At 55.8% G+C, this 115,343-nt stretch carries 108 protein-coding genes, 1 tRNA gene, 1 pseudogene and 2 riboswitches (1 of these 112 running past the window's edge); of the genes and pseudogenes, 61 read left to right on the top strand and 49 right to left on the bottom strand.

Annotated elements, in window-relative coordinates:
* The 7 genes from Q4D85_RS00550 to glmU form a co-directional block, all read right to left on the bottom strand.
* Positions 1-92: the 5' portion of a cation acetate symporter gene (locus tag Q4D85_RS00550; RefSeq protein ID WP_303197689.1), read on the bottom strand. Its footprint begins 1,531 nt before the window's first position; the window shows 92 of its 1,623 coding nt (coding positions 1-92); it begins with the start codon at positions 90-92; the stop codon falls past the left edge of the window.
* A gap of 37 nt (positions 93-129) precedes the next feature.
* The gene (locus Q4D85_RS00545; RefSeq protein ID WP_303197480.1) at positions 130-516 is read right to left on the bottom strand and encodes a DUF485 domain-containing protein; all 387 of its coding nucleotides are present in this window, start codon (positions 514-516) and stop codon (positions 130-132) included.
* A gap of 490 nt (positions 517-1,006) precedes the next feature.
* Positions 1,007-1,669 (bottom strand): DNA alkylation repair protein, encoded by a 663-nt coding sequence (locus tag Q4D85_RS00540; RefSeq protein WP_303197478.1) that lies wholly within the window; start codon positions 1,667-1,669, stop codon positions 1,007-1,009.
* Positions 1,670-1,706: 37 nt separating this feature from the next.
* Complete coding sequence (locus Q4D85_RS00535; protein WP_303197476.1) at positions 1,707-2,147, bottom strand: hypothetical protein; 441 nt, start codon at positions 2,145-2,147, stop codon at positions 1,707-1,709.
* A gap of 8 nt (positions 2,148-2,155) precedes the next feature.
* Positions 2,156-2,620, bottom strand: coding sequence for a hypothetical protein (locus Q4D85_RS00530; protein ID WP_303197474.1), 465 nt, complete (start codon positions 2,618-2,620; stop codon positions 2,156-2,158).
* A gap of 351 nt (positions 2,621-2,971) precedes the next feature.
* A complete protein-coding gene (locus Q4D85_RS00525; protein ID WP_303197473.1) occupies positions 2,972-3,952 on the bottom strand; it encodes a ribose-phosphate diphosphokinase in 981 nt (326 codons plus the stop codon).
* 162 nt (positions 3,953-4,114) lie between these two features.
* Positions 4,115-5,560: a bifunctional UDP-N-acetylglucosamine diphosphorylase/glucosamine-1-phosphate N-acetyltransferase GlmU gene (gene glmU / locus Q4D85_RS00520; RefSeq protein WP_303197471.1), complete on the bottom strand. Its 1,446-nt coding sequence runs from the start codon at positions 5,558-5,560 to the stop codon at positions 4,115-4,117.
* 257 nt (positions 5,561-5,817) lie between these two features.
* On the opposite strand from glmU, the gene Q4D85_RS00515 reads away from it, so the two are divergent.
* The 3 genes from Q4D85_RS00515 (at position 5,818) to mfd (ending at position 12,331) form a co-directional block, all read left to right on the top strand.
* The gene (locus Q4D85_RS00515) at positions 5,818-7,431 is read left to right on the top strand and encodes a multicopper oxidase family protein (protein ID WP_303197469.1); all 1,614 of its coding nucleotides are present in this window, start codon (positions 5,818-5,820) and stop codon (positions 7,429-7,431) included.
* A gap of 390 nt (positions 7,432-7,821) precedes the next feature.
* The gene (locus Q4D85_RS00510; protein ID WP_303197467.1) at positions 7,822-8,571 is read left to right on the top strand and encodes a TetR/AcrR family transcriptional regulator; all 750 of its coding nucleotides are present in this window, start codon (positions 7,822-7,824) and stop codon (positions 8,569-8,571) included.
* Between the two features lie 121 nt (positions 8,572-8,692).
* Positions 8,693-12,331, top strand: coding sequence for a transcription-repair coupling factor (gene mfd / locus Q4D85_RS00505; protein WP_303197688.1), 3,639 nt, complete (start codon positions 8,693-8,695; stop codon positions 12,329-12,331).
* On the opposite strand, the gene Q4D85_RS00500 is transcribed toward mfd, so the two are convergent.
* Together Q4D85_RS00500 and Q4D85_RS00495 are read right to left on the bottom strand one after the other, a co-directional pair.
* On the bottom strand, positions 12,321-13,757 hold the full coding sequence (locus Q4D85_RS00500) for a glycosyl hydrolase family 18 protein (RefSeq protein ID WP_303197466.1): 1,437 nt from the start codon (positions 13,755-13,757) through the stop codon (positions 12,321-12,323). The two genes, mfd and Q4D85_RS00500, sit on opposite strands and share 11 nt — an antisense overlap.
* A 144-nt stretch (positions 13,758-13,901) precedes the next feature.
* Positions 13,902-15,377 carry an amino acid permease gene (locus Q4D85_RS00495; RefSeq protein WP_303197686.1) on the bottom strand — a complete coding sequence of 492 codons (1,476 nt, stop codon included), beginning with the start codon at positions 15,375-15,377 and terminating at the stop codon, positions 13,902-13,904.
* Between the two features lie 202 nt (positions 15,378-15,579).
* Between Q4D85_RS00495 and Q4D85_RS00490 the strand changes: the two genes are divergently transcribed.
* The 12 genes from Q4D85_RS00490 to Q4D85_RS00435 all read left to right on the top strand — a co-directional run bounded on the left by Q4D85_RS00490 (position 15,580) and on the right by Q4D85_RS00435 (position 26,741).
* Positions 15,580-16,287, top strand: a complete 708-nt coding sequence (locus Q4D85_RS00490; protein ID WP_303197465.1) for a MazG nucleotide pyrophosphohydrolase domain-containing protein — start codon at positions 15,580-15,582, stop codon at positions 16,285-16,287.
* Positions 16,288-16,519: 232 nt separating this feature from the next.
* Positions 16,520-17,308, top strand: a complete 789-nt coding sequence (locus Q4D85_RS00485; protein ID WP_303197464.1) for a lytic transglycosylase domain-containing protein — start codon at positions 16,520-16,522, stop codon at positions 17,306-17,308.
* A gap of 361 nt (positions 17,309-17,669) precedes the next feature.
* A complete protein-coding gene (eno, locus tag Q4D85_RS00480) occupies positions 17,670-18,947 on the top strand; it encodes a phosphopyruvate hydratase (RefSeq protein ID WP_303197462.1) in 1,278 nt (425 codons plus the stop codon).
* Positions 18,948-19,061: 114 nt separating this feature from the next.
* Complete coding sequence (locus tag Q4D85_RS00475; protein ID WP_303197461.1) at positions 19,062-19,691, top strand: septum formation initiator family protein; 630 nt, start codon at positions 19,062-19,064, stop codon at positions 19,689-19,691.
* A 73-nt stretch (positions 19,692-19,764) separates the two neighbouring features.
* The gene (locus Q4D85_RS00470; protein ID WP_303197460.1) at positions 19,765-20,337 is read left to right on the top strand and encodes a DUF501 domain-containing protein; all 573 of its coding nucleotides are present in this window, start codon (positions 19,765-19,767) and stop codon (positions 20,335-20,337) included.
* Entirely contained in the window at positions 20,338-21,339 is a 1,002-nt protein-coding gene (locus Q4D85_RS00465; RefSeq protein ID WP_303197457.1) for a Ppx/GppA phosphatase family protein, read from the top strand.
* A gap of 66 nt (positions 21,340-21,405) precedes the next feature.
* A tRNA-Leu gene (locus Q4D85_RS00460) sits at positions 21,406-21,482 on the top strand.
* Positions 21,483-21,877: 395 nt separating this feature from the next.
* Entirely contained in the window at positions 21,878-23,011 is a 1,134-nt protein-coding gene (locus Q4D85_RS00455) for a hypothetical protein (protein ID WP_303197456.1), read from the top strand.
* Between the two features lie 31 nt (positions 23,012-23,042).
* A complete protein-coding gene (locus Q4D85_RS00450) occupies positions 23,043-23,996 on the top strand; it encodes a CbrC family protein (RefSeq protein ID WP_303197454.1) in 954 nt (317 codons plus the stop codon).
* A 288-nt stretch (positions 23,997-24,284) separates the two neighbouring features.
* Positions 24,285-24,494, top strand: coding sequence for a hypothetical protein (locus Q4D85_RS00445; protein WP_303197453.1), 210 nt, complete (start codon positions 24,285-24,287; stop codon positions 24,492-24,494).
* A 250-nt stretch (positions 24,495-24,744) separates the two neighbouring features.
* The gene (locus Q4D85_RS00440; protein ID WP_303197452.1) at positions 24,745-25,773 is read left to right on the top strand and encodes an AraC family transcriptional regulator; all 1,029 of its coding nucleotides are present in this window, start codon (positions 24,745-24,747) and stop codon (positions 25,771-25,773) included.
* A gap of 155 nt (positions 25,774-25,928) precedes the next feature.
* A complete protein-coding gene (locus tag Q4D85_RS00435; RefSeq protein ID WP_303197451.1) occupies positions 25,929-26,741 on the top strand; it encodes a Bax inhibitor-1/YccA family protein in 813 nt (270 codons plus the stop codon).
* 118 nt (positions 26,742-26,859) lie between these two features.
* Here the strand turns inward: Q4D85_RS00435 and Q4D85_RS00430 are convergent, their stop codons facing one another.
* The 3 genes from Q4D85_RS00430 to Q4D85_RS00420 form a co-directional block, all read right to left on the bottom strand.
* Entirely contained in the window at positions 26,860-27,384 is a 525-nt protein-coding gene (locus Q4D85_RS00430; RefSeq protein WP_303197449.1) for a hypothetical protein, read from the bottom strand.
* A gap of 34 nt (positions 27,385-27,418) precedes the next feature.
* Positions 27,419-27,940 (bottom strand): transcription elongation factor GreA, encoded by a 522-nt coding sequence (greA, locus tag Q4D85_RS00425; RefSeq protein ID WP_303197443.1) that lies wholly within the window; start codon positions 27,938-27,940, stop codon positions 27,419-27,421.
* A gap of 142 nt (positions 27,941-28,082) precedes the next feature.
* Positions 28,083-28,508, bottom strand: a complete 426-nt coding sequence (locus Q4D85_RS00420) for a DUF4307 domain-containing protein (protein ID WP_303197441.1) — start codon at positions 28,506-28,508, stop codon at positions 28,083-28,085.
* A 240-nt stretch (positions 28,509-28,748) separates the two neighbouring features.
* Here Q4D85_RS00420 and mca point away from each other — a divergent pair, with 240 nt between their 5' ends.
* The 4 genes from mca (at position 28,749) to Q4D85_RS00400 (ending at position 31,501) form a co-directional block, all read left to right on the top strand.
* Positions 28,749-29,612, top strand: coding sequence for a mycothiol conjugate amidase Mca (mca, locus tag Q4D85_RS00415; RefSeq protein WP_303197440.1), 864 nt, complete (start codon positions 28,749-28,751; stop codon positions 29,610-29,612).
* A 222-nt stretch (positions 29,613-29,834) separates the two neighbouring features.
* Positions 29,835-30,125, top strand: a complete 291-nt coding sequence (locus Q4D85_RS00410; protein ID WP_303197685.1) for a hypothetical protein — start codon at positions 29,835-29,837, stop codon at positions 30,123-30,125.
* 50 nt (positions 30,126-30,175) lie between these two features.
* Entirely contained in the window at positions 30,176-30,958 is a 783-nt protein-coding gene (locus Q4D85_RS00405; protein WP_303197439.1) for an isoprenyl transferase, read from the top strand.
* A gap of 33 nt (positions 30,959-30,991) precedes the next feature.
* On the top strand, positions 30,992-31,501 hold the full coding sequence (locus Q4D85_RS00400; RefSeq protein WP_303197438.1) for a flavodoxin domain-containing protein: 510 nt from the start codon (positions 30,992-30,994) through the stop codon (positions 31,499-31,501).
* A gap of 18 nt (positions 31,502-31,519) precedes the next feature.
* On the opposite strand, the gene coaA is transcribed toward Q4D85_RS00400, so the two are convergent.
* On the bottom strand, positions 31,520-32,446 hold the full coding sequence (coaA, locus tag Q4D85_RS00395) for a type I pantothenate kinase (protein WP_303197436.1): 927 nt from the start codon (positions 32,444-32,446) through the stop codon (positions 31,520-31,522).
* 286 nt (positions 32,447-32,732) lie between these two features.
* Here coaA and glyA point away from each other — a divergent pair, with 286 nt between their 5' ends.
* The gene (gene glyA / locus Q4D85_RS00390) at positions 32,733-34,019 is read left to right on the top strand and encodes a serine hydroxymethyltransferase (RefSeq protein WP_303197435.1); all 1,287 of its coding nucleotides are present in this window, start codon (positions 32,733-32,735) and stop codon (positions 34,017-34,019) included.
* A gap of 67 nt (positions 34,020-34,086) precedes the next feature.
* Here the strand turns inward: glyA and Q4D85_RS00385 are convergent, their stop codons facing one another.
* Both Q4D85_RS00385 and Q4D85_RS00380 read right to left on the bottom strand, forming a co-directional pair.
* On the bottom strand, positions 34,087-35,703 hold the full coding sequence (locus Q4D85_RS00385) for an MDR family MFS transporter (protein WP_303197434.1): 1,617 nt from the start codon (positions 35,701-35,703) through the stop codon (positions 34,087-34,089).
* Positions 35,704-35,708: 5 nt separating this feature from the next.
* A complete protein-coding gene (locus tag Q4D85_RS00380) occupies positions 35,709-36,350 on the bottom strand; it encodes a TetR/AcrR family transcriptional regulator (protein ID WP_303197433.1) in 642 nt (213 codons plus the stop codon).
* A 128-nt stretch (positions 36,351-36,478) separates the two neighbouring features.
* Here Q4D85_RS00380 and pabB point away from each other — a divergent pair, with 128 nt between their 5' ends.
* Both pabB and Q4D85_RS00370 read left to right on the top strand, forming a co-directional pair.
* Complete coding sequence (gene pabB / locus Q4D85_RS00375; RefSeq protein ID WP_303197432.1) at positions 36,479-38,560, top strand: aminodeoxychorismate synthase component I; 2,082 nt, start codon at positions 36,479-36,481, stop codon at positions 38,558-38,560.
* Positions 38,557-39,354, top strand: coding sequence for an aminotransferase class IV (locus Q4D85_RS00370; RefSeq protein ID WP_303197431.1), 798 nt, complete (start codon positions 38,557-38,559; stop codon positions 39,352-39,354). Before pabB ends, Q4D85_RS00370 begins: the two co-directional genes overlap by 4 nt.
* Positions 39,355-39,464: 110 nt before the next feature.
* On the opposite strand, the gene Q4D85_RS00365 is transcribed toward Q4D85_RS00370, so the two are convergent.
* Positions 39,465-39,821 (bottom strand): DUF5997 family protein, encoded by a 357-nt coding sequence (locus Q4D85_RS00365; protein ID WP_303197683.1) that lies wholly within the window; start codon positions 39,819-39,821, stop codon positions 39,465-39,467.
* A gap of 64 nt (positions 39,822-39,885) precedes the next feature.
* Here Q4D85_RS00365 and Q4D85_RS00360 point away from each other — a divergent pair, with 64 nt between their 5' ends.
* Complete coding sequence (locus Q4D85_RS00360) at positions 39,886-40,623, top strand: substrate-binding domain-containing protein (RefSeq protein WP_303197429.1); 738 nt, start codon at positions 39,886-39,888, stop codon at positions 40,621-40,623.
* On the opposite strand, the gene Q4D85_RS00355 is transcribed toward Q4D85_RS00360, so the two are convergent.
* From Q4D85_RS00355 to Q4D85_RS00340, 4 genes are all read right to left on the bottom strand, one after another.
* The gene (locus Q4D85_RS00355; protein WP_303197682.1) at positions 40,618-41,529 is read right to left on the bottom strand and encodes a biotin-dependent carboxyltransferase family protein; all 912 of its coding nucleotides are present in this window, start codon (positions 41,527-41,529) and stop codon (positions 40,618-40,620) included. The genes Q4D85_RS00360 and Q4D85_RS00355 overlap by 6 nt on opposite strands.
* Positions 41,530-41,558: 29 nt before the next feature.
* On the bottom strand, positions 41,559-42,227 hold the full coding sequence (locus Q4D85_RS00350; protein ID WP_303197428.1) for an allophanate hydrolase subunit 1: 669 nt from the start codon (positions 42,225-42,227) through the stop codon (positions 41,559-41,561).
* Positions 42,202-42,960: a LamB/YcsF family protein gene (locus tag Q4D85_RS00345; RefSeq protein ID WP_303197427.1), complete on the bottom strand. Its 759-nt coding sequence runs from the start codon at positions 42,958-42,960 to the stop codon at positions 42,202-42,204. The genes Q4D85_RS00350 and Q4D85_RS00345 overlap by 26 nt, the downstream gene beginning before the upstream one ends.
* 124 nt (positions 42,961-43,084) lie before the next feature.
* On the bottom strand, positions 43,085-44,338 hold the full coding sequence (locus Q4D85_RS00340) for an NRAMP family divalent metal transporter (RefSeq protein ID WP_303197426.1): 1,254 nt from the start codon (positions 44,336-44,338) through the stop codon (positions 43,085-43,087).
* A gap of 221 nt (positions 44,339-44,559) precedes the next feature.
* Here Q4D85_RS00340 and Q4D85_RS00335 point away from each other — a divergent pair, with 221 nt between their 5' ends.
* Positions 44,560-45,228, top strand: a complete 669-nt coding sequence (locus Q4D85_RS00335) for a GntR family transcriptional regulator (protein ID WP_303197425.1) — start codon at positions 44,560-44,562, stop codon at positions 45,226-45,228.
* An 81-nt stretch (positions 45,229-45,309) separates the two neighbouring features.
* Here the strand turns inward: Q4D85_RS00335 and Q4D85_RS00330 are convergent, their stop codons facing one another.
* Both Q4D85_RS00330 and glpX read right to left on the bottom strand, forming a co-directional pair.
* Entirely contained in the window at positions 45,310-46,704 is a 1,395-nt protein-coding gene (locus Q4D85_RS00330) for a class II fumarate hydratase (protein WP_303197423.1), read from the bottom strand.
* Positions 46,705-46,920: 216 nt separating this feature from the next.
* The gene (gene glpX / locus Q4D85_RS00325) at positions 46,921-47,928 is read right to left on the bottom strand and encodes a class II fructose-bisphosphatase (RefSeq protein ID WP_303197421.1); all 1,008 of its coding nucleotides are present in this window, start codon (positions 47,926-47,928) and stop codon (positions 46,921-46,923) included.
* Positions 47,929-48,292: 364 nt separating this feature from the next.
* Between glpX and Q4D85_RS00320 the strand changes: the two genes are divergently transcribed.
* From Q4D85_RS00320 to Q4D85_RS00310, 3 genes are all read left to right on the top strand, one after another.
* A complete protein-coding gene (locus Q4D85_RS00320; RefSeq protein ID WP_303197420.1) occupies positions 48,293-48,865 on the top strand; it encodes a DUF4245 domain-containing protein in 573 nt (190 codons plus the stop codon).
* Between the two features lie 645 nt (positions 48,866-49,510).
* Positions 49,511-50,224: a DUF3558 family protein gene (locus Q4D85_RS00315; RefSeq protein ID WP_303197418.1), complete on the top strand. Its 714-nt coding sequence runs from the start codon at positions 49,511-49,513 to the stop codon at positions 50,222-50,224.
* A gap of 3 nt (positions 50,225-50,227) precedes the next feature.
* Positions 50,228-51,910 (top strand): hypothetical protein, encoded by a 1,683-nt coding sequence (locus tag Q4D85_RS00310; protein ID WP_303197417.1) that lies wholly within the window; start codon positions 50,228-50,230, stop codon positions 51,908-51,910.
* On the opposite strand, the gene Q4D85_RS00305 is transcribed toward Q4D85_RS00310, so the two are convergent.
* Together Q4D85_RS00305 and xseA are read right to left on the bottom strand one after the other, a co-directional pair.
* Positions 51,911-52,153, bottom strand: coding sequence for an exodeoxyribonuclease VII small subunit (locus Q4D85_RS00305; RefSeq protein WP_303197415.1), 243 nt, complete (start codon positions 52,151-52,153; stop codon positions 51,911-51,913).
* A 38-nt stretch (positions 52,154-52,191) separates the two neighbouring features.
* A complete protein-coding gene (gene xseA, locus Q4D85_RS00300) occupies positions 52,192-53,424 on the bottom strand; it encodes an exodeoxyribonuclease VII large subunit (RefSeq protein ID WP_303197414.1) in 1,233 nt (410 codons plus the stop codon).
* 67 nt (positions 53,425-53,491) lie between these two features.
* On the opposite strand from xseA, the gene Q4D85_RS00295 reads away from it, so the two are divergent.
* On the top strand, positions 53,492-54,457 hold the full coding sequence (locus Q4D85_RS00295) for a 4-hydroxy-3-methylbut-2-enyl diphosphate reductase (protein WP_303197412.1): 966 nt from the start codon (positions 53,492-53,494) through the stop codon (positions 54,455-54,457).
* 132 nt (positions 54,458-54,589) lie between these two features.
* Here Q4D85_RS00295 and Q4D85_RS00290 read toward each other — a convergent pair whose 3' ends face one another.
* From Q4D85_RS00290 to Q4D85_RS00270, 5 genes are all read right to left on the bottom strand, one after another.
* A complete protein-coding gene (locus tag Q4D85_RS00290) occupies positions 54,590-56,062 on the bottom strand; it encodes a DUF6542 domain-containing protein (RefSeq protein ID WP_303197410.1) in 1,473 nt (490 codons plus the stop codon).
* 53 nt (positions 56,063-56,115) lie between these two features.
* A complete protein-coding gene (locus Q4D85_RS00285) occupies positions 56,116-57,144 on the bottom strand; it encodes a DNA recombination protein RmuC (protein WP_303197408.1) in 1,029 nt (342 codons plus the stop codon).
* A gap of 29 nt (positions 57,145-57,173) precedes the next feature.
* Complete coding sequence (locus Q4D85_RS00280) at positions 57,174-58,571, bottom strand: AI-2E family transporter (RefSeq protein ID WP_303197681.1); 1,398 nt, start codon at positions 58,569-58,571, stop codon at positions 57,174-57,176.
* A gap of 302 nt (positions 58,572-58,873) precedes the next feature.
* Positions 58,874-59,071, bottom strand: coding sequence for a methionine/alanine import NSS transporter subunit MetS (gene metS, locus Q4D85_RS00275; RefSeq protein WP_047261676.1), 198 nt, complete (start codon positions 59,069-59,071; stop codon positions 58,874-58,876).
* Positions 59,068-60,711, bottom strand: coding sequence for a sodium-dependent transporter (locus Q4D85_RS00270; RefSeq protein WP_303197407.1), 1,644 nt, complete (start codon positions 60,709-60,711; stop codon positions 59,068-59,070). The genes metS and Q4D85_RS00270 overlap by 4 nt, the downstream gene beginning before the upstream one ends.
* A gap of 244 nt (positions 60,712-60,955) precedes the next feature.
* Between Q4D85_RS00270 and ychF the strand changes: the two genes are divergently transcribed.
* The 4 genes and pseudogenes from ychF to Q4D85_RS00250 all read left to right on the top strand — a co-directional run bounded on the left by ychF (position 60,956) and on the right by Q4D85_RS00250 (position 64,052).
* Entirely contained in the window at positions 60,956-62,041 is a 1,086-nt protein-coding gene (gene ychF / locus Q4D85_RS00265) for a redox-regulated ATPase YchF (RefSeq protein ID WP_303197406.1), read from the top strand.
* 40 nt (positions 62,042-62,081) lie between these two features.
* Positions 62,082-62,362: pseudogene (locus tag Q4D85_RS00260) on the top strand (type II toxin-antitoxin system RelE/ParE family toxin).
* Positions 62,363-62,370: 8 nt separating this feature from the next.
* Positions 62,371-62,670, top strand: a complete 300-nt coding sequence (locus Q4D85_RS00255; RefSeq protein WP_303197404.1) for a HigA family addiction module antitoxin — start codon at positions 62,371-62,373, stop codon at positions 62,668-62,670.
* An 893-nt stretch (positions 62,671-63,563) separates the two neighbouring features.
* Positions 63,564-64,052, top strand: coding sequence for a hypothetical protein (locus tag Q4D85_RS00250; protein WP_303197403.1), 489 nt, complete (start codon positions 63,564-63,566; stop codon positions 64,050-64,052).
* A gap of 208 nt (positions 64,053-64,260) precedes the next feature.
* Here the strand turns inward: Q4D85_RS00250 and Q4D85_RS00245 are convergent, their stop codons facing one another.
* The gene (locus tag Q4D85_RS00245; protein WP_303197401.1) at positions 64,261-64,455 is read right to left on the bottom strand and encodes an integrase core domain-containing protein; all 195 of its coding nucleotides are present in this window, start codon (positions 64,453-64,455) and stop codon (positions 64,261-64,263) included.
* Between the two features lie 124 nt (positions 64,456-64,579).
* Positions 64,580-65,473, bottom strand: a complete 894-nt coding sequence (locus tag Q4D85_RS00240) for an EamA family transporter (RefSeq protein WP_303197399.1) — start codon at positions 65,471-65,473, stop codon at positions 64,580-64,582.
* Positions 65,474-65,552: 79 nt separating this feature from the next.
* Here Q4D85_RS00240 and Q4D85_RS00235 point away from each other — a divergent pair, with 79 nt between their 5' ends.
* Together Q4D85_RS00235 and Q4D85_RS00230 are read left to right on the top strand one after the other, a co-directional pair.
* Complete coding sequence (locus Q4D85_RS00235) at positions 65,553-66,464, top strand: LysR substrate-binding domain-containing protein (protein WP_303197398.1); 912 nt, start codon at positions 65,553-65,555, stop codon at positions 66,462-66,464.
* Between the two features lie 345 nt (positions 66,465-66,809).
* Positions 66,810-66,962 carry a hypothetical protein gene (locus Q4D85_RS00230; RefSeq protein ID WP_303197397.1) on the top strand — a complete coding sequence of 51 codons (153 nt, stop codon included), beginning with the start codon at positions 66,810-66,812 and terminating at the stop codon, positions 66,960-66,962.
* 123 nt (positions 66,963-67,085) lie between these two features.
* On the opposite strand, the gene Q4D85_RS00225 is transcribed toward Q4D85_RS00230, so the two are convergent.
* Entirely contained in the window at positions 67,086-68,981 is a 1,896-nt protein-coding gene (locus tag Q4D85_RS00225) for a hypothetical protein (RefSeq protein ID WP_303197395.1), read from the bottom strand.
* Between the two features lie 100 nt (positions 68,982-69,081).
* Between Q4D85_RS00225 and Q4D85_RS00220 the strand changes: the two genes are divergently transcribed.
* Entirely contained in the window at positions 69,082-69,411 is a 330-nt protein-coding gene (locus tag Q4D85_RS00220) for a putative quinol monooxygenase (RefSeq protein WP_303197393.1), read from the top strand.
* Between the two features lie 53 nt (positions 69,412-69,464).
* On the opposite strand, the gene Q4D85_RS00215 is transcribed toward Q4D85_RS00220, so the two are convergent.
* Positions 69,465-71,354, bottom strand: coding sequence for a hypothetical protein (locus Q4D85_RS00215; RefSeq protein WP_303197390.1), 1,890 nt, complete (start codon positions 71,352-71,354; stop codon positions 69,465-69,467).
* 428 nt (positions 71,355-71,782) lie between these two features.
* On the opposite strand from Q4D85_RS00215, the gene Q4D85_RS00210 reads away from it, so the two are divergent.
* Positions 71,783-72,250, top strand: a complete 468-nt coding sequence (locus Q4D85_RS00210; protein ID WP_303197387.1) for an HIT family protein — start codon at positions 71,783-71,785, stop codon at positions 72,248-72,250.
* Positions 72,251-72,254: 4 nt separating this feature from the next.
* Here the strand turns inward: Q4D85_RS00210 and Q4D85_RS00205 are convergent, their stop codons facing one another.
* From Q4D85_RS00205 to Q4D85_RS00185, 5 genes are all read right to left on the bottom strand, one after another.
* The gene (locus Q4D85_RS00205) at positions 72,255-73,058 is read right to left on the bottom strand and encodes an energy-coupling factor ABC transporter ATP-binding protein (RefSeq protein ID WP_303197386.1); all 804 of its coding nucleotides are present in this window, start codon (positions 73,056-73,058) and stop codon (positions 72,255-72,257) included.
* A gap of 22 nt (positions 73,059-73,080) precedes the next feature.
* A complete protein-coding gene (locus tag Q4D85_RS00200; protein WP_303197384.1) occupies positions 73,081-73,809 on the bottom strand; it encodes an energy-coupling factor transporter transmembrane protein EcfT in 729 nt (242 codons plus the stop codon).
* The gene (locus Q4D85_RS00195) at positions 73,810-74,145 is read right to left on the bottom strand and encodes an energy-coupling factor ABC transporter substrate-binding protein (RefSeq protein WP_303197382.1); all 336 of its coding nucleotides are present in this window, start codon (positions 74,143-74,145) and stop codon (positions 73,810-73,812) included. It lies immediately after the preceding gene.
* 26 nt (positions 74,146-74,171) lie between these two features.
* Complete coding sequence (locus tag Q4D85_RS00190) at positions 74,172-74,867, bottom strand: energy-coupling factor ABC transporter permease (protein WP_303197379.1); 696 nt, start codon at positions 74,865-74,867, stop codon at positions 74,172-74,174.
* A gap of 46 nt (positions 74,868-74,913) precedes the next feature.
* Positions 74,914-75,121, bottom strand: a riboswitch (cobalamin riboswitch).
* A gap of 295 nt (positions 75,122-75,416) precedes the next feature.
* Positions 75,417-76,340: a DUF808 domain-containing protein gene (locus tag Q4D85_RS00185; protein ID WP_303197377.1), complete on the bottom strand. Its 924-nt coding sequence runs from the start codon at positions 76,338-76,340 to the stop codon at positions 75,417-75,419.
* A gap of 91 nt (positions 76,341-76,431) precedes the next feature.
* Between Q4D85_RS00185 and Q4D85_RS00180 the strand changes: the two genes are divergently transcribed.
* The 5 genes from Q4D85_RS00180 (at position 76,432) to Q4D85_RS00160 (ending at position 82,768) form a co-directional block, all read left to right on the top strand.
* Positions 76,432-77,319: a 2-dehydropantoate 2-reductase gene (locus tag Q4D85_RS00180; protein ID WP_303197374.1), complete on the top strand. Its 888-nt coding sequence runs from the start codon at positions 76,432-76,434 to the stop codon at positions 77,317-77,319.
* Between the two features lie 81 nt (positions 77,320-77,400).
* Positions 77,401-77,553, top strand: a riboswitch (TPP riboswitch).
* On the top strand, positions 77,544-78,161 hold the full coding sequence (locus Q4D85_RS00175; protein ID WP_303197371.1) for an ECF transporter S component: 618 nt from the start codon (positions 77,544-77,546) through the stop codon (positions 78,159-78,161). Its footprint overlaps the riboswitch before it by 10 nt.
* 27 nt (positions 78,162-78,188) lie before the next feature.
* Complete coding sequence (locus Q4D85_RS00170; RefSeq protein WP_303197370.1) at positions 78,189-79,631, top strand: ABC transporter ATP-binding protein; 1,443 nt, start codon at positions 78,189-78,191, stop codon at positions 79,629-79,631.
* Complete coding sequence (locus Q4D85_RS00165) at positions 79,631-80,386, top strand: energy-coupling factor transporter transmembrane protein EcfT (protein ID WP_303197679.1); 756 nt, start codon at positions 79,631-79,633, stop codon at positions 80,384-80,386. Before Q4D85_RS00170 ends, Q4D85_RS00165 begins: the two co-directional genes overlap by 1 nt.
* Positions 80,387-80,527: 141 nt before the next feature.
* Positions 80,528-82,768, top strand: a complete 2,241-nt coding sequence (locus Q4D85_RS00160) for a hypothetical protein (protein ID WP_303197368.1) — start codon at positions 80,528-80,530, stop codon at positions 82,766-82,768.
* Between the two features lie 1,544 nt (positions 82,769-84,312).
* On the opposite strand, the gene Q4D85_RS00155 is transcribed toward Q4D85_RS00160, so the two are convergent.
* Positions 84,313-84,447: a hypothetical protein gene (locus Q4D85_RS00155; protein ID WP_303197367.1), complete on the bottom strand. Its 135-nt coding sequence runs from the start codon at positions 84,445-84,447 to the stop codon at positions 84,313-84,315.
* Positions 84,448-84,455: 8 nt separating this feature from the next.
* Between Q4D85_RS00155 and Q4D85_RS00150 the strand changes: the two genes are divergently transcribed.
* From Q4D85_RS00150 to Q4D85_RS00110, 9 genes are all read left to right on the top strand, one after another.
* Positions 84,456-85,172 (top strand): hypothetical protein, encoded by a 717-nt coding sequence (locus Q4D85_RS00150; protein WP_303197365.1) that lies wholly within the window; start codon positions 84,456-84,458, stop codon positions 85,170-85,172.
* Positions 85,173-85,570: 398 nt separating this feature from the next.
* Complete coding sequence (locus Q4D85_RS00145) at positions 85,571-87,169, top strand: ABC transporter substrate-binding protein (protein ID WP_303197364.1); 1,599 nt, start codon at positions 85,571-85,573, stop codon at positions 87,167-87,169.
* Positions 87,170-87,280: 111 nt separating this feature from the next.
* Positions 87,281-88,207, top strand: a complete 927-nt coding sequence (locus tag Q4D85_RS00140; RefSeq protein ID WP_303197363.1) for an ABC transporter permease — start codon at positions 87,281-87,283, stop codon at positions 88,205-88,207.
* A complete protein-coding gene (locus Q4D85_RS00135) occupies positions 88,200-89,162 on the top strand; it encodes an ABC transporter permease (protein ID WP_303197362.1) in 963 nt (320 codons plus the stop codon). Before Q4D85_RS00140 ends, Q4D85_RS00135 begins: the two co-directional genes overlap by 8 nt.
* 17 nt (positions 89,163-89,179) lie before the next feature.
* Complete coding sequence (locus tag Q4D85_RS00130) at positions 89,180-90,877, top strand: ABC transporter ATP-binding protein (protein WP_303197361.1); 1,698 nt, start codon at positions 89,180-89,182, stop codon at positions 90,875-90,877.
* Positions 90,878-90,995: 118 nt separating this feature from the next.
* Positions 90,996-91,919 (top strand): ABC transporter ATP-binding protein, encoded by a 924-nt coding sequence (locus Q4D85_RS00125; protein WP_303197359.1) that lies wholly within the window; start codon positions 90,996-90,998, stop codon positions 91,917-91,919.
* On the top strand, positions 91,912-92,673 hold the full coding sequence (locus Q4D85_RS00120; RefSeq protein ID WP_303197357.1) for an ABC transporter permease: 762 nt from the start codon (positions 91,912-91,914) through the stop codon (positions 92,671-92,673). Before Q4D85_RS00125 ends, Q4D85_RS00120 begins: the two co-directional genes overlap by 8 nt.
* Positions 92,670-93,788 carry a sensor histidine kinase gene (locus tag Q4D85_RS00115; protein ID WP_303197355.1) on the top strand — a complete coding sequence of 373 codons (1,119 nt, stop codon included), beginning with the start codon at positions 92,670-92,672 and terminating at the stop codon, positions 93,786-93,788. The genes Q4D85_RS00120 and Q4D85_RS00115 overlap by 4 nt, the downstream gene beginning before the upstream one ends.
* Positions 93,766-94,371, top strand: coding sequence for a response regulator transcription factor (locus tag Q4D85_RS00110; protein WP_303197353.1), 606 nt, complete (start codon positions 93,766-93,768; stop codon positions 94,369-94,371). Before Q4D85_RS00115 ends, Q4D85_RS00110 begins: the two co-directional genes overlap by 23 nt.
* Positions 94,372-94,455: 84 nt before the next feature.
* On the opposite strand, the gene Q4D85_RS00105 is transcribed toward Q4D85_RS00110, so the two are convergent.
* The 4 genes from Q4D85_RS00105 to Q4D85_RS00090 all read right to left on the bottom strand — a co-directional run bounded on the left by Q4D85_RS00105 (position 94,456) and on the right by Q4D85_RS00090 (position 97,108).
* Complete coding sequence (locus tag Q4D85_RS00105; RefSeq protein ID WP_303197351.1) at positions 94,456-95,253, bottom strand: S1 family peptidase; 798 nt, start codon at positions 95,251-95,253, stop codon at positions 94,456-94,458.
* Positions 95,254-95,268: 15 nt separating this feature from the next.
* Positions 95,269-95,622: an arsenate reductase (glutaredoxin) gene (arsC, locus tag Q4D85_RS00100; protein WP_303197349.1), complete on the bottom strand. Its 354-nt coding sequence runs from the start codon at positions 95,620-95,622 to the stop codon at positions 95,269-95,271.
* A 169-nt stretch (positions 95,623-95,791) separates the two neighbouring features.
* Positions 95,792-96,325 carry a DUF402 domain-containing protein gene (locus Q4D85_RS00095; protein ID WP_303197347.1) on the bottom strand — a complete coding sequence of 178 codons (534 nt, stop codon included), beginning with the start codon at positions 96,323-96,325 and terminating at the stop codon, positions 95,792-95,794.
* Positions 96,326-97,108, bottom strand: coding sequence for a hypothetical protein (locus Q4D85_RS00090; protein ID WP_303197346.1), 783 nt, complete (start codon positions 97,106-97,108; stop codon positions 96,326-96,328).
* A 439-nt stretch (positions 97,109-97,547) separates the two neighbouring features.
* On the opposite strand from Q4D85_RS00090, the gene typA reads away from it, so the two are divergent.
* Together typA and Q4D85_RS00080 are read left to right on the top strand one after the other, a co-directional pair.
* A complete protein-coding gene (gene typA, locus Q4D85_RS00085; protein WP_303197344.1) occupies positions 97,548-99,461 on the top strand; it encodes a translational GTPase TypA in 1,914 nt (637 codons plus the stop codon).
* Positions 99,462-99,735: 274 nt separating this feature from the next.
* Positions 99,736-100,062: a DUF5713 family protein gene (locus tag Q4D85_RS00080; protein ID WP_303197342.1), complete on the top strand. Its 327-nt coding sequence runs from the start codon at positions 99,736-99,738 to the stop codon at positions 100,060-100,062.
* 157 nt (positions 100,063-100,219) lie between these two features.
* Here Q4D85_RS00080 and Q4D85_RS00075 read toward each other — a convergent pair whose 3' ends face one another.
* The gene (locus Q4D85_RS00075; RefSeq protein WP_303197341.1) at positions 100,220-100,801 is read right to left on the bottom strand and encodes a hypothetical protein; all 582 of its coding nucleotides are present in this window, start codon (positions 100,799-100,801) and stop codon (positions 100,220-100,222) included.
* Positions 100,802-100,941: 140 nt separating this feature from the next.
* Positions 100,942-101,460 (bottom strand): hypothetical protein, encoded by a 519-nt coding sequence (locus Q4D85_RS00070; protein WP_303197340.1) that lies wholly within the window; start codon positions 101,458-101,460, stop codon positions 100,942-100,944.
* Positions 101,461-101,555: 95 nt separating this feature from the next.
* Here Q4D85_RS00070 and Q4D85_RS00065 point away from each other — a divergent pair, with 95 nt between their 5' ends.
* From Q4D85_RS00065 to dapC, 5 genes are all read left to right on the top strand, one after another.
* On the top strand, positions 101,556-103,160 hold the full coding sequence (locus tag Q4D85_RS00065; RefSeq protein WP_303197339.1) for an ABC transporter family substrate-binding protein: 1,605 nt from the start codon (positions 101,556-101,558) through the stop codon (positions 103,158-103,160).
* The gene (gene mshB / locus Q4D85_RS00060) at positions 103,157-104,077 is read left to right on the top strand and encodes an N-acetyl-1-D-myo-inositol-2-amino-2-deoxy-alpha-D-glucopyranoside deacetylase (RefSeq protein ID WP_303197338.1); all 921 of its coding nucleotides are present in this window, start codon (positions 103,157-103,159) and stop codon (positions 104,075-104,077) included. The genes Q4D85_RS00065 and mshB overlap by 4 nt, the downstream gene beginning before the upstream one ends.
* 1 nt (position 104,078) lies before the next feature.
* Positions 104,079-104,489, top strand: a complete 411-nt coding sequence (locus Q4D85_RS00055) for a hypothetical protein (RefSeq protein ID WP_303197677.1) — start codon at positions 104,079-104,081, stop codon at positions 104,487-104,489.
* 54 nt (positions 104,490-104,543) lie between these two features.
* Entirely contained in the window at positions 104,544-104,861 is a 318-nt protein-coding gene (gene fdxA, locus Q4D85_RS00050; protein WP_047261715.1) for a ferredoxin, read from the top strand.
* A gap of 143 nt (positions 104,862-105,004) precedes the next feature.
* Positions 105,005-106,111 (top strand): succinyldiaminopimelate transaminase, encoded by a 1,107-nt coding sequence (gene dapC / locus Q4D85_RS00045; RefSeq protein WP_303197335.1) that lies wholly within the window; start codon positions 105,005-105,007, stop codon positions 106,109-106,111.
* Positions 106,112-106,186: 75 nt separating this feature from the next.
* On the opposite strand, the gene Q4D85_RS00040 is transcribed toward dapC, so the two are convergent.
* Positions 106,187-106,513 (bottom strand): hypothetical protein, encoded by a 327-nt coding sequence (locus Q4D85_RS00040; RefSeq protein WP_303197334.1) that lies wholly within the window; start codon positions 106,511-106,513, stop codon positions 106,187-106,189.
* Between the two features lie 312 nt (positions 106,514-106,825).
* Between Q4D85_RS00040 and Q4D85_RS00035 the strand changes: the two genes are divergently transcribed.
* Positions 106,826-107,386, top strand: a complete 561-nt coding sequence (locus tag Q4D85_RS00035; protein WP_303197332.1) for a DUF4303 domain-containing protein — start codon at positions 106,826-106,828, stop codon at positions 107,384-107,386.
* A gap of 36 nt (positions 107,387-107,422) precedes the next feature.
* On the opposite strand, the gene Q4D85_RS00030 is transcribed toward Q4D85_RS00035, so the two are convergent.
* The 3 genes from Q4D85_RS00030 to Q4D85_RS00020 form a co-directional block, all read right to left on the bottom strand.
* A complete protein-coding gene (locus Q4D85_RS00030) occupies positions 107,423-107,848 on the bottom strand; it encodes a hypothetical protein (protein WP_303197330.1) in 426 nt (141 codons plus the stop codon).
* Positions 107,849-108,009: 161 nt separating this feature from the next.
* Positions 108,010-108,732 (bottom strand): hypothetical protein, encoded by a 723-nt coding sequence (locus Q4D85_RS00025; RefSeq protein WP_303197327.1) that lies wholly within the window; start codon positions 108,730-108,732, stop codon positions 108,010-108,012.
* A 269-nt stretch (positions 108,733-109,001) separates the two neighbouring features.
* Complete coding sequence (locus Q4D85_RS00020) at positions 109,002-111,146, bottom strand: hypothetical protein (protein WP_303197326.1); 2,145 nt, start codon at positions 111,144-111,146, stop codon at positions 109,002-109,004.
* A gap of 501 nt (positions 111,147-111,647) precedes the next feature.
* Between Q4D85_RS00020 and Q4D85_RS00015 the strand changes: the two genes are divergently transcribed.
* From Q4D85_RS00015 to Q4D85_RS00005, 3 genes are all read left to right on the top strand, one after another.
* Positions 111,648-111,908 (top strand): hypothetical protein, encoded by a 261-nt coding sequence (locus Q4D85_RS00015; protein ID WP_303197325.1) that lies wholly within the window; start codon positions 111,648-111,650, stop codon positions 111,906-111,908.
* A 366-nt stretch (positions 111,909-112,274) separates the two neighbouring features.
* Entirely contained in the window at positions 112,275-112,775 is a 501-nt protein-coding gene (locus Q4D85_RS00010) for a GtrA family protein (RefSeq protein WP_303197676.1), read from the top strand.
* 236 nt (positions 112,776-113,011) lie between these two features.
* The gene (locus Q4D85_RS00005; protein ID WP_303197324.1) at positions 113,012-115,147 is read left to right on the top strand and encodes a hypothetical protein; all 2,136 of its coding nucleotides are present in this window, start codon (positions 113,012-113,014) and stop codon (positions 115,145-115,147) included.
* Positions 115,148-115,343: the final 196 nt, after the last annotated feature.

The raw sequence follows: 115,343 nt of genomic DNA, 5'->3' as shown, positions 1-115,343 counted from the left end.
AGTGTGACCGCGATGAAGATCGCGAAAATGGAGATGTTGAGGATCGGATTGCCGGTGTCTACTGTGCCTTGGGCAAGAATGATTTGATTCATCATGATGGTGTTTTACGCTTCCTTAACGCTTGTGGGCTTAGCCGGAGGCTGGGGATTCGGGGGTCGTGGGGTCGGAAGCTGCCCGCGAAATAGCGGGTTGTTCCATGTGTTGGCGGATTTCCTCGGTGGCCGGGTCGATTTTGTTGTCGGCGAAGCGGACGTATGCCCAGGTGACCAGGCCAGCGGTTGCGAATTGTGCGAGTCCTAGAACCATGCCGATATTGATCGCGCCGAATACGGGAGTTTTGACGAAGTCGGTGGCGAAGGTCGCGGTGACGATATAGAAGACGTACCAGGCCAAGAAAGCCACGGTGACGGGGAAAGCGAAACCTCGGAAGGTTTTGCGCAAGGCTGAGAATTCGGGGCTTTGGGAAACCGCAACGAATTCCTCCGGGGTGGGAACATGTTTGGTTGGTTGGGACATCGTGACAGACAACTTCCTCGTGTGGGGCAAGAAATCCCAACCAATGGTGATGTGACCTAGGATTCCCTGCCGATATAAATGTGTCTTGGGTCACCATCTAGGGTGATATGTTCATTAGACATGAAAAAGGTGAGTGGGGCACGCAAATTGTGGGAATTGTGGATTTTCTAAGGCTTTGCGTCGGGTTATGCGTGGACGCCGATTATGGAATCGGTTAATGAATGGCGACAAATATCGGTACGATTTTGACTGGAAACGTACTGCTCAAAATGTGTTATCCGACACATTATTCGGTGGGGTGAACTATGGGAAGATTGCGAATTTATAGGCTTCACCCGAAAAATATGGCTCAAAAAGCCTACCCACTTTCAGGGGTGTTAGTGATAGCCGCCGACGAGTGACGGCGACGAGCAATGGCGGTGTGTGACGGGTAGCGGTCGACCAGTGGAAGGGAACTGGGGCGGTGGGAGCTTGGGGGCGTCGAAAAGCATTAAAGGTGTTTAAGTGCCTCCCGGCGCGATAACGGCGACAGCTCATGGTTGGCGACAAATGCCCGCACCCAATCAGGGTCGGTTTTCGCGTAATCCCGCAGCGCCCACCCGATCGCCTTATTGATGAAAAACTCCGTGCTGCCCAGATTTGCGCAGATCACGTCGGTGAGCAGCTCCGTGTCGGTTGCCTCTTTGCGTAGTAATTGATGGTCAATGGCGATCCGGCGCAACCACATGTTGTCGTGGCGTGCCCAAGAACGCATGTGGGCCGGAGTGCAGATCGCGCCGACGCTTAGATCAAGCGAATCGACGGTATCCCACCAGGATTTTGTCGTGGCAAGGGTCCCTAGCCACTCCACGTCAGCGCTGGTTAAGGTATTCGTCGGTGCCGATACGTGGGCGCGGATGCTATCGGCGGCGACGTACTGAAATTCCCGCTCCGGTTGCGCCCACAGTAGTTCGACTACCGCGATGAGTTCGGTTCTGCTGGCGGTGGTTAGGTGTTTTACGATGCTTTTCGATGCCCGCCTGCGCGCTGGGGTTTTAACCCCTAGGTATTCAAACTGGTCCCGCATGTATTTCTTTTGCCCCGCCGCAACTTCCGCATCGGACACCGCGACAAGAGCGGCCCTTAAATTGTCGACCAGGTGATGAGGGTCCATGTGATTCATCTGCTTTCGTGCGGGTATTTATTGAGCATTATTGAACGCTAACCGCTCTGAGCTGGTTCGTCTCGGTATCGAAGATTAATGTCACTGCGTTGTCTAATGTTACCCGGCGACAATCGGCAATGATCTCCTCGCGAAAATGCATGGCGCGCTTTGCTAGCTGGTTAGATACATTGTCCCACCCTAGGTCGGACGGGGTGGAGAATATCCACGGGTTGATTTCTAGGCCCCATCCGGCCTCCATGGGCGGGAAGTGGTCGGAGAAGATTTGATAGACCACATGATTATGGATGTGCAGTTCGATGGATCCGCATTTCCAGATGTTAAAACCGGGCTTGTCATAAAGCTTGGTTTCAACCTCCGGAAACTGCTGCTTGATGGATGCAGTGGTCTGCCCGATGAAAAACGGACCGCAGTCGCCGGTGAAGACTAGGACTTCAAGGTCAATGATTTGTCGGTGGTTGTCGGTCATGGGTGTTCTTAGGGGCGGTAGTCTTTGCTGAAAGCGCTACAAGTGTGCAGGCTGTCGGGCAGGTTGGGGAGGTCGTCTGGATTTTCAAAGATGAGGGAAACCCCGCTTTCTAGGGTCATGGTGATATTGAGGCTTGTGTGTTGTATCTCGTATCCGATGGTAGCGCGGTCAAGGTGCTCGGAAACCTCGGCAAGGCTAAGCGCGGTGGTGTCGGTGAACAACCACGGCTCAAGGGAAATGTGGTCGCCTGCCGATAGTGGTGCGAAGGTGAAGTGGTCGGTGAACACGCAGGTTAATGTGTTATCGAAGAAGTGCAGCTCGATGTTTCCATATGTCCAAATAGATCCGCCATAATCGTTATCCCATTCCTCGTCCGGACTGTTAAGGAGCTTGGTTACCTCGGTCTTGTTAAGCGGGGCATTAATTGGTCCGAATTGTCCGGTTCGGAAGAACTCTTTGATATCGATATGCATGGGCTGGGTCCTTGGTGTTAGCGCTGGCGTGATTGCGGGGATCTGGTTTCGTCGAAAAGCGAAAATCGATTATGAATAGCTGTTCGCGTGATAAGGGAGAAATATGGACGACATCTAGCGATTGTAAATAAAAATATATGCATTTGGTCAGGTTTGCTATCCGCTACACGTCGTCATGCAAACTTTCTTATTTGTCGTTTCTGCGCGAAAACTGGATGGGCGAAATGCGCGAACGCGCACAACTTCAGTAGGCGAAGCCAAGCGGGCTGTCCGGGGATAAACGCAAAACCGGAAGCATTAAGGAAAACCTCATGCTTCCGGATATGGTGTCACCATTAAAATGTTGCGCGTTTAGGCTTGGCCCTCAAACAGGTCGGTGACCGAACCGTTTTCGAAAATCTCGTGGATGGTCTTCGCCAGCAGCGGCGCGATAGACAAAACGGTGAGATTTTCCCAACCTTCAGTGGATTGCGGCAAGGTGTCGGTGGTGATGACTTCCTTGGCACCACACTGGGACAGCCGCTCCCGGGCGGGATCGGAGAACACGCCATGGGTGCAGGCGATAATGACATCCTCGGCACCCGCGTCACGCAACACACCAACCGCGCCAGCGATGGTGCCGCCGGTGTCGATCATGTCGTCGAGCAACACGGCGGTCTTGCCTTTGACTTCACCAACCACACGGTTGGCCACCACTTGATTCGCTACCTCAGTAGACCTGGTCTTATGGACGAAGGCCAGGGGGGCGTCGCCAAGCGTATTGGCCCATTTTTCGGCGACCTTAACCCGGCCCGCATCAGGGGAGACCACAACGATATTGTCCAAGGTGTAGTTTTTCTTGATGTAGTCGGTCAGAATCGGCATGGCGTGCATGTGATCGACCGGCCCGTCGAAGAAACCCTGGATCTGATCGGTGTGCAGATCCACGGACACGATGCGATCCGCGCCAGCTGCTTTCAAAAGGTCGGCAACCAGCCGAGCGGAGATCGGCTCCCGGCCCCGGTGTTTCTTGTCCTGGCGGGCGTACGGGTAGAACGGCAGGATGGCGGTGATGCGCTTTGCCGATCCGCGTTTGAGCGCGTCGATCATGATGAGTTGTTCCATGATCCACTTGTTCAGCGGTTGGGTGTGGGATTGGATGACGAAGGCATCTGAACCACGCACGGATTCTTCGAAACGGACGAAGATTTCGCCGTTGGCAAAATCACGGGCAGTCATGGGGGTAAGTTCAATGCCGAGCTCTTTGGCGACGGCTTCTCCGAGCTCAGTGTGCGCGCGACCGGAAAACAGCATCAGGTTTTTCTTCGGTTCGCTCCACTTGGTTGCGGTCATTGTGAGGGTTAACCTTCCTTAAGAAAAGTTGGGCCAGTTGAGGCGATGCGGCGAGTTAGAAAACCGCGCCCAAAATTAAAGTGTAGTGGGTGACGACCCACAATTGTTAGTGCAATTGGTGCCAGCCAGGTGGCGCTGGCCACAATCGGCACTGTGCGGGTATTAATCCTGCTCCAATGCTTTGGTTGCGGCGTCAGCAGCGGGCGTGCCGGGGCGTTTCTTCACTACCCAGCCTTCGATGTTGCGTTGCTTACCGGCCGATACCGCAAGAGCCCCTGGTGGCACGTCCTCCCGGATGACGGTGCCTGCGCCGGAGTACGCGCCGTCGCCGACGGTCACCGGGGCGATAAACATGGTGTCGGAGCCGGTGCGCACGTGGGAACCGATGGTGGTGCGGTGCTTATTCACGCCGTCGTAATTGACAAAAACGCTGGATGCGCCGATATTCGACTGCTCACCCACGGTGGCATCGCCGATATAGGTCAGGTGCGGCACTTTGGACCCGGCACCGATCTGGGCGTTTTTCGCCTCCACAAATCCGCCGAGTTTGCCCTTCGCGCCCAATACGGTGCCAGGGCGGATGAAGGTGAACGGCCCGACAGTCGCGGCGGGGCCGATCTCGGAATCGGAGCCGTGGGTGCGCACCACCGAAGCACCATCGCCGACGACCATATTGCTTAAGGTAGTGTCCGGGCCGATGACGGCATCGTCGCCGATGGTGGTGCTGCCCAGAAGCTGAGTGCCCGGATAAATAACGACATCGGATCCGATGGTGACCTCAACGTCAATCCAGGTGGATTCCGGGTCGATGATGGTGGCACCGCCGCGCATGGCCTCTTCTACTTTTCGACGATTCAGCTCCCGGCCCGCCTCAGCCAATTGCACCCGGTCGTTGACACCAGCGAGCTCACGATGGTCGGTGGCAGTGAAGGCGCGAACTGGATGTCCATCTTCCCGCGCAATCGAGAGCACGTCGGTGAGATACAGCTCGCCCTGCGCGTTGTCGGCGGTCAGCCTGCCCAGCGCTGAGCGCAGTACTTCAACGTCAAAGGCGAAGACTCCGGAGTTTACTTCCGTGATCTCTAGGGTTTTCGCGTCGGCGTCTTTTTGTTCGACGATCTCGGTGACTTCACCGGCGTCGTTACGCACGATACGGCCGTAGCCGGTGGGATCGTCCAGCTTCATTGTCAAAACGGTGACGGCCGTGGGGACGGCGGTGTGCGATTCGATTAGCCCAGAGATGGTTGCGCCGGTCAAAAGTGGCACATCGCCGTTGGTGACGACCACGGTGCCAGTGAAATCCGACAGCTTTTCCAAGGCGCATTTCATGGCATCGCCGGTACCGTTTTGCTCTTCCTGAATGGCGGTATAAACAGGGCTGGTTAGTGTTTCCGCTATTTGGTCCACGGCTGGGCCGACCTGGTCGCGTTGATGACCGACGACCGCGACAATCCGATCCGGCTTCACGTCAGCTGCCGCGTGGAGAGCGTGCGAGAGCAAACTACGTCCGCCGATTTGGTGGAGGGTCTTTTGCAGTTTCGATTTCATGCGCGTGCCCGCCCCGGCGGCGAGAACAACAACAGCAGTGGGAGAGGTGGAAGGTGTCACAGTGCGAATGCTCCTTGCAGTGGGAGAGTGTGCCCGGTCAAATGTACGTCATTAAGTGTACGGTGCTGAAGAAAAATTGGTGGGATATGCGGTGCTCGTTTTTCAAGCCAATACCACCGAGTTTTTAGCGAATCTGCTGGTGGAGGGGGCGGGGTGGGATTGTGGTGACAATGAGCGTAAGCACGCTAGTGTTGTCGTATACCCCTAACATCACAATGAACGTGATTGTGATTGCGGGATAACGAGTGGGAGAAAAAATGTCCAAGGCCGATGGCCAATTCCAGTTCAATGCACAGTTCAACCGACGTCGGTTTTTGGCGGCAGGGGCGGTAACGACCGCGTCCGCCGGTCTATTATTAAGCGGCTGTTCGATCGGAACCGACAATGCGGGGTCATCGACAACTGCGGAATCTTTCGCCCCCTCCTCAGCCCGAGTGCCGCGCGGCTGGGATGGGAAACCGCGCCCGCTGCCGATCCCACCGTTAGCGGAGTTTTCAATGGTTGACGGGCGGAAGGTGTTTTCACTCACGGCCAAGCAGGGGCAATCCGAGATTCTGCCGGGCGTGAGTACCACCACCTGGGGTTTTAACGGTTCCATGTTGGGGCCAACCATCCGCATGAGCCGGGGCGATAACGTCGACCTGCGGTTTGAGAATACCCTGCCCGATGTCACTGCCGTGCACTGCCATGGGATGCTGCTTCCGGCGGACATGGATGGCGGCCCGCATTCGGCCATCCAGCCGGGCAAGGTATGGACTAGTTCGTTCACTGTGGAACAACCCGCCGCCACCTTGTGGTATCACCCGCATCCGCACGGTGAGACCGGCGTGCAAGCCTACCGCGGCTTAGCGGGGATGATCGTGCTTGACGACGACATATCCGCAGGCCTTGACCTGCCGAATACTTATGGCGTGGACGATATTCCAGTCGTCATCATGGACGCGAACTTCACCGACTCCGGGCAGTTGGACGAAACCTTCGACCAGAACTTGGGGTTGCAAGGCGACGTCCCGCATATCAATGGGATAACCAACCCGGTGTTTGAAGCATCCACCCGCCGGGTGCGGCTCCGGCTGCTCAATGGCTCTAACATGCGGTTCCATAATATTTCCACCTCGGATTCCCGACAGTTTTACGTCATAGCTTCCGACTCCGGGTTATTAGAAGCCCCGCAACCCGCCTCCGCCGTCACTATGGGGCCAGGCGAACGCACCGAGATCGTCATCGATGTGGCACCGGGCGAGGAGTTTTCCCTCATGAGCATCGGCTTTGCCGATAACCTCGGGGTGCCGGAGGACGAATACTCTTTGGACTTCAAACTCAAAGATGTTCTCAACCTCCTGTTAATTAAGGGGCCGAAAGAGGATGCAGCCAAGAAACTACCGGAGCTTCCGAAAGTCTTAGACCCCAGCGCCGCCGCCCCGGTTGCCGTCGCCGATGCGATTGAGCGCAGCTTTGAGCTCAATACCTTCGAAATCAACGGCCAGTCCATGGACATGAATCGGGTTGACGTGGTCATTGATCACGCTGACCCGGAAGTGTGGGTGGTCACCAATGGCAATTCCGATTGGATTCATAATTTCCACATCCACAACTGCGCATTTAAGGTGCTGGAAGCGTCTGAAACGACCGTCAATTTCGACACCTACGGCTGGAAAGACACCGTGACCATCCCACCTGGGGTGACCCTAAAACTCGGGGTGATTTTCGGCCAGTACCGTAACAATCACTACCCGTATATGTATCACTGCCACATGCTTTTCCATGAAGATCAAGGCATGATGGGGCAGTTCATGCTGCTCAACAAAGGCGAAGTGCCCGAACTTGATACCGATTACACCCGTGGGATTAGCGGTATCCACAACCACTAGTGCTTGTCGGCATCAGCCTTCGCTCCCTTTTGGTGGGGCCGCCAGTGCGGCCCGGTGGGGTGTTGACAAGCACAAAAAATCCGCACATAGTGTGCGGATTTAAACGCTTCCCTGCAAGGACTCGAACCTTGAATGACGGTACCAAAAACCGTAGTGTTGCCAATTACACCACAGGGAAAGGTGTTGAAGTGAGTAAAGAATTTCAATCACTTTGACCTAAGAGATCATACATGAAACCGGGGGACAAAGGCCAAATTCCCATGTCTTTTACGTAAAACCCACCCCGCGTCGGACACTACCTGGCGTTATGTGCCGCTGGTTTCCGGTATTTTCCCATCACCCCAGTGTTGTGACTTTAGGCTCATGGGACAACCAGATAGGCTGTAACACATGGTTCGGCAGCGCATGACAGGAAAAGAACGCCGCGAGCAATTAATCGCCATCGGCAGAAGCATTTTCGCCGAACGCGGCTACGAAGGCACCAGCGTGGAAGAAATCGCCATGCGGGCAGGGGTATCCAAACCGGTGGTGTACGAACACTTCGGCGGCAAAGAAGGACTCTACGCCGTGGTGATCGACCGCGAAATGACCAAATTGGAATCCACCATCACCCAGTCTTTGCTCACCGGGCGTTCCCGGGCCCGGATCGAACAGGCTGTCATCGCGCTATTAACGTACGTGGAAGAAGACACTGACGGTTTCCAAATCCTCGTCCGCGACACCCAGCCCGGCATGGGACGCAGCTATTCCACCCTGCTGAACGACGCCGTGGCCCAGGTATCCCACATTCTCGGCAATGCGTTTACCCGAAGCGGACTCAACCCCGACACCGCGATCCTTTACGGCCAGGCGCTGGTGGGAATGGTCTCTATGACCGCCCAATGGTGGTTGGATCAACGTGAAACCGAAGACAGCCTGCCCAAGGAAGTCGTCGCCGCCCACATCGTCAATCTGTGCTGGAACGGACTCGGCGGAATGGAAGCGGACCCGCAACTATCAAGCGTTACATCACCTCCCGCCCGGCTCGGACACCGCCCGCCGCAGGCGGAAGTAACCGAAAACAACACCCACCCGGAGGGAGAAACCAAGACACCGCCCGCCGCAGGCGGAAGTAACCCACGACGACGGCACCACCGATAAGCAAGACACCTAAGCCTGCAGCCCGCGCCGACCACTGCCACCACCGTTTGAGAACCCATCCAGCACACTAAGGAAACCGCACACCACCGTGAGCCCCACAACCGCCACCTCCCAACCAGCCATGCTTGCCGGATTGCTGAAAACCGCAGCCAAAGACCCCAAGCTCACCGGCCTTATCACCCACTTAGGCGACCAGCAGCTTCACGTCACCGCCATTGACCAAGCCCGCCCCTGGGCGATTGGTACCTTGGCCAACCACGCCCCGGTGTTGGTAGTAACCGCGACTGGGCGGGAAGCCGAAGACTTAACCGCCGAATTAAAAGCAATGTGGGGCGACAAGGTCGCCTGGTTCCCCGCCTGGGAAACTCTGCCGCATGAACGCCTATCGCCCGCGGCCGACATAGCCGGGCAGCGCGCCCACATCATCGAGTCGCTACCTACCTTGAAAATCGTCGTCACCGCAGCTCGGGGCGTGTGCCAACCGATTCTGCAACACGTCGATGGTCGGAAGCCGCTTATTCTTACGGTTGGAACCGACTACGACATGGCGTCGATAAGCAATGAACTAGTCTTTCGTGCCTATAAACACGTCGACCTGGTTGCCCGACGCGGCGAATTCGCTATCCGCGGCGGCATCCTCGATGTTTTCCCCACCACCAGCGACACCCCAATACGGCTGGAATTCTGGGGCGACGAACTGACGGAAATCAGGTGCTTCAGCGTCGCCGACCAGCGCGCCTTGCCCGATTCTGACCTCCACACCGTCGAACTGTATACCGCCCGCGAACTACCGATTACCGACGAGATTGCGCGAACCGCCCAAGCTCTTGCCGCCCAGCACAGCAGCAACCCCACCCTCCAGGAACTTTTGAGCAAAATCGGCGATAAAATCCCCACCGACGGCATGGAAGCACTCATCCCTGCGCTGGTCGATACCCCGCTGGTCACCCTGCCGGAACTCATGCCACCCGGCACACACGTTGTGGCGCTGCACCCGGAAAAAATCCGCACCCGGATCACCGACCTTCAGGCAACCGACGCGGAATTCCTCGCCGCGGGGTGGGAAGCCGCCGCCCTGGGGGCAGCAGGCCCGGTGGACTCCGCCCACCTGGATCTCACCGCCTCCTCCTACCGGTCGTACGAGTCGCTGATAAAAAGCGCCCAGAACGCCGGAAACCCCTGGTGGACCATCACTCCGCCCGGCATGACCGGCGACTTCGACGCCGATATTCTGCCGCTGGAATTTAGCACCCCACCCACCCCACGGGGCGATCATTCCGAAATCGCCGCCATGATGACCATGCTGCGCGCCCACGTCACGGCAGGCGGGAAAGCCGCCTACATCGCGCCCGCCCACGGCGCGATAAAGCGCATGACTGAGCGATTTATCGAAAACGGAATCCCCACCAAGGTAGCAACACCGGGCTTAGAACCTAATGCCGGGGAAATTACCCTCTACCAGGCGCTTAGTCACGCCGGGCTGGTATTTAACCCCAGCGGCAGTAACCAAACAAAAACCACCAGCGCACCTTTGGTCGTCATCACCGAAACCGACCTCACCGGCAACCGGGTCGGGGATATCGCCGGCGCGAAACGTCGACAAGCAAAACGCCGCCACCGGGTCGACCCGCTGGCGCTAAAAACCGGCGACTTTGTGGTGCACGAAACCCACGGAATCGGTCGATTCCTCAAAATGACCGAACGCACCATCACCACCGGCGACGAAACCTCACGCCGTGAATACATCGTCTTGGAATACGCCCCAAGCAAACGCGGCCAACCCGCCGACCAGCTCTATGTCCCCATGGACAGCCTCGACCTGTTATCGCGCTACGTTGGCGGCGAAAAACCCACCCTGTCCAAAATGGGCGGCTCCGACTGGAAAAACACCAAAAAGAAAGCTCGCGCCGCAGTCCGCGAAATCGCGAGCGAACTGGTCGAACTCTACGCCAAACGCGCCGCCGCGCCGGGGCACGCCTTCGCACCGGACTCACCGTGGCAGCGGGAGATGGAAGACAACTTCCCCTACGTGGAAACCGAGGACCAGCTGTTAGCCATTGAGGCGGTCAAAGCCGACATGGAGAAACCAACTCCCATGGATCGCGTGGTTGTGGGTGATGTTGGCTACGGCAAAACCGAAGTCGCCGTGCGCGCCGCCTTTAAAGCCGTCCAGGACGGCAAACAAGTGGCCGTCCTCGTGCCCACCACGTTGTTGGCGCAGCAACACCTCGCCACCTTTATCGACCGGATGGCCGGTTTCCCGGTAACCATCAAAGGGCTGTCCCGCTTCACCAGTAATGCGGAAGCCAAAGAAATCATCGCCGGGCTTGCCGACGGCAGCGTCGACGTGGTCATCGGCACCCACCGATTGCTGCAAACCGGCGTCCAGTGGAAAAACCTTGGCCTGGTGGTCGTCGACGAAGAACAACGCTTCGGTGTGGAGCACAAGGAACACATCAAAGCGATGCGTACCCACGTCGATGTGCTTACCATGTCGGCAACCCCTATTCCGCGCACCTTGGAAATGTCCATGGCGGGTATCCGGGAAATGTCGACCATCCTCACCCCGCCGGAAGACCGCCACCCGATCCTCACCTTCGTCGGCGCGCAGGAAGACAAGCAAGTCGCGGCCGCTATTCGACGCGAACTGCTGCGCGACGGCCAAGTATTCTTCGTGCACAATAAAGTAGCCGACATTGAAAAGAAAGCCCGTGCCTTAAGGGAACTAGTGCCCGAAGCGCGAATCGTCGTGGCCCACGGCCAAATGGGCGAAGAACTACTCGAACGCACCGTTCAAGGATTCTGGGACCGGGAATACGACGTATTGGTGTGCACCACAATTGTGGAAACCGGGCTCGACATCGCCAACGCCAACACTCTCATCGTGGAAAACGCCCACCACATGGGCCTTTCCCAGCTGCACCAATTACGTGGCCGGGTGGGTCGGTCGCGGGAACGCGGCTATGCCTATTTCCTGTACCCCAAAGACACCACCCTGACCGAAACCTCCTACGACCGGCTTGCCACCATCGCACAAAACAACGACCTCGGCGCGGGCATGGCGGTGGCCATGAAAGACCTCGAAATGCGTGGTGCTGGCAACGTCCTTGGTGCTGAGCAATCTGGGCATATTGCTGGTGTTGGCTTCGACCTTTATATCCGACTCGTCGGGGAAGCCGTGGAAGCATTCCGGGCGTTGGCGACCGGTCAGCCTATCGACGGCACCGACAAAGGCCCCAAAGAAATCCGCATCGATTTGCCTGTCGACGCCCACATTCCCGACACCTACATCAACGCCGAACGACTCCGCCTTGAGGTCTACCGCAAACTCGCGGCGAGTACCACCGAAACCGACCTGCGGCTAGCCGTCGAAGAAATGGAAGACCGCTATGGGCCGCTACCGGACGAAGTGCGGCGCCTGCTGTCCGTCGCGCGTCTACGCCACCTGGCTCGCCAAGCTGGGGTGAGCGACATTGGGGTGCAAGGAACCCGGATCAAGATACACCCGGTGGAATTAGCCGACTCCAAACAAGTCCGACTCAAGCGGCTCTACCCGGGGGCGACCTACCGGGCCGCCGCCAAGGCGATCCAAGTGTCCATCCCGCGATCCGGACGCAATATCACCGACCCGAAACTCCGCGACGTTGCGTTGCTGCAGTGGGTCGCTGATTTCCTTAGCGCCATGTTCGATGTGCCAAAAATCGATGTGCACGACGGAAACCATTCGGCGGAATCCACCGTCATCAGCGTCAGCGAATAACACCAGCAAGTTGAAACCAGAGTGCGGCTATGCCGCCGAGCACTGCGGCGACGATGGCGGCTACGGCCGCATAGAGCCCGGTGAGAGACGAGCTGCTGGGGCGATCGCGTGGTTCCGGTTGAGGTGGGGTAGGGGCCGAGGTGGTTTCGTTAGTGGAGCTGCCGGTAGTAGTCGTGGTGGGGCTGGTCGTTGAGGTGAATGTTGGCGTGGTTGTAGCCGTCGTTGTGGTTGTGCTTGTGGTTGTGGGAGTAGTTGGTTGTTCGCGTGCTGTTTTAACGAGTGCTTCGACGTCCTCAAACGTCAAGGCGGCATTGATGTTCTGAATGTAGGTTTGTCGTTGAGTTTCTGTGAGATTGGTCAGATTAGTGACGGTCTGAGCGGCGGCTTCCTTCACGGCGGCGAATTTCTTCGCTTTTAACACGGCAGTTACCCGTTTGATTACGGGGAACGTGCTCACTGTAAGGGTGGAGATGTCCGGTTGGTCGTAGGTCCGGCCGTCGCGGTCGATGGCGTAGGTCATAATTCCGCCTTTTACGCCACCTTGGTGTGGTTGCCAGCGTGCGATCTTCACGGCAGGGGTGTCTTCCACCGGGCCGATTGCGCCGGGGAATCGGTTGCGGTCGTTTTCCTCGGGGTTGGCGTAGCTGGGGAGAAATTGGCAGCTTGAGAGGAAGAACCGGTAGGTGTTCCAATAGGAATTTTGGATTTCTGCCGGGTCGGTCACGTGGTAGGTCTGCACGAAAACGTAGTTGACGTATTGCGCTACTTCGTCGACGTAGGCTTTCTGCGCATCCCTATTGGTGTTGTAAGTCAGCAGTGTATCGGTGTTGGAAAACGGTCCGACCAGTTGGGAAAGCGCACGCACGGTGTTGCGCAGGACGCGGCGTTGGTCGGAATTGAGGTCGCGCTCCATGTCGATGTCGATGCCGTCAAGCTGGTAGGGGCGAACATACTTTTCGACGAGGCGTCGCGCGTGCGCAGCGAATTCCTCCGGGCTACTGGTGGGGCTGAGAGCTGGGTCGAGGATGGTGGAAATATCCAGCGTGTAGAGGACTTTTGTGCCCCGTCGGTGAAGTTCCGGGAGGTACGTGGATGTGAATGTCGACCAGAATTGCTGGTCGCTTTGTTGGTGGTCCGGGACGTGAATAAGCGAAAGCACGTCGATATTGTGTGGAATATCGGTCATCGCAATGACATTGGGGCCGATTTTGTCGCCGGGGTGCTGTTGGATTTCTTTATCCCGCCAGGTTCGGTAGTAGGCGGCGACGATGGGGTCGCAGTGTGCGTGCTCGCCAGCGTCCGGGTGAAAACCTGTGTGCTCCGGGAGGGGGAGTGCGGTTGGGTTCGCCGCGACGGGTGAAGAGGTGAAGCCGGAGACCAGGCTGGTTGCCGTGATAAGCGAAACGATGGCGTGGCGCAGACGCATGACAAGACTTCCTTAACCAAAGGTTTATGAAATGTTTAGGTTAATTTAAATCCTGTCGCGAATGATTTTCAAACCACAACATGTCGCTAATCTGCTACATTCTTCGCGCGGACGTGGCCTCGTCGAAAAGCGTTGAGACGGTGACTAGAGAGTGACGCTTCCGTTTTGGAGCCCGTATATCGCGTAACCTGCGGCGAGGACGATGATGACGACAACGCACCACTCGAACGTATTGAATATCTTTTCCTTTCGGATCAGCCGCGTCCACACGTAAGGCACGAGACCTGGCACCACCGCGAGTGCGCCCAGAAGCACGTATTTGGGGTCGGCTGCATAAATAAGCCAAAGCGAATAGATAAAGGCGATCAGTCCCACCGCCAAATGGCGGCGGTTATCGGCTGGGGCGATACGTGGGCCGGAGTCGTTGAATGCTTTTCCGGCGTGCGGGTGGGTAATTCCGCGACCGCGCGTGGCTAGCAGGATCAGATAAAGCGCGGAGAAGATATATGGCAAAAGGTATAAGACCGTGGCCAACTGCACCATGGAAACGTAGGTGGTTTCATTGAGGTAGAAAATCACCACACAGATCTGAATCACGACGGTGGAAATCAATTGCGCCAACCACGGGGCACCAGCGGTGCTGATCGCGCCGATTTTCCGGGGCAGCAACCCATCGAACGCCATCATTGCGATCGGCTCGGCGCAGAGCATCTGCCAGGACACATAAGCGCCAAGAACCGAGAGGCACAAGCCGATGGAGATCAGTGCGCCACCCCACGGCCCGACAACCGCTTCCAGTACACCTGCCATGGAATTATCCGGCAGGGCGGCGAGCTCTTCCTGGCTCAGCACACCGAAAGACAAGGTTGCCACGGTAACCAAAAGCACGAGCACGGTGGCAAAACCTAAAACAGTGGCGCGGCCGACATCGGAGCGGGTTTCTGCCTGCTTGGAATATACGGAGGCACCTTCCACGCCGATGAAGACCCACACGGTAAAGAGCATGATGCCTTGTACCTGCTCCATGACACTAAGCCTGGAGCCTTCACCCCAGAAATCGAAAGTGAAGGTATCCCAGCTGAAACCTAAAAACAGCACCAAAACTATGAACGCGAGGATCGGCACCAACTTTGCGATCGTGGTCACCGCGTTCATGACCTTGGCTTGCTTAATGCCCTTAGCGAGAACCGCGAAAATCACCCAGGTGAGCACGGATACCGCGGCGGCCTGTTGCCACCGGTGCTCAGAATCGAAAATGGGCAGGTAGAAACCCAATGTCGAGAAAAACAGGGTTGCGTAGCCAACCTGGGCGATAACGGAGCCAAGCCAATACCCCCAACCTGCGGTGAACCCGATGTAATCACCCAATCCGGCGCGAACATAGGAGTACACCCCGGAGTCCAAAAATGGCTTGCGATGAGCCAAGATCTGGAATACAAAGGCAACCGAAAGCATGCCGACACCGGCGATGACCCAGCCGATGAGCATGGCGCCGGGGGCGGCTACCGATGCGATGTTCTGCGGCAGCGCGAAAATTCCCGAACCGATAGTCGATCCGATGATGATGCCTACCAGCGTCCACATCCGAACAGTGTGGCTTTTCGCTGGCGTTGTTGCGATTTCAGGGGATGGTGCGTTCACCGAACTAAGACTAGTACATATTCAATTATCTACCCAATATTATGCGGGGTTATGGTGTGGTTTTAGCGGGAAGTGCTCCGCATAATTCGGTTGTTGTTGGCGGTAATTTCCATCGGTGCCATCGCGCATCTTCTCAGTGTCGTCCTACCGACTGGCACCGCAGCTTTTTAGAATAGGAACAATGACTCCAACCAACGCTCATGCAATCACCCAGGTGCTCGTAGTAGATTCCCGGTGGCCGGGGTGGCTTGCGCCGCAAGAAATGGCGGCGGTTGCCCGGGCGCACCGGGACAATGTCCTGCATTTCGCCGCGGCGGTACCTGTAGACGGTCAACAGCAACTGCTAGCGGCGGTTACCGAATCCGGTGGTGCTGGGCTTTTGCCAGAACCTACTGAAACCGCCGCGGGTGGGTTACTCGTCGCAACCACCGTTTCCGATCCGGAGGTTCAGGCGGCGTTGGCTCTTGATATTCCCATGACGGTCGTTCCAAGCGTGCGTGACGCCACAGCCCAAGCAGTTGCGGCGATGCGGCGGGCGTTGGAGATAGGGCAGTGGGAACGAGACCAAACCCACGAAAGCCTCATTCCGTATCTGAAAGAGGAAACTGCGGAATTGATCGACGCGATTTATGCGTTTAGCCAGGCTAGGGATGCTGATCGTCCGCAGGCTGCCGAAGACCTGCGGGCGGAATTGGGTGATGTTTTGCTCCAGGTGTTGTTCCACGCCGAGATTGCCGCGCGGCGCGGGGACTTCGATTTTTCTGATGTTGCCGAGAGTTTCGTCGAAAAGCTGCGTGCCAGGTCGCCGTACCTTTTCGACGGCACCACGTCGCTGGTCCCCACCGAAGAGCAGGAACGACTCTGGCAGCTGGGTAAAGCTAAGAAGTGAGCTGACTCATGGTCGCAGCTGGTTGCCGGGTTAGATCACAATTAGGTGAGAGCTTGCTTAGGATTGGGCAGGCAACACGCCGCAATCTGCGCTTTGTCTGGGAATTTTTCGCAGAAGTTGTGAAAAGAATTTACGCTTTGAACTGCGATTACTTCGATGGGTATAAATATGAATTCCAAACTGCCGGTTCGTGACAGTGAATTCACAGAAAAGTTGGGTAGTATGACTCGGCATGAGTTCAGGCGGAGTACGGCGAGTAGCCGGATGTGGCGCGGGGATAGTCCTTTCCCTCATCTTGGTAGTGTCCTTTGTGGGCTGGAGTCTGTCGTTTTTAGAAACCAAAGCCCCATTCCGTCAATTGCAGCCGGTATCGAGTGATGTGCCGCCCGCCCCGGCAGCCGAGGTGCCGCTTATCGACGTCCATGCGCCGGGCCGCACTTCCGACAAATTAACGTTCTGGGCGGATCCGATAGCGCCCGAGGTTGGGGTCAGTTCCGCGGCGCTGCGTGCTTACGCGAATGCTGAATTGATCGCGGCCGAAGCATGGCCGGGCTGCAACCTTTCGTGGGGCACGCTAGCGGGAATCGGATATGTCGAGACCCGGCATGGCACCTATTCCCACTCGTTGTTCGGATCGCGCACTATTGACGACAACGGGTATGTCCTTCCAGCAATTGTTGGGATCCCGCTGGATGGATCCCCTGGTTTTGCCGAGATCAGGGATACCGATGGCGGCAAATACGATGGTGACACCGAGTTTGATCGTGCGGTCGGCCCGATGCAATTTATCCCGACGTCGTGGCAGCGGTTTGGGCTCGACGCCAATGGTGACGGGGAGGCGGACCCGAATCAGATTGACGACGCCGCGTTATCGGCAGCAAACCTCTTGTGTTCCAGCGGTGATCTCAGTACGGCTGAAGGCTGGACGGCTGCCATTCGTAGCTACAACAATTCCGAACAGTATCTAGCGGATGTTCGCAATGCGGCGGCCTCCTATGCGTTGCAGCAACCAGCGTTTTAACGCGCGGATTTAAAAAAGCCACTCACCCGGTGGACAGTGTCGGGTGAGTGGCTTTTAGGCTTCGGTTTGCCTGATGGCGGGGTCACGGCGACACCTGGTGTGTTATAGGTCATAGGTGGGTGTGGAAATGTTCACGTGATCCGGAAGGCAAAATGTCTAGTTTGTTGGCATAATTGTATGTAGTCGTGAGTTTTGGCTAAAAACAAAAAGTAACAAAAAATTTCAAACAGTTACGGAAAGAAACAGGCAGTTTCAAACAGGGTTGAACCTCACTACGTCAAATAAATAGACATAATCCAACACGCATGATTGGGTTGTGTCGAAAAATACAGCACCCTTCACACTAAGTAGGAGATTAATAGTGGCTGACATCATGTACGTTTCCGCCCGCGAGATCATGGACTCCCGCGGTAATCCAACCGTCGAGGCTGAGGTCCTGTTGGATGACATGTCCGCAGGTATCGCAGGTGTTCCTTCCGGTGCATCCACCGGTGTTCACGAGGCGCACGAATTGCGTGATGGCGGCGATCGCTACCTCGGCAAGGGTGTCCTTAACGCAGTGGACAACGTCATCAACAAGATTGGCGATGAAATCGCGGGCCTTGAGGCCGACGACCAGCGCCTGATCGATATGACCATGATCAAGCTGGACGGCACCGCCAACAAGTCCAACCTCGGCGCAAATGCGATTCTTGGTGTATCCATGGCTGTCGCACACGCTGCCGCACAGTCCGCAGGTTTGCCGCTGTACCGGTACATCGGCGGCCCGAACGCCCACATCCTGCCAGTTCCAATGATGAATATCATCAACGGTGGCGCTCACGCCGACTCCGGCGTTGATGTGCAGGAATTCATGATCGCCCCAATCGGCGCTGAGTCCTTCTCCGAGGCACTGCGCATGGGGGCTGAGGTCTACCACGCTTTGAAGTCTGTAATTAAGTCCAAGGGCCTGTCCACCGGCCTGGGCGACGAGGGCGGCTTCGCTCCTTCGGTTGATTCCACCAAGGCAGCACTTGATCTCATTGTTGAAGCCATCGAAAAGGCTGGCCTCAAGCCAGGCACCGACATTGCGTTGGCGCTGGATGTCGCTTCTTCGGAATTCTTCAAGGACGGCAAGTACCACTTCGAAGGCGGCGAATACACCGCTGATGAAATGACCGCAGTCTACGAAGGCTTGGTTTCCGAGTATCCAATCGTGTCCATCGAGGACCCACTCCAGGAAGACGACTGGGAAGGCTACACCGCCCTGACCGCAAAGATCGGCGACAAGGTTCAGATCGTCGGCGACGACTTCTTCGTCACCAACCCAGCTCGGCTTGCCGAGGGCATTGAAAAGAAGGCTGCTAACGCCCTTCTGGTGAAGGTCAACCAGATTGGTACCCTCACTGAAACCTTCGACGCCGTAGATATGGCACACCGCGCTGGCTACCGCACCATGATGTCCCACCGTTCCGGTGAAACCGAAGACACCACCATCGCCGACTTGGCAGTGGCTCTTGGCTGCGGCCAGATCAAGACTGGTGCCCCAGCTCGTTCCGAGCGGGTGGCAAAGTACAACCGGTTGCTGCGCATCGAGCTTGAGCTCGGCGATGCAGCGGTCTACGCTGGTCGTTCCGCTTTCCCTCGCTTCAAGGGATAGTCACAGATAAGCATTAGAGACGCCGGGTGTGAAGACGAAAAGGCAGTCTTCGCGCCCGGCGACTTTGTGTTGCGGTGCAGTCGCGCCGCCAAGTGGGGTTAAGATTAAAAGCCTATGGCACATAAATTTTTGCGAAACGTTCCCATCGAAAGTAGGGAAAACCGGTCAGAGGGCACCGAACGTACCATTCGGCTGCCGCGTATTCGGTTGGGGTACGGCCCGCTCGCGATCGTTATTGTCGTTATCATCGTTGTTTTGGTGATGATAACCGTGCCGCTGCGTAACTATATGGAACAACGTGCGGAAATCGCCCGCCTTAATGCGTCGATTAGCCACTTAACGGAGCAGAAAAAGACCATTGAGGCCGAGATTGATAAATTCCAATCCGAAGAATACGTCCGTGAGCAGGCGCGCATCAGATTGGGAGTGATCGAACCCGGCGAGATCGCATTCCGGATTATCGACCCGGCGCTTGAAAACAACCGGCAGACTGGTGAGTCGTTGCATGCCAACGATGGTTCCGGCGACGCATGGTTCAATATCCTGTGGGATTCCATCTCTACGCCAGAAGCGCTGGAGAGTGAAGAAACCGCGCCGCAACCAGCAGGGAATTTGCCGTTGGCACCGGACCCCAATGCGCCGGAAGCCCCCGTTGAAGCACCACCCGCAGAGGTTCCTCCGGCTGAAGCACCCGCCGATGATGCCGCTTCAGGCGAGGTCGCTCCCGCGGCACCTGGGCAGTAAGTTCGGCCCACGCCGGCGGCGTCGACAAGCACGCAACCTGCTAAACATCGACGATTGTGCGACAATACTTCGCATGGATGTAACGCAAGCAGATTTAGAAGCCGTCGCACGCCAGCTCGGACGCGCCCCTCGCGGCGTACTGGAAATTTCCTACCGCTGCCCCGACGGCGAACCTGGGGTAGTGATGACCGCCCCTAAGCTTGACGACGGCACCCCGTTTCCCACCCTCTACTACTTGACCGACCCCCGGCTTACCGCCGAAGCCTCCCGGTTGGAGGTCGCCCACGTGATGAAGTGGATGACCAGTCGGCTCGAAACCGACGCGGAATTGCAAGGAGACTACCGCAAAGCGCATCAATTTTTCCTGGACAAGCGAAATGCCATTGAGGATCTCGGCACCGATTTCTCCGGCGGCGGCATGCCTGATCGGGTGAAGTGCCTGCACGTACTCATCGCATACGCGCTGGCGGAAGGCCCCGACCACTTCCGGCTCGGCACCGAAGCGGTAGCAATGGCCGCCGACCACGCCGGGTTGCGCGGCACCGCCATCGATGCGGATTGGCCCACGTGCGAAGAGCTTGGCATCAACCTGAGTGATTTCGATTTCAGCAACGCGGAAGCGCCCGGAAACCAAGGAGGAAACTAAATGGCCCGGTTTGCTGCCATCGACTGCGGCACAAACTCGCTACGGTTGCTCATCTGCGAATACAAAAATGGTGTAACCAAAGAAATCCTCCGGCTCATGGAGATCGTCCGGCTCGGCCAAGGCGTCGATGCCACCGGAGAGCTTGACCCCGCCGCTATTGAACGCACCCGCGAGGTATTAACGAAATACGTGGAGCTCATGCGGCAAGAACGCGTCACCGACGTACGCATGGTGGCCACCTCCGCTACCCGGGACGCATCAAACAAAGACGAATTTTTCCGAATGACTGCCCAATTGCTCGGAACCATCCGGCCGGGCGCGATGGCGGAAGTGATTACCGGGGAAGAAGAAGCCAAGCTGTCGTTTATTGGCGCGGTCGCCGACGTAGCGGATGAACCCGGCCCGTACTGCGTGATCGATCTAGGCGGCGGCTCCACCGAATTTGTGGTAGGCAACGCCGACGGTGAAATCCTTGGGTCGCATTCCGCACAAATGGGCTGCGTTCGTATGACCGAGCGGATTATGCGCTCTGATCCGCCAACCGAAACCGAGCTTGAGATCGCCCGCGATCACGTTGCGGAACGTATCGAGCAAACCCAATTGATCGTGCCGATCACGAAGGCCAAGACCTTTGTGGGCTGCGCGGGCACCTTCACCACCATCGCCGCATTGGCGTTGGGGCTGGAGGAATACGACCCGAAGGCAATCCACGATTGTCAGTTGCGGTTTGATGCGTTGCGGGTGTTAACCAATCAGCTCATCGGAATCACCTCCGCTGAGCGGCGGATGAATCCGGTGGTGCATCCGGGTCGGGCCGACGTGATCGCCGGTGGGGCAGTGGTGGTGCAAGGTATTCTCGACATGATTGAGAACCAAACCGGCATTACCAGCATGGTTATCTCCGAAAAGGACATTTTGGATGGCATTATCGCTGACCTCATTGCCGATTCGGAGGCGGCTGCGGCTATTCGGTCGGCCGCTGTCACCGGCGAAGTTGTATAAAAAATAACCACTTAAACGGCAACATTTCACCTTTTGCTTGGAAGTGGTTTAAACTTGGTACTCGTTGCCCCCATAGCCCAATCGGCAGAGGCAGTTGACTTAAAATCAATCCAGTGTGAGTTCGAGTCTCACTGGGGGCACCACCAACGTAACCAACAACTTCATAAGTCACATTCAGCAGGACACACAGTGGGAATATCCCAAAAACACGGTGTGCCTGCTTTTTTCATTTCTAACGTTTGCCTTAAAAGAGTTAAGGGATAAAAGTTGGGTTAGGGGACAAAAAGGGGTTAAGGGACAAAAGTGTGTCTGTTCCCGAGAATTAGAACTTCCCGTAATGGTCGGCCCACGAGAAGCCACGAAAACGTTTGCTCAGATTAGCGATCAAACCTATGACGAATCGTGTTTTCTGTCGTGGTGAGAAAACCCGTGAATCGTCATCGGTCATGTCATACATTCCGTGTCGAAACGGCTAATGGTGTCGGCTAAAAAGCTTTAAAATTATCCGGGATTACACGAATACTGTGATGATTCTTGCTTGGAGGTGGTCACACTGGGGTTTTTCTCACGGCTTATTGCCAAGTCGCGCCAGTTAGATCCGCACGATTGCAGCGATCGGGTGCGATCTGGTGTAATCAGCAACGCTGAGGTTCAGGCCCGGTGGGCGGAATTGGAGCGGCGGTTTTTAAGCGGGCGGCTGATAGCCGGTAACCGGGAAGAGATCGAAACGATAGCCGCAATTTTTGACGTATCAACCCACGCGTTTGCTGAAGCGGTGGTTAAGGATTCGTGGCCGACGTTCTTTTTAAAGGATGTACCTGACGAAGTGCAAGAAGCGTGGATTGCTGGGCTTTCCACGCCGCTCACCGAAGCCGATGCATCCATGTTGGACTACTTGGGGTGGTGTGGTAACGATGAAGCGCGGCGGGTAGTGAGTTCCTATGCGGGTAAAGTGCTGCCGCCGGATTTCCACCCCGATTACATTCAGCTCTGTGCCCATGCGGCTGGCTGGCAGCCGCATGATGACGGTTCGGTTACCACCTTGGTGTATCCACGATTGATTCCGTTTCGTCGCCTAGCTGCAACCGATACCGCACCGGCGGATACGGCGGTTATCGGCGGAGTGCTGGCAGCCGACTGCCCTCAGTGTGGTGGAGCGTTGATAACCGGCCTTTCGATACCGGAAGGGGATCCCCGGTTCGATTTTCTGGCGGTTGACCATGACATTTGCATTCCTATCTGCATGAATTGTCACTTCTATGAATTTGATGCGGGCGCAGGACACCAGGCCTGGATTCGGCTGGAACCAGGCGGTGCGTGGCAGATTGACGATGCGGAAGAACCTCACGATGTTCCGGTGAGCGACGAAGAATCTGACAAAGACGATGCGGTGCAGTGGATTGCTGTCTCGGATTCGGCTGATACAGGTGTAGAACGCAACAGCGTGTGGCGAAATTACGCGACCGGCTGGGACGAACCGAGCATCGGTGGCCACCCGACGTGGCTTCAGGAAGCGCAATACCTAGCCTGCCCTGATTGCGGAAAAACAATGAAACACCTGGCGCAGATTCCCGTCGATGCGCTTTTTGCGTCTGGTGGCTATGAACCTGTGTTGTATATCCAATTATGTCGTGACTGCATGATTGCTGGGGTTGTACCCCAAACAACGTAGAAGGATAAGGAAAATCGTAACGGAAAGGGAAATGATGGGTAATACGGCACCACCTGCTACAGAATCAGATATTCGCGCGTGTGAAGCGGCCGTGGGTGCGGTTTTCCCAAAGTGGCTGCGGTCGCGGCTTGCTCAGGAAAATGGTTGGCTTTTCGACGACACCCGGGGGCCAACCGGTGAAACCTGGACGTTCCTGCCCGTCGTGGATCGCGCGGACAGGAAACGTCGAAAAGCAACGGCCGAAGACATCGCGTACCACACGCGGAAACTAAAAGAAACGATAACCGCACCAGAAGTATGCGCCGTGGTGGCCATCTACGGGACGCGGCGCCTTGTCTTGCTTAGCGACGCCACCACCGAAACCTTCGACCCGAAGTTATGGCGGCAATCCGGCCATGGCGGCATTGATGAGGATGCGCCGATCGATGCTGAAACCTGGTTGGCGGGCCCGCACAAACCCGATGGGTTGCGGCCCCAATCCGAGCTGCCGCACTTTAACTATCACCCCGATCCGGTGGCGACCGGCTCTATCCAAGAAAACTACGAGTCGGTGTGCCCCTGCTGTAATAAACGCACCGGGTGGCGCTACTGCACCAGGCCGTATTCGCGCCACGATGGGCTTGACGATATCTGCCCGTGGTGCATCGCTGACGGCAGCGCCGCCGAAAAATTTGCTGCCTCCTTCAGTTATTATGACGATCCCGACGTTCCGGCAGAAGTTATTGACGAAGTAGCTTTGCGCACACCCGGCTTCATATCGTGGCAGCAGGAGATGTGGCTGAGCCATTGCTCAGATGCGGCGATGTATCTAGGCACGCCAACCTGGGAAGAACTGAAAGAGAAACCAAGCGCGTGTGACGCGATAGTGGACAACGGCTTCGACCGGGAATATCTGCAGTACATCGACCCTGACGGCGCGCTCGTCGCATACCTATTTCAGTGCCGACACTGTGGCGAGTATGTAGCCTACGTGGACTACACGTAAATCCACGCCCGAAAGCTGGTACTGGGGGTGCTGGTGGTGGCGATGGCCAAAATTTTTCCGTGGTGGAAAAGTTGCTGTGACCTGGCAAATATCGATGTACATGAAAAATACTGCCAATTCACAGCGACTTGCCAGCGTGAGGGGACGTCGTGTCCAGAATGGGTCTTTACATTATGTAATTAGTTCCGGTTGATACGAAACACAGCTAGAGCTACAGAGCTAAAGCTACAGCCAGAACACAAGAACATAACAGACAAAAACTAATCGATACCCTCAAAGGAGCGCACTATGCACGCAGTGACCGCAACCGCAATCTTCAATGAACGAGACCTTTCCGCAGCCGATGTCTACTACATTTCTGACATGAATCCTTATGACAATCGTTCTTCGTACTACGTGAAAGAGCGGAAAGGCTCCGAGATCGGGACGGGGGTGAGGACGCTACGAAGCTTAACGCGAACGACGCCGCAGCATATCACGCGAGTGCGGCACCGTTGAGAACCGTCCGTTACAACCAACCGTCTTTGATAGAAGGAGATAGATATAGGGACTTACGTGAACTAATTAAGCGAGAGCTTCATGATTTTCCATTTGCCGACCAAACCCCCTAGCCTGCAGACATAGAGTAGAACACAGCGGTTAGGGGGTTTGCTCATGCATAAATTTGCCGCTATCTATTTCCAAACCTATTAGGTTAGGGTATGCTAAACGCGATCTGAATTGAGTAGGCGTCGTGGAAGGTTGAAGAATGGAAACTGCCCCCTCAATGTCACCAGTGTTGCTGTGGTGCCACAGCGGTACCGCGACCATCAACGCGCCCGATAAAGTCATGTCAGTGCTGGCAGGCGACCTCATTGTCGCGCCGCACGGGGCGTTCGTCACACCAACCACGGGGGTCGCTGGCGTGTCCCAAGCCACCGGCATCGTGATCCCCATTCGCTTCCCGGAGTTATCGCTTGAAGGGGGAACCCGGCGCATCCACCTTGGGTCGGACTGGTCCGCCCGCATGATCGCCGAATATTCCCGCAGCTTGCTGGGGGAGTTGGTGCTGAGCGAAGACATTGAAAAACTCTTCAATATTCACCGACTGCAATCACCAAAATTGCCAGTAGCGGCACAAGCACGGGCGGTGGCGAAACAATTGCATGCCAACCCGGCCGATCAACGATCGCTCCAAGATTTTGCCAACGAGCAACACGTCAGCACGCGCACCCTGCAACGGCAATTCCAGGCCACCACCGATTTCAGTTTCAGTGAGTGGCGGGCCGCGCACCGAGTGGCGGTCGCCGCCGAGCTGCTCAGCCACAATTTCACCATCACTAACGTGGCTTCCATGGTCGGTTTCGATGCGACCAGTAGCCTTACCCGGGCCTTTAAACGCCACACGGGAGCAACCCCTGCGGCGTTTACGGCCGGAACAATCGGCATGGGGGCAGCCGGAATAGCGCCGGAGCCGCCAGTGCTTACCACGTTCGCCCGCGCCGAAGACGACTTGGTGCTGTGGATTTACCAGGGTGCGGCCACGGTAACCACACCCGGCTATTGTCGATTCTTAGCCGGTGGCGAAACGGTCACTATCCCGGCGGGAACCAATACCCGGCTTGATATAGCTGCGGGTGCCATTGCCTTGCCGGTCCCCGTCGATTTCAATGAGGCCAACGCCACCATCGACCGGGTGCTGATGACCGGAATGTGTACAGTACCGGAAGCCGCGTTCATGCCGCTGAGCCAACAGGCGCGGCGCGCCGCGGAAGACGTATTAATCCCAACTGTATAAGCATTTGATTACAAAATCGTATCAACCTGCAATTGTTCAATATTCACCGGGGAACTAAAGTAAATTCGTCAACGTTATTCAGTATGTACACTTAAGTGCTCATGAAATTCACGAGCACCATTAATCTTTACGTGAAAGGACAGTGACCTGAAACCATGCGTAGCAGCAATCCGGTTTTGAATTCACTTTCTGGGGCAAAGGCAGCCGCAAACTACTACGGTGGCTACAACAACGCCCAGGACCCTTACGGCGCTTACACCGCGCCGGTTCAGTCCGAGCGCCCAATGACCGTGGATGATGTGGTCACCAGTACCGGAATCACACTCGGTGTCATCATCGTCGGCGCGCTCGTTAACTTCGGCATCGCAGCCTTCTTTAACCCCCAACTGGCGTTGATTCTCACCGCTGTGGGCGCCATCGGCGGCCTCATCATGGTGTTGGTCTCCACCTTCGGTAAGAAATACGGCTCCAAGGCGGTTACCCTGGCTTACGCCGCATTTGAAGGTCTCTTCGTGGGTGGCATCTCCCTCATCCTCTCCGGCTTCCTGGTGGGCAACCAGAACGCTGGCAACCTGATCGGCCAGGCCATCCTGGGCACCATCGGTGTGTTCATCGGCATGCTGTTCGTGTACAAGTCGGGTGCAATTCGGGTAACCCCACGGTTCACTCGTATCCTGACCGGCGCGATCATCGGTGTGCTGGTTCTGGCACTGGGCAATATGCTGATGTACTTCCTCGGCTTCGGCGCACCACTGCGTGACGGCGGCCCGATCGCAATCATCTTCTCCCTCGTCTGCATCGTCCTGGCTGCGTTGAGCTTCCTGCAGGACTTCGACATCGCAGATCGTCTCATCCGCGAGGGTGCTCCTGCGAAGTACTCCTGGGGCGTCGCTCTTGGTTTGGCTGTCACCCTGGTGTGGCTCTACACCGAGATCCTCCGCCTGCTCAGCTACTTCCAGCAGCGCTAAGGCATTGTAATTGCGGTGATCATCGATTATCACCGCAATTTTTAAACCGGCCCGCCACCGTTGTGTATCTACACAGGTGGCGGGCCGGTTGTGTTACCGGAATGGGTATTTGATCGGATTAGGACTTCGGTGGAGCCAAATCCGGTACACCGGTTATAGGCTCGTCATCGACTTCGATCGTGGTGAAAACAACACCGCTTGGGGTTTCTGCCGGATCTGTGAGGGTTATCTTCACGGCGCTGTACGTGGTGACGTTCTTTTTCTTCTTCGTGGTCTGGCTCACCCGAAGGCCAGAGGCCGCCGCCTCTTTTTTATCCCACTTCTCCCAGACCAAATGAGTAACGAAGTCGGCGTTGTCAAGGCATGTGATATGCAACGCCGACGGTTTCACCTGTGCCGGCCCGATGCAGTCGATCACCCCCGGCTCGTTTTTCGTGGGTGGGGTGCTGGCTGCCGCGGTTTCTGCCAAATTCGTGAGATAGGAATCGGGCCTTGTAGGAGATTCAGTGGCGGTGTCCACCTTCTTGGCGGAATCTTGATGGCTGGGCGGTGTGCAGCCTGTTACTAGCATCGCGGAAAGAAAAAGGGTCATCGCGCCAGCTGCATGTCGCCGAAGCGATGACCCACTAAGTGAAGGAGTCACCGGAGTAAAAATCCTTGAGAAGAATTAAGTACGGTTAGCTATTGCGCAAGGTAGCGGCCTTGAGGGAATCATAAGGCTCAGCAGAAACGATCGTCACGGTGATCACCTTGCCGCTAGGGGCGGTGTATTCCCGGGTGTCGCCCTCGTGTGCGCCGAGGATAGCTGCGCCGAGCGGGGACTGCTCAGAGTAGGTTTCCAGATCCTTGTTATCGGAGGCTGCGGCGCGGGTACCGATGAGGAAGGTTTCTTTATCGGACTCGTCGCCGTTGTAGTACACGTGCACCACCGAACCGACGTATGCGACACCTTCCACGATGCCGGTGCGTTCGGTGGTGGAATTAGCGAGAATCTCGGAAATTTGCTTAATGCGGGCTTCTTCGCGGTCCTGCATGTCGCGGGCGGCATCGTAGCCAGCGTTTTCCTTAAGGTCGCCTTCTTCGCGGCGCTCGTTGATTTCCGCCGCGATGACTGGGCGGTGCGCGATCAGGGCGTTGAGCTCTTCTTCCAGCTTTGCTTTGGCTTCCGGGGTGATGTACTGCTTTTGGTTCTCAGCCATGATGGGTTTCGTACCTTTTCTTCACTTCTGCGATAGTCATTTTGAAAACCCCTGACAGTAAAACAACCAATGTTGTAATGCAGGGGTCATAAAAATTCGTGTATTGACGTGGAATCTTACCACATACAATCACTATTGTTGCTTAGCCGCTGGTATCCAAATAGAACGGAATATCCTCGCTGCACCCATACGCGCCACCGGCGACGGCCAATTCACGGGTTGGGATATCCGTCTCAATACGTTGCTGCGTCGGGCCGCCCGGCGCGATATACACTTCACGACGCCCCACCTCGGCCATATCGTAATTGAGTGCGGTGACGATGCAATAGGCGGGCACGGAAACGTCCTTGCGGCTGATGTCAGCCCACACCCGCAACGTGGAGTCGTCGATGCGCTCGGAACTGGCAAAGGAAATATTGGTCGACTGGTTTTCTACCGTGCGCAGGTATTTAGCGAAAGCTACCCCGAATGAGGCGACTAAAACGAGCGTGAAAATAGCCACGAGTTTGCCGGTCCAGCCGGTGCCCGACTGTTGTGGCGTTGCGTGATACCTCGAACGATTGGACATGGCGTATGTCAAAACTCCTTGTGTTGGGCTTTAAGCGTCGACAATGTGGTGAAACTTAAAGCCGCAGTGGCTGACGTTATGGGCAATTAACCATGCTTATCTTACCTAATATTTCTCAGTTACTATCTGAGGTTATTAAGGCAGTACAGTTAAGGGAAGTTTTTAGGTGGAGACTGCCGCTGATTCGGTACGCCTGGGCGGGCAGTTGCACATTTTTATGAGAAAGAAGGAACGAGATCCGTGAGCGGTTTGCGCATTCTTGCTATTCACGCCCACCCCGACGATGAATCGAGCAAAGGCGCAGCCACCATGGCTCGCTATGTCGCTGAGGGACATCGCGTCATGGTGTTAACCTGCACCGGGGGCGAACGGGGCGACATTCTCAACCCAGCGATGGATAAGCCTGGTGTTTTGGAAAACATCAAAGCTGTTCGTGAGCAGGAGATGGCCAACGCAGTCGCTGCCTTGGGGGTGGAGCACAAGTGGTTGGGTTACGTTGATTCCGGTTTGCCGGAGGGCGACCCGCTGCCGCCGTTGCCGGAGGGTAGTTTTGCGTTGGCGGACACGGAGGAGGTGACCGCGAAGGTGGTGGAAACCATCCGGGAGTTCCAACCGCATGTGATTATCACCTACGACGAAAACGGTGGTTATCCGCACCCGGATCATCTTAAGGTCCACGAAGTGTCCATGCGTGCCTGGGACGACGCCGGCGACCCGGATTATCGTCCGGATCTTGGCGAAGCGTGGGAGCCGAAGAAGCTGTATTATTCGCATGGTTTTATCCGGCAGCGGTTGGAGCTTTTCCACAATTTGCTTGTCGACGCAGGCAAGCCCAGCCCCTACACGGAGATCCTGGATCGGTGGAAAGCCCATAAGGGTGACATCATGTTGCGGGTCACCACCCAGGTGGAGTGCTCCGAGTATTTCCCGCAACGCGACGACGCCTTGCGGGCGCACGCTACCCAGATTGATCCGGCTGGTACTTTTTTCGGCACCCCGATTGAGGTTCAACAGCGGTTGTGGCCCACGGAGGAATTCGAATTGGCCAAGACCCGGGTGCGTACCTCCTTGCCGGAGGATAGTTTGCTGGCTGGATTGGAATGACCGCATAGGTTTCTACAATCCCTGTCGGTTGTATGGTGTAGCGGTGTGGGTTGGATTTCCGACAAACACTATGGATGGTGCGTGCGCGGCTTTCGACACAGACGTTAGTCACAGGGGTTAACTGTCGGTGAGGGCGGCGGACTACACTGATAAACGGCACCGGCGCGAATCAGTGCCGCTTCGTGAATCAACTTTTGGAGGATCAAGGTGATTGTTTCATCACTGGCACACGCGGCGACAGCTGCGCAGACGGTAGTTTTGCTGGCTCAGCAGGGGCCCGGCCCGGTGGGCAGTGAATTTGGCAAGGCTTCTCCGGTGGGTTGGTTTGTGTTGATCGCGCTTGTGGTCGCGGTTCTGTTTATCGGCTGGGCGTTTCACCGCCGCTATAGCCGCATGAACCGGCGTCGGCTGTTTGCTGAGGCACACGGGATTGACCCTTTCGATCAGGAAAAGCTGGATGCCGCAATGGCGGAGGCCGGGGTTTTGGATCAGCGGAAGAAGAGCTGGTTCTAACGCTTTTTTGGGTTTGAAAATTCGGTCATTAGTAGAGGAGAGTGCGGTTTGTGAAGAAGCCAAATGTCGTGATACCAACGTTGCTCTACCCCCTTTATGAACGCCGATTATTGCGGGAAATCTCCGGGGCGAAACAACCCAGCCATGTTGCGATCATGTGCGACGGCAATCGCCGATGGGCCAGGGAAGCTGGTTTCATTGATGTGAGCCACGGGCACCGGGTGGGCGCGAAAAAGATCGGGGAAATGGTGTCGTGGTGTGCTGACACCGATGTGGAATTGGTGACGATTTACCTTCTGTCCACGGAAAACCTCGGCCGGGAGCACGACGAATTACAGCTTCTTCTTGACATCATCTGCGATGTTGTTGATGAGCTTTCCTCCCCGGAAAGCAATTGTCGGGTGCGTTTGGTTGGCCACTTGGACTTGCTGCCGGAACACGTTGCGCACCGGTTGATTGCGTCGGCGGAGCTGACGGCTACCAACACCGGGGTGGCGGTCAACGTTGCGGTCGGCTACGGGGGACGGCAGGAGATCGTCGACGCGGTGCGGGAATTGATCGCCACGGAGGCGGCAAACGGCACCAGCGCCGAGGAGATGGTGGATAAAATTAGTGTGGAATCCATCTCATCGCATTTGTATACTTCCGGCCAGCCGGATCCGGATTTGGTGATTCGCACCTCCGGGGAACAGCGACTATCAGGCTTTTTGCTGTGGCAGGCGGCCTATTCGGAGATCTGGTTTACCGATACATATTGGCCTGCTTTTCGACGCCTCGACTTCCTGCGCGCATTGCGGGAATATTCAAAGCGATCAAGACGTTTTGGTAAATGATGCGTATTTGTTTATGGAAGGCTGAAAAGACAAATGGCCACTGTTTACATCAGATATAAATCGGCATATTCTTCCACCCGCCAATATGCCGAGCGCTTAGCCGAACTGCTTGATGCTGAAGCACACGATATTTCCACCCCGGTGCCGGATGATGGTCACCCCGTTATAGTTTTAAGCTACGTGCACGGCCCGAAAATTCCTGCGGCAACTTGCGTCTCGGAATTGCATGCAAATGCATCGACACCACGCCCGCTGGCGGCGGTGGCGGTGGGCATGACCCCCATTGAGGATGCGCGGGAAAAGGACCAATTGCAAGAATTGGTTCCACAAGAGTGCGCCCGGTTTTATCTCAGCGGTGATCTCATTTACTCAACCATGCAGGCGAAACACAAGGCGATCATGACGTCGATCGTGACCGCATTGCGATTTAAACCGAAGCGGAACCAAAGCGAGCAAAATATCGTCGATAGCTACAATATCGACACGACAACCATGGATTTCGCACAGTTGGCGCCAATAGTCGAGTGGGTGAAGCGACGCTAGAAGTGCCGAATGAGACGGCTAAATCTTGCGCATCCTAACCCGGTGAATGGAATGGTCGCCGCGCTTTGCCAGCACAAGCGAAGCGCGCACCCGCGTGGGTAGAATGTTTTCCACCAGATTGGGCAGGTTAATGGTTTGCCAGATGTCGCGGGCCTCATGGATCGCCGCGTTGTCTGGCAGTTCCGCGTAGTGGGAAAAGTGCGCGTCGGGGGCGCGGAACGCGGTGGTTCGTAGCTGTAGGAAGCGTTCGATATACCAGCGTTCGATATCTTCTGTTTTTGCGTCGACATAGACGGAGAAATCGAATAAGTCTGAAACCACCAGGGTGGGGCCAGTTTGTAGCACGTTAAGTCCCTCAACAATGAGGATGTCGGGGCGGTTGACGGTGATAAATTCCCCCGGCACCCGATCGTAAAGGGTGTGGGAATACACAGGCGCTTTGACGTTCGGTTTTCCGGATTTCACGTCGGTGACAAACCGAAGCAACGCCCGCTGATCGTAGCTTTCGGGATACCCTTTGCGCTTCATGATCCCACGCCGGTTTAGTTCCGCCGCCGGGTAGAGAAAACCGTCGGTAGTAATCAGATCGACGTGTGGATGGCTGGGCCACCGTTGTAGCAGCACCTGCAGCAGACGGGCGGTGGTGGATTTGCCGACAGCCACGGACCCGGCCACCCCGATGACAAACGGGACGTGTTGGGCGCGTTCGCCCAGGAAGGTTTCGGTGGCGGCGGTTAATTCCTGGCGCGCCTGAACCTGAAGGTGGATGAGACGGCTGAGTGGCAAATACACCTCAGCGACTTCTTCAAGATCAATGTTTTCGCCAATGCCCCGGAGCTTTTCCAAGTCCTCTTCGGTGAGCACCTGGGGAAAGGACTTACGGAGTTTTCGCCAGGCGGAGCGGTCGAAATCCAGGTAGGGACTGGAGTCATTGGGGCGGGCCATATCCACCATTGTGCCAAGAACACCCACCTTGACCAAAGTTCAGTGGGGCATACGGCAGCTGTATATCTGCTGTTTTGGTGGGGTGGGCGTCGAAAAGCACACAGCATACACGCGTCACTGTTTTTCGCGCGGTAAGCAGCAACGATCGCCGAGATCAAGCCAGCTTGTTTCGTCGTCGATACTGTAAAAATCACCGCGTGGGTTAGACTACCTGTTGGGTACAACTCTGGTGGTGGACCAGGGGCTCAACGCAGATGCACAACAACGAAAGGTGTGAGTGTCCTTCATGACGAATGACATCCTTAACCAGCCGCTTGCCGAACTCGACCCAGAGGTCGCTGGCGCAATTGCGGGCGAACTGTCTCGCCAGCGCAACACCCTAGAAATGATTGCCTCCGAGAACTTCGTCCCCCGCGCAGTATTGCAGGCCCAGGGGTCGGTGTTTACCAACAAGTACGCTGAGGGCTACCCTGGTCGCCGCTACTACGGCGGCTGTGAGCACGCCGACATCGTTGAAGATCTGGCCCGCAACCGCGCAAAGGAATTGTTCGGTGCGGAATTCGCCAACGTTCAGCCCCACGCTGGTGCGCAGGCGAACGCCGCTGTACTTATGGCGTTGGCTAACCCCGGCGACAAGATCATGGGGTTGTCGCTGGCACACGGTGGTCACCTCACCCACGGTATGCACCTGAACTTCTCTGGCAAGCTGTATGAGGTTGCGGCCTACGGGGTTGATCCTGAGACTTTCCGTATTGATATGGATCAGGTTCGTGAGATGGCGTTGGCTGAGCGCCCGCAGGTTCTGATTGCGGGTTGGTCGGCCTACCCACGCCAGCAGGATTTCGAGGCGTTCCGCGCCATCGCCGATGAGGTGGGTGCGAAGCTGTGGGTCGATATGGCTCACTTCGCTGGCCTGGTTGCTGCTGGTCTGCACCCCAGCCCAGTTCCGCACGCAGATGTTGTGTCCACCACCGTTCATAAGACTCTTGGCGGCCCACGTTCCGGCATGATCTTGGCGAAGCAGGAATACGCCAAGGCACTCAATTCGGCCGTATTCCCAGGCCAGCAGGGTGGCCCGCTGATGCACGCCATTGCGGCTAAAGCCGTGGCCATGAAGATTGCGGGTACCGAAGAGTTCAAGGAGCGCCAAGCCCGCACCATTGAGGGTGCGAAGATCATCGCCGAGCGGCTGACTGCGGCTGATTGTGCCGCAGCGGGCGTTGACGTATTGACCGGCGGCACCGATGTGCACTTGGTTTTGGTGGATCTGCGCAACTCCAAGCTGGATGGACAGCAGGCAGAGGATCTTCTGCATGAGGTTGGCATTACCGTCAACCGTAACGCTGTTCCTTTCGATCCTCGCCCACCAATGGTCACCTCGGGCCTGCGTATCGGCACCCCAGCGTTGGCTACCCGCGGTTTCGACGCCGCAGCGTTCAGCCAGGTTGCTGATATCATTGCTGAGGCGTTGACTGGCGCAACGGAAATTGCGGCGCTGCGCGGCCGCGTCGAAAAGCTTACTTTCGAATACCCAACACTCTATGCCGGTCTTGAGGAGTGGAAGCTTTATTAAGTCCTATAAAATCCACCCTCATACCAGCAGTTAGCGCAAAAGGCATGAGGGTGGATTTTTGGGTTTTCTAGTCGGTTGTATGATCGCCGCTTAACCGCGCCGTGGTGCGCAGTGGGGTATGGGTGACAAAACTGACCAGAACCAGGCTTAGCGTCACCAGCGGGATCAGCAGCAAAAACACCGGGGTCAAGGCGTCGTTATAGGCGCCGACGAAGGCGTCGTGAAGCGGGGCGGGGAGATTTTGCACCAACGCTGGGGTCATGTGGTTCGCGTCGAAGGAACCGGCACCGATAGCTGTGCGCTCTGCTTCGCTTAACGACGCCACCGCCGCAGGCAGACGCTGTTCTAACAGGGTGGAGAGATTGCCCACGAACACACCACCAACCAAGGCAGCACCCAGTGAGGCACCGATTTGGCGGAAGAAATTATTGACCGCTGTAGCTGAACCGACTACCTCTAGCGGCAACGAGTTTTGCACAATCAGAACCAGTACCTGCATACATAGGCCTAACCCGGCACCCAGGATAAACAGATAGAGCCCGATCTGCCACAGCGGCGTATCCACCGTTAATCCGTGCAATAGAATCAGCGCGCCGATGGTGATCGACATGCCGATGATAGGGAAGTGGCGGTAGCGGCCGGTGGTGGTGATGCGATTTCCCGACCAGATGGAAAACCCTAACATGCCAACCATCATGGGGATCATCATGAATCCGGCGTTGGTGGCGGAGATTCCCTCCACCATTTGGATGTAGGTGGGTAAGTACCCTAAAACGCCGAACATAGCGATTCCCAGTACCAAGCCAGCGCCGGTGGTCAGCGCGAAATTTCGGTTGGCGAAGAAATCCAGCGGAATCAGCGGATCGGCGGCGCGACGTTCCACGATCACGAGGACGGTGCCGGCAATAACCGTGCTGGCGATAAGCCCAAGAATCACCGGATCGGTCCACGCATATTGCGAGCCGCCCCAGGTGCTAACCAGAATCAACGAAACGGTGGCGATAATCATGAAGAACGTACCGAGGTAATCCCAGTGAACTGCCGCTTTCGCCGGGCGGGGAATCCGAATGACGACAGCGGCCACGGCGATCGCGATAAGGCCTAACGGCAGATTCATCCAAAAAGCCCAGCGCCAGCCGACGCCTTCGGTAAACCAGCCGCCGAGTAGCGGCCCGAGGACGGAGGATAGTCCGAATACGCCACCCATCACACCCATATAGCGGCCCCGGTCCCGTGCCGGAATGATGTCGGCGATAATCGCCTGGGACAAAATCATCATGCCGCCTGCGCCAATGCCTTGGACCGCGCGGCCGGTAATCAAAAGCGTCATGGAATCAGCCATTCCGCCGATAACCGAACCTAGCAAGAAAATCCCCAAAGCTGCGATGAAAAGATTCTTTCGGCCTAGTATGTCGCCTAATTTTCCGTAGATCGGCAGCATGATGGTTTCGGCTAAAAGATAGGCGGTGATAACCCACATCATGTGGTCGACCCCGCCGAGTTCGCCGACGATGGTCGGTAGCGCGGTGGAGAAGATCATCTGGTCGAGGCTTGCTAATAACATGCTCACCATGAGCGCACCTAGTACCCACCAGGCGCGTTTTTGCTCCTCCGGCGTCATAGAGGTGGTATGCCTACCCGCTTCGGGTTTCTGTTTTGCAGATTTCTGTTTGATAAGTGTCATGATTGTTATGCTTTCGATTGAAGAATTGTGGTGGAATCGGCTAATACATCAAGCGCTACGGCTTTAAAGGCCTGTGGCTCTATCGGTCCCGCGGCTTTAGTCAGCATGTACGCTGAGCGAATTGCTGATACCGCAATGCCGGTGACGATCAACGCTTCCGCTGCGGGGGTAGCTGCGGTGCGCTGCCGGTTGGGGTGGGTGGCCAAATACTCCTCGATGAGCCGCTCTACCTGCTCTTGGGCTTGATGAAACCGCGCGAAGTGCTGTCGGAGAAGTTCCGGTTCTGCCTCTAAGATGCGGTGCCGCCTGGTGTAAGTGGCGGAATCGAATGTGTGGCGCACCGGATCGAAAATCATGTCTAGCAATACCTCTAGGGTTGCCTTGGTCAGATTGGGGTGATCGACTGCTATGAATTTTTCGTTATGTTCTTTGGTCAGCGGGGTGGGGGCTGGCCCTAAGATTGCATCTTCTTTGGTGGGGAAGTAATTGAAAAATGTGCGTTTGGAAATCCCGGCTTCGGCGGCGATTTCGTCGATAGTCACATGCGCCATGCCTTTTTCTAAGACCAGCCGGGTGGAGATTTCTTCAAGGCTGGCATAGGTTTTTGCGCGTTTGGTTTCGCGATGAGATTTTTGTTGCTGCGTCATGTATGTGAGTATAGTTCCGAAATTGCACTAAGTGCAAAATTGCACCCTGTGAAATTAGGGCATTGTGTCGTCCTGCGTGTAACCGGTCACATGGCGCAGTAGGTGGTACCTGGATTAACCTCTAAAAGGTGCGTGTCCTCGTCATCGATCATCGTGATTCATTTACCTACAACCTTGTCTCCTACATTGAAGACATCATCGGTGCCCGCCCTGTTGTCGTAAGCTACGATGCGGACTACGACATTGCGGACGTCGAAAAGTTCGATGCCATCGTGCTGTCACCGGGGCCCGGTCGGGTCGATAATCCCAGCGACATCGGAAAAACCCTCGACGTTATCCGGGACACCACCGTTCCCATTTTGGGAGTTTGCCTTGGACACCAAGCCATCAATTACGCCTGGGGCGGCGGCACCACCCGGGCGCCGGAACCCGTGCACGGGCGAACTTCGCTGGTAGAACATGACGGCACCGGGTTGTTTTCCGGGATAGAAAACCCGGTAACCGTCGTCCGCTACCATTCGCTTATTGCTGACCCCATTGCCGAGGACATCGAGATCACCGCACGTTCTACCGACGGCATCACCATGGCGATCGCCCATGCGAGCAAGCCCCAGTGGGGCGTACAATTTCACCCCGAATCCATCGGCGGCTTCGATGGGCATAGGCTATTGGAAAACTTCCTGCGGCTCGCGGCTAGACACACAGGTCTAGATTTTGTCACCAACGCTGCTGGTGCTGGCGACGAACTAGCTGAAGACCTAACTGACGACAAACCCGGATCAAGCGAATCGTGCCGGTGGAAAGTCGAAGCCCGAACCCTCGATTTTGCGGTCGATGCCGCTGCGGCCTTCCATCACCTGTACCGCGAAAAGGCGTCCACCTTTTGGTTCGATGCTGGCGATAAAAACCACCCCGATGGCCAGGTCAGCTACTTCGGCGATAACGCGGGCCCACATTCTGGCGGCGAACACATCGACGGTATTGATGGTGGGGCGCTGTATATCGCCGAGAAGGAACTGTTTAGCGCCGACACCCGCGACGTCGACCATCTCGACCTTGATTTCACCCTCGGCTGGGTCGGATTTGTCTCCTACGAAGTCAAAAGCATCTGCGGACATTCTGCCTCAGCAGAGCAGCACTATCCCACCACGTCGTTTATCTTCACCGACCGGGTCATTGCCGTCGATCATCGCCGCAATAAAACTCATATCTTGTTCCTGCTGGAAACAGAAAGCGGGCAGGAAGACGGAACCGAGCCGCAGCCAGCACGCGATACCGCCGCCAACGCGGCGCAATACCAGTGGGCGCAGGCGATGAGCGAGCAACTTCATTCGCTGCAACCGGTAACCATCCCAGCCGACCCGATTACAGTTGGCCCGCTTACCGCCCGGCATAACAGGGAAGAGTACCTGGCCAAGATAGCCGCCTGCCAGGAGTACATCCGCGCCGGGGACAGCTACGAGATTTGTCTAACAAACCAGCTCAGCGCCGATGTTGTTTCGTGTGATCCACTGGGAACGTACCTGAAATTCCGGGCGCTGAACCCAGCCCCCTTCGGCGCATTCCTCAATTTCGGCGACCAGATTATTCTTTCCAGCTCGCCGGAACGGTTTATTAAAGTCACGCCCGAGCGGATCATCGAATCCCGCCCCATCAAGGGGACTAGGAAACGCAGCGAAGATCCTGTGGTTGATAACCAGCTAAAGGCAGACCTTGAGACCAACCCCAAGGATCGGTCGGAAAACCTCATGATTGTCGATCTAGTGCGCAATGATTTAGCGCGGATCGCACGGCCTGGAACGGTCACGGTTCCAGCACCGTTCGTCGTCGAATCCTTTGCCACCGTGCATCAATTGGTCAGCACCGTCACCGCCGAATTGGCCCCGGAAAACACCCTGGCGGACGTATTTTTCGCCACCTTCCCCGGCGGCTCCATGACCGGCGCGCCGAAGTACCGGTCGATGGACATCATTGAGGAATTAGAAGATGGCCCGCGCGGAATCTATTCCGGTGCGGTCGGCTACTTCAGTTTAAACGGCGCCATGGATTTCTCAATGGTCATTCGAACCATCGTTATCCGCGACGGCCTACTGGAATACGGGGTAGGCGGAGCCATCTTGGCTTTAAGCGACCCGGAAGAAGAATACCAAGAGACCATCACCAAAGCCGCACCCCTGCTGCGGCTTATCGGCCAAGATTTTCCCCAATGAGCTACGTCGTAGAACCAACCAGCGGGCAGCTGATCCCAGCTGAGAATCCACCCGACGCTGCGCCCCGGATCATCGACTCATTCTTAGTCGATGATGGTCGAATCCGTAGTGTGGAAAGCCACTGCCGCCGATTCGGCCGCAGCATTTATGCGGAATTTCCTGCTACTCGTTATCTGCCGGAAACCAGCGACGTCGAGGCCTTCGCTGAATCGCTTGTGGCAGGGCTCGCCGCCGTCATGCCGGTAGTGGGGCAGTGGTTTCCCAGATTGGAATACTATCCGGAAACCGACGACATTCGGTTTCTGCTCCGGCCAGCCCCCTCCCGGCGCAGGCACACCGCACTTTGGGTGCCCGAAACCCCGGACCCACGGCTCAAACCCCGGATCAAAGGGTGGGATTTAGAAGAGCTAACGGCGCTGAATGCGGCCGCTCGCAGAAACGGCTGCGACGACGCCTTATTAGTTAACCCGGCGGGTGCTGCGATAGAAACGGCCTTCGGTGCGTTAGCATTCCTTGCCGATGGCATCATCTATGCAGCCGATACCGGCGTTTTGGAATCGGTTACGTGGAAACTGACACAGAGCTTATTCCCCACGGCCGAGGCCACCCGTAGCCCACAAGAGCTAACCTGCTACCCGGTGATCGTCGGAAACGCGCTCCACGGTTGGACCGACGTGCCCGAAATACTCATCGGCTCTACCCGGCACCGATTACCCACCGAACCAGAACTGGTGCGGCGACTCAATACCGCATTGGCGGACCGCGCCGTCGATATTCGAACCTTCAAAAATTAAAAGGCGCCCGGCGTGAAAATGGCCGTGCGCCTTAACGGATAACCATCAAAGATGAACCCTGTAGATAGAATGAGCTCTTTCTGTGGGTTCGTGCCCAAACATAACCGTCGTTATGCCTCGGATCCTTCCGGCTCCGCATCTTCTGCGGCTTCCCCGGTTCGGCTTTCGGCCAGCGCGGTGCGGGCGGCACGCAACCAATCGGGTTGATTCTCCAGCAGCTCCTTGATCTCGGCGGTGGTCAGCGCCTTATCCATGCCATTGCGCTTGAGCGCGGCAATGGTGATACCGAGTTTTTGGGCAACCACCGGGCGCGGATGGGGCCCAGTGCGGCGCAACTGAACCAACCACTCCGGCGGATTCTTCTGCAACGCCACGAATTCCTCGTGGGTTAAGGCGTTAGCTTGGAACTCCTCTGGCGTGGCTGGCAAAAAGATCCCCAGCTTCTTCGCAGCGGTTTGGGGCTTCATCGCGGTGCCGGATGGCTTGCGTACAGATTCTTCATTCACACAAACAACGGTAGCATTAACTTCCATGTTGAGCTTAAGCTTCGTAACCGGCACTGAACCCGACAAGTGGTGCGGCCGCTTCACCGAGCGCACCCGCCACGGCGGATTAGCCGCGACAAGCAGCGACGACCCCCTAGCGCTCGTCATCGCCGACACCGCCGACTTGGGGCTAGTGCGGCTACCCGACGCCCGCGTCGATAGCAGCATGCACGTGGTGACGCTTTACGACGAGCAACTCGGCGTGGCTCTCAACAAAGATCACACCCTCACCCTGTTGGAAACCCTCACCGAAACCGACATCACCGACGACATCATCCACTACCGGCTACCAGCCACCGGTTTACTCACCGGCGAAACCATAGCCGAGATCCGCACCCACCTCCAGGTGGTTGCCGCTGGGGTCGGAATAGTGATCGCGCCGCGGCCACTTCTAAAAAACTTGAGCGGAAACCTCGTCGAACACCGCGAATACGTAGACCCGGAGATAACCGCCACCACCATCGCATTGGTGTGGCGCAAAGAAAAAGACAACGACGCGATCCAAGATTTCGTCGGAATTGCCAAAGGTCGAACCGCCAATTCCTCCCGCCAGGCACAGCCGAAGAAAACCGCCCGTGAAAAAGCACTCGCCAAGAAAGCACGCGCCGCAGCACGCTCAGGTAAAACGGCTAACGCGACCGGCAAGACCACGTCCGGGAAACCGCGCCGGGGCGGCGTCGACAAGCAGAAGCCTAAGAAGCGCCGCGGCAACGGCAGATCATAATTTAAACCGCACCGTCTGCCCCGGTGCCAGCTGCGCGCACCGGTCACAGGCCTTGGACGTTAACACCGCGATCACCGGATAACCACCCGTCACCGGGTGATCCGGGCCAAACACCACCGGATGCCCATTCGGCGGAACCTGAATCGCACCCCGCACCATGCCCTCACTTGCCAATTCCCTGGCCCGCGATCGCAGAAGCGGGGTAGAGGGAATCATCCGTACCCCCACCCGATTAGAGTCGGCGCTGACCGTAAACACCTGGCTTAAGAAACTCAAGATAGTCTCAGCACTGAACCAATCATGGCGTGGACCCAAGATAACGTGCAATTCCTCCTGCGGTACCCTGCGCCACAACGTTGGAATCTGCCGCAACCTCGGCCACCACTGAAGTTCCTCAATAAACTCACCCGACGACCATAAGACATCCCCCGAAGCAATAGGGGCAGGTCCGATGCTACTCAGCTGATCCCTGGCTGCCGAACCTAATTCCTCCGGCACGTCGAAACCACCACGCACCGCCACATAAGCACGCAACCCGTAGTCGGCGGCCGACACACTCAACCGGTCGGAGGCAACCACATCAATGATGACATTCGTATAGCTGCGCCGAACCTGGCCATCAGCAGACTCAATCGTTACCTGGGCATCAGTTCCGGTAATAATCACGCTGGTGGAAACCATAAACTCCACCGCAAAACCGCCCATGAGCACCTCAATGACCGGAGCGGTAGCGGCATTACCCACGGCGTGATTAGCCCGCGCCGCCGACAACCGGTCGAAACTACCCGACGCGCTGACCCCCATCGCCGCAAACCCCGGGCGACCCCTGTCCTGGAACAACGCCAACGGCCCAGTCTGTAACACCCGCGCAATCGGGCGGGAGCCTTGCCGGGGCGGCACCGCCATCGCCGACAATTGACCACCGTGCATCTCCGTCATGATTCCTCCACAAACCGCACCGCATCGCCCGGCTGAATCAACGACGGACGATCACGATTGCTATCCCACATAACTTCCCGAGTAATACCGATAATCTGCCAACCACCCGGCGATTGCTGCGGATACACCGCACTAAAACCACCCGCCAAGCCGACCGAACCAGCCGGAATCGCCGTGCGCGGGCTCGAATGCCTAGGCACCTGCAACGGATACTGCGCGGCCGTCAAATACATAAACCCCGGCGCGAAACCCCCGAAAGCGGCGACCCACGACGTTGAGGTGTGGATAGAAATTAATTCCCCAGTGGTGACATTGAGGGAGCGGGCCACATCAGCCAGATCCACCCCGTCATACGTAACCGGAATCTCAATGGTGGTCGGCGGAGTCAACGCCGACACCGAGACCGACACCGGAAGCCCCTTAATCACCTCGGTCGCCTGCGCGGGCGTCAACCGCGCCGGATCAACCGTGACCACGATGGTTTCGGCAGCGGGAATGACATCGACAACGCCTGCCAATTGTTCTGTGTGGATCGCCGTCATGATGGCGGAATGAAGTGCCATGACGGTGTGAAGAACCTCGGCGGCATCAATCGGGGTGGCGGTGACGTCGACGATGACGGCGGCGTCGCCGAGCGGTTTAATTGCCAGAGCCAAGATGCACACCTTCTGCCGTCAATTCGGTGCGGATACGGTCAATCAACGCCAGCGCCTGCGGATTATCCCCATGCACGCACAAGGAATCGGCGGGCAACGTGATCGTGGTGCCATCAAGCGTGGTGATCGGTTGCCCCGTGGCAAGTGCGACCGCCTGCGCGGCCGCAACCTCCGGGTCGTGGTGGACCGCGCCGGGGAGGGCACGGGAGACTAAGGTGCCGTCGGGATTGTAGGCACGATCAGCGAATACTTCTTCGATCACGGTCAGTCCAGCCGACCGGGCCCATTCCACGATTGGGCTGGCGGCTAACACCATTAAGGACAGTGATTGGTCAAGCGCGGCGATTGCTTCGATTACCGCCATCGCTTGGGTCTTATCGCTGGCAATGGTGTTGTATAGCGCCCCATGTGGTTTTACGTATTCCACAGTGCCGCCATTCGCCGCGGCGGCGGCTTGCAGCGCGCCGATCTGGTAGATGATTTCGGCGGTTAATTCGCGCGGCGAATACGTCATGGTGCGGCGGCCGAATCCGCTTAGATCGCGGTAGCCAGGATGGGCGCCAACTCGAACCCCACCGGCGATGGCGTGGGCGGTGGTGTTCAGCATGACTTGCGGGTCGCCGGCGTGGAAACCACAGGCGATATTTGCGCTGGTGATCAGCTTTAATACCTCGGTGTCGTTGCCGATGGTATACGCGCCGAAGCTTTCGCCTAGGTCGGCGTTGAGATCAATGTGCGGCATGGCGGGTATGTTCCTTGAAACTGGTGGCTAGGTTGGGCTGGTGATGGCGGTACCGGCTGCCCGGCTCTTGTGGCTTGATTGTGGGCAATGAAACTGTGATGGGGGAGCCGGTTTGGTGTGGGTATTACCCACCTAGTAACGCGAATACCTTTTCAAAGGATTGCCAGGCCAACCACCATGCGACGATGGCTGCGATTGCCCCCACGGCGATGAGCCAGCGAGGGTAGCGGTAGCCATGTAAAAGATCTGAGGAGCGAAACGCGGCGATGTAGACGATCAGGGTGAATCCGAGCGGCAACACCAAGCCGTTAAATGCGCCAGCGAAAACCAACAGTAATGCCGGTGCGGTGCCGACAGCCACGAAAGCGGTACAGGAAATAACGATGAAGATAATCGTGATGATCGATTGCAGGCGTTTCTTCTCCGGGGTATTGGGTACCAGGAAGGTCGCAGAGGTGTAGCTGGCGCCGATGACCGAGCTTAATGCGGCCGCCCACAGCACAATGCCGAACAGACGGAGCCCGATCTCGCCAGCGGCTGCTTCGAATGCTTGGGCCGCTGGGTTTCCGGTCGCGTCGAGCACAACGCCGCCGACGACCACGCCCAGGACGGCGAGGAACAACACAACCCGCATGATTCCGGTTAATAAAATACCGGTGATGGAAGACGACGTGACACTTTTTACGTGTTCGATTCCGGTTTTGCCGGAGTCCAACATCCGGTGAGCACCGGCATAGGTGATATAGCCGCCGACGGTGCCGCCGACCAGGGTGGTAATGACTACCCAGTCAATGTCGTCCGGCAGTACCGCGTTGCGTAGTGCCTCGCCAACTGGTGGCTGCGACACGACGGCGACATAGAGAGTGAGTGCCATCATGGCGATGCCGAGCACCACGAGGATTTTGTCCAAGGCAGCGCCTAGTTGTTTGAAAAGGAAAATCGCGATGGCGATTAACGCGGTGATGACGCCGCCGATCTTGGCATCCAAGCCCATTAAGGCGTTAAGCCCCAAGCCGCCACCGGCAATATTTCCGATATTGAACACCAAACCACCGATGGCGATCAAGACCGCAAGGACGTAGCCGAGGCCGGGAATCACATGGTTGCCCAGCTGCTGTGCGCGCAGGCCAGAGATTCCGATGACCCGCCACACATTCATTTGAATGGCGATATCAAGCACGATGGATACGACGATGGCGAAGGCGAACGCGGCCCCCATCTTGCTCGTGAACGTGGCAGTTTGGGTGAGGAAGCCCGGGCCGATGGCGCTGGTGGCCATCAGGAAGATTGCGCCAAGCAGTGCGCTGCGGGTGGAAGCTTTGGCGGTCGCTTCCGCTAAAGACGGGCCGGTGTGGGGCGGCGGGGAAGTATCTGCCATGGGTTGCTCTTTCCTTGTCAGGAGAGATTGTTAAACAATCTGGGAATTTTTGGATCAACGGAAATCTATACCATAAGTGGCGGTTCGCACAATACCCCCATAAAGTGACTGAGCTTACATAAAGGTGGTTGCCGGTATAGGGGGCGAATGGGGGTGTGAAGTACACTGGTTAATCGAAGCTCAATCGTCATAGCCCCAAAGTTCTTTTGTACACAACGATCATGAATCAGTATCCGCAAAAAATACGCTCCGCAGCCGACCAACTGTATCGCCATATCAGTAAGGAAATCCTGGAAGGGGTGTATCACCCCAATCAACAATTGTCGGAAATGGCGGCCAGCGAAAAATATGGGGTTTCGCGCAATACCCTCCGCGAAGCGTTTCGGCTCCTCATGCAGGAAGGCTTACTGATCCACCGCCCGAATCGCGGGGTGTTCGTGCGGGCATTCACGGTTGCGGATTTAGAGGATCTTTATACTTTTCGACGAATGTGCGAGGCCGCCTGCCTCCAACACATTGGCACCGATCCCGATGCGACGGCGACCTGCATTGCCGCCATGCGGCAATCCTGTTTCGATGCGGATCGTGCGATGGCGAATCACGATTGGAATGCGCTAGCCATCGCCAATAGTCATTTCCATATGGCTATTTTCAGTTCCGGCGGCAATAACCGCATGACCCGATTGGGGCGAACGATCCTGGCCCAGTCCCGGCTGGTGTTCATGACCTCCGGTCAGGAGGATAAAGTGCATGTCCCGTTTATCCAGGACAACAAGCGGATTCTGGAACAGATCGAACGGGGTGGTTTCGCCGCTGCGGTTATCTCTTTGGAGCAGTACCTCAATCGTTCCCAAGCCAATATGGCGAAGCTTCTCGCCGAAAACGAATAGCGCCACAGTTTCTGTAGCGGCTACAAGAAAAGCAATAAAAATGGAGGGTGGTGCGACACCCTCCATTATCAAGCGATCAGATTAGTCGCGGTCAGTATTGGCCATTGCCAAAACGTCGAGGCGCTTATCCAGCTCTTCTTCGGTGAGGTTTTCACCATCGACGAAGCCCATGTCGATAACCGTCTGACGGATGGTCTTGCCTTCCTTCAGAGCGGTCTTAGCAACCTTAGCGGCATTTTCGTAGCCGATTGCGGAATTCAGTGGGGTGACGATCGATGGGGAGGACTCAGCGAGGGTCTTCATCCGTTCGACGTTTGGCTCGATGCCGTCGACAAGCTTCTCGGCGAAGACCCGGGCGGTGTTAGCCAGAAGTGCTGCGGACTCCAAAACGTTGCGCGCCATCACTGGGATGAACACGTTGAGTTCGAAGTGGCCCTGGGAACCGGCGAATGCGACTGCGGCGTCGTTACCGATAACCTGGGCGGCAACCTGGGTGGCTGTTTCGCACAGAACCGGGTTGACCTTACCCGGCATGATGGACGAACCTGGTTGCAAGTCAGGCAGATGGATTTCAGCCAAGCCGGTCAGCGGGCCGGAACCCATCCAGCGGATGTCGTTGGCGATCTTATTCAAAGACACAGCTACGGTACGCATGGCACCGGAGAACTCCACCAAGCCGTCGCGGTTAGCCTGCGCCTCGAAGTGGTTAACGCATTCCTTCAACTCGGATACGCCAGTGAGCTTCACCAGCTCTGCGGTGACTTTGGCACCGAAATCGGCAGGGGTGTTCAGGCCGGTACCTACGGCTGTACCGCCGATTGGCAGCTCACCCAAACGTGGCAGGCACGCTTCAATGCGCTCGATACCAGCGGCAATCTGGCGGGCGTAGCCACCGAATTCCTGGCCGAGAGTCACAGGAACTGCATCCATCAAGTGGGTACGGCCGGACTTGACTACTTCCTTCCACTCCTGTGCCTTCTTTTCCAAGGAAGCGTGCAGCACCTTCAACCCTGGGATGAGGTCCTTGACGGCAGCTTCGGTGGCGGCAACGTGGGTAGCGGTTGGGAAAGTATCGTTTGAGGACTGACCCATATTCACATGGTCGTTCGGGTGAACCTCAACACCATTTGCCTTAGCAATGGAGGCGATGACCTCGTTGGTGTTCATGTTGGAGGAGGTGCCAGAGCCGGTCTGGAAAACATCGATAGGGAATTCGGCGTTATGCTTGCCCTCGGCAATTTCCTTCGCGGCGGCGATGATGGCGTCAGCTTGCTCGCCTGGAAGCAGGCCACGATCCTTGTTTACCTGTGCGCAGGCAGCCTTGAGCAGACCCATTGCGCGGATCTGAGCGGCTTCGAGACCACGGCCAGAAATTGGGAAGTTTTCAACAGCTCGTTGGGTTTGCGCACGCCACAGTGCGTTTACCGGAACCTTTACTTCGCCCATGGTGTCGTGTTCAATGCGGTACTCAGTCATAAACGTTGTCCAACCTTTAAGTGTGAAAGGGGTGTACAAAACAAGGTGCTGGAAAAGCACTACCCCTTAGTATGTACCAAAAACTCTCCATAATGTGGCAAAGGGGGTAACAATCTTTCACACGTGCGCTGAATCACTTTTAAGGCGGACGCCCGCCCCCATTCCAAGAAGGAACAGAAGGCGGGCGTGTAGGTGTGCAGTAATGCGATGCTTTGATTAACCCTTCGGGGAATAATCCACCACTGCGTATTCCTGCAACTTAGCAAGCTTGTGTACCGACTCGATGAATCGAACCGTACCGGACTTCGACCGCATCACCAACGACCGGGTGGTGGCACCGTTCTTGCGGTAGGAAACACCGCGCAGCATATCGCCATTGGTAACACCAGTAGCCACGAAATAGCAGTTATCGGAGCTGACCAGATCGTTGGTTGATAGCACCCGGCCAAGATCATGCCCAGCTGCCCGTGCCTTTTCTGCTTCTGCCTCGTCCTTCGGCGCTAGTACACCCTGAATTTCGCCACCCATGCACTTCATGGCGCAGGCGGTGATGATTCCCTCCGGGGTGCCGCCGATACCCATCATGATGTCCACCGAGTTGTTGTCTTGCGCTGCAGCCACAGCGCCAGCCACGTCACCGTCGCGGATCAGCCGAACCTTAGCGCCTGCGGTACGGATATCGGCGATCAACTTCTCGTGGCGGGGGCGGTCCAGCACGACAACCGTCACATCGGAGTGAGAAATGCCCTTGGCCTTCGCAACTGCCCGGATATTGTGTTCAACGGGAGCGGTGATGTCGATAGTGCCAACAGCTTCGGGACCAACCGCGATTTTGTTCATGTAGAACACTGCGGACGGGTCGAACATCGTGCCGCGTTCCGCAGCCGCGAGAACGGAAATGGCGTTGGGGCGGCCTTCAGCCATGAGCGAGGTGCCGTCGATGGGGTCGACCGCGATGTCTACCTCTGCGCCGTCGCCGGTGCCCACATGCTCACCATTGAAAAGCATCGGAGCTTCGTCTTTTTCGCCTTCGCCGATGACGACGACACCATTCATTTGAACTGAGTTAATGAGTTTACGCATGGCGTCTACAGCTGCGCCGTCGCCTTCGTTTTTCTGTCCCCGACCTACCCACCGGCCGCTGGCAAGGGCAGCGGCTTCAGTCACGCGGACGAGTTCAAGGGCGAGGTTGCGGTCGGGAACACCAAGGTGCAGGTCAGACATGGGGCGTTAAGCCTCCTTATAACAAACGCGGGCAGATTTTTAAACACAGAAATTGGAAAGCTAAAACCAAAATCCGTTTATCATTCTTCCACTTTAGGCACAGCCCGTGGGGGAAATAGTCACCCAAATTGGGGGATTTATGGTGTTTTATACCACTGTTGATTGTGTATTTCTGCCCGAATGGAATTACGCCATGTCCGGTTGAGGTGTGTTTTCACAGCGGCATGCACAACGTATGCCACCGTGAAATCCCGCCACGACCTCCTGCTGGCTTTCGCGCAAACGTTCAGCTTGACGGGTTCCGTCGGCGTGACAACATTGCGCGGCTCCCCGTTTTGGTGCAATTCGTGCGATACTTGTCGCCGTGGCTGAAGAAAAACCAAGGATCTTTCAAAGCGGACGCGACATCGCATTATCGTTGGCGGCGGTGCTGGCGGTAATGATCGTCTCGGTGGCTTTTACCGGAATGTGCAGTTACGGTCGGGATACGGCGGAAAATGTGCAGGTAAACAAAGTCGACGCGGCGGCGTTTTTCGATCTTGAAGCCCGCGCTATGAACTTTCCGCTGCGCCTGCCGGAAGTCCCCGCCGGGTGGGTAGCCAATTCGGCGCGCCGTGGCGCGGTCGACGGAAAACCCGCACCGATTGTCGGGTGGGTGATTGGTAAAGACGGTTACGTGCAATTAACACAAACCGATGTTCCGGCGGATAAGGCCGTGACCGGGGTTGATAATAATTTCCGGGAACTCGTCGAAACCTACGACGTAGCCGGGGTGGCAGTCTCCCGCTATGCATCTGAGGACGCCGATGTCCGCGATATAAGGGTGGCCGATTTAGGCGATGTGCGCCTATTGGTAACCGGTGCAGCCACCAAAGAACAATTCGACGACCTGATCAGCCGCACGATTAATTCCGAACCAATGAGAAAACAACCTTAGCGTTTTCGCCGCCCCTATCACCCGTTACGCCACTGCTTTACTGTGGCGTAACAAGTTTCACATGGGTACAAAGCGTTTTTACTTCATGAATTCAAAAACTTTTAGCTGGGGCGAGCATCAATTGTTGCGTAAATCTCGGACGTGAAAACTGTGGGTGCTTGTCGACGTCGCCAGCGCGGCACGTGGGTTGTGGTTGTTGTGTTGGTTTTCTGGAAGTCGGGGCTTGCGGGTGGCAACCTGGTTCGTTCCTGGGGCTTTAGGAAGTGGTGGGTGGAATCTCCGACCTGATGCGGTGACGGGGTGTGAAAGTCGGAGATTTCCGAAATTCGAACAGTTCTAGTTGGCTGTGACCCCAGGTTTTGCGCAAATCTCCGACCTGTAGAAGTGTGTGGGTGCTTGTCGACGCCGCCAGCGCGGCCTGTGGGTTGGGGTTGTTGTGCCGGTTTTCTGGAAGTCGGGGATTATGGGTGGTAACCCGGTTCGTTCCTGGGGCTTTAGGAAGTGGTGGGTGGAATCTCCGACCTGATGCGGTGACGGTGGGTTACCCGTTTGGGGGTGGCGGTATTTTTTATGGAACCGGTTGGGGTGGTGAGTGAGTCTAACTGTATAGAGCACGTTGTCTATTTGGTTTTACACTGGTTGTCAGTGGCGTTGAAAGGCGGTTTTGAGGAAATGGTCAAGAAAATGTCAATGCATGCCAGGACTATGCCTAATCAGATGACAGCTCGTTCAGCGCACCGCGTCTTGATAGCGACTGTGGTGTGTTGTGTCTTTCTGCTTTCTGGCTGCGGGTTATCTGCACCTTTTGCTCAGTACTTGGCTGCCAAAAACCAGTCGCAATCCCACCAACAGGCAGCGTCATCGCAGGCGGATCAACCGAAAACGCTCGGTGAGGTGTTGGAGGTAGGTACTGGAACATTTGACCCAAACGACCCTAATTTCGCGGTTTTTGATCCCTGCGGGGAAGTAACCAAAGAACAATACGAGCAATTCGGACTTACTATTTGGGATGTTTCCCACACAGCACGCAAAGACTTTGCAGTCTGTGCAGTAAACCCGATAGACATATCGAAAAGTGATTTTGGTTTCACGATTTCAACTGATGTCGTTACTTATGAGCACGTTGAGTCATTGGGTCTTATTGTCGATCAACCATTAATACCTCTACCGGAGCATTGGTATCAGCATAGGCTTTCTGACAAAGATGATGAGTTGGATTGCACTATAGCTGTGTCGACGAACCGAGGACGGATAAGCCTCACTGCATCAGGATCAAACTTGGTTCACGGAATAACACCTGAAATGTCCTGTCAGGAAGCAGTAGATATGTTGCAGAAAATCTTTGCTCTGAAAGGATAATCAATGTCCATGTTGATAAATTCAGCGTCATTTGAAAGTGCATTTAACGGCATCAAAAATGCCCAACTTAATGCCAAGGAAACCTATGGTATCGCGCTTCGAGGTACGTTGAATGGTGCGTTTTCTCCGTTGTCTGGTTTGCGTGAGTTGGGTGTGAATCATGCGCAGGTGATTCAGGGTGGGTTAGGTAGTGCTCGTGATGTGTTGGCGAGTTTCCGCGATTTGGTCGACTGGTTGGGGGTGAATCTGCGGTTGAATCATGTGGCGTTTACCGGTCATGATCTTGCACTGTCACGCGGGTTGGATACTGCTGATAGTGGTGGGACATTTGAGCATGATGTTGCGGAGTTCGCGTCGAAACCGGCGGCGTCGTTTGCGGATTTTCCATTCCTCCCACCTACCCCGGTTCCGTCGGTGTCGTTGGAAACGTTAGTCGCACAGTTGGGTGCAACACAGTCGGGTCAAGCCGCCCAGGCTGCGGCGGACTGGCAGTCGATGGCGACGCATGCAACAAATATTGCAGCGCAGTTGGATAGCATCGCCGGACAGTTGTCGTCGCAGAATCAGGGGATTGCGGCGTTGCGGGCTACCGCGGGGATGAAGGCTACTGCGGCGAAAGCGTCGTATTTCGCGGCGAATGCTACGGAGATGGCTCGGTCGGTGGGGGTGTTGTCGACGATTGCTCCGCATTTTCATACTCAGGCATCTCAAGCGTTGTCTGCGTTGCAGACTATTGCGAACCCTGCGGAAAAAGAAGCAGCAGAGAAGTTGTATCTGACAGCATTTCATGGGGTGTATAGCGGTGCGTTATCCCAAGCAGTACCAGTGATTCGGAATTTGATGATTGATAACAGTGCTGGTGTTGGTGGTGGTAGTGCCGCAATCGGGTCGGATTCTACTGGCGCACCGCCCTCACCTGCGACGAGTACGCTTCATCCTGTGGGGATGGGGACACAGGCCGCATCGACTGCGACTCTTCCAACTACTGGTGGGGTGGGTGCACCGGCAGCACCGGCACCGGGTATGCCACCGATCACGGGGCTTCCTACTGGAGCAGGAGCAGGTGGTTCCGGTGCGTCAGCACATGCGCCGGTGTTTAGTGGCCTGACACCCGGTGTGTCTGGTGGTCGGGGTGGTATCAGTGGTGGGAGTGTTCCTGCGTCTGGTGGACTCCGCCACGGGCACTCCGCTACCAGTGGTGGTCGTAGTAACGCTGGTACTGGTATGGGTGCCGGTATGAGTGGGATCGGTGGTTACGGTATGGCCGGTGGGATAGGTTCGGCTGGCATGCGAGGCGGAACTGGTGGTGCTGGTGGCCGTGCATTCGGTGCTGGTGGTAGTGGCGGCCCTGGATTCGGTGGTGGTGCTGGTGGTGGGGTTGGTGCTGCACCGAAAACCCCACATGGAACCGGCAACGGCAGCAGTGTGGGAAACAGTGCTGGCGCAGGCGGTGTGAAGTCAGCCGCTGGTGCTGGTGGTGCAAATAGTGGCGGGCGTGCTGGTACCCCGATGGTTGGGGCACCGATTGGTGGGCAGAACAATAACAATAATGAGAATCAGCGTAAGCGGAAGAAGCCGATACGGGGTATTACTGCGAGTGTTGAACGAGACGCCAACCTCAAAGCGCTGTTGGGTGAACAACCCAAAGTAATCCCAGGCGTCATCGGAAGCTGGGTACGCGAATAATCAATTGGTTGAGTCGAGTGCATCATCAATGCGCTTCGACGCCCCTGCTAAGTACTCCTCGCAGCGTTTCGCCAGCGCCTCACCGCGCTCCCAGTACTTTAGTGATTCATCAAGTCCCATCTGGCCTAATTCCAAGATGCGGACGATTTCTACTAATTCGTCGCGGGCTTGTTCGTAGCTCAATTCAGAGATGGGGGCGAAGGCGTTTTCGCCGGTGCCTTGTCCGAAAACATCTGTGCTCATAATTATGGGTTTCCTTGTGTGTGGGAAGTATTTTCTGATTAATCTGCCGGGTGGGTTTGCATTGCGGCGGCGGTGATGGAACCGTCGGACACCCGGATACGCAGTTGACTGCCAGGCGGTGATTGTTCGATGGTGGTCACTACCTCCGGGGGTCGGCCATCCCGAGGGATTACCTGAACCACCGCGTAGCCACGTGCCAGGGTGGCGGCAGGTCCGAGCGCTGCTACTTGGTTACGAAGCCCGGCAACATGGTGGGTTTCGGCTGCTATGCGGTGCTGGATTTCTCGTCGAATAGCGGTAATCGTGCGCTGAATCTCCTCCCGCCGCACGTTAAGTGTGGTGTGGGGATCAGCAAGCACTGGACGCGACCTGATTGCCGCCAGCTGTTGCTGTTCGCGCTGAAGCCAGCCGCGTAGCGCCGCCTGGCTGCGGGATCGAAGCTCCGTAATGAGTTTTCGCTCCACCACCACATCGGGTACGACCCGCTTGGCGGCGTCGGTCGGGGTGGCCGCGCGCAGATCCGCCACGTTATCCAGAATCGGATTATCGGGCTCGTGCCCAATAGCCGACACCACCGGTGTGTGTGCCTGAGCCACAGCCCGTTGGAGGGCTTCTTCGGAAAACGGCAGGAGGTCCTCTACGGAACCGCCACCGCGGGCGATAATGATGACATCTACTTCTGGGTCGGCATCTAGTTCCGCGAGTGCGGCGATAACCTCAGGTACTGCTTTTGCGCCTTGAACGGCGGTGTTAATCACCCGGAACTGCACCTCGGGCCACCTGGATTCCGCGACCGATAGAACGTCGCGTTCGGCTGCGGAGCCTCGGCCGGTAATCAACCCGATTTTCTGTGGCAGGAAGGGTAGAGGGAGTTTGCGGTCGGCGTCGAAAAGCCCCTCGGAGGCGAGTTGGTGCCGCAACTGTTCAATCTTGGCAAGCATCGCCCCGATACCCACCGGTCGGATTTCGGTAACCCACAGCGAGAATGCGCCACGTCCTTCGTAAAAAGCCGGTTTGCCCAGCATAACCACCCGGTCGCCTTCCCGAATTGGTGCGGCCGGGTTGCTCAGCAGTGTTTGCGGGCAGGTGACCTGCACGCTTGCCTCGACTTCGGTGTCCCGGAGGGTGAGATAGGCGAATTTCCAGCGGGGGTTGACTTTAAACTGCGTGACCTGGCCTTCGACCCATACGTGGCCCAATCGTTCAATCCAACCCTTGACTTTGGCGTTGAGCTGGCTCACGCACCACGCTTCGTCGGGGGAAGTCTGCATAGAAACCCGTGTCCCATCTGATCTTTAAGTATTTGGCCTGACTACAAAGTAGTTTAAGCTTAAACCCATGACTTCCCCTGCAGAGACCAACAAAAAGGTGCTCCTCGCTGCGCCCCGCGGCTATTGCGCCGGCGTTGACCGCGCCGTTGAAACCGTGGAACGGGCGTTAGAAAAGTACGGCACCCCAGTGTATGTGCGCAAAGAGATTGTTCACAACCGCCACGTCGTAACCAGCTTGGCGCAGCGGGGTGCGATCTTTGTCGACGAAACCGACGAGGTTCCCGAAGGCGCCCATTTGGTATTCTCCGCCCACGGCGTCAGCCCCGCCGTGCATGCGGAAGCCAAACGGCTCCAGCTCAATACCTTAGATGCGACCTGCCCGCTGGTAACCAAGGTGCATAACGAAGCCAAGCGGTTTGCCCGCGACGGCTACCAGATTCTGCTGGTAGGCCACGAAGGTCACGAAGAAGTCGAAGGGACCGCAGGCGAAGCTCCCGACGTTACCCACCTGGTGGATGGGGTAGAAGGAGTGGAAAGCCTACCGGAGTTTCTCAAAGACGAAGAAAAACTCGTGTGGCTGTCCCAGACCACACTGTCGGTGGATGAGACCATGGAAATCGTCGATCTGCTGCACGAGAAATACCCGCAATTGGAAAACCCACCCAGCGACGATATTTGCTACGCCACCCAGAACCGCCAGGTAGCGGTGAAGGCTATTAGCGAAAACGCCGATCTTGTCATCATCGTCGGTTCCCAAAACTCTTCTAATTCCAAGCGCCTTGTTGAGGTTGCGCTCCAAGCGGGCGCTAAGGCTGGCTACCTGGTCGACTTTGCCCACGAGATCGACGAGAAGTGGTTGGAGGGGGTTTCCACCATCGGTCTTAGCTCCGGCGCTTCCGTGCCTGAGATTTTGGTGCAAGATGTGTTGAAATTCTTAAGCGAGCGGGGATTCACCGACGTGGAGGAAGTAAAAACCGCTGCGGAGAAAATTACCTTCGCATTGCCGCGCGACTTGCGCCCGCCGCGCACCTAAAGTCATTCGCGATTAACCCCCAAGAAAACAACGATCAGTTCAAACCTGGCGTGTTCTTGGGGGATTATTTATGCGGACAACGCCCAGCATTGTTGTAAGGAAACTGACTGGGGGAGCCGCGGCTTAAAAGCTTTAACGGTATAGGTCGTCATTGAGAGACGAGCGCCGCCGCCTGCGTCGCGGGGTGGAGCTTTGCGTGCCGGTTGGCTGCTGGGTTCGGTTGTTCGACTGCCGAGGCTGTTGGCCGGGTTGCTTCACAATACGGATATTCGCCTCCGACTGGCTGCGTAGCGAGTGCTGCCCCCGTGCGCCATCGACCAAACCGATTCCTGGATTGGTTGCGGTTGTATCGGGGTGAATATTTCGCGGCTGAACTCCTGGGTTCTGCCGTTGCTGTTGCCCAGATCGAAGCCGACGACGACCGCCCTGTGACTCCGCGCCCGACTGGGGGCGCTGCGCCCGCTGCTGGCTTTGCTGATTACGCTGCCGGGGTTGTTGCTCGGCTGCCGGGGCTTGCCGGTTCACCGGCGGGTGAGATGCGGCAACCCGGCGGGAGGGGCGTCCCTCGCTCTGTGCGTTTCGACGCTGGGTTGCGGCCTCACCGCGACGCAGACGTTGCTGACGATGCTCCGCCCGTTGCTCAGCGCGCTGCTGTGCCGCACTGTGCGCTGCGGACACGGTCGGTTCCGGCTGGGCTGCGGCTGGCGGTGCCGCTTGTCGACGCCGCTGCGGCTGCCCTTGGCGCGGTTTCTGTGCCGCTGCGGGGGCTTGCTGGCGTGCCACCGGCTCCCGGCGGTTCTGCGTTTCAGGCCGCGGCTGTGGTGCAGCGGCAGGACGTTCACCGGAGACGCGAGCAACCCGACGCGGACGCTGGGTTGCGGCCGGTTTCTGTTGCGGTGTTGCTGGCTCTGGATCGGGCACCACAGGTTGAACCGTGGTGGCAGCTGGTGAGATCGGTCGCTCGGCTGCGCCGCGCTTCTTCTCTGATCGCTGCTGGGAATTGCGCTTGAGCAATTCCTCCACAGTAACGGTTTCGGTTTCCGCCGTGGCATGATCTCGCACCCGAGTGCGTTGGGTTTGCTGCCGGGCCCGGGATGCTTGGGCGGCACTGCGCCTATTGGTTTCGGTTTCCTTGCGGTATTCCTGGGTGGTTTTATCAGCTAATTGCTGTGAGAACCTACGCAGCAGGAAAAGCCGAATTGCGGCAAGCAAGCCAGCGCCCACCGTGGCACCAAAGATGACGGGGAATTGCTGCAAAAGCGGATAGACCGAAGTGATGATCTGGGTTGTCGACAGCGGAGTGTCCGGGTTGGGAAGCCCCTGGCGTACCAAAAGCCAACCGGTTAAAACGATGGCTACGGCGAAGAAGATAGGAATGCTGGCAACTAAGAGAAACAGCGACTTTGGCTGAGTGAGAATTGAAAGAAACAACACCGTCACCACGAAACACACAACAAAGGCGAGGCCCAATGTCCCGCTAGCAACGGTCAGCAAAGAGCCTACGGCCAGCCCACCAGTCAAAATGATGAGGGATAACCATAGGGGAATACCAAAGAATTGCGCGGCATGAGGCGCAGCGTGGTGCTTCTCCAAAACTCTCGACACGAACACCCATGTTACCGACTCGAAACAAAAAGGGGCATTCGCACAGGTTAATGTCACAAAATATTTTCAGGAGACTCTTCGCTTTGCCTTAGCGATGGTAGATTTTTCAAACCTGCCTCCGCACTCATTTTTCGCGCCGTGACCATCACTCTTGATTCCATTGATGACATTGCCGCATTAAAAGATTGACTGGCTTTATCCAACGAATGGCCAACCTTATTGAGGTGCCCAACCAGTGTGGTGAGCCGATTATGAAGCTCCTTTCCCAATTGCAGTACCGTTGCCGCACGTTCGTTGACCGAATGCTGTTGCCACGTGATAGCGACCGTGCGCAGTAGGGCGATAAGTGTGGTGGGGGTGGCGATGATGACGTTGCGGCTAAAAGCGAATTCTAAAAGCTCTGAGTCCGCCGATAACGCGGCGTCTAAGAAAGGATCAGCGGGAACAAACATCACCACGAACTCCGGTGTGGGTTGGAAGGCCGAAATGTACTCTTTGCCTGACAATGCGGTGATATGGGTGCGTACTAAATGGGCGTGGCGATTAAGAAAGCCTTGTTGCTCTTCCGGGTCGCCGGAGTTGATCGCGTCCAAATACGCGCTAAACGGAACTTTGGCATCCACGATAAGGTTGCGTTCACCGCTTAAATGAATCACCATGTCGGGACGAACCACCGCACCTTGGTGGTTGCGGTGCGCCTGGGTTTCAAAATCGCAGTGCTTGACCATTCCAGATAATTCCACGACCCGTTCCAATTGGATCTCGCCCCACCGGCCCCGAACCTGCGGATTGGTCAGCGCCGCTGCCAACTTGGAGGTGTTCTGGGTTAATTGGGCATTAGTATGTGCCATGGCTTGGGCCATGTGTTGAAACTGGCTGGACATGGTGGCAAACGCTTCTGCCCGGCCCACCTCCAGCTCGCGGACTTGGGAATTAAGCGAATCAAGCGCCCGATAAATCGGATCAAAAGCGGGGCTTGCCCCAGTGGCGGTGACTGGTGGTTTCCTATCCCGTAATAACCAGCCGATGGCACCACCAGCTATTAAACAGATCAACGCAACGAGCGGCACAGTTGTATTCATGCCCTACACGATTGCACATCGGGCCAACACTAATTGCGGAACCTGCGAATTTTCTCGAACATTTGTTTGGTTTTATTCTGCATTTGCGCAGATCGTACCGCCAATCGCGACATTTTTCCGTTGCTCGAATATCGGTTGGTTCTTCTGCGTACCATTGGCTCAGCGTCCAGTCGGTCGTCGTGATCGGCGCTACCGGGCGCAGCATGATTATCGGTTGAGTGGGCATCGGCTGCGGCGTCGACAAGCGCGTCGTGGGCCGCAACGCGATTTGCCCGCAGCTTCCGGCCGATTTCTTCGCCCCATAACCCACTCATCGAACCCGCAGTGGTGACGAATTCGATTTCGCTCGCCTGTTTTTCGCCAGCGCGCAACGCCGTCATGTCGTGCAAATACCGGAACAGGACGGCCACCATGGCGGCGAACGGCACCGCCAAAAACGCACCGATGATGGAAAACAGCGAACCGCCCACCGTCACCGAAACCAAGATCACCACCGGGTGGAGGTTGAGCGCACGGGATTGCAGCAGCGGCTGCAAAATATTGCCCTCTAATTGCTGGACAAGCAACACGATCGCCAATGCCATGATCGCCTTGGTCACACCCAGTGACACTAGCGCGACCAAAACCGCCAAAGTGCCCGCGACGAATGCGCCCACAATCGGGATGAAACCGCCTAAGAACGTTAACACCGCCAAAGCCAATGCCATCGGCACCCCAAGGATAATCAGTCCGATACCGATAAAAATTGCGTCTACTGCGGAGACGGTCGCCTGGGCCCGGATGAAGCCACCGAGCGTGATCCACGCCCGGGCACACAGTTCTGTCAGGTGCCAACCGGCGCGTTTACCCACGATGCCCCGTAGCCACGGCAAAAACCGGTCGCCGTCTTTGAGGAAGAAAAACGTGAGAACCAAGACGATACCCAAGGTGACGATGACCGATGTTGCGATTCCCAAGCCGGAGAAAATCTCCGAAACAATAGAGCCGGTGCGTCGTTGTACCCATTGGACTGCGGAGTTAATTCTGTCATCCAAGTCATCCGAATCCAGGTTAAACGGTGGCCCCTGTAGCCATAATTGCAGGCGCTGAATCCCCTCGAAAGCCTGGAAATACAGTGCGTGGGACTGCCTGCCGACCGAGGGAGCGATCATCCAAATGAGGAAGCTAAATGCGCCCACCGCCCCCAAGATTGCCGTCAACGACGCTAAAGCCCGCGGCACCCCGAGCCGACGCAACCCAGCCACCGGCGGCCATAAAACGGTACAGACGATAATCGCCAAGACAATCGGCAATGCGCCCCGCCACAGTTGTTTAATTGCGTACCACAAGACGAAAGCGGCGGCGGTGATGATGAGCAGCCGCAGACACCAGGTGGCTAGTTTACGGATACCATCAGCGATGATTTCGGCTCGGTCGATGTGATCCACGGAAGTTTCTGGCTGAAGCTCCTCAAAAACTTCAGCCGCTTCGGCGAACTCTGGTGAGGTGGGGCGGAAATCAGTCACAGAATCATTGTGGCAAATTTTCTGTCACTGGTGGCGGTTGCGCCTTGCCCGCCAGGCAAATTCTTAAGCAATTTTCACTGCCATTGGCGAAAAATTTAACAAGCAGTGATCTTCCCCTCAGCGGCGGACGTTGATTGTCGGCTGGGCGTCGAAAAGCGAAACCGCACGCAGTAGCCGGATACCAACCGGTACCGGTTCCCACGTGCGGACGTAGCCTTAAAAAACTACTTGCGGACTTCTGTTGTAATGACCACTTCCCGGATTTCCTGGGCGATCAATACCTCATCGGTGGCGAACTCCGCGTCGCCGAATTGCCCCGACATTTCGTCTGGGTGTCGCTGCAGGTGGATTAGTGTTGCGGCTAATCCGCCCCAAACCACGACGATGAACAGAATCAGCATGGTGATTGCAATACCGGTCATTTCTTCAATTCCTTCCGGTCGTATTGCTCGATGGCGAAACCAGCCACGCGGCGTTCAGATGGGTCGAACTGGCGCGGAACCTGCGGTAACCGCTCTAGTTCTGGCTCGATGCCGAAGTCGGATCCAGGAGGGCCATCCAATGGCAGGCCAGCGGGCCACTTGAGCATGCTCATAATCAACGAGCTAATCACGATGAAGCCCAACACTCCCCATCCGTAAATGGCAACCTGTGCCACGGAGTAGTCGCCGTAGGGTTTTTTCACCAAGGTAACGAGTTCCTGGATCAGGGTGAATCCCAAGACCAAAGTGGTGATGTTTACAACGCAAATTCGCCACAACACACCCACCCGGAAAGAGGAAACAACGTTGAGGTGCCCGGCAACCTCGTCGATGCGGCGCAGGATCCAGTCGATAACCACGATAATGACAAGCGCGATCGCGACGATACCGATGTTGTTTGTGAACTTGTCCATGATGTCCAAGTGAACCAGGCCACCCGCCGACGCAAACAGAGCGAGGGAGAGCACCGCCATGATAAGACCCACCGAAATAGCGGTGGTTTTACGCGGCAGGTTCAGCTTGTCCTTGACTGCCGAGACTACAACCTCGAACAGGGAGAACAACGAGGTAAAGCCTGCGATTGTCAGGGAGCCGAAGAACAATACGCCGAACAAACCGCCCAATGGCATTTGGTTAATGATGGTGGGGAAGGCGATGAACGCAAGACCAATGCCGGAAGTCGCCGCTTCGTCGACGCCCACGCCCTGTTGCATTGCCATGAAACCCAACGCTGCGAACACGCCGATACCTGCGAGAACCTCAAAAGAAGAGTTGGCAAAAGCGGTAACCAGGCCGGTGCCGGTCAGGTTGGTGCGCGGCTTGAGGTAGGAGGCGTAGGTCATCATGATGCCGAAGCTGACAGACAGGGAGAAGAAAATCTGACCATATGCCGCCACCCACACGGTGGGATTCGAAAGCGCCGACCAATTCGGTGTGAAGAACGCATTCAGGCCGTCGACTGCGCCATCTAAGAACAATGCGCGCACCACAACGATGATGAACAAAACGGTGAGGATCGGCATGAAAATTTTCGACACCCGACCGATGCCAGAGTCAACGCCCATGGCCAACACGATGATCGCAGCTACCCAGACTACTGCCAGAGCAATGAAAATCTCCCAGATATAAGAGGTGGAGAAAGTCTGGCTGCCGTCCATTTGGAGGAACGTTTCAAAGAAATAGGTATTGGGATCATCGCCCCACGCCTTATTGAAAGACTTAATGGTGTAAAGGCCAGCCCACGCGATAATCGCGGCGTAGTAGATAGTAATGAAGAAACAAATACCTACCTGAATCCAGCCCACCGGCTCGGCCCAGCGCTTGATACGCCTAAAAATCAGTGGGTCGGAGCCACGGTACCGGTGGCCGAGCGCGTAGTCCAAAAACAGCAACGGGATACCTGCGGTCAACAGCGCAATGAGGTAGGGGACCAAGAAAGCGCCGCCGCCGTTTTCATAGGCAACATACGGAAAGCGCCAAATGTTTCCCAGACCCACCGCGGAGCCAATCGCCGCGAGGATAAAGACCCATCGGCTGGAAAACACCTCTCTCCGCTGTGCCGGATCGACTTGTTGTGCCATGAGACAACCTTTCGTTGAAGAAAATGGCAGTGAACAATTGTGATTAATCGAAGGATGAACGGAACTTTTGGTGACCGCTTTTCGTTTAACTCATTTCATTCACTTTGAGTATGAAGCATGATTTTAGCGAGAACACCCCAAAAATGGGAAACTATTTCCCATATTTTGAGACGCTGGGCGGGTGTCTGCACCCCCATAACCCCCACCCACAGCAGGTTTGATCCAAATGATAGGATGATTCACCGTGAGCTTAACTCTTGGAATCGTCGGATTGCCCAACGTCGGCAAGTCCACTCTGTTTAACGCCCTGACCCGCAACGATGTTCTTGCCGCAAATTACCCATTTGCCACCATCGAACCCAATATTGGGCTCGTCGAACTGCCTGATGCACGGCTAACCCGGCTCGCCGAAATCTTCGGCTCGGAACGCATTCTGCCCGCCACCGTTTCTTTCGTCGACATCGCCGGAATCGTCAAAGGCGCATCCGAAGGCGAAGGAATGGGTAACGCCTTCCTCGCTAACATCCGGGAAGCCGACGCGATCTGCCAGGTTGTGCGCGCATTCGCTGACGAAAACGTCATCCACGTCGATGGCAAAGTCGACCCCAGCACCGACATTCAAATCATCAATACCGAGCTCATTCTCGCCGACCTCCAAACCATTGAAAAGGCATTGCCGCGACTGGAGAAAGAAGCGAAGAAAAACAAGGAGCTCGCCGACACCGTCGCTGCCACCAAGCAGGCAAAAGAAATCCTTGAGGACGACCGCACCCTGTTTTCCGCCGCAAAATCCGGCGACATCGACCTTGCACTCCTGCGCGACCTGCATTTAATGACGGCCAAGCCGTTCCTGTACGTTTTCAACTCCGACGAGGAAGTTTTGCTTGACGACGCCCGCAAGCAGCAGCTCCGCGACCTCGTCGCCCCCGCCGACTGCGTATTCCTCGACGCAAAGACTGAGACCGAACTCCTTGAACTTGATGAGGAGGAAGCCCTCGAACTTTTAGAGTCCGTCGGTCAAACCGAACCCGGGCTACATTCCCTGGCGAAAGCCGGTTTCGCCACCTTGGGCTTGCAAACCTACCTCACCGCTGGCCCGAAGGAATCCCGCGCCTGGACGATCCACAAAGGCGACACCGCCCCCAAAGCCGCCGGTGTAATCCACACCGACTTCGAACGCGGCTTCATCAAAGCAGAGATCGTTTCCTTCGAAGACCTTGACAAAGCAGGCTCCATGGCCGAAGCCAAAGCACAAGGAAAAGTGCGCATGGAAGGCAAAGACTACGTCATGGTCGATGGGGACGTGGTGGAGTTTAAGTTTAACGTTTAGCGTTATTGACGTTTCTCGTTAATTGTGGCAGGCTTATCGTGTGATCATATCTTTTGGTGACCGGGATACCGAACGGGTATGGCGGCGTGAAGCTGTTCCGAAGCTTGATCCGCGAATACATAAAGCTGCTAACCGGAAACTTCATCAACTTGATGCGGCGACCACCCTTGACACGCTTAGAGTGCCACCTGGTAATCGCTTGGAGGCGCTCAAAGGAACCGAAAGGGGCGCTACAGTATCCGGGTTAATAAACAGTGGCGGATTACATTTCGGTGGACTGACGGCGGTCCCGAGGACGTGACTATCGAGGATTATCATTGAGGTGCGATATGACTGAGAAGCTTTATCCTCCGATTCACCCTGGTGAAGTCTTGATGGAGGATTTTATCAAGGGGTTCGGAATAACCCAGAACAAACTGGCTGTGTCAATTGGCGTGCCACCGCGCCGAATCAACGAGATTGTGCATGGGAAGCGCGGAATCACTGCCGATACTGCACTTCGGCTAGGGAAGTACTTTGGTATGGAGCCGAAGTTTTGGTTAAACCTGCAATCACGCTACGAGCTCGAACTGGCAGAGGAAAAGGTCGGCGAGCAAATCGCGGAAATTCAACCACTTGATGCCGCTTAACAGACAAAAAGTCGATTCTGTTTAACTTCACGATGCAAGACACCCACCGACAGGTTGTCGCTGGGTGTTTACTACTTTTAGCAGCCTAGACAGGATTCCGAATTTTATCGTTCAGCTATGCCACTGGTGCGGCAATCTCGATGTGGTGCTTATTCCAATGTTCAATAAGCCAGCGGTCGTGGCTGGCTACGATGAGTGTGCCATTCCACGTGAACAATACTGATTCCAGCACCGCAATCGTCGAAAAGTGAAGGTAATTGGTACAAGGTTGTTGGGTGCGTTTGCAATGGCCAGTGCGATCTGCACCCGGCGTTGGTTGCCGACCGATCGGTGGGGATTGGGTTATTCCACAACGAAGGATGCAAAACACCAAAACTTAGTGCGTTGATCCTAGTAGTCCATAGTTTCTCAGTGAGGCCAGGATCGCCACGACGTGGATGTCGCTGGACTGCGGCACCATTCGACCTGTAGAAAGTAATTGAACCCGATGCTGATGATTAGTCTTGGGCTTGACCAGAGTTTATCCAGCGCAGAAGGGTGGATTTACCAGCACCGTGTGATCCTGCAATGAGCAAATGTTCGCCGAATACAAGCTCGAAGAAACGCGGACGGTGAGAACTTGCAAACTCTCTGAACGTGGCAGTCGTCACGGATAACGAATGCGGGAGAATTTTCGCGGGCTGCGTTAGGGGCGCAGAAGGTTATGCACTCAATCCCTGAATGCCAGAAGTCCTTACAAAATGAACAACGCACTCCAAACCTAGAAAAAACTGGCAAGGAGCCGGATCCAGCCCCGTCCCCGATCGAACAATGCACCCCCATGCGCTGAGACTCCTTTAATAATTGACTAAATTTGAATGACAATATCCACGGTAGTCAATATACTGCGGGGCATGAAAATATCCCGGACCCTTGGCACCCTCACCCTCCTGACATCCATAGCTGTAAGTATTGCTGGCTGTAGCAACGATTCCGTCAGCAGCAATGCCAGCGACACCGCAGCATCTGACACGGTAGCCACGGCTCCTGCATCGAGCACTTCTCCGGAAAAACCCGAGAAAAAAGACCCCGCCGCGACCGACGGATCCTTCTGTGAGGTGATGCTCACCGACATCGATACCGCAGCCACGACGTTCACTGCAAACATTTCAGGCATGGCCTCTGCCGACCAAGTGAAAATGAAACTTGCCCTCGTTGAGCAGATCACCACTCCACCGGAGGGGCTGGAGGAAGAGTTTGCCATCTGGAAGACCTACTTGCAGACTGCGGTGACCTCAATCGACGACATCAGCGCGATGACCGCCGCCTACGACGACACAACCGAGGCCGCTGGCCAAGCTCTCTCCCGCGTTTACATCGATGAGTGTATGAGTCGCCTCTAGGCAAACGTCCCGTCACCGCTCAAAGGGGAAGCAAAGTCTGCGTATCCTGCTTTCCACACCGTAGATGCGTTGTGACGTTTGCTTTCCGTAATGCGGATCGGTACCCGCCAATTGTGCGTGAAGGGCACAAACCCCTCACACACTACAAACAGTCTCCAGTAGGGTGTTTTTAGCTGTTGATTTGGTACAGGAATACATGGCTCCGCCATTAACAGTTCTTCCGAAAAAGACCCAGCAGCCTGGGGTTTCCCGCAAATTTTAGGTGGTTGTGTTGGTTTTCATAATCTACGGGCGTTGCCATGTTGAGGTATGAGTGTCTGCGTTGTCGGTTGTAGACTTCTTCGATCCAGCGGGCGACTGAGGTGCGTGCTTCGATGATGGTTTTCCATCTCCTTCGGTCCAAACGGACATCAAATCCGCCTTAATCCAATGTCCGCCAACCAAGGGTAACTCCAGTTATGGCTTTGTTCGTCTAGGAAGACCTTAAGCGGCTCAGTGCGGTTGCTACGCCGATACTTGACCAGTTTTTAAGAGGTTTTCTTTTTCCTGGTGGCGGGCACTTGGCCTGCGAACAGTGCTGTGAGTGCGGTGGCGAAACCGACCAGTTGCAGGAGGTTGAGGGATTCGCCGACGATGAGCGCGCCAAGGAGTGCAGCAGTCAAGGGGGACAATAGTCCTAGCAGGGCCGTTGGGGTCACGGATAGGTTCCGGATGCCAGCGAACCAGATGGTGTAGGTCAGGAGGGCGCCAAAGAGGCCGAGCCAGGCATAGCCGACCCACGCGGCTGCGTCGATGTGCTCAGGGATACCGTCCACAACGAGTGCGGGGATCAGTAGCAGTAGGCCTGCTGCGGTGAGCTGCCAACCAGCCAGGCCCACGGCGCTCACATGGTCGGGACGTCCCCACAGCTTGGTGAGGACGACGCCGGTGCCCATCGATGCGGCACCGGCTATTCCAGCGAAGATACCTACCGGATCGAGAGCCGCGTCGGGGCCTAACACGACCATGCCGACCCCAACCATCCCGGCGACGCCCCACCAGAGCCGCCAGCCTGAGAGTCGCTCGCGGAGGATGAGGACCGCGAGGAAGGCAATCAAGATGGGTTGGATCGCGCCAAGCGTTGCGGCCACCCCGCCCGGGAGCCGTTGCGCGGCAACGAACAGGAGGGGAAAGAATGCTGCCATGTTCAAACCACCAAGAACAAGACTTTTCCACCACCAGTGCCCGCGTGGGAGTTGGCGTGACAATGCGAGCGCGATGATTCCCGGCGGCAAGGTCCGCATGAACGCGGCGAAGATGGGGTGCCCGTCGGGCAAGAGGTGAGTGGTGACGATGTAGGTGGTTCCCCACACGATCGGCGCCAATGCGGTCAGGGCGATCCATCCTGCCTGATTCCCGTTGACGTGGGTATTTGTTGTCATGGCGTTCAGGTTATTGGCAAACTTAATATGAGTCCAATACATGTTTTTCATTTCAATTATGCACAAGTATCATGAATGCATGGAGTTGCAACAGATGCGATACGCGGTTGCCATCGCCGAAGAAGGCAGTTTCACTAGGGCAGCAGAGCGCTGCTTCGTGGTGCAGTCAGCGCTTAGCCACCAGATCAAGGCGCTCGAGCGGGAGCTTGGCGTGCAGTTATTCGCCCGTACATCGCGTCGCGTGGAGCTCACCGCCGCGGGCGAAGCCTTCGTGGCTTCTGCCCGTGAAGCGCTACAGGCAACCGAACGGGCCATGGTGGATGCCGCAGCCGCCGAGGGTCAGGTGCGTGGCACCCTCACGATCGGTGTGATCCCGACGGTTGCTGCCGTCGATATCCCGAGGGTGCTGGCAAGTTTCCACACGACACATCCCGCGGTGCAGGTACGCCTGCGCGGCGGCGGCAGCGAACAATTTGTCAGCGACATTCAAGCAGGACGGCTGGACGTGGCGTTCCTCGGGCTCGCCGAGTGCACGCCACCCCAAGGGCTGGCCTTCCGCGAACTCTCCCACGAAGCACTGGTGGCAACGCTGCCTGCGGGTCATCGCTTGGCGCAGCGTAAGCGCCTGCGCCTTGCCGACCTCGCGGATGAGACATTTGTCGATTTCCCGGCCGGATCTGCTGGACGTGCTCAAAGCGATATCGCTTTCCAGGCTGCGGGGCTGCACCGCGATGTCGCTTTTGAGATTATGACCACCGATCTGATCCTCGGCATCATTCGCAACGAACTCGCGATCGGGATGCTCTCTGCTCATGTCATCCCGCATGATCCGGATGTCGTCACAGTCCCGCTTGTCGACGGCCCCCGGAGAGTCGAGTATTTGGCCTGGAACGAGTTCAACCCAAGCCCCGCTGCCCTATCTTTCCTGGAGGCCATCCTGCACGATCATTTGGATGCTGCGACCGCCTCCTCGGATGCGTCAACAGTGTGACTAGGTCTTGCCGGGAACATGCCCCAGCACCGCATCACCGTCATAAGTGCGACCAGTGTTACTAGTCGGCCGTGACGGCGATTCCTGGCGCGTCAGGCCCCGTCAGCCAAGCCCTGCCAACCAACCCGCCGCCCGCCCAAACAAAGGGATGGCGGTTCGCCACCATCGATGACCGCCTAGCCATCACCGCGATGGTTGCCGACTCCGCCGAACAGCAGTCCCTGCGGCTGACCCCTCCTGAGCGCCGCCGCGCTGGCGGGACGCGGTCATATCAAGGTCCGCCGCCTGAGCCTTCCTGGATACCATCGCGTCTGATTAGGTCGCTGCCAAACGTATTTTCTGACCGTGCTGACGTCATCATCTACGACTGCTTCGGAAAAGGTGATTATCGGAATCCGGCTCATCCGAGGCATCGCCATCGGGATGGGTTCGTTCAACTGGCGACTGAGTTGGCTGGACTGGGATTATGCCTTCCGATTATTCCTGCTGGGAATCTAGATCCTGAAAAGTACACTAAAGCTCTCGTTCGTCGTCTTAAGCAGGTAAGCGAAAATGACAACCAGACGTTTAGGTGGCAGTCTCCGTCAACGTTGTGGATGAGGGAGACATTTGGCTGCAGACTTACAACCCGAACTTTGCGAATGTCTCGTCGAAGATCTCCCGCATGCGGCGGCGGGTGGAGTAGCGTGCTTCCATGTCGGTGATTGCTTTTTTGAGGTAATTTTTGGTTTCTTGTTGTGTCGTCGGGGAGTGGAATTCGCTGGCGGTGAGGACCCGGTTGAGTACTTTCGCGGCGTTGTAGTACGCGGTTTCGCCGACGTTTTCCAGTTGTTGCCACGCGTGCTGGACGGCGATGTCGGCGGCGAGAGCGGGGTTGACGATTGCCAGCCAGCTTAGTTCGCGTTTCCAGGTGTCGGCGTCGAATCCGTAGTTTTCGGGATTGGACATGAGTTTGTTGAATTCCGCCGGTTGGTGGTGGGTAAAGATCGCTTGGTGCAGCCCGGATTGCATGCCGAAATAGCCGTTGGTGGTGTCAAGCAGTGCGCGAAGGTCGTCGGAGAGTGCGCCAGATTGGATTTCATTGAGCACCATGAGATTAAAGAAGCATTCGGCGGTTGGTGCAATGGCGTAGTAAGTGCGTAGATAGAGTTCCGCCGCCGCCAGTTGGTTCGTGGCGATGAGGGTGGAAAAGACGTCATGTGACGTGCTGGCGCTGTCGGCTTTGAGGGAGCCGTCGGCGGCGCGGTTTTTGATGGTGGTTAACCACTGGGTTTGTTGTTCCAGGGATACCGGAGCGCGGAAAACCAGCGCAAGTGCTTTCGTTCCTTTGCCTTTTGCGAGCAGGAGTTCCAGCGCGGCGTGCCAGTCGCCTTGGGCTTGTTTAAACGCCACGAGCAGCGGGAAGGCGGGGGAGGAGTAGCTGAAAAATTGGTGGGATTCTTCGGTTTCCGCGTGTGCGGTTTGCAGGGTGGTTTCGTAGTGGGTGGTGGCGGGGTCGTCGAAAAGCGGCAAAAAGTCGGAGATATGAAGCTGGGTGCGTGCCGCGTTGGCAAGTTGTTGTTTCACTAGCCATTTCGCCAGGTTAATGGGGCGAACGTTGGTGTCTTGGCACAGGCGGATATACAGCGAAATCAGCTGCTGCATGTGTAGGTTGAGCGCTTCGAGTTTGTAGGCGGAGTCGAGGATTTCCAGGAGGTTTCGCGCTTGCTTTGCGACGGCTTTGCCCCGGCCCAGGTTGGTGTGTTCTTCAATGATCTTTAAGAGCTCATCCAGGGCGGCGGTGAGTTTCGCCTCGTTGCCGTAGGAGCTCTTTAAAAGCGTTTTGAATTCTTTGACTTTGGTGTTCAGCATCGCGGCGATGTCCGAGTCGCTGCCGAGTGCAATGGTGGATTTTTCTTCCAGCCAGCGGGCGAATTCGGGTACCTCGTGGGCGGCTTGGTCGATCAGCCGCCTAAGAGTGCTGTGGGGGAAGGAATCAAGAAATTGCGATACGGGATCGGCCTCAACGATGTCGTCGTCGAAGGATAGCGCGTCGGTAGTGGTGCTGTCATCGTTGAAGGAATAGCTGGTGTCATTGCCGCTGCTGTGATCGCTGCGGCCGCGACTAACTGTCGGCCAGGTGGTGGGGATGGTCATGCCGAAGGTGTCTAACAGTTCGACGGGGTCGGTTTGGGTCTCGTCGCAGGTGACCGCCAGTAACGCGGCGATGATGTGTTCGCAGTTTTTATCAAAGGTGCATCGTGTGCAGGAATTAAGGCCGGCATCGTGGCAGGGAAATACGAATACCGTGGTGGTTGTTTCCGCGCGAGGGTCGAAAACCTCAGCAACAATGCGGGTAAACGGGCCCCAACCTCCCATGACCGCAGTGCCAATATCGGCGAAGGTGACGTCGCAGGTGGTCACGCAGTCGAGCGCAGCCAGCGACAGCGCGGTTCGGAATTTCGGCTTGCCAGCGATGCTTCGATACAGTGCGAAACGTTGGTCGATGACGCGGGAAAGATCAAGGGTGATGGTCACGGGTTACCTTTATACGATGATAAGTGAGCAAATTCCTACATCGAAGTGTAGTGGAAATATTTATTAATAACGTCGGTGCGGGGGACAGAGGTTTGAGAAAATGGTGATATTAACCGGCCAACTCATATGTGCCAACCAGGCTGAATTGATACTGGTGGAGGAACTTTTGCCGGAACATATTTCCTTAACCCGCAACGAAGAAGGTTGCGTATTCTTTGATGTTGTGCAAACAGCTAACCCGCTGGTGTGGGAAGTATCAGAATCGTTTGTCGACCCGGCTGCGTTTGCTGCGCACCAAAAACGGGCGTCAGAAAGCCAATGGGGACAAGCCACAATTGGGATAGAACGCCGCTTTACCAAGATTGAAAGTTCACAGGCGTCGGCTTCGGAGTCGACAGTGCGGTGCCACATAGCTTCGGGTTCAACTTAGGAAAACCCACGCCGCCGACTCCGCCCAACACTGTGTCAAAAAGCGGCGAAAGGCTAGAAACCGAACTTTGCAAATGTCTCTGCAAAGATCGCGTGCATTCGGCGGCGGGCGGAATACCGGGATTTCATTTCTTCGACCTCCTGGTTAATGTAGCTCGAAATTTCTTGGCGTACTGTCTGAGAATGAAATTCACTGGCAATAAGGATGCGGCTGAGTACTTTTGCGGCACCATAGTACGCAGACTCACCGGTGTTGTCGAGATGCATCCAGGCCTGTCGCGCAGCTATTTCGGCAGCCAAAGTGGGGTTTAAGATTGTCAACCGGCATAGTACTTGTGTCCAGACGTCAGGCTCAAGCCCGTAATTTTCGACGTCTGCCATAAACGCGTTGAAGGCCGCTGGATCGTGATGTGTGTAGATTACTTGATGTACCCCAGATGGCAGTCCGAAGTGATTAAAGGTGTCATTAACCAGTGTATGGATGTCGTCGTTGAGCGCCCCGGATTGCAACTCGTTGAGCACCATGAGGTTAAATAAACACTCGGGGGATGGGAAGACAGCGTAGTAGGTGCGTAGGTATAGCTCTGCTGCTGCGAGTTGGTTGGTTGAGATGAGATTGTAAAAAATGTGGTAGGAATCGGAAATTTGAGAAACCCGAAGCAGGGTTTCGTCAGCAAGGTCTTTAATGGTTATCAACCACCGTGTTTGTTGCTCCAGAGATACTGGGGCTTTGAAAACTAACTCCAGTGCTTTAGATCCTTCGCCATGTGCTAAAAGAAGTTCCAGTGCGGATTGCCAATCGCCTTGTGCTTTCTTCAATTCCACTAGCAAAGGAATAGCCGGAGAGAAAAAACTGAAATACTCGTAGTTTTCTTCGGCTTCAGAAAGGGATGTTTGAAGCGAAGATTCATAGTGAGTAATGGCGGCTTCGTTGAAAAGCGGCAAAAAGTCGGAAATAAGTAATTGGGTGCCAAAGGTGTTGGCGAGTTGTTGTTTCAGCAGCCACTTTGCCAGGTTGATGGGACGAACTTTGGTATCTTTGACCAATCGAATATACAGTGAAATTAATCGTTGCATATGGGGTTTAAATTCATCAACATAAGCGGAATCAAGGAATTCCAGCAAGTTCCGAGTCTGCTTGACCACTGCCTTGCCGCGGCCAAGGTTTGTGTGCTCCTCAATGATGCTTAAAAGCTCGTTTAACGCGTTCAGCAGTCTTTGATCTTCAGAGTGATAATTTTTGAAAAGGGTTTTGAAGCTTTTAACTTTGGTGTTGAGCATAGCGGCAATGTCAGAGTCACTACCCAGTGCGATCGTTGCTTTTTCATCCAACCAGCGGGCAAATTCGGGAATCTCCACTGTGGCTTGATTGATAAGGTCTCTGAGGCTGTTGTGAGGAAAGGAATCAAGTAACTGCGATACGGGATCTGCAGCAACAGCGTCGTCATCGAATGATAGCAAATCAGATGAAGGGATGTTGTCGGTGTGTTCTATGTGATCCCCACTGATACCGCTATTGCTGCGGCTGCGATTAACTTTGGGCCAGGTAGTAGGAATGGTCATGTCGAAGGCTTCTAAAAGCTCGACAGGATCGGTATGTGTTTTTTGACAAATAACCGCAATCAGTGCGGCAATGACATGCTCACAGTCCTTTTCAAAGGTGCATTCTTCACAGAAATTCAGACTAACATCATGACAAGGAAAAACACACACGGTTGTGGTTGATTGTGAGCGCGGATCGAATACCTCAGCAACAATTCGGGTAAAAGGGCCCCAATCGCTTATGACTGCGGAACCGACATCGGCAAAGTGGACGTCGGAAGTGGTGACGCAGTCGAGCGCGGCCAGCGACAGTGCGGTTCGGAATTTCGGTTTGCCAGAGATGGCTCGGTACAGGGCGAAACGTTGATCAACAACGTCTGAAAGATTGAGTGTGATGGCCACAAGTTACCTTTATGTTGTGGATGGGTAAGGAAATATCTCTATCACAAAGTGTATAAGAACTGTCTCCCACATCTCATCCAAGCGAAAAATAATCGATGAAAATGGCGTCGCTAACTGGGAAGCTTGCGAGTGGCAACCAGGTTAAATTGGCCCCGTTGGCCGTTTTGACGTCTTACCAGGTGGCTGTTACAGGGTTTGGGTTAGAAAATTCCGTACTGTAGATTTCGGTATTACTGGAGAGAAGTTGTTAATTTTGATTTTAAGTAACAGTCACACTGGTGTCGTTGGGATCAACGTCCAAGGCGGGTCCATTCATGACGGCGGCTTTATTCGTGGTGCAGGGGAGTACAGTATTCGGTTAGGCTCTAAAAAGGTGTACGTTTTTACACCTGTTAGACGATGCTAAGCCCACCAGAAAGGGATTTTACATGTCAGATTGGCGAAATGATCGGATAGGTTCGGCAATTGCGGGGGAGAACCCGATGGTGATTGCGGAATTAGACCAAGCGTTTGTTGCCATCGGCGATACCCAGTTTTTGCCGGGATATTGCGTGGTATTGACCAAGCAGAAGGGCGTGAACACGCTGTCGGATTTGCCGAAGCCGGAGCGGATGCAGTTCCTCGCCGATCTTGACCTTGCGGTTTCCGCCATTGAAAACGTGTGCAAGCGCCGCGACGACGCTTTTCGACGCGTCAATATCGAAATCCTCGGCAACCTCGACCCATTCCTCCACGCTCATATCTTCCCGCGCTTTAATTGGGAAGGCGAGCTGACCGCGAAACCCGTGTGGATGCACCCCTCATCCGAATGGACCGACCCGAATAACGCAGTTGGCCCAGCACATGATGAATTGCGAGCCGAATTGCGCGCCGAGATCGAACGGCTGCGTGGCTAAGGGCTTACTGTTCCTTCAGATCGGCGATGCTGTAGATGGTGCGGCCAAGTATGGCGGATACCACTGGCGCCCACGGTAGACACAGTGCTGCTTTGTTGAGGAGTTCTTCGTCGGCAAGCAAAGCTTCAGGCGCGCCGACGGTCAGGTGGCCGTCGATAAGCACTGCCACGGTATCGGCGGTTTCGTAGGCGAAATTGACGTCGTGGGTGGCGAAAACAATCGCGGTTCCAGCTGCGGAAAGATCCGAGAGTATTTCGGTGACCCGCGCAGCACCACATGGGTCCAGGCCTGCCGTGGGTTCGTCGAGAAGCAAAACCCGTGGTTGCATCGCCAACGCCCCGGCGAGAGCGACGCGTTTTCGTTGGCCGAACGACAATTGGTGCGGAACCCGATCCGCCAAGTGGCTGATTTCGCACTGCTCAAGTGCGGTGGCGACCCGGTGTGCGACTTCCGTGTCCGACAATCCCTGGTTGATCGGCCCGAAGGACACGTCGGCGGCGACAGTGGTGGCGAAAATTTGGTCGTCGGGTTCCTGTAGCACCATTTGGACGGTGTTTCGGATCGTGTCGCGGCCTTTCCTCGAATAGGAATACGGCTTGCCGTCAAGGGTGATTGTGCCCGACGATGGTTTCCATGCCCCCGCAATTTGCCGAAACAGTGTGGATTTTCCGGCACCGTTTCGGCCCAAAACGGCGATGCGTTGACCTGGATGAATGTCGAGGGACGCATCGATTAAGACGGGAATCCCGTCGCGATGAAACGCGATTGTATCTACCGAAACGATGGGTGCTGGGGTGTGCTTATCCATGGGGAATGCTTGTGATAGGGGTTTAGAAACTAATGAAACTAAGCGCAGTTATTGCGGCTAAGACCGAGCCGTAGCAGCCGAGGCGGGCGGTGTTTGCTTGTCGACGCGGGTGGGCGACCAGCAACGCCGTGCGATCCGCCCGCAGTTCGAGTCCTTCGCTTAATCTGCGGGCGCGATCAAGGGCGATGACGAATAACCCCGCCGCTTGTCCCGCAACCGAACCGATCCACCGTTTTACTGAGGAGTGGCCAAGCCGCATCGCCTGCGCCTCCCACATGGTGCGTGCGCTACCAATGAGGGTATTGACCATGCGATACATGGCGGTAACCACATACACCAGGGTGGTTGGCATGCCGATATGAAGACTCCACGCGATGATCTCAGCCATCGGGGTGGTAAGGGCGAAAGCCATGACCGCTGCGGTGGCTACACAAGAGCGCGATGCCACTGTTAGTGCTTGTTCCCATTGGGAAAGATGCAGCTCAATGCCATGCGTCGTGATACTCAGCAGAAGCGGAATGACACCAATGATGACAAAGCTCATGGGCGCGGCGCACACCCCGAAATAGAGCTTCAGTGGGATCTGAGCCCGAATGACCGCCCCGGCGATAAGTGCCGCAATAAGCGGCAATCCGGGGATGGGCGGCAGCGCAACCGCGAGGATCGCACTACCGATGAATAGCAAGGCCTTTTCACCGACGTTGTGGTGCGCCCAGTGACTGCGCGCGGCAGCCAGTTCCAGCGGATTCATCTACTGCGAATCGTCGGCGGTGGTCGCTTCTTCGCGGCGACGCGGGTGCATCCGGCCCCGGTACACACCAAGAACGTACCCTAGAACACCGGCTCCTAGCCCCGCTTGCAGCGCGAATAGTCCGGATTCCACTTCGCCGGGCAGCTCCCCGACGAGCGGCTCGTACCACGGTTCGTATGCGGGGTTTTCTTCGGCGACAATGGATTCCGCAGACGCGTCTGTGCCTGCGAATGGTTCCTCCGAATTCGGATCACCGAGGTTAAAGAACATGGGGAAAGCTGCGATGATAATAGCCACCGCGATAAGGCCGATGGTGACTAGCCGTGATTGTTTCATAGGTCTTACTCCTTATCGTCGAGTGGCTAAGCCGATACCGATTGCGGCTCGGATGGGGTTTCTTCAGTGCGGCTTAGCACACCAAGCGTTATCAGGTCGGACGTTGCGATACGGCGCAGTGTCCGGGCGATAAGGACGGTGACGATAGCCTCAACGATTGCCAACGGAACCTGGGTTGGGGCGTATAACGCTAAGAAAGTGGTCAGCGCGTTAGTAAAACCATTGGCGTGATGGGCTATCGACAATTGGATGGCGGTCACCACATAGGTGGAGAAATCGGCGAACAACGCGGCACAGAAAATCCCCACTTCAAAGGAACCGCCAACGCTGCGAACCAGCTTCCATGCACCGTATCCGACCCACGGGCCGACGATCGCCATCGAAAACGCATTGGCGCCCAGTGTGGTTATGCCGCCGTGCGCCAATAACAAGGCCTGGAACAGTAAGACGATGGTTCCGACGAAAGCCATGATCGGTGGTTTGAATAGGACCGCACCTAAGCCGGTTCCGGTCGGGTGAGACGACGAACCAGTAACGGACGGGATTTTCAGCGCCGATAACACGAAGGTGAAAGCGCCTGCTGCCCCCAGCAGCATCCCGGTTTCTGGTTGTTCTTTGATCTGTTTATTCACCTTCATCGCACCATGAATAACAAACGGCGCGGCGGCGGCAGTCCAGGCGACAGCCTGGGATACGGGGAGGAACCCCTCAGCAATATGCATTATGCACTTCTTTCAACGTCGGTGCTTGAGTCCTCGCAAGCACATTGTCAGTCAGCCGTGTCCTAGCCGGTCTCCTGGCTTCGCACCGATTGCGTTTTACTAGCCTTCCCAGGCAATAACAACCCAGTGGCGCAGCAAACTTCTGCAATTTCTTACAAATCTGGTGCTTACAGTGGCGAGGTCCGCTGCCGAATTTTCATCGGCATTCCCGTTCACTAAGACACACATCAAAGTCTAGTGGCTTCGGAGAGTGATACACATTCGATTCAAATAATTGGTGTTCCCGTGGTGGCCGGTCGCGGGTGGGGGAGAAATCCCTGACTGTGAGACTGGTGCGGTGGCAATGCAGAGGCATCTAAGAAATGTAGTTATTGCCCGAAGGTATTTTGTGGGTAAGGACTAATGACGACATCTAGCGTTTGTGAATGTAAATCTCCCAATTTGGTCACGTTTGCTACTGCCTACATGTCGTCATGCAAACTTTCTTATATGTGGGTCTGGGTAAAAAATATAGCCCCACGGGTGGGGCTATCGTTGATGCGGTTTGGGTTAGTGCGCCGCGGCTTTCTTTTTCCGTGGGATAAGGTGCATGATCGCCACGATGATCCCGCCGACGATCAGGCCGAAGATCAACGAGAAGAACGTGTCAATCAGCCACACCACAAAACCACCGAGGTGCTCAGCGGAGTGCGAAATGGAATGAACGAAATGGTAAAGCGGTTCGAAGCCAAGCTCATTGGTGCCCACCAGCAAGATATGGCCACCGACCCACAGCATGGCGAACATACCGATGAACGAGATAATGCTTAATACCTTCGGCATCGCGGTGACCAGACCTCGACCGAACTTTTGCGACGCGGCAGAACCCGTTGCCGCCAGTTTGAGCCCCGCGTCGTCCATCTTCACCAACAGGCCAACGGCACCATAGACCAAGAGGGTCACGCCGAGTGCCACCGCGATCAAAACGGCAGCTTCCATCCAAATGGTTTGGTCGGCAACCTCATTAAGAGAGATCACCATAATCTCAGCGGATAAGATCAAATCGGTGGTGATTGCGCCGCGCACCAGGGTATTTTCGTCCTTGGCGGCGGCATCTTCCTCCGCTTCGTGGTGGTGCCCGGAAACCAATTCCCAGACCTTCTCCGCACCCTCGAAACTCAAGTAAGCACCACCGATCATGAGGATCGGGGTCAGCGCCCACGGTGCGATCGCATTAAGAAGCAAGGCCACCGGTAGGATAATGACCAATTTATTAAACAGCGAGCCCTTGGCAATCCGCCAGATAATAGGCAATTCCCGCGCCGGGCTGACCCCTTCAACAAACCGGGGGGTAACGGCAGCATCGTCAATTACAACACCGGCTGCCTTGGCCGACGTCTTTGCAGCTGCGGCAGCGACATCGTCGACGCTGGCAGAAGCGGTTTTGGCAATGAGTGCGATGTCGTCAAGCAACGCTGCTAATCCACCGGCCATTATGTACCTCACCATCATGTTGGATTGTTTCGTTGTTTTATCTTAGCCAAGGGCTCAAGCTAAGCGGGAAATTTTTGTTTTAATGGGGAACATGAAGGTCGTTGTATTTGGGGCAGGTGCAGTGGGCACATGGTATGGCGGATGGCTCAAAGCCAGCGGAGCGGACGTGACATTCGTCGCCCGAGGCGAGACTAAACACCGCCTGGACACACATCCGGTCGAGCTGCGCGGTCCGCAGGGGATCACGCACGTGAGCGTGCCGGTCGTCGAAAAGCTCAGTGACGTCGACGCGGACGTCGTCATCTTTGCCACCAAAACCATCGGATCGGTTGACCTGCCGCCGCAGCTACCAACCGGCGCCGTGCTGCTGACCACCCAAAACTCCGTCGAATTACCCACATTGGCAGTGGAAAAATACGGCGCCGACCGGGTTATTCCCGGGGTGGTGCGCGCCTTCTTACACAACGTAGCACCGGGAGTGACCGAACACGACGGCAATATCCAATCCCTGACCATCGGCAGCATCCACCCCGCAACCGTGCCCGTGGTTGAACGGATCGTCGCAGCTTTTAACGCAACCCCCATAACCGCAACCATCGCCCCGGACATCATGGCGGACGTGTGGGCCAAAGCTATGTTCGTGTCGCCCTTCGGCGCACTCGGCGCGGTGTTTGCCAAACCACTGGGCATCCTGCGCACCCGCTACCGCGACAGCCTGCGGCACCTCATGGAAGAAGTCGCACGCACCGCCGAAGCCCGCGGCGTCGAACTACCAGACACGATCGTGGCCGACACCCTCGCCTTTGCCGACGCCCAATCCCCAGAGGCAACCAGCTCCATGCAGCGCGACATCATGGCGGGTAAGGCCAACGAATTAGACGCCCAGATTGGGGCAGTGATTCGGATGGCGCGCCGGGTCGATATGGAACTGCCCGCGCACCGATTGGTCTTGGACATTCTAAGCACCCGAATTGGATAAACCATCAGCTACTTGTAACCTAACAACCGCATAGGGTCGTGAAAGTTATCTTGAGGATCCCCGTGCAATAAAACCACAATATCAACCATGCACGAGTGCTCACCCGCATCTTCTATCCTTTAACCATCGGTGAGCTGAGACAACGCCATAACGAAAACCACAGATTGCGGCGCGTTGAATCGTCAGAACCTGATCCGGCTAATACCGGCGCTAGGGAGAAAAACATGACTTCTACTACTTCCGCAACTTCTTCTAAAGGCAACTATTCGTGGCGCGTGATCGACATCATCATCGCCTCCGTCTTGGGTGTCGCCATCGGATTGATTTTCTGGGTATGGAACTCCATCGGCGGTGCCTGGTACGAAGCCGCCAACGCCCTTACCCCCGGCCTGGGTGGCATCGCGGTGGGGATTTGGCTGCTCGGCGGCGTGGTCGGCGGCTTGGTTATCCGCAAGCCAGGTGCCGCGCTGTATGTCGAAGTGATCGCGGCGACCGTGTCCGCCACCATCGGCAACCAGTGGGGCATTTCCACGTTGTATTCGGGACTGGCCCAAGGCTTAGGCGCCGAACTGATCTTCGCGCTCTTTTTGTACCGCCGATTCGGCATCCAGATTGCGGCACTTGCCGGCATCGGCGCGGGACTTGGGGCGTTTCTGCTGGAATTGGTGTTAAGCGCGAATATCGCCAAGTCGTTGCTGTTTAACCTCACCTACCTTGCCTCGCTCGCAGTCTCCGGCGCCATCTTGGCCGGTGTCTTAGGGTACTTCCTGGTACAAGCCCTAGCTGCGACCGGTGCGTTAGACCGGTTTGCGGTGGGGCGGCAGTCCCGGGATTTGGTATAACCCGACCCAACAACCTGGCGAATATCAATGCAGATTTCCGCACGCGATTTCGGCTACCGGCACGCTTCCCGCCGCAAACCGGCGCTGAGCAATGTGAACCTTGACGTCGCACCGGGGGAGAAAATCCTCATGCTGGGCACCTCGGGTTCCGGCAAATCAACCCTGCTTGCGGCAATCGCAGGGGTGCTCGGTGCCGAAGACGGCGACAGCTCAGGGCACCTGGAAGTAACCGGCACCGTGGGCATGGTGCTCCAAGACCCGGATTCGCAGGTCATTGCCTCCCGAGTGGGGGATGACGTGGCGTTTGGTTGCGAAAACCTCAATATTGCGCGCGATGAAATCTGGCGCCGGGTTTCTGAAAGCCTCGCATTGGTGGGGTTGGATCTGCCGTTAGACCACCCCACCGCGGAACTCTCCGGCGGGCAGAAACAACGCCTGGCACTTGCCGGGGTGCTTGCCATGGGGGCGGACATCATCGTCTTGGACGAACCCACCGCCAACCTTGACCCGGTCGGGGTGGCGGAAGTGGTAGCGGCTGTCGACCACGTTGCCCGGCACACCAATGCCACCATCATCGTCGTCGAACACCGAGTAGCAACCTGGCAGTCAGTGGTGCAGCGGTGCGTGGTGTTGGCCGACACCGATACCGGTTCCAGCGTGCTTTTCGACGCCCCCCTTAACACCGTGGTCACCAATCACGGGAAAGAACTGGCCGAAGCGGGTATCTGGGTGCCCGGTTTCGACCCGGAGTTCCCCCGCACTGCCGTGCCGCCTGCGATCGTGGGGGCGTCGACAAGCGAAACAGCACTCACCCTCACCGACGTCGTGACCGGGTGGAAAACCCCGCTCAACTCCGATTCCCCAATCACCGCCACCATCCCGCGCGGGGTATCCACAGTGATAACCGGGCCCAACGGCGCAGGAAAAACAACACTTCTGCTCAGCATGTGCGGCCTACTGCCAGTGCATTCCGGCGACATCGCCGTAGCGCCCAGCATCGCGGCGCCGCTTGAGCCCCAGCCGATTCGGTGGAGCTCGCGGGAACTCGCCACCCGCATGGGATACGTATTCCAAGACCCCGAACACCAATTCGTGGCCCGAACCGTCCTAGAGGAACTCACCACCTCCGCCGCAGTGCTCGGCGCGGATAAATCAGAAGCCGAAGAAAAAGCGAACGAAATTCTAAGCCGACTACGCCTTAATCACTTAAGCGCAGCCAACCCATTCACGCTTTCCGGCGGACAGAAACGACGCCTATCCGTCGCCACCACCCTGGTGTTGGCACCAAGCATCGTTTTCCTCGACGAACCCACCTTCGGCCAAGACCGCACCACCTTCATCGAACTAGTCCAGCTACTACGGCAATTGACCGAAACCGGAACCACCGTTGTCTCCATCAGCCACGACGAACTATTCTGCTCCGCCATGGCTGATAACCTTCTCCACCTTAACCCCCGGGGCAGCCAATGATACACACCCTCGACACCATCAACCCAGTCGCCCGCGTGCTGGCACTCATAGCGCTGACTACCCCGCTCATCATCAGCGTCGACGTCGTTTCCGCCGCAACCACACTCGCCGCCACCATCATCGCCGCACCGATCGTAGGGTTAAGCTGGCCGAAACTTTTTCGCCGGGGCATTCCCATCTTCATCGCAACCCCCATATCCGGAATCTCCATGGCGTTGTACGGACGCCCGGAAGGCAAAGAATACTTCTCCTTTTTTTTCGCCCACGTCACCGAAAACTCCGTCAGCCTCGCGATAGCCATCATGGTGCGGGTACTAGCCATCGGCCTGCCAGTGGTTGTTCTGCTAGGAAACATCGACCCCACCGAATTAGGCGATGGGCTTAGCCAAAAACTCAAACTTCCGCCCCGCTTCGTCATCGGCGCAGTCGCCGCCGCGCGGCTGGTCAGCCTGTTCAGGCGCGACTGGGACGCCATGCGGCGGGCGCGGCGGGTGCGCGGACTTGACGGGCACGGCCGCATCCGGCGCGCCGTCACCATGACGTTCGCGCTTCTGGTTCTCGCACTTCGGCGCGGTTCCAAACTAGCCACCGCGATGGAAGCACGCGGCTTCGGCCGTTACCCTGAGCGTTCTTGGGCGCGGGAATCAATCTGGGGGAGGGCGGAGAACTTGCTTATTGCCTTATGTTTCCTGATCTCGTGTTCGTCCATCGCGCTGGCGATCGCGGTGGGAACCTTCCGATTCTTAGGCACGTAGCATCATGATTCTGGTCATCGTCGGCACTTCTGGTGTTAATTTTCCCTTATGTGGGGGTAGGGGTTGTTGTGCCGGGTGTGGTGGTTCTTATAGCTTGGTTGCTATTGATTGTTGTTTATGTGAGTTTGTTAGGGGTTGGGTGTGCCTGCTGTTTTGTTGCCGGATTTTAGTGTGTTTGACAAACCTAAGTTTTATATCGGCGGTGATGAGCAGGCGGTGATGTCGTGTGCGCAGCAGTGGCTGGATTTTTCTGATGACTGTGATCGGGGTGCATCATTGTTGGTGGGGGCGCAACCGTATGGGTTTGTTGGTAGTGAAGGTGAGGCGTTTAACCAACATGTTGGCCAGGCGGTGCCGTCGCAGTTACAGGTTGCCTCCGGTGTAGGCGAGGAGGTGTATGCCGGGATTCGTACCTATGCGGCTGGTTTGGGGGATGCTAAAACGAAGATGGAGGCGCAGCGGTTTACCGGCATGGGATGCCACGCAGCGGTGAATACGGCAGCTGAAGCGGTCAATACCGCTGAAGCGCACCTCACACTTGCTGTATCGGCCGGTAACCCTGCAGCTATTAGCGTGGCGCAAGCGAATCTAGAAATGTGCCAAGTGGCCTACACCCAGGCGGTGGCGGAGTGGGATGCGTGTCTTGCAGGTGCCGATAGCATCAAAGCAGAGTTGCTGGAGGTAACCACCCGGGCTGCTGGTCAGGTGACCAGTGTGGTCAAAGCTAGCACCGAGGGTGCGGTGGCGTGTGTGGATCCTTCTGGGCTGTCGCCGTATTTCCAGGTAGTTGTGTGGGAATTAGAGACACTGGCCGAAACAGCAGATCAGGTAGCAGAACTCGTAGCAGCGGGGATGAATCAGATTACCCCGCTGGTGGGTGCCGATGAGATTTCCGGCGATGTTATCACGCAAGCGGTTGAGGATACCCGGTCAACGTGGAAGTACGCGGCAGCGAAACTGATGGAAGATATCGAGCGTATCGGCCGTCAGGCGGTGATGTTTGCGCAACTGTATGCCGAGCATGACCAGTATTCAACGTCGTTGTTTGATCCGATCACGCAGATGATGCGGGGAATGTTTCGCAGTATCCTTGAACACCCCGCAGACAAGGTGCAACCGGAGTACTTTGACCCGGATAGGTTATCTGCCGGTACCGATTCATACGTGGATGCGAGCAACAGGAGTATTTTCGATCCAAGCCTCGGCCAGATGGTGCCTATGGCACAATTGATAACGGATATGCGGATGCTACGTCCGGGGGTTCAAGGGCCGGTTGATCCGAAAACCCTTCGACGGAACACAACCAGGAAAACCAACACCGACGCATACCTTATGGCTAATGGACAACTACCGTTACCGGACGGGGTGACCTCTAAAATGATCCGCCCACCGGCTACTGGTTCTGGTGGGGTTGATGCTGTAGTGCGGCAATCGCATGCCAGCCCACTAGGAAACCCGTATGGGTTTGATAATAACGGTATGCCGTATACTCCTGGACGCGCATTTGGTACCTATGACCCATCGCACCGGACTGGTGATGGCACACTCATTTTCGATACTCCTGATGGTGGGCATGAAAAGGTCTTTCCCCGTCCGCCGCATGGGTCAACCCTGCAGCCATATCAAAGCTATCAGCGGTGGGATCCGGTAACGAATACCACCACGCAGCAGATTACGTATTCCAACGGGATGGTGGTGGAAAATACCTACACTGGTAGGCAAGCATCGTTTACCACACCAGATGCCCCGTACCGGGTAACGAATATGCTCCAGCCACAAACCCCACTGGCATCTACCTGGCAAGACGTGTCAAGCGGTAGTCTTAATGTGCAAGAAACACCCCTGAGCCCAGTGATGTCCTATCATCTCTCAGAGCCAACTATCACCAAAGAACCCCTTCTTCTTCCTCGCGATATAGAAACAGCATGGAACCAAGGGGTCAACCCAGCAGCAACAGCAGCAGGCGGCGCCGCCAAAGGCGTGGAAGCTATCGAAGATATTGAAAAGACTTTTCACCCTGAACCCAGCGGGATCCCTGCGGCACAAGGCCTTGATAGTGCGCGGAAAGTGGCAAAATACCTTGGACCAGTTGGGGGATTGGGCGATGCGGCAGGCATATTCGTAGGCTATAACGATGCAGCTGAAGCAGATGATATAACCCCCCTTGTGGAGTCGCTCGGGGCTACAGGGGGAGGAGCATTGGGCGGAATGGCGGGAGGTGCTTTAGCTGGTTCCGTAGTTGCAGGACCTGTAGGAACCGTCATCGGCGGTGCAATAGGCGGACTTGCTGGTTCAGAAGTAGGAAAAAAATTAGGACACGAAATCGGTGAGAGGTTAGAAGACACGGTGGTGGGAGATTTGGCAGAGAAATATATCATATAAAACGCCAAAATTTACAGCACAAATCAAAATGAAAGAATAAATGGACGAGTCATTTTATAGATATATCACTCTTTTTATTGGGTTTTTACCCTCCATTATATACATGTTTGCATTTCCTAATAGGAGGAAAGAGCAGTTAAAAACTAAGAGATTTAGTGGATGGTATTTCTTTTTTGAAACTTCGTTTTTTCTTATAGTTGGACTTTTTCCTGCTTTATTTATAAATGGACTTTTATTTTTGGGCCATATGCCATTCGTGAGGAGATTTACATTCTCTTTATTTATGTTTTTTATAATGTATTTTTCTCTCATGTTTTCTATGTGGATCAGGTTATGTGGGTATCGCTACAAAATCAGTTTGCGCGATTTTCGGCCTTTTATGCGTGAAATTATGGGTGAAAACCCTTACCAGGGTTCTGCCGAAGCCTTGGATGCGGGGAAAGCGAATTCCACGTGGCTATTTAAAGGCTGCGCGACATTGTTCTTTGCAATACCGGTCACGATAGTCGTGCTGTTCCTCGTGCTGAGGTCCCTTTAGGGGGTCTTGAGCGGATAATGTATAGCGGGAATTGCGCGTATCTGCTGTTTTCGGTCTTGGGTTTCATGGGGTTTAGAGTGAGATTTTCTCACCAGAGTTTTTGTGGTTGAGGTGTAGACGACTAAAGCGGTTCTTGCGATGGTTGTAATGGCCTTGGGGCATAGGGTTACACGTTGTAGGGTTTTGAGTAGTTTAAGCATGGCGTTTGCTCGTTCTGCTGGTGATCGTAACCGTGTATTCAAGAGGTTGTATTGGAATTCATCGCATGTCAGTGGTTTCCCTTTATCGGGGTTTTACCTTATATCCAGCACCGATATATCCTTTGTCGGCAAGAACGGGAATAGTTTTTATGAAAACTGTTAAGGACATGGAGTCTGGAAGCTGTGGTATTGTGTTGATCCGGGTGAAACTGGTGATTCCCACAGTGGGGATCCGGTGTGGCCGGTGAGTACTTGTACGTTGCCATCGAAGGCTTTATGTTTGCCTTCAAAGCCACAGGTTATTGCCGTTTTTCGGATTCTTCTTAAGCTACTCGGCTAGTGTCCCGTCTAAACATAAATGGTTCGTCTTCAGTTTGTGCATGCTGTAGCACTTCCGTGAAAGTGGGGCATTTCGCGGAGATTACCATGGGAACTTCGTGGATACAATGAAGCTTATTCAGGGGTCGCGCAAATGCGTCGTGACACTTCATGCAAAATTCAACGCCTGCCTGTGCCTATACCACCAATCAGAGAAACAACGGCCCTACCGAAACCCCAGCACCTGAATAAGCTTCAATAGCTATCCTGGGGCTTGAGAAACGCGTGCATCACGGGCAATAGTAGCAATGCCGGTTGCGTCATATAGCCAGTGTAAAATCATAATTGCTTGCGCCTAATACGAAACGGCACGTTGAAGGGGGTGGTCATGATGCTTACGGTGGGTCTGAAGCCATGCGCTGATCGTGTAGACAATGGAAAGAGGTGTGTTAAATGTGGCACAATAGCGAAGCACGCGGCTTCGGTCGTTACCCTGAGCGTTCTTGGGCGCGGGAATCAATCTGGGGGAGGGCGGAGAACTTGCTTATTGCCTTATGTTTCCTGATCTCGTGTTCGTCCATCGCGCTGGCGATCGCGGTGGGAACCTTCCGATTCTTAGGCACGTAGCATCATGATCCTGTTCATCGACGGCCCGTCCGGCGCCGGAAAAACCACCCTCGCGGCGCGGTTGCACCATAGGTTGCGCCGGAAAATGCCGGACCTCGACGTGGTGCACCTTGATGATTTTTACCCTGGTTGGGATGGGCTGCGTAAGGGGACCGAAATGGTTGCTTATGATGTGCTTTTATCGACCCAGCCAGGCTTTTACCGATGGGATTGGCAAAGCAACCAACCGGGCCAGTGGCATGCGCTTAACAGCGATAATCTCATCATTGAAGGGGCAGGCTGCCTAAGCGTCGCTGGGCTAGCTGCGGCAAGTCGTCGAACCGAGCAGGTGGCGGCGATTATCATTTCCGGCGATGAGCAGCTGCGGAAACAGCGCGCGTTGCGGCGCGATCCAGACTACGCGCCACAGTGGCAGCGGTGGGCGGAGCAGGAACGGCAACACATGCAGACGGTGGGGCAGTTAGTTGCCGAGGCGGACGACGAGTTTTACCAGCTGTGGCTGAGCCCGCGCGAATTCTTCGCAGGTAGCAATGTGCAAAAACCAGGCAGTTTTGTGGGGGACGCGCAGGCGCGTTCCGGTATGCGTGCAAGCCGGATCGTGCTGGGGAATATTATGTATCCACTGTTGTGTATGGATATGGAAACCGCGTCCGCTGCCGTATGCGACGCAGAAATCCTGGCGTGGTTGCACGAGTCCGGAATCATTGGTGCCTACGAATAGGGGAGACCGCTACCTTGGCCGGTGTGAACGATAACCATGGAGGGCGTTGCTTGCTGCGGATTGGTAAGCCATTAGGTTTTTCTCATTGTTGCATTCGGCGGTTGATAGGGCGGGCATGAGGTGTTTTCCGGTTGGAAAATCTGGGGTATGGGGGTGCTGATGTTTACCCCCAATTAACTGCTATTGTGCTGCCGCTGCCGGGGCTTGGAAGTGGGGATAGTGCCAGATAGTGGCGGGTTTTTGCCAGGCGCGTTTGTCGACGACCCCCGATTGTGACCCAATCCAATAAGGGTCGGGTACTCATGGGCTAGATCACAGGATAGTATTCATTGCGAGTATTGGTATTGGGTCAATGCCATACAATAAGTTCCCATTTATATGTTGATGGAGGTCGTTTAATGACTTTTAAGAAGACTATTGCCGTCGGAACGGCGGCGGCTGTGGCACTAAGCCTGGCAGCTTGTTCTTCTGATTCCACCTCTGGCAATGGCGCAGGTTCCGGCGCAACCGATGCCAACTACGTGGTAGTCAATGGCTCCGAGCCGCAGAACCCGCTGATTCCAGCAAACACCAATGAAAACGGTGGCGGCCGTATCCTGGAAACAATTTACTCGGGTCTCGTTTACTACGATGCGGACGGCAAAGTACACAATGAGCTCGCTGAATCCATCGAGCTGGAAGGCGAAAAGACCTACAAGGTCACCCTGAAAGAGGGCAGCACCTTCGCCGATGGCACTCCGCTGAAGGCGGAGCACTTCGTCAACACGTGGAACCACGCAGTGGAAAAGGCACTGCTGTCCAACTACTTCTTCGAGCCAATCCTGGGCTACGAAGAGGGCAAGAAAGAGATGGAAGGCTTGAAGGTTATCGACGATAAGACCTTCACCATCGAATTGACCCAGCCGGAATCCGACTTCCCAACCCGCCTTGGCTACTCCGCCTTCTTCCCACTGCCTGCTGAGGCACTGGAGGATATGGAAAGCTTCGGAGAAAAGCCCAACGGCAATGGCCCATACAAGCTAGTGGAATGGAACCACAACGAATCCGCAGTTTTGGTGCCTAACGAAAAGTACGACGGCCCACGCAAGGCAAAGAACGACGGCCTGAAGTTCGTCTTCTACTCCAACTTCGATGCGGCTTACGCGGATCTGCTCTCCGGAAACCTCGACGTTTTGGACGCAATCCCAGATTCCGCTTTCGCTACCTACGAGTCTGAGCTGGGCGATCGCGCGGTGAACCAGCCATCCGCAGTATTCCAGTCCTTCACCATCCCGGAGAAGCTAGAGCACTTCTCTGGTGAAGAGGGCAAGCTGCGTCGTCAAGCAATCTCCATGGCGATCGACCGCAAGGAAGTCACCGACACCATCTTCCAGGGCACCCGTACCCCGGCAACCGACTTCACCTCGCCGGTTATCCCGGGCCACACCGATCAGCTCAAGGGTGCTTCGGTATTGGAATTCAACCCAGAAAAGGCCAAGGAACTGTGGGCTAAGGCTGACGAGATGTCCAAGTTCACCGGTGAATTCTCCATCTCCTACAACGCCGATGGTGGACACCAGGCGTGGGTCGATGCGGTAGCAAACCAGATTAAGAACAACTTAGGTATCGAAGCGGTGGGCAACCCATACCCAGACTTCAAGTCCCTGCGTGACGACGTCACCAACCGCACCATCGCAGGTGCATTCCGCACCGGATGGCAGGCCGACTACCCGTCGTTGGCGAACTTCCTGGCACCGCTGTATGCAACCAATGCTAGCTCCAACGACGGCGATTACTCCTCCGCGAAATTTGATGAGCTGATCAAGCAGGGCAACGGTGCCAAGACCGTCGAAGAAGGCTTCGCCTCCTTCCTGGAAGCGCAAGAAGTGCTGCTGGAGGACATGCCAGCTATCCCAACCTGGTACTCCAATGTTGTCGGTGGTTCCTCTGAGAATGTCGAAAACGTCATCTTCTCTTGGAAGGGCCAGCCGGAGTATCACGAGATCACCAAGAAGTAGAATCTGCTGGTCAGCTATGATCTTTGCTTAAGAACCCCGTGTGGTTTAGTCACGCGGGGTTCGCTTTCGTGAAGGACATAGTTTCCAAAGCTACATAAGGAACCTAAAGATATGTTGCGCTATGTTGGGCGGCGCTTGCTTCAAATGATCCCCGTTTTCTTTGGGGCGACGCTCTTACTCTACGCCTTGGTATTCCTCATGCCAGGTGACCCGGTGGAAGCCCTCGGTGGCGACCGCGGTCTCACGGATGCGGCACGTGCTCGCATCACGGCGGAATACAATCTGGATAAGCCATTTATCATCCAGTATTTGCTCTATATCAAAGGTGTGTTCACCCTTGATTTTGGTACCACCTTCTCTGGTCGCCCTGTGGCGGAAGCCATGGCGAACGCCTTTCCCGTCACCATCAAGCTGGCGGTGATGGCGCTGATCTTCGAAGCGGTCTTCGGCATGATCTTCGGCGTTATCGCGGGCATTCGCCGGGGCGGTATCTTCGATAGCACGGTCTTGGTCACCTCCCTTATTGTTATCGCGGTGCCCTCCTTCGTCATCGGCTTCGTTTTTCAGTTCTTCATCGGCGTGAAATGGCGACTGCTCCCGGTAACCGTGGGCGCCAATGAAACATTTACCGCATTGCTCATGCCCGCTATCGTTCTCGGCGCATTGTCCTTTGCCTATGTGGTGCGGTTGACGCGCCAATCGGTGAGCGAAAACCTTCAAGCGGATTTCGTTCGCACCGCTCGTGCTAAAGGCATGTCGGGTGGCGCGGTTACCAGGCGGCATGTGTTGCGCAACTCGCTTATCCCGGTCGCGACCTTCTTAGGTTCCGACCTCGGTGCACTCATGGGTGGCGCGATTGTTACCGAAGGTATCTTCGGCATCAACGGTGTGGGTGGCGCGATCTACCAAGCCATTCTTAAAGGCGAGCCAACCACCGTTGTGTCTTTTACCACCGTGCTGGTCATCGTCTATATCATCGCAAACCTGATCGTGGACTTGCTCTACGCCATTCTTGATCCAAGGATTCGCTATGCATAAAGATGAGAAAAAGATGGTGCTTCCGGGCCAGGAACGCTACGTCGCGGAAACAGACGAAACCGGACTCGGTGCAGTAGATGCGGTAGCAGACGAATCCGCCCCCACCAGCGTATGGGGTGAAGCGTGGCGCTATCTGCGCAAGCGGCCACTGTTTTGGGTTTCCGCCGCGTTGATCGTGCTGGCGGTGGCGCTTGCGTTATTCCCGCAATTATTCACCGCAACTGATCCGCGGTTCTGCCAACTGTCCAAATCGCTGGCAGGCTCCGAATCCGGCCACCCGTTCGGCTTCGATCGCCAAGGCTGCGATATTTATGCCCGCATGGTTTACGGGGCCCGGGCGTCGGTATCGGTGGGGCTGCTTACCTCCATCGCGGTCGTCATTATCGGCACCACGATCGGGGCCCTGGCCGGGTATTTCGGCGGGTTCTTAGACGGGCTGCTCTCCCGTATCACGGACGTGTTCTACGCGGTTCCGCTGGTGCTGGCCGCGATCGTCGTCATGCAGGTATTCAAAGAACACCGCACGATCGTGACGGTGGTTATTGTGCTGGCGATGTTCGGTTGGACAAACATCGCCCGCATCACCCGTGGTGCGGTGCTATCGACTAAGAATGAAGAATTCGTCACAGCCGCCCGCGCGGTGGGCGCGTCGAAATGGCAGATCCTCAGTCAGCACATTTTGCCAAATGCGGCGGCACCGATCATCGTGTATGCCACTGTGGCACTGGGAACCTTCATCGTCGCTGAGGCAACCTTATCCTTCCTGGGTATTGGCTTGCCCACCACGATTGTTTCCTGGGGTGGGGATATTGCTAAAGGCCAAGCATCGCTGCGCTCGAATCCCATGGTGTTGTTCTATCCCGCACTAGCCCTCGGCATGACGGTGCTGAGCTTCATCATGATGGGCGACGTTGTCCGCGACGCTCTTGATCCTAAGTCCCGGAAAACCAAATAGAAGGGGAGAAAAAGAAAATGACTGATACGACCCTTCCTACTAACGCGACCTTAAAGCCGCTGCTGGAACTGCAGGATTTAAAAATTTCCTTCTCCTCTTCCACCGGAACGGTCGACGCGGTTCGCGGCGTTAACCTCACCATTTATCCCGGCCAGTCCGTGGCGATCGTGGGCGAATCGGGTTCCGGTAAATCCACCACCGCGATGTCGATTATCGGGTTGCTGCCCGGTACCGGCAAAGTGACTGGTGGCCGGATACTTTTCGACGGCACCGACCTCGCCGCCCTCGACGAGAAACAAATGGTCGAGTACCGGGGCTCCCAGATCGGGCTTGTGCCCCAAGACCCCATGAGTAACCTCAATCCGGTCTGGCGGGTAGGCACCCAGATCAAGGAATCGCTGCGGGCCAATAACATTGTGCCGAAGCCAGAGATGGATGCCCGCGTAGCCACGCTGCTTGAAGAAGCAGGTTTGCCGGACGCTACCAGGCGCGCCAAGCAATACCCGCACGAGTTCTCCGGCGGTATGCGCCAGCGTGCCTTGATCGCGATGGGGTTGGCGGCGCGCCCGAAGCTGCTGATCGCCGACGAACCGACCTCCGCCCTGGACGTGACGGTACAGAAGCGGATTTTGGACCACCTGGATCACCTCACCGCCGAATTGGGAACCGCAGTGCTGTTTATCACCCACGACCTGGGCTTGGCCGCCGAGCGCGCCGAACACCTCGTGGTGATGCACCGGGGCCGGGTGGTGGAATCCGGGCCGAGCCTCGATATTCTGCGTAACCCGCAACACCCGTACACCCAACGATTGGTCAAGGCAGCGCCGTCGCTGGCATCCGCGCGTATCCAGTCGGCTACGGAGAAAGGCATTGAGTCTTCCGAATTGCTCTCGCACGAGCACAACCTGGATGCGGAAGAGATCATCCGGGTGGAAAACCTCACCCGGGTCTTCAATGTGCGGGGCAGCCGGGGCGAAAAGGGCGAGTTCACCGCCGTTGATAACGTCAGTTTCGGCTTGAAAAAAGGCACCACGCTGGCGTTGGTGGGTGAGTCCGGTTCGGGCAAATCCACCGTGGCGAATATGATCTTGAACTTGCTAGACCCCACCAGCGGCAAGGTGTACTACAAGGGAACTGACCTGTCGACGTTAAATGAAAAGCAATTGTTCGACATGCGTCGCAAACTACAGGTGGTCTTCCAAAACCCGTATGGTTCCTTGGACCCGATGTATTCGATCTATCGGTGCATCGAAGAGCCACTTGTGGTGCATAAGGTCGGCAACCGCAAAGAACGCGAGGCGTGGGTGGCTGAGCTACTGGATATGGTGGCTATGCCGCGTTCGGCTATGCGCCGGTACCCCAATGAGCTTTCCGGTGGGCAGCGGCAACGAATCGCGGTGGCTCGTGCCTTGGCGCTGAAACCCGAAGTGGTTGTGCTGGACGAAGCCGTCTCCGCCTTGGACGTGTTGGTGCAGAATCAGATTCTGCAATTGCTGGCGGACCTCCAATCTGAACTCAATTTGAGTTACCTGTTTATCACCCACGATTTGGCGGTGGTGCGCCAGACCGCCGACGAAGTGGCGGTGATGCAGAAAGGCAAATTGGTGGAGCACGGCGAAACCAACGATATTTTCAGCAACGCGCAGCAGGAATACACTCGGGATCTGATCAATTCTGTCCCAGGCTTGGGCATCGAATTGGGGACTAATATTTAACCAGCATTCAGCCGGTTGAGCCTTGCTTTTGGTCGCAATCTACCCATGACAATAATCATGGGAAGATTGTGACCTTTGTTATGTGCACCGACTTGAAAAATCGATTGAGATTAGGGGTATGGAAAAAACAATACGTGATGGTTCCCAACCAGCCGCGGTCTCGGCTTGCGCCCTGGAAAAAACGTTCAAGGGTGGTTCAGTTGTCGCGGTCGCGGGGGTGGACCTAGAGATTCGCCAGAAGGAAGTAGTCGCGGTTCTTGGCAAAAACGGCGCGGGTAAGACCACGCTGATGGATATGGTCGTTGGCCTAACCTCGCCGACAGCGGGAGAAGTATGGATGTTTGGGTTGCCACCCCGCCAGGCGGTAGCCCAAGGCCTGGTGGGTACGATGCTGCAAACCGGCGGGCTTTTGCCTAACGAGACGGTCCGCTCCGTCATCCGCATGATCGCCTCGGTGTATGACAATCCCATGCCGGTGGAACAAGCACTGGAGTTTTGCGATCTCGTCTCGATTGCGGACCGCAAAATCTCGAAGTGCTCCGGTGGCGAACAACAGCGCCTGAAATTGGCGCTGGCGTTGATTGGACAGCCCGCGTTGCTGATCCTCGACGAACCTACGAGCGGCATGGATCCGGCCAGTCGGTCCCGGCTGTGGTCGATGCTGCACCAGATCGCCAAAAACGGCACCACCATTGTGTTTTCCACCCATTATTTGAAAGAAGCAGAGGACTTCGCCCACCGGGTGATCTTGCTGAGCAATGGAAAAGTAGTAGGAGACGGTGCGCCGCATTCGGTTTTCGGAACGGAGGGCCGGGTAACGGTGGAATTTAAGGCTAGCGGTACCGCGGTCGACCTGGAAGCCGTTGAAAAGCACACCGCGGCGCAGTCCCTCACCCAGATTGGGGACACGTACCGGCTGCTAACGAGCGATTCGGACGCGGCGGCGCGGTTTCTGCTAGCCCAACCAGGGGTGTCGAATCTGCGAATTTATGCCACCAGCCTGGACGAAATTTTTGCGGAATTGGAGGGAAGCAATGATTAAGAATCGCGATTACGTTCTCTTATCCATAGCCCGGCCGTTTAAGGATAAGGCAAATGTCTTTTTCTCCATCGGACTTCCGGTCATCATGTACCTGGTGATCGGCGCGGCGCCAGATTACGGCGCTACGCGGCTAAGCCACGGCACCGCCAGCGCCTATATTCTGGTCGGAATAGCGCTTTACGGTGGGGTAACGGCGGCGGTCAGTACCTCCGCGATGTCCGTGGTCGATCATTTTTCCGGCTGGGGTCGGATGCTCGGCACCACGCCACTATCGATGAGCACACACATCATCGCCCAAGCGATAGCTGTTTTGCTCTTTAGCCTGTTTCCGGTGCTGGCGGTATTCATCACCGGCTACCTCACGGGCGCGCAGATCGATGGCATTGGTTGGCTCACCGCGTTCGTCATCACCTGGGCAGTTAGCGTACCGTTCGGTTTCTATGGCCTTATTTGGGCGCAGTTGGTTCCTACCCCGACCACCATCGGTGTGGCCGCAACCACCGTCGTCTTGCTCGGCTTTGCCGGAAACCTGCTGATGCCGCTGTCGAAAACCCTGCTTAATTGGGCGGTCTTTACCCCCATGTTCGGTGCGGCGATGCTCGCCAGGTATCCAGTAGCGGAAAACACCCACGTGCTGGACTCCGGTTTCGACGAATCGATACCCATGTGGATGGCCGGGGTTAATCTGGCGGTATGGTCAGTAATCTTCGTGGTAGTGGCGGTCATCTTATCCAGACGGGATCGAAATCGATGATGAAACCAGGCAGCCGATTCTCCATGGAGGCAGCCGCCTACGCCGGAATTTGGTTGCCGTTTCTGGCAGTCGCGATGTGGGAAACCACCGCGCGGCTGCCGCTACCGGCGATGGTGTATACCGTCGTCGTGTTCTTGTTGTTTTCTGCCAGCTATTTCTTCGCTTGCGGTGCTATTGGGGTGTATCCCGCGCACTGGCGTCGAAGCTGGCAGATAACGTTTTATGCGGTGATTTTATTCGGGTTGATTCTGTGCGTGCTCCCGGTGGTTGGCGCAGCGGCGGTGAGTTTCACGCCCTTCATGACGGCGTATTTTTCCTTCAATCTGAAACCGCGCATCGCCGGGCTATGCGTGGCGCTTACCTCCGCGTTGGCGACGGTTTTCGCGGTGCTGACGAAACCGGAATACATTGAATACTTTCTGGTAATCACCGTTGTATTACCAGGATTGATTTTCGGACTTGCCTTGGTCGATATTTGGTCCGCGAATAAACGCGAACTTACTGCGGAATTACAGTTGGTTCACCAGCGAGAAGCTATAGCCAGGGACGTCCACGACGTTTTAGGCCACACCTTGACCGTGATTAACCTCAAGGCGGAACTGGCTGCTCGTTCCATCGACGTAGACCCGGTACGCGCCCGAGCCGAGATGCAGGAGATCGCCCAGCTTTCGCGTACCGGCTTGGCGGAAGTCCGTTCGACGGTTACCCGAATGCGGCAACCAGATTTCGCCGGTGAGTTGCTTGCTTTTCGACGCGCCCTCGACACCGCGCGGATCGTTCTTAGCGTGCACGACCAGGCCGAATCGCTGGAACCAGCAACCGCAGCAGTTTTCAGTTGGGCGTTACGGGAGGCTGGCACGAATATTGTGCGCCATTCCCAGGCGACCGCAGTCACCGTTGATATTTCGCCGAATCGACTGGTTATCACGGATGATGGAATAGGCTTTCGTGTCCCCGATGCCATAATGGGAGGCGGGCTTTTCGCCCTGGAACAGCGGGTGACGGAATCTGGCGGCACATTCACGATGACGTCTCGCCCCGGTGCCACTCAGCTGGAGGTAGCGTTTGCTACAGCGACGGAAAGACAGGTTGATGATGCGGATTCTGGTAGCTGACGATCAAGCATTAGTGCGGGGCGCATTGGTCGCGCTATTAAACCTGGAACCAGACATGGCGGTGGCGGCCGAAGCAGGAACTGGTTCTGAGGTCGCGCCTCTGGCACAGGAACACCAGATTGATGTTGCATTGGTAGACATTGAAATGCCGGGCATGAGCGGAATCGAGGCGGTGGCGGAATTAAAACGCGCTCGTCCGGCCTGCAAAGCCATCATCGTCACCACCTTTGCGCGGCCCGGTTACCTGCGTAAAGCCTTCGCCGCTGGTGCGGATGGTTTTGTTGTGAAAGACACGCCGCCGGAGCAACTAGCGGAGGCGATTCGGCGGGTGCATTCGGGGCTACGGGTCATCGATCCGATACTGGCAACGGAACTTCTGGCGGTTCCGGAATGCCCTTTAACCGACCGGGAAGTGGACGTGGCGCGCTTAGTTATCAACGGTGCCGATACCGCGACGATCGCGAAGCAGCTACATCTTAGCCAGGGCACGGTTCGCAACCACCAGTCGCATCTCATCGCGAAGACTCAGGCCAGTAATCGCTACGAGGCGGCCCGCATCGCGCGCGATAACGGCTGGTTGTAGGGTAGCGGCACTAAAAACGCCCGTCACCGGTGTGGGGTGACGGGCGATGTGGTAGCCCGAGGTTTTAGCGGCGGATTGAATGCTCTAGCTGGAGCTTGGCATCTGGAAGTAGCGCAGATCGAAGTTGTAGTTAAGCAGCGATTCGATGACGGAGCTGCCGATTACCGGGAACCGAGGATGCGGCACGTAAGTTGGGTGCGCCTTGGAATCAACATTTACGCTTGGCTGATCCGTAATTGGGGTGCGCTGCACGCCAGAATGGCGGCTAATCCAATCCATATGCTCAGTGACCGGAACGTGGAAAGCAACGGTGCCTGGGCCAGCCGCAGCGGACTGAACACCCGCAAGCCGACCGTCGGCGTCGAAAAACGGTCCGCCGGAGTCGCCGAATTCGATGCGGCCGCGCTCAATCTGGGACTCGATGACGGTAACGTCATTCAGCGGTGCTGGCAGGTTGTGCACCCGGCGTTGCACGACGGCATCCGCCATGAGCGCGCCGGTGAATTCGCCGCCGCCCCAGCCGACGACGGTGCCGCGCTCGCCGGGGTGAAGGTTAGAACCGGACAGCTTCGCCGGTGCGGCGTCCGTCGGGCGATCGAGACGAATCAAAGCGATGTCGTCTTTGGGGTGCAGAATCGCCTCGGCGGGGTAGTGCGTTTGTTTCTTGATGACAATGGCGGAGTCACCCTGGTGGATGCAGTGCTTTGCGGTAACGACCCAATCTGGGGCGATGACGGTGCCGGAGCATTGAGCTTTACCGAAGAACAGCAGGGCCAAGGAATCGGTGGACTGGGCTCGGCCGCCCATGATCGCCTCTGCCGGTGCTGGCATAATGCTTGTCGACGCTACCGCGACCGCAACGGCGACAGCAGTTTTCTTCATCCAGTTCAGCATGAGTTATAAAACCTCCGCGATTTTTTCAGTGGGGCGGGCGATAACTGCGCCCTTTTCAGTAACGACAATGGGGCGCTCGATGAGGATGGGGTTAGCCACCATCTTCTCGATGAGTTCATCCTCGGCCATTGACTCACTTAATGCTAATTCCTTATACACCGATTCGCCACTACGAATCGCTTCGTGGGCGGAGACGCCAGCTTGACGGAAAATTTCTTTCAATTCAGTGGCAGTCGGTGGGGTATCAAGATAATTGACGACAGTGACCGCAGCATCCGGTGCGTGGGTTTCGAGGTAGTCAATCGCGGCGCGTGATTTGGAACATCGCGAATTGTGGTAGATGGTAATGGTGCTCATGAAGCGAGAATTAGCTTTCGTAATGCGTCTTAGATGGCGAATGTAATGAAACGACGTCACTCGGATCGTGAAGGCTTTAGGGGGAGTTCCCCAGATTCACATTCAGATTCGGGTGACGCGCATATGCGATATGCAGTTTTAACGTATCAGATGTACCAGGCGTAGGGGCCTAAAGTGATGGAATCAGATTGACTTCCTGAGCCCAATTGATATCGATGCCTTGAGATTTCATCCACTCAGTCGGATTGTCGTTGTGGCGGGTGATTCCTTCAACGGCAGCCAAGGTGGCTTCGATTGCCTTTTCGGCGTCCTCGGCGGAGATCAATCCGGCGGAGGTGGCGGCGGCTAATTCGTCGATGTCGACAACTTCCACGCCGTCGCCAGCATTCCAGATGAGATCGACGTAAAGGTCGCGGGTGGTCCATACGCCGTCTTCGACGGAAATTTCCACGACGTCGATATAGATGTCTTCGCGCTCGGTTACTCCATCGCGGTAGTGGAAGATATTTGCGCGCAAGCCAAGCTCAGGCAGAAGCCAGCTTTCCAGATACCCAAAATTCGGATGATCCGCACCCCGAGCCATATACAGTCCGAAGTCGGTTTCGCGGTAGGTATCGACAGCGCGCAGGAAGCCTTTGGGGTCAACGTTGGTGTTGGCCTTTAGGTCAAAGGTCTCTTCCTTCACCGGATGGAGATCGGTCATTTAGTACACCTCAAAGAAAGCAGCCGTTGGAATAAACGAGCAGTGAGCATTACTTTCTTTTTCTATCGTGTCAATGGCCCCATCCATTACAGCCACAATCGGTCCGCTTCCGGTTTCGGCGACGCCGGACACGGTAGCTGGGCCTTCGGGGTTAATTCCGTTGTAGCCCAAGGCGGTGGTTCCGAACTTTAAGGTCTTCATGTTGAACCAGTGGACCTTCATGTCGGAATGTGCCAGTTTACCGGTGCCGAGTGCGGTGAACAGGAATGAGGTCTCGCCCGGCTTGGCGCCTGGAGCTGGGATTTCGGCAGGGCCGGGAACCGCGATGCCGGAACCGACGGAATCCATGCTGGCATTGATGCACTTGCTGGCAACCGTTGGCCAATAGAATTGCTTGAATCGGGGGCCGTTTTCGGGCAATTGGACATCGGCACTCCCTTTGTCCGATCCCTCGTAGAATGCGACACCTGCGAGAATGGTGGCGCGCAGGTTATCCGGCAACGGGGTGGTGGTTGCGAAATGCCGTGCTTGATCGAGAAGTTGTTGCCGTGGGCGGCCTAATTCGTCGATAGGGGAAAGGTCGCTGAGCTTGAGCACCGGGCCCATCACGCTGGAACCGGAAGACCCGGAAGAACCAGCGGCAGGCGCTGATTGATGATCGGCAGCCGCCGCTAGGGTTGGGCTGGCAATTGAAACGGTAATTGCGGTGATCGCACCGGCGATGCGACTGAGGGTATGGGCGATGCGGTCATTGCGGGTGGACGCATAACGATGTGGTGGCACAGGGCAACCTTTCACATGGGAACCAAAGCAATAAATGAGGAAACGTATTTACCGTACAATATCGATTTCTTTAACATTCACCTCATTAGTCACAGTAATTAACTCAAGTATCAATAATTAACAGGTTTGTTTTGTATGTCAAGGCATTTTCCCAAGAATCCCAAGATCACCTCCGTGTAATTATCAGCAAATTCTCACGTAATTCATTTTTAGTTAAGCTTTTTCTAGCCCGTTTGAGGGGATGTCGCGAAAGAAAGAATCCCGTCTACCCACGTGTTTTCCGCCAACTGGGGCGCTGGGGTGACGCTTCCGCGTCGAGGGGCCATAACGTGTTTAGCGCCTCACTTTTGCCGCAATCTCGACTGCAAGGTGCGCTACCCCCACCTGGTGGAGTAGGGTTGGTACGTTAATTTTTTATGCAGTTTGAGGAGTCACCAGTTTGAGCCGTCCAGAATTTCGCAATGTAGCCATCGTCGCTCACGTAGACCACGGCAAAACCACGCTCGTCAACGCCATGCTAGAACAATCAGGCGTTTTTGGCGACCGTGGTGAAGTTACCGACCGCGTGATGGACTCCGGCGATCTGGAAAAAGAAAAAGGCATCACCATCCTCGCGAAGAACACCGCCATTCGTCGCAAAGGCTTAGGCAAGGACGGCAATGACCTCGTCATTAACGTCATTGACACCCCAGGCCACGCCGATTTCGGCGGTGAGGTCGAACGCGGCCTGTCCATGGTCGACGGCGTTGTCCTGCTTATCGACGCCTCCGAAGGCCCGCTGCCCCAGACCCGTTTCGTCCTGGGCAAGGCACTGGCGGCGAAGATGCCCGTCATTATTGTGGTGAACAAGACCGACCGGCCCGATGCCCGCATCGACGAAGTGGTCGAAGAAGCGCAGGATCTGTTGCTAGAGCTTGCCTCCTCCCTCGACGACCCGGAGGCCGCTGAAGCCGCCGAACAGCTTCTAGATCTTCCGGTTCTGTACGCATCCGGCCGGGAAGGCAAAGCTTCCACTGAGAACCCAGGCAACGGCAACGTTCCGGAGGCCGAAGACCTCCAAGCGCTTTTCGACGTCATCTACGACGCCCTACCGGAGCCTTCTGCTACCGTCGATGCGCCGCTCCAGGCACACGTCACTAACTTAGACTCTTCCTCCTTCTTGGGTCGTATCGCCTTGGTGCGTATCCACGCCGGAACCTTGAAAAAAGGCCAGCAGGTTGCCTGGATTCACTACGACGACGAAGGCAACCAGCACGTCAAGAACGTCAAGATTGCAGAATTGCTCAAGACGGTAGGCGTCTCCCGCGAGTCCACCAATGAGGAAATGATCGCTGGCGATATTGCCGCAATTTCCGGAATCGACAACATCATGATCGGCGATACCCTCGCCGATATTGAAAACCCAGTGGCGCTTCCTCGGATCACGGTGGACGAGCCAGCGATCTCCATGACCATTGGCGTTAATACCTCTCCGCTGGCTGGGCGCGGCGGGGGCGATAAGCTCACCGCCCGCATGGTCAAGGCACGCCTGGATCAGGAACTGATCGGTAACGTCTCTATTCGGGTGCTTCCTACTGAGCGCCCGGACGCGTGGGAAGTACAAGGCCGTGGCGAAATGGCTTTGTCGGTATTGGTGGAAACCATGCGCCGCGAAGGCTTCGAATTGACCGTCGGCAAGCCGCAGGTTGTCACTCACACCGTGGACGGCCAGGTATACGAACCGTACGATCACATGGTTATCGACACTCCAAGTGAGCACCAGGGTGCGGTTACCCAGCTCATGGCGGCCCGTAAGGGACAAATGACCTCTATGGCGAATCTGTCCGGCGACTGGGTTCGGATGGAGTTCGACGTTCCTGCCCGTGGTCTGATCGGTTTTAGGACCACCTTCCTCACCGAAACCCGCGGTGCCGGTATCGCTAACTCCTATTCCATTGAAGCTCGTCCGTGGGCAGGGGAGATCAAGGACCGTGCCTCTGGTTCCTTGGTGGCTGACCGTTCCGGCCAGATCACTGCCTATGCGTTGCAGCAATTGGCTGATCGCGGCAATTTCTTCGTTGAGCCCGGCATGGAAGCCTACGAGGGCATGGTGGTTGGTGCCAATAACCGCGATGAGGATATGGACATCAATATCACCAAGGAGAAGAAACTCACCAACATGCGTTCCGCCACCGCCGACGCCACGGTGACCTTGGCCAAGGCGCACGTGCTAAGCCTGGACGAGGCGATGGAGTTCTGCGGCCAGGACGAGTGCGTGGAAGTCACCCCAGATTCGCTTCGGGTGCGCAAGGTTATTCTGAACGCGACCGACCGGGCTCGCGCTCGGTCCCGGGAAAAGAACCGCAATAAGTAGCAAGCAACACGTGATGGTTGTTTACAACCAACACGAAGCGCCCCCGCAAGGATCTACCTGTCTAGCCATGTGCGACAGCCTTGCGGGGGCGTTTCCTGTGGAGTCGAAATAGTAGCAAAAAACCGCTTGAGCTTGGTCAAGAATTTCGCTTCAGGGTGCGGCGATTTTTGTTACGGTGAGTGCAACCGCCGAATCTGACGGTATTCATTCCCTGATAGAAACTCACACATTTTCCAGTGTGGGGATGGTTTTTCTCGCATGAAGGAGCAACCCTGTGACATCGTTTGATCCTGAGTATGTTCTGCTGGCGGATATGTACCGCGACGGCTACTACCCGGATTTCCTTGTGGATAAAGTAAAGGCTGAACTTGAGAAAGTGATTAGCCTCCTTGAAACGGGGGAGAAGGACACCTCGAAGATCCAGGCGGCGTTTGACGCCATGACCATGGCGATCAACGACCTGGCCGAAGAGTTCGATGAGAACGACAGCGAGATCGAAACGGTTGCGCGCGAATGTATTGCCGAGAACGTAGCTGTCATTCTCGACTGGTTCGAGATCCCCATCGACGTTGAAGACGCTATCGCCGAGCGAGATTGGTAAATTCAGCAACAGGTTAGATTTCAGCGTAAAACTAAACCGGCATGACTCTGTGCTTGCCAACCGCAACCTGATACAGGTTTTTAACCTCAACCTACAACCGTGCGGTGGTTCCGGGCGAAGATGAAAGCACCGGTAGCCACCGCGGTTTAGCGGCGTTTTAGTCCCACTTTTTCAGCCAGCTGTCGCTGAGATAATTCTGCGGGAAATCCACGAAATCTTCATGCAGGCCGCCAATATTGCGCCCGGTTAGTTCGCCGTCGGAATCATGTTCCATCAACGACCATCCGAATGAGTCGTCGCCGATGATGTTATGCGGATCGTCGAGAAGATGGGCGGCAACGTTATACATCATGCCAAGTCCGTAATTACGCAAGTATTCTGTCAACCGTTCCTCGCCGATCTCGGCGGCGATAGCTTCCGTTTCCGCCTCGAAAGCCTCGGCGCGTTCGTCGCCGTCATACTCGCTGCACGAAAGCATGTCGTTGGCTAGGCTTTGATTGTCGGTTACGTCGTAGATCATGCGATAAAGTTCCTTGAGCACGAGGAACCGGGCATGTTGCGGAATTCTAGGTTCCGAAATGCAGCTTAGAGCTTCCTGAATGGGGTTGCGTGCCTCTTGTTGTTCAAAGCGTTGCACCAATTCGTTAAACTTTGCGCGGTCCGTTTCGTCGAACGATTCCAATTGCCGTTTTACCCACGTCCGATCGGATTCGGGTAGTTGATTAAGCAGTTCGTCCATAGCTTTTACCCTCTCTTTTGTCCTTGTGTTGGTTTAGTTCCCTATGGAGTTATACCACTGGTCGGATAGTTCATCGGCAAAACCAAAATACATTTCGTGGAGACAATCGATGGGGTAGCCGTCAGCATCGCCCTCATCGTTTAATTCCCATAATCCGAAACTGCCGCCCTGGAATTGTTCGTAAAAAATAGCACCAGGTTCCACATGAGGATAAGCCCATAGGCGCGCAGAAACTGCACGAGTTTCTCGCGGCCGACTTTATCGGTGATCTCCGAAACGTCGGCGTCAAAGTCGCCGTCGTAGATGCGGGGGTTGTCATAAAGCGCGTCGGCCCCGTATTCAAGGTGCCTGGAAACCTCGGCTATGATGCTAAAAATCTCAAGCAAAACGTCGTAATGGCATCGGATGATGGGATCTTTGTTAACCCTGTCCGGATGCGCGAAAAATTCCAGCGTCTCATAATTTTCCTCAGGCTGCTTGTCGACGCCGCCACCCACATCTGTGGTCTCGGTCGGCGGTGCTGGTTCGGCTGGCTCCGGCGAGGTAGGAAAGAGAAACGACGCATCGATTAAATCGTCAATGAATTGTTCCACCTGGCTACGTTGGTTGGGTTCCAAGGTGTTGAGAAATGCTTCTAGCCGATTGAGGGTGTCGGACATGGGGTTCCCTTCAGCTATCGGGGCGGGGAAATGCTTTTTCAAAGATACATCTGTTCGTTCGGTGCCGTGGCGGAAATGAAAGTACACTTAAACGCATGTCCAAGTTGTGTCGCGGCGGTGTGCTGCTTATGGTTGCGTTGTGCACGGTGGCGTGCTCAGCCACACCCGGCCCCGCGCCAGTGGAAGACCCCATAGCTTCGGTTTCGCCTAAACCCACTACCACCCCCACACAGCCACGCAAACAAGCACAGGAATTAGCGATAGGGATCGACCCGGTATACACCGGATTCAATCCGCATGTGCTTGCCGACGATTCCCGCTTCACCCAAACTCTCGCCGGATTGGTGCTACCGAGTACCTTTATTGCAGGCACAATCAACGGTGACTTACTGGAATCCGTTGAAGTAATAGATGAATCCGGCACGGTCATCAACACCATCACACCTACCGACGAAGAAAACAAAGAAGAAGCACAACCGGAACAAACCCCACCGGCTGAGGCGAAAACCATCAGGTACCAATTAGCGCCCGAGGCGCAGTGGAGCGACGGCACGCCTATCACTGTTGCGGATTTTGAGTATCTGTGGGACTCGATGCTTAAGACGCCCGGAACGGTTAATCCGGCAGGTTACCGGGCGATTGAGGATGTGAAATCGGCAAGCGGCGGCAAAGTCATTGAAGTTACCTTCGCCGAAAGCTTTAGCCAGTGGCGCACGCTGTTTAACCATCTTCTGCCGAGTCATTTATTGCGCGGCGAGAAATTCAGCACCGTTTTAGCAGGCGGTATCCCAGCGTCTGCAGGGAAGTTCACCATGCGTAATTTCGACCGCAATCGCGGGGTGGTGACGTTAAACCGAAACGACAGGTTTTGGGGTAAAGAGCCCGCCCAGGTGGAAATCTTGAGCTTTAGGGAAATCCGATCCTCCGCCCAGGGGCTAGAACTAATCAGCAATGGCCAAATCAGTTTCATGGACATCACGCCCACCCAAACCTCAACCCGCGCCTTCGAGCTGATTCCCGATACCCAAGTGCGGGTCGAAGCTGATAATTATGCGTTGGAAGTCGTGGCGAACGCGAAACTATCAAAGGTGCTGCGCCAGGAATTGCGTACGGTTATCGACCCGAAGCTGATTGCGCAGTTGGCTTATGGCCGGGATTCAGAGATGTCTATCCCAGAACACGAACATAAACCCGAGCCGCTGCACTTAAGCGCCATGTCTGAACCGCTGCGGATTGGGGTTGATCCGGCTAACCCGGTGGCCGCTGCCGCCGCGACAACCATGGTCCATGCGTTGGCGGGAATGAACGTACGCGCCACCGTGGTGCAGGCTGATACTAATGAACTCATGCGCAGCCTGATCCCCGCCGGGGACGTCGACGTGGTAGTGGCCTTGAGCAACACCAATCTGGCGGACAAATACTCGTGCCCCGTGACTGACGTATTGGGGGCGAATCGTTCTGGCTATTGCGATGAGGAAACGGAAAGCCTGATCAAGGAATACAACGCCGGGCAGAAGACGGAAGAAGAATTAGAAAAAGTGATAGCCGAGGTGGAAACCGAAGAGGCATTGGTGACCACCCTTGCTTACGACGTACGGTTAGAGGTGCTAGGAAAAGGTATTCTAGGACCTGACGAGGACTTAGCTCAGTGGCCCGATGGCCTTAGTTCCTTGGAACAGTGGAGGATCGAAACCAAATGACGAATCTAAGCGGCGTAACCATCGTTGCCGTTCACGCCCACCCAGACGACGAAGCCATCTGGACCGGCGGAATACTTGCCAGCTTGGCACACCGGGGTGCCAACGTTGTAGTGGTCACCTGCACCCTGGGGGAACAAGGCGAGGTTATCGGGGAACCGTTCGCCGATCTCGTAGCCGACCGGGCTGACCAATTAGGTGGTTTTAGGATTCGAGAATTACAAGATTCACTGTCCATATTGGGCGCACGTGGCGTGTTCTTAGGCGGAGCCGGGTGCTGGCGTGATTCCGGAATGGCGGGGGATAAAGCCAACGATCACCCCCGGGCCTTTATCAATTCCGGCGATCCGGCAGTGGAACAACTCAAAGAGATTTTGCGGGAAACCCCACCGCACATCGTCATCACTTATGGCCCCGATGGCGGCTACGGCCACCCCGACCATATCAGGGCCCATGAGATTACCCACCAAGCTATCGAGGAACTCGGTTTCGGTTCCCCGATCTTATGGGCAGTGACTGATCGGCACCGGCTGGAAGAAGGCCTTAACGCCATCGAGGTTCCCACGGCACCCGGCTGGCGGCGCGCCGAACCCGGCGAAATAGCAAGCGTTACCTCCTACGACATCGAGATTCGGCTGACCGACTTTGCCTTGGCAACAAAAGTCGCGGCGATGAAAGCACACCCCACCCAATTGTGGATCGCCGACGGCCAGGTTAACACCACCAATCCGCAGGCAGCTTTCGCCACCACCACCGACATGGACAAAGCGCCATTCGTATTCGCATTGTCTAATCTGATCGCCCAGCCGGTGCTGCGCTACGAGCACTATCAATTGGGCACCTCAGTCACCAGCGCCAGCCAAGAAAACATCCTCGCCATGGTCGCAGGTGAACTGGAAGCTCCAAAGGAGCGTGGCTAGATTGGACGTGGCGGCGTCGAAAAGCGAACAGCAGGTCACCGAAAAACGAACCTACCAAGGATTCTCCAAAGGTGAGGCGGCCTTCGGCCTGTTGTGGCTGAGCATCGGATCGCTCTTAAGCGTCTTGCTGGAAGTGGTCTACCTGGGCACCTGGATTTTTGGGGTGCCGGTGCCGTACACCATCCCGATTGCGTTTTTCTTCAACATGGTGCTCACCAAAACTGCCATGCTGTGGAGCAAAAACACCACTATCGCGCTTATTCCGCTGTGGGTGTGGGTCGCCGGATTTTTTATGCTCACCATGATGGTCTCAGTCACCGGTGACCAATTGGTTGGGGCAAATATTCGCAGCATATTGCTACTGGTAGCCGGTGTGATTGGCGGCGGTTGGCCTATGATCGCACAGAAGTGACATAATAGGGCAATCACCCAAAAATTTAACTCAATCTGGAGAAATTAAACACCAATGACGTACACAATCGCACAGCCCTGCGTTGATGTCATGGACCGAGCCTGCGTGGAAGAATGCCCAGTTGACTGCATCTACGAAGGCAAACGCATGCTCTATATTCACCCTGATGAATGCGTGGACTGTGGTGCCTGCGAACCCGCATGCCCCGTCGAAGCTATCTTCTACGAGGACGACGTTCCGGACGAGTGGATTGACTACAACGATGCCAATGCCGCATTCTTCGACGATCTCGGCGCCCCCGGCGGGGCGGCAAAACTCGGCCCACAGGATTTCGACGCCCCGCTCATCGCGGCGTTGCCCCCGCAGGCCTAACTCAAAACCACGGTTTTTAGCACAGCACACAGAACTCCCACCTATGACCCATAGGGGAGCGGAGTTCTTTTTGCTATGCCACTTGAACTAGCATGGGACACTAGTTTCCCGCGCACGCAGCATAACCAACGAAAAGGTTTCTCATGGCTCGAACCAGTCTAGGCAGCACCCTTCCAGATTTCCCTTGGAACCTCCTTGAACCAGCAAAGGACACCGCAAGCCGGCACCCCGAAGGCATCGTCAACCTTTCCGTCGGTTCCCCCGTCGACGCGGTAGCGCCCGGGATTCAACTGGCACTAGCCGAAGCCGCCGCCGAACCTGGCTACCCACAGACCATCGGCACCCCAAAGCTGCGCCAAGCAATCACCGATTCACTGGCACGGCGTTACAACGCCCCCGACGTGACGAGCGTCCTGCCCGTCATCGGCACCAAAGAAGCTATCGCTTGGTTACCCACCCTGCTTGGATGTACCGGCACCGTCATCATCCCGGAGATTGCCTACCCAACATACGAAGTCGCAGCACTGCTTGCCGGTGCCACCCCGCTACGCAACGATTACTGCTATGAGCTTGACGACGACACCGCCGCAACCGTCGACTTGGTATTCATCAACTCACCATCAAACCCCACCGGCAAAGTCCTCGACGCCGATCACCTGCGCAAAGTCATCGAATGGGCCCGTGCCCACGACGTCGTCGTCGCCAGCGACGAATGCTACCTCGGCCTTACCTGGGAGGACCCCGCACCGTCAATTCTGGATGCGGAAGTAGCAGGCGGAAACTTCGACAACCTCATCGCCATCCACTCGCTGTCCAAAACCGCCAATCTGGCCGGCTACCGCACCGGATTCCTTGCCGGTTGCCCCACCTTGATCGCCGAACTGACGGAACTGCGTAAACACGCGGGGCTCATGATGCCCGCACCCATCCAGGCTGCCATGACCGAAGCGCTTATCGACGACGACCACGAAGTCTTGCAAAAACTGCGCTACGCCTCCCGCCGCGCGAAACTCATGCGGGCGGTTGTGGAAGCAGGATTCGAAGTGGTCAATTCCGAAGCCGGACTCTACCTATGGATCACCCGCAATGAGGATTGCTGGGACACCGTGGCCTGGTTCGCCGACAAAGGCATCCTGGTCGCGCCGGGTTCCTTCTATGGGCCGAGCTCACAACAATTTGTCCGAGTTGCGTTGACGGCAACCGACGATGATGTGGCGAAGTTTGTCAGCCGGTTAAAAAATAACTCGTAGCCAGTTAGCGAACGGTCTAGCCATGACCTGGAGATTAGTTTCACAGCGTTACCGATAATGCGGAGTGCGGAAACACTATATTGCGTCGTCCCACGCCCCGCCTGGGTAGGCGCTGTGGTCGGGTATCCATTCCCCGAGGAAGTCGCCGCCTAAGCCGTCGCTAATGGCGGCTAAGTCTTCGCCCAGGTAGTGCACAATCAATTCCGGATGGTTTTCCTCGAATGCGACTAAAAGTTTAAAAATGACTTCATCGATTGTTTTTAGGCATATGTGATTAAAAAGCTCTTCCGGAATGTTGTTTTCAGCCAGCAACTTCTGAAAATTCTTCGATTCTGGGGTGTTGAATCTTCCGTGATAATCCATCGCCATCGTTGACAAGGCGGCGTCCCTCACGTCGGTCATTAGAATTTTCCCAAAACCTTGTAAAACATCTCGATCGTCCATTGTTCCTCCGTCAGATGTGCAGGTACATGCAATCACCAGTAATAGCATGTGGCGGCATCATTAAGAGCGCAGAGAAGAGGATTTCTGGTTTTCAGGTTTCCACGAGCCGCTTGCGGGAAAGAGTATCAAGAATTTTTATGTCAAGCTGGGCTTCAAACCCGCGTGTGTGAACACATTGACGGCACCGCCCCATGAGCGCTACATTCTGTTGTGACCGGCAAAAACGCGATGGTTGTGCTTAACAGAAAACAATATATGAAGGGGAAATGTATGTCCGTGGTGAGTGAAGAAATTCTCCGGGATTTACAAGAACAGATTTCCAGTGGGGTCGTGGAAACGTTGCGGTTCGTTTTACACGAGAATAACCCGGGCGAGGTTTTTACTTACGCGCTTTATACGGATGACTATTGTTCCTATGTAGGTTGGGCGGCGAATACGCTATCGCATTACGAGACAAAGAAAGCAGAATTCCCCGATAGCCGAGATCAAGCGTTTGTCCAGTGGTACTACCCAGAATTCTTCATTGGCACAGGCGAGGCCCCTGCTGAATTAGACAATATCTTCGACGAGGGGGTCCAAAATCTCCTAGACGAAGCTCAGGGGTTCATGAATGAGGATAATTTTCCGCAGTTTCAGTCAGATATATACGACAGCATAATCGAGGCATTTGGGGCAGCTATTAGCGGGTTTGATCGGGAAATAACCGATGCAATTACTTTCTTTGTGTCTATTGCCGATAGTGACGATGCGGAAAATCTGGAGAATTATTCAGCAGAAAAACTTAATTCAGCCGAAAAATACGCCGCGTTCCAGAAACGATATGACAACTAACGGGACGCGGCGTAATTTCGCGGTTTATTAGGTGCGTTAGATGCGAATTGCGGTTGTGCAATGAAAGGGGCTGTGGATTTTCACGAGGTCTTTACCCGTTGGCAGCGTGATGGAATGACACGTTAATGGTGTTTCCGGGGCGGCTATTAATGTGTATGTTAGGTCGTCGAAATTTATGTCGAAGCTGAAAATGCCCTTCCGGGCGTAGTGTATGAAAGATTCTAAATACTGGTTACGGCTGGCGGAATCGTCGAAAAGTGGCAGGTTTTTCTCGCAAATGACATAGCCGGAAGTAGCGGGAATCCCGCTAATAACGTCATAGTGTAATTCCCATAATTCCCGCGATTGTCGTAATTCCTCGGGGATTTTATCCGTGCCGCCGGACGTGAAATGCGCGATGAAATTCGCAGCGTTTACGGCGAACCAATCGAGATCATGCGACTCGATAAAAAGATTGGTCATTTCCATAGTCAACGTGGCTCCAACGCGAGGTAGGACTGGGTGGTGGGGTAATAGCCCGTGTGGAAGATCCACCCCTTAAAAACGCGAGCACCTGCGGTATTAGCGGCAAACACTAAGTTTTCGGCACAGAAGTGCGGGTGCTCACTGTCCACTTACCTGCATTACAACATCTTTTCCCAACCCAACTCAAAAAACTCGGGTGCCCCTCGCATCCACTGCTGGATCGCTTTCGCAGCCTCGGCGGGGCCAGGAACAAACGTGAGATAGTGGTGCTCGTTATCGCCCTCGTGGTATTCCACCTTCCACCACCCAGGAACCACTGTTTTATCATTGAAACGGAAAGTGGATTCAGTATTGAAGCGGAAAGCCTGAATAAAGCGCTGCTCCTTGCTGGTGGCGTCATCGACAACAATGAAAAACCCATCTGCGTCCGCCGAATAGCTACAAGTTTGCGGGATCGCGGCCTCCGACACCGCCAACATATCGACTTTGCCTGAAACTGACAACCGAAAACGTTGGTCGTCGTCGCCGTAGAGAGCCACAAAGTCTCGCGTGCGGTCGACCATGCCCAAGCCATTGTCGAGCGCAAGCTTCATCAAATACATGTACAAGGACTTGGCGGTGGGCTCGGCAATCAAAATCCAGATTATCCTATCGCCCCACACCGTTACGCTTTCATAAAGCTCATCGCCCGAGTAGGTGCTGAACTCGAAAATCGCGTCGTCGATCTGGTCCACGATCGAATTAAGCTCAGGGGACGGTGTAGCTTCTCTATTTTTGTAGCGCTGTTTTAGTTCCTCATTCTTCGAGAAAGCACGCGGGCCAATCACAACCTGGTTGTTCTCATCACGGTCGGGGATAAACAACAAGATTTCGTATTCCATTTTGCTAACCTCACTCAATTCCTGATTTTAGGGGTCAGCCAAGCCAACCTTCTTTCAATCTAGTTTCAAATGCTTTTTATCGGGCCTTTTTCATCAGATTTTCTTATGGCCTTAGGTGTTTAGACCCACGAAGGTAATAATCACACTTGCGGTGGGTCTTTGAACCACGCACTGACAATGCGGGCAGCAACAAACAGTGCGTAACCTGTGGGCCAAAGAAGCCACCACCCGTGCGTTGTGCTTTCCTGCTGTTAAGGAAATGCGTTTTCCTAACAGTTCTTCAGTAGCCGTGTTACCTGCTCTTTCCCGCCGGTTTCGGCGGGTTCATCGGTCGTGGGTACGCCGTGCGCCTGGGCCCACAGTTTCAGCAGTTGCCCGTTGGTAAGCCGCTGGGAAAGCGCGGTCAGCTCAGCGTAGGCCAGCGGTACCACGTCGGTGTTTTCCAGATTGAGTTTTCCTTCGATGGTGCCGAGCGACGAGTCGATCCAAATGAGCTCATTGGTGGTCAGATCCACGATGAACGGAATGGCGGAGGTTGATTCCACATTGAGTGTGGAGGCGGTTTCCACCGTGCGCGGTTCAAAAACCAATCCTGCCATCTCATCATTGCGAACCATGACACCAGCGATATTGTCGATCGCGCTGAACGGTTGCCCCGAGAAACTTGCGACGCTGATAACCGCGTAGCGGGCGGACGGAAGCTGCATATTCAGCGATTTTAGGTGCAGGTTTTCCCACGTCCACGCGCCGTCGCCCAATCTGATGTCGATGAACTCGCAGCCGCCTTTCGGCCTGGGTGCTTTCACCACATCGCCGGAGTGAATCACCGATCGCCGAAGCCGATTGGAATTCATATTGGTGTAGTCGAGGTAGCTTAATTGTTCGCTGAACTCGGCGTCGGTAAAGCTCACCCCAAGGTCAACGTCCTCGCCGAACCAATGCACGAAAACCCGCAGCACCGCGTGATTTCCGGTGGGGTTTAGCTGGATGCGTTCGCCGGGCCAGATGTCCGTCATGCTTGACGACGCCTGCCTGCGCACCAGTTCCACCGGGATGCTGCTGCCCGTCGCCACTGACTGGGTCACCGGGGCGGGTGCTAAGGTCAACCGTGCCAAAATTGCGTTCTCCAACGCCTCCAGCACCTGCGCCAATAACCCGGGTTCCAGTTTTTCCGTTTTTGAAACATCGGTGATGTGGAATCTTCTGCGCAGCTTGCGAATTTTAACCGCGGCTGTATGGTTTGCTAAGCCGTTGTACGCGGAGATCAACGTGCTCAACCGCACTTTGGGGCCAGCCTCCGCCAACGCAAATTCAATCGCCCCGGCACCGGCTTCCCAGCCTTTCAATTCCGGGTGCCCGGCGAGCCGGACCAGGTGTCGAATCCTGCGCACCAGATTGCCGGGTTCTTCGGTAAGAAGGTTGGCGGCTGCCACGACGTCACCTTTGGCAAGCAACGCCTCCACCCGTGCGTTAAACGACCGGTACCTAACGTTATCGAAGACCACATCTAGGAATTGCTCCGCGCCCACCGACTCGTTGAGCTCGAACGGGTGGATGCGACGCATCACGCTACGCCACACATCTTTGCGACGAACCGCAAGGTCCAGCGAACGTCCGTCGTCGAAAAGCGACAGCACTTTGAGAATCTCTCGGCGGGCAGGCCGCGGAATCGGGTTCAGGGGCAACCGCTGTCGCTTTGGGCGATTGAGGTCGAATGCGCGCTGGTAGTCGCGGCAGAAGCACACCAAAATACTGCGCAAAATGTCGTCAACGTTTCGGGCGTTATTCAAGCCCAACCGCAGGACCTCGGTGGTTTCTATCCCGAGACTGCGCAAGCACAACAACGCGGCGGCGAAGTTCTCGCCGTTGTTAAACCGGATGTCGCGGAAGAGCGTGACGGCATCAAAAGAGATGGACCGGGCGATGTCGGTAACAAACTGCCTGTCCGCGGGGCTCATAGCAATCGCCCCTGCCCAGGCACGACGGATCATGCCACTGCTTAGTGGCGTAAGTTCAAGCACCCGGCGGTTTTTCGCCCAGTCAATCTCGGGCAGGTCGGCGCGCCGACAGTCACGGGTGTCGTCCGGCCGCCACTGCCCCTCGGTGACGTAATGCACTACTGCGGCGGCAAGAAGATCCGCGTCGGTGGCGCGTAGCACCTCGGCGGGAAAGCCAGGAAACAGCGGCTCCCAGGTGCGATCGGAACCCACAGCTTGGCTAGCTGCGAAAATGAGGCTTGTGAGCTGATCCGTGGTGAGGCGGCGGAGGTCATCGCGGTGGGCAACGAATCCCAGGTTTAGTAGTTCGTACATCGCGGTTGCTGCGATTTCTGGCGACGAAACGACTTCCGCATCCGGCTTTATCGCAATAATCCCGTTGCGCAGCATGGAAACAGTTGTGTTGGGGTATGCCATTACCATTGTGACCTCCTTCTACAATCAAAAACTATGGAACGGTAGCTACGAAAAAACCTTCATCAGGGTTTGCAGCGGCATACGTCATGTGTACAAACGTCCTGGCGAAGGTGGGAGATGAGGGTTGCGGTTTCCGCGATAGTTGTAAGGAATGAAAATCCGCAGGTTGTCGTTGTGCCTCACCAGCCCCTTAAATTACAACAATGAAATTAGCAGGTCAATGGGTGTGGGAAACCTAACACTCAAGGTGAGGGGAGCTCTCACGTAGGTGGCAGTCATTTCATATGCGCGTCTTTGACAGGGCCTTTTCTAGAACATCTTCGTGGGCAAGGCTTATCAGTGGGATTGTAACCAGCGCGCTGTTACCCGCGAAGTGGTTTGTCTGTTTTGGTTCAAACCCAAACGAATTGATTTTTCTTACAATGCTTAGCCCAACAGTATAGAAGCTCTTATACAATCGGGTGGTGTATGTTCAGCCGCCACAACTGTGAGGGGAAAACCATGTCGCACCAGCGTAGTTTCATTGCCACCAGCGTCACCGGACTACTCTTCGGCGCTTCGGTGCTTTTTATCGTGATAGCTGTTCTTTTTGGTATCTCGGCCATCACCGATCAATCGGTAGCACTTCCCGGAATCGTGAGCGGGCAGGTACTACACGAGAACAACATTCCAGTAGTGTACTTCGACCCGAATGGCCAAGGAATCATGCTGGTTATCCTCGTAATCGCGGTGAGTTACGTCGCAGCGTCTCGTTCGCGTTGAGTCGAAAACATGGCGTGTGTAAAGCCTTTAGCTTGATGGTGTGCTTCTATCACAACACCCATTAACGCAAGTGATGGTGAGGAAAGGGGCTCCGTGAACCTGAACCTGGTGTGTGAAGTAACGGATGCCTGCGGTTAAGCGCCTCACCAGGGGATAATGGTGGCAAATTGTGGGCGGATAGTCAAGGGGAAACGTGTTCATTTGTAAGGTTAATCGTCGCGAAATTCTGATTTCTACCGTAACTAACCGCGAAAAATCAGGCGCACAGAGTACACTTATCGAAGTTAACTGAAGTTTGAAAGAAAGCGCGCACAGGTGAGTTCCACACGAATCCGACGCAATATCCGCCAATTCATCCAATTTGGAATGGTGGGTGGTTCGGGCGTTTTCGTCAACCTTATCGTGGCGTTTTTATCCAAGAAGATCGCCGGCTGGGGGTGGGGAATAACCGAGCACGATGTGTTTATTAATTTGCTCGGCACGCAGTTCAATATCCGCTGGTATCACGTGTTTATGACTATCGCCTTCGTGGTGGCAAACACCTGGAATTATCAGCTTAACCGCATGTGGACGTTTAAAAGCAGTACGGTTAGTTGGCTGCGGGGCTTCTTCCCGTTCCTGGCTACTGGCATTTTGGCGTTTTTGGTCAGCCAGCTTATCGCCACGTTATTGATGAATCCGACGTCACCGATGGCGCTTTCCAGCGAGCTTTTCGACGACTCCACCGGTTTCCGCACGAAATTCTACTGGGCAACGCTGATCGCTATTTTCTTCTCAATGCCGGTGAATTTCATACTCAATAAGCTGTGGACGTTCCGGAAACAACCGCACACCAAGCTTGTTGTGCATACCGACCCGGTTGGGTAGTTATCTCTTGGTAATTTGATAACCAAAACTTTCACGTATTGCCAGTTCAAGAGGGGTAATGATGTGATTCTTTAGAGAGAAAACGTTTAAAACGTAAGCCCGCTATGGCCAAAATTGTAAATATGTGGGTGGTTTTTGCGGGGAATTATTGGGGGTGCGGTTGACAGGGTAGTGGCGCCGTGAGAATCTGTAACGCTTGCCATACGGCAGGCAGTACGGATGAAAGGAAAACTGTAGTGACTACCGTTGCGATGCTACGTCGGGGTGTATTTGTGGTTCCGGAAACCTCACCTAACGGAACCCCAGAACCTGCTAGCCCGCGTCAGGTTGCAACCGCCGCGGTGGAATTGTTGCGGTTGGGCTTCGGAGCCGATATTGATCAGTTGCAACTGCTGGATGCTATGGCGTTGAAATACCTCGTGTGGCAAGCAGCCATCCTTATGGGTGGGGATCGGCTGTGGCGGCCACTATTTCCAAACTTTCCGCAGGAGCAGTTGTCCGCACAAGCATCGGCACAGTTGTGGTCTCATTGGAAAACCAATCTGGAAGATCAAGCATGGAAGCAGCTGGTGGAAGAGGCAGCAGCGCTTAGCGCGCATGAGGATTCGAAAGAGATCTGGCCGGAAAATCTGCGGCCATTGCAGGCGTTTCAGCCGACGATGAAAACGCTTATCACGGAGTGGGAAAAACCCGTAGGCTTAAGCGAAACAGACCACCAGTTTGTGCTGGACGTGGCTACGTATATCCCGGAGAACGTTTTGCCCTCCGTGTATGCCGCGACGTTTCATCGAGGGGAAAACCTAGCGATCGCCTTGGAAGCATTGCTCTTGGTTGGGCACGACGCAGACGAGGTGTGCAACGTGGGGCTTGCCAAAGCCCGCACCGTCGATGATCTGCTTCGCGTGGTGCTGGCCTGCTACTGCCACGACCCAGCGCGGAGTCGGGACTTGCAATCATCGCCGGAGTATCCGCTGATGCTTAAGCCCATTCCGCGAAAAACACGGCGCACCATTGTGCTGGCGTTATCGGTCTTTGACAACGCATGGAACCTCGATTTGCTGCACAAACGTCGAGTCGCGTGGCGGCGGGTGTTAAGGCGCATCCACCCCTATGACTTTCCCGAGCACACGTATGCCACCACCCAATTAGACGTGGTGTTTGCAAACGGTACTTATCGCACGACAAACGCACAGGTGGAAGATGCCCTAGCATCAGGCGACGTGGTTGCTGCCTGCGCATTGTTGGCGGATAACCCAGGTCATCTGCTGCGGCGATTAGACCACCTCATGCGCCTTGCAACTTTTCGGCGCACCAAAGGTTGGCAGGCAAAAGCGCGTGCCGTGGAAGAAGCCGTAGCCAAAGCCGCACCGCATGCCAAGCTGAGCACGCTGATAACACTGAGAAACAGCCTCAACAACCGGGATAGTGACGTAAAACTGACGCAACTGGGAGACCGGACTGTACTGCGTACGACGTCGAAGAAGAAACTTGACCCCGGCCATCGTCGGAAAGTGATAGCCGCTATCGATGCGGCAATTTCCCACCGGCTCACGCTTATCCCGCCGCCGCATCACCCACTGCCGATTGGCAACCGGGAACCGGTACTGACGGGGCGCAATCAGGCGTCGAAAAGCATCGAACAGTGGGTACGCGGACAGCGGATCAGCCTCGGTAAACCCGCGCCGGGAGCGGTGCTGCGGATATTTAGCCATTGGTACGGGGCGAACGTGGACCTGGCGTTGAGCTTGGCCGATAGCAACCTCAGTAAACAAGTAGCCTATGTTGACCACAGCACACCCCGTGGCAGGTGGGGTGAGACGCTACACCATTCCGGCGACGTGACCGATGGGTCGTATCCGCGCGGCGGGTGCGAGTTTATCAATGTGGCTATAGGCGACCGGGATTACGGCTACAGTGATTGTGATCCGGTGCAGGAAGTGTTACCGGCGGCCCGGTACCTCATTCCGGTGGTCATAAGCTTTGATGCAGGCACATTCGATACCTTGGATTGTTTCACCGGGGCGATGTTGCGTGACGAACCGTTAACCAGTGACGTTTTTCAGCCGCGAACGGTCAAGGCAGCAACAACGATTACCGCTCGTAGCACGGTAGTTGTCCCGTTCGTGGTTGACCTCGATCGGATGGAACTGATCTGGCTCGATGCATCGGCAGGTACCCGGCGCGGCTATACGTCGGTGACCGGGTGTACTATTCCCGCGTTGGTCAAAGCGGAGCTTAGCCGGTTGTCCGCTCAGATCACGGTGGGTGACCTGCTTAGGTTGTGGGCCAGTGCTCACGATCACCCCACGGTGGCGGAAGAGCAGCTGGAGTTTAGCCGCGATCTTATCAATTCGCTTTTAGCCGCCGTGTAACTGTGTCATACTGGTGTACTGGCGAGGCCATAGATATTCGTTACTTCTTCCTTGTGATGGATATTTTCACGGGTATCACTTTCCTCGCCTTCTTTTAAAGCGTTATGACCTCCGCCAGAGTGGCTGAAAAGCCGCAGTTACGGGTTAAGGGACAAAATGTGTGTCTGGTCGGCGTGTCGTGGTTTGTGTTGTTAGT

Origin of the sequence: Corynebacterium sp. (genome assembly GCF_030532965.1) — a bacterium.
Taxonomy (GTDB): Bacteria; Actinomycetota; Actinomycetes; order Mycobacteriales; family Mycobacteriaceae; genus Corynebacterium.
This window is presented reverse-complemented; position numbering and strand designations above follow the sequence as displayed.

Bases quoted from the DNA above. Each gene is read 5' to 3' on its own strand.
- Q4D85_RS00545 (WP_303197480.1), bottom strand. From the start codon at position 516: ATGTCCCAACCAACCAAACATGTTCCCACCCCGGAGGAATTCGTTGCG.
- Q4D85_RS00540 (WP_303197478.1), bottom strand. From the start codon at position 1,669: ATGGACCCTCATCACCTGGTCGACAATTTAAGGGCCGCTCTTGTCGCG.
- Q4D85_RS00535 (WP_303197476.1), bottom strand. From the start codon at position 2,147: ATGACCGACAACCACCGACAAATCATTGACCTTGAAGTCCTAGTCTTC.
- Q4D85_RS00530 (WP_303197474.1), bottom strand. From the start codon at position 2,620: ATGCATATCGATATCAAAGAGTTCTTCCGAACCGGACAATTCGGACCA.
- Q4D85_RS00525 (WP_303197473.1), bottom strand. From the start codon at position 3,952: ATGACCGCAACCAAGTGGAGCGAACCGAAGAAAAACCTGATGCTGTTT.
- Q4D85_RS00515 (WP_303197469.1), top strand. From the start codon at position 5,818: ATGTCCAAGGCCGATGGCCAATTCCAGTTCAATGCACAGTTCAACCGA.
- Q4D85_RS00510 (WP_303197467.1), top strand. From the start codon at position 7,822: ATGGTTCGGCAGCGCATGACAGGAAAAGAACGCCGCGAGCAATTAATC.
- mfd (WP_303197688.1), top strand. From the start codon at position 8,693: ATGCTTGCCGGATTGCTGAAAACCGCAGCCAAAGACCCCAAGCTCACC.
- Q4D85_RS00500 (WP_303197466.1), bottom strand. From the start codon at position 13,757: ATGCGTCTGCGCCACGCCATCGTTTCGCTTATCACGGCAACCAGCCTG.
- Q4D85_RS00490 (WP_303197465.1), top strand. From the start codon at position 15,580: ATGACTCCAACCAACGCTCATGCAATCACCCAGGTGCTCGTAGTAGAT.
- Q4D85_RS00485 (WP_303197464.1), top strand. From the start codon at position 16,520: ATGAGTTCAGGCGGAGTACGGCGAGTAGCCGGATGTGGCGCGGGGATA.
- Q4D85_RS00475 (WP_303197461.1), top strand. From the start codon at position 19,062: ATGGCACATAAATTTTTGCGAAACGTTCCCATCGAAAGTAGGGAAAAC.
- Q4D85_RS00470 (WP_303197460.1), top strand. From the start codon at position 19,765: ATGGATGTAACGCAAGCAGATTTAGAAGCCGTCGCACGCCAGCTCGGA.
- Q4D85_RS00465 (WP_303197457.1), top strand. From the start codon at position 20,338: ATGGCCCGGTTTGCTGCCATCGACTGCGGCACAAACTCGCTACGGTTG.
- Q4D85_RS00450 (WP_303197454.1), top strand. From the start codon at position 23,043: ATGATGGGTAATACGGCACCACCTGCTACAGAATCAGATATTCGCGCG.
- Q4D85_RS00445 (WP_303197453.1), top strand. From the start codon at position 24,285: ATGCACGCAGTGACCGCAACCGCAATCTTCAATGAACGAGACCTTTCC.
- Q4D85_RS00440 (WP_303197452.1), top strand. From the start codon at position 24,745: ATGGAAACTGCCCCCTCAATGTCACCAGTGTTGCTGTGGTGCCACAGC.
- Q4D85_RS00435 (WP_303197451.1), top strand. From the start codon at position 25,929: ATGCGTAGCAGCAATCCGGTTTTGAATTCACTTTCTGGGGCAAAGGCA.
- greA (WP_303197443.1), bottom strand. From the start codon at position 27,940: ATGGCTGAGAACCAAAAGCAGTACATCACCCCGGAAGCCAAAGCAAAG.
- Q4D85_RS00420 (WP_303197441.1), bottom strand. From the start codon at position 28,508: ATGTCCAATCGTTCGAGGTATCACGCAACGCCACAACAGTCGGGCACC.
- Q4D85_RS00400 (WP_303197438.1), top strand. From the start codon at position 30,992: ATGGCCACTGTTTACATCAGATATAAATCGGCATATTCTTCCACCCGC.
- coaA (WP_303197436.1), bottom strand. From the start codon at position 32,446: ATGGCCCGCCCCAATGACTCCAGTCCCTACCTGGATTTCGACCGCTCC.
- glyA (WP_303197435.1), top strand. From the start codon at position 32,733: ATGACGAATGACATCCTTAACCAGCCGCTTGCCGAACTCGACCCAGAG.
- Q4D85_RS00385 (WP_303197434.1), bottom strand. From the start codon at position 35,703: ATGACACTTATCAAACAGAAATCTGCAAAACAGAAACCCGAAGCGGGT.
- Q4D85_RS00380 (WP_303197433.1), bottom strand. From the start codon at position 36,350: ATGACGCAGCAACAAAAATCTCATCGCGAAACCAAACGCGCAAAAACC.
- Q4D85_RS00370 (WP_303197431.1), top strand. From the start codon at position 38,557: ATGAGCTACGTCGTAGAACCAACCAGCGGGCAGCTGATCCCAGCTGAG.
- Q4D85_RS00365 (WP_303197683.1), bottom strand. From the start codon at position 39,821: ATGAAGCCCCAAACCGCTGCGAAGAAGCTGGGGATCTTTTTGCCAGCC.
- Q4D85_RS00360 (WP_303197429.1), top strand. From the start codon at position 39,886: ATGTTGAGCTTAAGCTTCGTAACCGGCACTGAACCCGACAAGTGGTGC.
- Q4D85_RS00355 (WP_303197682.1), bottom strand. From the start codon at position 41,529: ATGGCGGTGCCGCCCCGGCAAGGCTCCCGCCCGATTGCGCGGGTGTTA.
- Q4D85_RS00345 (WP_303197427.1), bottom strand. From the start codon at position 42,960: ATGCCGCACATTGATCTCAACGCCGACCTAGGCGAAAGCTTCGGCGCG.
- Q4D85_RS00340 (WP_303197426.1), bottom strand. From the start codon at position 44,338: ATGGCAGATACTTCCCCGCCGCCCCACACCGGCCCGTCTTTAGCGGAA.
- Q4D85_RS00335 (WP_303197425.1), top strand. From the start codon at position 44,560: ATGAATCAGTATCCGCAAAAAATACGCTCCGCAGCCGACCAACTGTAT.
- Q4D85_RS00330 (WP_303197423.1), bottom strand. From the start codon at position 46,704: ATGACTGAGTACCGCATTGAACACGACACCATGGGCGAAGTAAAGGTT.
- glpX (WP_303197421.1), bottom strand. From the start codon at position 47,928: ATGTCTGACCTGCACCTTGGTGTTCCCGACCGCAACCTCGCCCTTGAA.
- Q4D85_RS00310 (WP_303197417.1), top strand. From the start codon at position 50,228: ATGTCCATGTTGATAAATTCAGCGTCATTTGAAAGTGCATTTAACGGC.
- Q4D85_RS00305 (WP_303197415.1), bottom strand. From the start codon at position 52,153: ATGAGCACAGATGTTTTCGGACAAGGCACCGGCGAAAACGCCTTCGCC.
- xseA (WP_303197414.1), bottom strand. From the start codon at position 53,424: ATGCAGACTTCCCCCGACGAAGCGTGGTGCGTGAGCCAGCTCAACGCC.
- Q4D85_RS00295 (WP_303197412.1), top strand. From the start codon at position 53,492: ATGACTTCCCCTGCAGAGACCAACAAAAAGGTGCTCCTCGCTGCGCCC.
- Q4D85_RS00285 (WP_303197408.1), bottom strand. From the start codon at position 57,144: ATGAATACAACTGTGCCGCTCGTTGCGTTGATCTGTTTAATAGCTGGT.
- metS (WP_047261676.1), bottom strand. From the start codon at position 59,071: ATGACCGGTATTGCAATCACCATGCTGATTCTGTTCATCGTCGTGGTT.
- Q4D85_RS00270 (WP_303197407.1), bottom strand. From the start codon at position 60,711: ATGGCACAACAAGTCGATCCGGCACAGCGGAGAGAGGTGTTTTCCAGC.
- Q4D85_RS00255 (WP_303197404.1), top strand. From the start codon at position 62,371: ATGACTGAGAAGCTTTATCCTCCGATTCACCCTGGTGAAGTCTTGATG.
- Q4D85_RS00250 (WP_303197403.1), top strand. From the start codon at position 63,564: ATGAAAATATCCCGGACCCTTGGCACCCTCACCCTCCTGACATCCATA.
- Q4D85_RS00240 (WP_303197399.1), bottom strand. From the start codon at position 65,473: ATGACAACAAATACCCACGTCAACGGGAATCAGGCAGGATGGATCGCC.
- Q4D85_RS00235 (WP_303197398.1), top strand. From the start codon at position 65,553: ATGGAGTTGCAACAGATGCGATACGCGGTTGCCATCGCCGAAGAAGGC.
- Q4D85_RS00220 (WP_303197393.1), top strand. From the start codon at position 69,082: ATGGTGATATTAACCGGCCAACTCATATGTGCCAACCAGGCTGAATTG.
- Q4D85_RS00210 (WP_303197387.1), top strand. From the start codon at position 71,783: ATGTCAGATTGGCGAAATGATCGGATAGGTTCGGCAATTGCGGGGGAG.
- Q4D85_RS00205 (WP_303197386.1), bottom strand. From the start codon at position 73,058: ATGGATAAGCACACCCCAGCACCCATCGTTTCGGTAGATACAATCGCG.
- Q4D85_RS00200 (WP_303197384.1), bottom strand. From the start codon at position 73,809: ATGAATCCGCTGGAACTGGCTGCCGCGCGCAGTCACTGGGCGCACCAC.
- Q4D85_RS00195 (WP_303197382.1), bottom strand. From the start codon at position 74,145: ATGAAACAATCACGGCTAGTCACCATCGGCCTTATCGCGGTGGCTATT.
- Q4D85_RS00190 (WP_303197379.1), bottom strand. From the start codon at position 74,867: ATGCATATTGCTGAGGGGTTCCTCCCCGTATCCCAGGCTGTCGCCTGG.
- Q4D85_RS00185 (WP_303197377.1), bottom strand. From the start codon at position 76,340: ATGGCCGGTGGATTAGCAGCGTTGCTTGACGACATCGCACTCATTGCC.
- Q4D85_RS00180 (WP_303197374.1), top strand. From the start codon at position 76,432: ATGAAGGTCGTTGTATTTGGGGCAGGTGCAGTGGGCACATGGTATGGC.
- Q4D85_RS00175 (WP_303197371.1), top strand. From the start codon at position 77,544: ATGACTTCTACTACTTCCGCAACTTCTTCTAAAGGCAACTATTCGTGG.
- Q4D85_RS00170 (WP_303197370.1), top strand. From the start codon at position 78,189: ATGCAGATTTCCGCACGCGATTTCGGCTACCGGCACGCTTCCCGCCGC.
- Q4D85_RS00150 (WP_303197365.1), top strand. From the start codon at position 84,456: ATGATCCTGTTCATCGACGGCCCGTCCGGCGCCGGAAAAACCACCCTC.
- Q4D85_RS00145 (WP_303197364.1), top strand. From the start codon at position 85,571: ATGACTTTTAAGAAGACTATTGCCGTCGGAACGGCGGCGGCTGTGGCA.
- Q4D85_RS00140 (WP_303197363.1), top strand. From the start codon at position 87,281: ATGTTGCGCTATGTTGGGCGGCGCTTGCTTCAAATGATCCCCGTTTTC.
- Q4D85_RS00135 (WP_303197362.1), top strand. From the start codon at position 88,200: ATGCATAAAGATGAGAAAAAGATGGTGCTTCCGGGCCAGGAACGCTAC.
- Q4D85_RS00130 (WP_303197361.1), top strand. From the start codon at position 89,180: ATGACTGATACGACCCTTCCTACTAACGCGACCTTAAAGCCGCTGCTG.
- Q4D85_RS00125 (WP_303197359.1), top strand. From the start codon at position 90,996: ATGGAAAAAACAATACGTGATGGTTCCCAACCAGCCGCGGTCTCGGCT.
- Q4D85_RS00120 (WP_303197357.1), top strand. From the start codon at position 91,912: ATGATTAAGAATCGCGATTACGTTCTCTTATCCATAGCCCGGCCGTTT.
- Q4D85_RS00115 (WP_303197355.1), top strand. From the start codon at position 92,670: ATGATGAAACCAGGCAGCCGATTCTCCATGGAGGCAGCCGCCTACGCC.
- Q4D85_RS00110 (WP_303197353.1), top strand. From the start codon at position 93,766: ATGATGCGGATTCTGGTAGCTGACGATCAAGCATTAGTGCGGGGCGCA.
- Q4D85_RS00105 (WP_303197351.1), bottom strand. From the start codon at position 95,253: ATGAAGAAAACTGCTGTCGCCGTTGCGGTCGCGGTAGCGTCGACAAGC.
- arsC (WP_303197349.1), bottom strand. From the start codon at position 95,622: ATGAGCACCATTACCATCTACCACAATTCGCGATGTTCCAAATCACGC.
- Q4D85_RS00095 (WP_303197347.1), bottom strand. From the start codon at position 96,325: ATGACCGATCTCCATCCGGTGAAGGAAGAGACCTTTGACCTAAAGGCC.
- Q4D85_RS00075 (WP_303197341.1), bottom strand. From the start codon at position 100,801: ATGGACGAACTGCTTAATCAACTACCCGAATCCGATCGGACGTGGGTA.
- Q4D85_RS00070 (WP_303197340.1), bottom strand. From the start codon at position 101,460: ATGTCCGACACCCTCAATCGGCTAGAAGCATTTCTCAACACCTTGGAA.
- Q4D85_RS00065 (WP_303197339.1), top strand. From the start codon at position 101,556: ATGTCCAAGTTGTGTCGCGGCGGTGTGCTGCTTATGGTTGCGTTGTGC.
- mshB (WP_303197338.1), top strand. From the start codon at position 103,157: ATGACGAATCTAAGCGGCGTAACCATCGTTGCCGTTCACGCCCACCCA.
- fdxA (WP_047261715.1), top strand. From the start codon at position 104,544: ATGACGTACACAATCGCACAGCCCTGCGTTGATGTCATGGACCGAGCC.
- dapC (WP_303197335.1), top strand. From the start codon at position 105,005: ATGGCTCGAACCAGTCTAGGCAGCACCCTTCCAGATTTCCCTTGGAAC.
- Q4D85_RS00040 (WP_303197334.1), bottom strand. From the start codon at position 106,513: ATGACCGACGTGAGGGACGCCGCCTTGTCAACGATGGCGATGGATTAT.
- Q4D85_RS00035 (WP_303197332.1), top strand. From the start codon at position 106,826: ATGTCCGTGGTGAGTGAAGAAATTCTCCGGGATTTACAAGAACAGATT.
- Q4D85_RS00030 (WP_303197330.1), bottom strand. From the start codon at position 107,848: ATGACCAATCTTTTTATCGAGTCGCATGATCTCGATTGGTTCGCCGTA.
- Q4D85_RS00025 (WP_303197327.1), bottom strand. From the start codon at position 108,732: ATGGAATACGAAATCTTGTTGTTTATCCCCGACCGTGATGAGAACAAC.
- Q4D85_RS00020 (WP_303197326.1), bottom strand. From the start codon at position 111,146: ATGGCATACCCCAACACAACTGTTTCCATGCTGCGCAACGGGATTATT.
- Q4D85_RS00015 (WP_303197325.1), top strand. From the start codon at position 111,648: ATGTCGCACCAGCGTAGTTTCATTGCCACCAGCGTCACCGGACTACTC.
- Q4D85_RS00010 (WP_303197676.1), top strand. From the start codon at position 112,275: ATGGTGGGTGGTTCGGGCGTTTTCGTCAACCTTATCGTGGCGTTTTTA.